At 63.2% G+C, this 115343-nt stretch carries 91 protein-coding genes and 1 tRNA gene (2 of these 92 only partly in view); 54 read left to right on the forward strand and 38 right to left on the reverse strand.

Annotated features, from left to right (window positions below; all coding sequences use genetic code 11):
* The 6 genes from lptB to AC1RQ9_RS01600 all read right to left on the reverse strand — a co-directional run.
* A protein-coding gene (gene lptB / locus AC1RQ9_RS01575; protein ID WP_193733683.1) for an LPS export ABC transporter ATP-binding protein crosses the window boundary here: on the reverse strand, positions 1-336 show its start. Its footprint begins 444 nt before the window's first position; 336 of the gene's 780 nt are visible here — the first part of the coding sequence; it begins with the start codon at positions 334-336; the stop codon falls past the left edge of the window.
* Positions 333-1634, reverse strand: coding sequence for a hypothetical protein (locus AC1RQ9_RS01580; RefSeq protein ID WP_485985311.1), 1302 nt, complete (start codon positions 1632-1634; stop codon positions 333-335). The genes lptB and AC1RQ9_RS01580 overlap by 4 nt, the downstream gene beginning before the upstream one ends.
* Positions 1634-2371 carry an LPS export ABC transporter periplasmic protein LptC gene (gene lptC, locus AC1RQ9_RS01585; RefSeq protein WP_193733689.1) on the reverse strand — a complete coding sequence of 246 codons (738 nt, stop codon included), beginning with the start codon at positions 2369-2371 and terminating at the stop codon, positions 1634-1636. Before lptC ends, AC1RQ9_RS01580 begins: the two co-directional genes overlap by 1 nt.
* Complete coding sequence (locus AC1RQ9_RS01590) at positions 2368-3420, reverse strand: KpsF/GutQ family sugar-phosphate isomerase (protein WP_485985312.1); 1053 nt, start codon at positions 3418-3420, stop codon at positions 2368-2370. The genes lptC and AC1RQ9_RS01590 overlap by 4 nt, the downstream gene beginning before the upstream one ends.
* Before the next feature lie 52 nt (positions 3421-3472).
* The gene (locus AC1RQ9_RS01595) at positions 3473-4120 is read right to left on the reverse strand and encodes a ribonuclease D (protein ID WP_485985313.1); all 648 of its coding nucleotides are present in this window, start codon (positions 4118-4120) and stop codon (positions 3473-3475) included.
* 249 nt (positions 4121-4369) lie between these two features.
* Positions 4370-4456, reverse strand: a tRNA-Leu gene (locus AC1RQ9_RS01600).
* A gap of 224 nt (positions 4457-4680) precedes the next feature.
* Between AC1RQ9_RS01600 and AC1RQ9_RS01605 the strand changes: the two genes are divergently transcribed.
* The 13 genes from AC1RQ9_RS01605 (at position 4681) to AC1RQ9_RS01665 (ending at position 23681) form a co-directional block, all read left to right on the forward strand.
* The gene (locus tag AC1RQ9_RS01605) at positions 4681-5574 is read left to right on the forward strand and encodes a complex I NDUFA9 subunit family protein (protein ID WP_193733692.1); all 894 of its coding nucleotides are present in this window, start codon (positions 4681-4683) and stop codon (positions 5572-5574) included.
* Positions 5575-5740: 166 nt separating this feature from the next.
* Positions 5741-7195 carry an NAD(P)-dependent oxidoreductase gene (locus AC1RQ9_RS01610; RefSeq protein WP_485985314.1) on the forward strand — a complete coding sequence of 485 codons (1455 nt, stop codon included), beginning with the start codon at positions 5741-5743 and terminating at the stop codon, positions 7193-7195.
* Positions 7196-7197: 2 nt separating this feature from the next.
* Positions 7198-11730, forward strand: coding sequence for a glutamate synthase large subunit (gene gltB / locus AC1RQ9_RS01615; protein WP_485985315.1), 4533 nt, complete (start codon positions 7198-7200; stop codon positions 11728-11730).
* Positions 11731-11924: 194 nt separating this feature from the next.
* Positions 11925-13778, forward strand: a complete 1854-nt coding sequence (locus tag AC1RQ9_RS01620) for a M3 family oligoendopeptidase (protein WP_485985316.1) — start codon at positions 11925-11927, stop codon at positions 13776-13778.
* Positions 13759-15150 (forward strand): ABC1 kinase family protein, encoded by a 1392-nt coding sequence (locus AC1RQ9_RS01625; protein WP_193733696.1) that lies wholly within the window; start codon positions 13759-13761, stop codon positions 15148-15150. Before AC1RQ9_RS01620 ends, AC1RQ9_RS01625 begins: the two co-directional genes overlap by 20 nt.
* A 70-nt stretch (positions 15151-15220) precedes the next feature.
* Entirely contained in the window at positions 15221-17467 is a 2247-nt protein-coding gene (gene uvrB, locus AC1RQ9_RS01630) for an excinuclease ABC subunit UvrB (protein WP_485985317.1), read from the forward strand.
* Between the two features lie 46 nt (positions 17468-17513).
* Entirely contained in the window at positions 17514-18410 is an 897-nt protein-coding gene (locus AC1RQ9_RS01635) for an aldose 1-epimerase (RefSeq protein ID WP_485985318.1), read from the forward strand.
* A complete protein-coding gene (gene greB, locus AC1RQ9_RS01640) occupies positions 18404-18940 on the forward strand; it encodes a transcription elongation factor GreB (protein WP_193733699.1) in 537 nt (178 codons plus the stop codon). The genes AC1RQ9_RS01635 and greB overlap by 7 nt, the downstream gene beginning before the upstream one ends.
* A gap of 112 nt (positions 18941-19052) precedes the next feature.
* A complete protein-coding gene (gshB, locus tag AC1RQ9_RS01645; RefSeq protein WP_485985319.1) occupies positions 19053-20063 on the forward strand; it encodes a glutathione synthase in 1011 nt (336 codons plus the stop codon).
* A gap of 224 nt (positions 20064-20287) precedes the next feature.
* Complete coding sequence (locus AC1RQ9_RS01650) at positions 20288-21001, forward strand: class I SAM-dependent methyltransferase (protein ID WP_485985320.1); 714 nt, start codon at positions 20288-20290, stop codon at positions 20999-21001.
* A gap of 172 nt (positions 21002-21173) precedes the next feature.
* Positions 21174-22538: a cbb3-type cytochrome c oxidase subunit I gene (locus AC1RQ9_RS01655; protein ID WP_485985321.1), complete on the forward strand. Its 1365-nt coding sequence runs from the start codon at positions 21174-21176 to the stop codon at positions 22536-22538.
* Positions 22539-22540: 2 nt separating this feature from the next.
* On the forward strand, positions 22541-23500 hold the full coding sequence (cyoE, locus tag AC1RQ9_RS01660; protein ID WP_193733702.1) for a heme o synthase: 960 nt from the start codon (positions 22541-22543) through the stop codon (positions 23498-23500).
* A gap of 34 nt (positions 23501-23534) precedes the next feature.
* Positions 23535-23681 carry a hypothetical protein gene (locus AC1RQ9_RS01665; RefSeq protein ID WP_193733703.1) on the forward strand — a complete coding sequence of 49 codons (147 nt, stop codon included), beginning with the start codon at positions 23535-23537 and terminating at the stop codon, positions 23679-23681.
* Positions 23682-24009: 328 nt separating this feature from the next.
* On the opposite strand, the gene AC1RQ9_RS01670 is transcribed toward AC1RQ9_RS01665, so the two are convergent.
* The 6 genes from AC1RQ9_RS01670 to AC1RQ9_RS01695 all read right to left on the reverse strand — a co-directional run bounded on the left by AC1RQ9_RS01670 (position 24010) and on the right by AC1RQ9_RS01695 (position 32336).
* The gene (locus AC1RQ9_RS01670) at positions 24010-24984 is read right to left on the reverse strand and encodes a Tim44 domain-containing protein (protein WP_485985322.1); all 975 of its coding nucleotides are present in this window, start codon (positions 24982-24984) and stop codon (positions 24010-24012) included.
* 315 nt (positions 24985-25299) lie between these two features.
* The gene (locus AC1RQ9_RS01675; protein WP_485985323.1) at positions 25300-26640 is read right to left on the reverse strand and encodes a TldD/PmbA family protein; all 1341 of its coding nucleotides are present in this window, start codon (positions 26638-26640) and stop codon (positions 25300-25302) included.
* Positions 26637-27902: a M16 family metallopeptidase gene (locus AC1RQ9_RS01680; RefSeq protein WP_193733713.1), complete on the reverse strand. Its 1266-nt coding sequence runs from the start codon at positions 27900-27902 to the stop codon at positions 26637-26639. The genes AC1RQ9_RS01675 and AC1RQ9_RS01680 overlap by 4 nt, the downstream gene beginning before the upstream one ends.
* Positions 27903-27981: 79 nt before the next feature.
* Entirely contained in the window at positions 27982-29388 is a 1407-nt protein-coding gene (gene thrC, locus AC1RQ9_RS01685; protein ID WP_485985324.1) for a threonine synthase, read from the reverse strand.
* Positions 29389-29465: 77 nt separating this feature from the next.
* Positions 29466-30617, reverse strand: coding sequence for an L-dopachrome tautomerase-related protein (locus tag AC1RQ9_RS01690; protein ID WP_485985325.1), 1152 nt, complete (start codon positions 30615-30617; stop codon positions 29466-29468).
* 198 nt (positions 30618-30815) lie between these two features.
* Positions 30816-32336, reverse strand: coding sequence for a carboxypeptidase M32 (locus tag AC1RQ9_RS01695; protein ID WP_485985326.1), 1521 nt, complete (start codon positions 32334-32336; stop codon positions 30816-30818).
* Between the two features lie 99 nt (positions 32337-32435).
* Between AC1RQ9_RS01695 and AC1RQ9_RS01700 the strand changes: the two genes are divergently transcribed.
* Positions 32436-34421 (forward strand): tetratricopeptide repeat protein, encoded by a 1986-nt coding sequence (locus AC1RQ9_RS01700; protein WP_485985327.1) that lies wholly within the window; start codon positions 32436-32438, stop codon positions 34419-34421.
* A 115-nt stretch (positions 34422-34536) separates the two neighbouring features.
* Here the strand turns inward: AC1RQ9_RS01700 and AC1RQ9_RS01705 are convergent, their stop codons facing one another.
* From AC1RQ9_RS01705 to tsaD, 6 genes are all read right to left on the reverse strand, one after another.
* Complete coding sequence (locus tag AC1RQ9_RS01705; RefSeq protein ID WP_485985328.1) at positions 34537-37446, reverse strand: [protein-PII] uridylyltransferase; 2910 nt, start codon at positions 37444-37446, stop codon at positions 34537-34539.
* A gap of 84 nt (positions 37447-37530) precedes the next feature.
* Entirely contained in the window at positions 37531-40140 is a 2610-nt protein-coding gene (mutS, locus tag AC1RQ9_RS01710; protein WP_485985329.1) for a DNA mismatch repair protein MutS, read from the reverse strand.
* 60 nt (positions 40141-40200) lie between these two features.
* The gene (gene murJ / locus AC1RQ9_RS01715; RefSeq protein WP_193733714.1) at positions 40201-41763 is read right to left on the reverse strand and encodes a murein biosynthesis integral membrane protein MurJ; all 1563 of its coding nucleotides are present in this window, start codon (positions 41761-41763) and stop codon (positions 40201-40203) included.
* A 36-nt stretch (positions 41764-41799) separates the two neighbouring features.
* Positions 41800-42285: a glutathione peroxidase gene (locus tag AC1RQ9_RS01720; RefSeq protein ID WP_010507681.1), complete on the reverse strand. Its 486-nt coding sequence runs from the start codon at positions 42283-42285 to the stop codon at positions 41800-41802.
* A 106-nt stretch (positions 42286-42391) separates the two neighbouring features.
* Positions 42392-43363, reverse strand: coding sequence for an NAD(P)H-dependent glycerol-3-phosphate dehydrogenase (locus AC1RQ9_RS01725; protein WP_485985330.1), 972 nt, complete (start codon positions 43361-43363; stop codon positions 42392-42394).
* Between the two features lie 182 nt (positions 43364-43545).
* Positions 43546-44646: a tRNA (adenosine(37)-N6)-threonylcarbamoyltransferase complex transferase subunit TsaD gene (tsaD, locus tag AC1RQ9_RS01730; RefSeq protein ID WP_485985331.1), complete on the reverse strand. Its 1101-nt coding sequence runs from the start codon at positions 44644-44646 to the stop codon at positions 43546-43548.
* Between the two features lie 71 nt (positions 44647-44717).
* Here tsaD and hemC point away from each other — a divergent pair, with 71 nt between their 5' ends.
* Positions 44718-45800 (forward strand): hydroxymethylbilane synthase, encoded by a 1083-nt coding sequence (hemC, locus tag AC1RQ9_RS01735; protein ID WP_193733717.1) that lies wholly within the window; start codon positions 44718-44720, stop codon positions 45798-45800.
* On the forward strand, positions 45787-46530 hold the full coding sequence (locus AC1RQ9_RS01740; RefSeq protein ID WP_485985332.1) for a uroporphyrinogen-III synthase: 744 nt from the start codon (positions 45787-45789) through the stop codon (positions 46528-46530). The genes hemC and AC1RQ9_RS01740 overlap by 14 nt, the downstream gene beginning before the upstream one ends.
* A gap of 233 nt (positions 46531-46763) precedes the next feature.
* On the opposite strand, the gene secB is transcribed toward AC1RQ9_RS01740, so the two are convergent.
* Positions 46764-47285 (reverse strand): protein-export chaperone SecB, encoded by a 522-nt coding sequence (gene secB / locus AC1RQ9_RS01745; RefSeq protein ID WP_193733718.1) that lies wholly within the window; start codon positions 47283-47285, stop codon positions 46764-46766.
* Between the two features lie 203 nt (positions 47286-47488).
* On the opposite strand from secB, the gene AC1RQ9_RS01750 reads away from it, so the two are divergent.
* The 5 genes from AC1RQ9_RS01750 (at position 47489) to AC1RQ9_RS01770 (ending at position 52639) form a co-directional block, all read left to right on the forward strand.
* On the forward strand, positions 47489-48175 hold the full coding sequence (locus AC1RQ9_RS01750; RefSeq protein ID WP_485985333.1) for a Tim44/TimA family putative adaptor protein: 687 nt from the start codon (positions 47489-47491) through the stop codon (positions 48173-48175).
* Between the two features lie 56 nt (positions 48176-48231).
* Entirely contained in the window at positions 48232-49458 is a 1227-nt protein-coding gene (gene mltA, locus AC1RQ9_RS01755) for a murein transglycosylase A (protein WP_485985334.1), read from the forward strand.
* A gap of 35 nt (positions 49459-49493) precedes the next feature.
* Positions 49494-50384, forward strand: a complete 891-nt coding sequence (locus AC1RQ9_RS01760; protein WP_193733721.1) for a DNA-methyltransferase — start codon at positions 49494-49496, stop codon at positions 50382-50384.
* Between the two features lie 84 nt (positions 50385-50468).
* Complete coding sequence (locus AC1RQ9_RS01765; RefSeq protein WP_193733722.1) at positions 50469-51881, forward strand: cytochrome-c peroxidase; 1413 nt, start codon at positions 50469-50471, stop codon at positions 51879-51881.
* 146 nt (positions 51882-52027) lie between these two features.
* A complete protein-coding gene (locus tag AC1RQ9_RS01770) occupies positions 52028-52639 on the forward strand; it encodes a Smr/MutS family protein (RefSeq protein WP_485985335.1) in 612 nt (203 codons plus the stop codon).
* Between the two features lie 179 nt (positions 52640-52818).
* Here the strand turns inward: AC1RQ9_RS01770 and AC1RQ9_RS01775 are convergent, their stop codons facing one another.
* The gene (locus AC1RQ9_RS01775; RefSeq protein WP_485985336.1) at positions 52819-53910 is read right to left on the reverse strand and encodes a hypothetical protein; all 1092 of its coding nucleotides are present in this window, start codon (positions 53908-53910) and stop codon (positions 52819-52821) included.
* A gap of 99 nt (positions 53911-54009) precedes the next feature.
* Complete coding sequence (gene hemF, locus AC1RQ9_RS01780; protein ID WP_485985337.1) at positions 54010-54918, reverse strand: oxygen-dependent coproporphyrinogen oxidase; 909 nt, start codon at positions 54916-54918, stop codon at positions 54010-54012.
* Positions 54919-55093: 175 nt separating this feature from the next.
* On the opposite strand from hemF, the gene AC1RQ9_RS01785 reads away from it, so the two are divergent.
* Together AC1RQ9_RS01785 and AC1RQ9_RS01790 are read left to right on the forward strand one after the other, a co-directional pair.
* Positions 55094-55915 carry a cytochrome c1 gene (locus AC1RQ9_RS01785; protein ID WP_485985338.1) on the forward strand — a complete coding sequence of 274 codons (822 nt, stop codon included), beginning with the start codon at positions 55094-55096 and terminating at the stop codon, positions 55913-55915.
* Positions 55905-56810, forward strand: coding sequence for an S-methyl-5'-thioadenosine phosphorylase (locus tag AC1RQ9_RS01790; RefSeq protein ID WP_485985339.1), 906 nt, complete (start codon positions 55905-55907; stop codon positions 56808-56810). The genes AC1RQ9_RS01785 and AC1RQ9_RS01790 overlap by 11 nt, the downstream gene beginning before the upstream one ends.
* Positions 56811-56931: 121 nt before the next feature.
* On the opposite strand, the gene AC1RQ9_RS01795 is transcribed toward AC1RQ9_RS01790, so the two are convergent.
* Positions 56932-57594, reverse strand: coding sequence for a dienelactone hydrolase family protein (locus AC1RQ9_RS01795; RefSeq protein ID WP_485985340.1), 663 nt, complete (start codon positions 57592-57594; stop codon positions 56932-56934).
* A 476-nt stretch (positions 57595-58070) separates the two neighbouring features.
* Here AC1RQ9_RS01795 and groES point away from each other — a divergent pair, with 476 nt between their 5' ends.
* The 3 genes from groES (at position 58071) to AC1RQ9_RS01810 (ending at position 60570) form a co-directional block, all read left to right on the forward strand.
* Complete coding sequence (gene groES, locus AC1RQ9_RS01800) at positions 58071-58361, forward strand: co-chaperone GroES (RefSeq protein ID WP_010507662.1); 291 nt, start codon at positions 58071-58073, stop codon at positions 58359-58361.
* A 61-nt stretch (positions 58362-58422) separates the two neighbouring features.
* Positions 58423-60072 carry a chaperonin GroEL gene (gene groL / locus AC1RQ9_RS01805; RefSeq protein ID WP_485985341.1) on the forward strand — a complete coding sequence of 550 codons (1650 nt, stop codon included), beginning with the start codon at positions 58423-58425 and terminating at the stop codon, positions 60070-60072.
* 294 nt (positions 60073-60366) lie between these two features.
* Positions 60367-60570 (forward strand): cold-shock protein, encoded by a 204-nt coding sequence (locus AC1RQ9_RS01810; protein WP_010507660.1) that lies wholly within the window; start codon positions 60367-60369, stop codon positions 60568-60570.
* 44 nt (positions 60571-60614) lie between these two features.
* Here AC1RQ9_RS01810 and AC1RQ9_RS01815 read toward each other — a convergent pair whose 3' ends face one another.
* On the reverse strand, positions 60615-63554 hold the full coding sequence (locus AC1RQ9_RS01815) for an ATP-dependent DNA helicase (protein WP_485985342.1): 2940 nt from the start codon (positions 63552-63554) through the stop codon (positions 60615-60617).
* A 132-nt stretch (positions 63555-63686) separates the two neighbouring features.
* Between AC1RQ9_RS01815 and AC1RQ9_RS01820 the strand changes: the two genes are divergently transcribed.
* The 3 genes from AC1RQ9_RS01820 to AC1RQ9_RS01830 are packed head-to-tail and all read left to right on the forward strand — an operon-like array spanning position 63687 to position 68181.
* Positions 63687-65294, forward strand: a complete 1608-nt coding sequence (locus tag AC1RQ9_RS01820) for a lysine--tRNA ligase (protein WP_485985343.1) — start codon at positions 63687-63689, stop codon at positions 65292-65294.
* Between the two features lie 10 nt (positions 65295-65304).
* The gene (locus tag AC1RQ9_RS01825; RefSeq protein ID WP_485985344.1) at positions 65305-67404 is read left to right on the forward strand and encodes a lysylphosphatidylglycerol synthase domain-containing protein; all 2100 of its coding nucleotides are present in this window, start codon (positions 65305-65307) and stop codon (positions 67402-67404) included.
* Positions 67405-67440: 36 nt separating this feature from the next.
* Positions 67441-68181, forward strand: coding sequence for a MarC family protein (locus tag AC1RQ9_RS01830; protein WP_193733732.1), 741 nt, complete (start codon positions 67441-67443; stop codon positions 68179-68181).
* On the opposite strand, the gene AC1RQ9_RS01835 is transcribed toward AC1RQ9_RS01830, so the two are convergent.
* From AC1RQ9_RS01835 to thpR, 5 genes are all read right to left on the reverse strand, one after another.
* Positions 68168-68797 (reverse strand): uracil-DNA glycosylase family protein, encoded by a 630-nt coding sequence (locus AC1RQ9_RS01835; RefSeq protein WP_485985345.1) that lies wholly within the window; start codon positions 68795-68797, stop codon positions 68168-68170. The two genes, AC1RQ9_RS01830 and AC1RQ9_RS01835, sit on opposite strands and share 14 nt — an antisense overlap.
* Before the next feature lie 9 nt (positions 68798-68806).
* The gene (locus AC1RQ9_RS01840; protein ID WP_485985346.1) at positions 68807-69511 is read right to left on the reverse strand and encodes an NAD-dependent deacylase; all 705 of its coding nucleotides are present in this window, start codon (positions 69509-69511) and stop codon (positions 68807-68809) included.
* 141 nt (positions 69512-69652) lie between these two features.
* Positions 69653-71059 (reverse strand): c-type cytochrome, encoded by a 1407-nt coding sequence (locus AC1RQ9_RS01845; protein WP_227672774.1) that lies wholly within the window; start codon positions 71057-71059, stop codon positions 69653-69655.
* Positions 71060-71112: 53 nt separating this feature from the next.
* Positions 71113-73332 carry a PQQ-dependent dehydrogenase, methanol/ethanol family gene (locus AC1RQ9_RS01850; protein WP_485985347.1) on the reverse strand — a complete coding sequence of 740 codons (2220 nt, stop codon included), beginning with the start codon at positions 73330-73332 and terminating at the stop codon, positions 71113-71115.
* A 467-nt stretch (positions 73333-73799) separates the two neighbouring features.
* Entirely contained in the window at positions 73800-74345 is a 546-nt protein-coding gene (gene thpR, locus AC1RQ9_RS01855; protein ID WP_485985348.1) for an RNA 2',3'-cyclic phosphodiesterase, read from the reverse strand.
* A gap of 193 nt (positions 74346-74538) precedes the next feature.
* Between thpR and AC1RQ9_RS01860 the strand changes: the two genes are divergently transcribed.
* The 5 genes from AC1RQ9_RS01860 to cyoD all read left to right on the forward strand — a co-directional run bounded on the left by AC1RQ9_RS01860 (position 74539) and on the right by cyoD (position 79828).
* A complete protein-coding gene (locus AC1RQ9_RS01860; protein WP_193733738.1) occupies positions 74539-75315 on the forward strand; it encodes a Bax inhibitor-1/YccA family protein in 777 nt (258 codons plus the stop codon).
* Positions 75316-75967: 652 nt separating this feature from the next.
* On the forward strand, positions 75968-76894 hold the full coding sequence (gene cyoA, locus AC1RQ9_RS01865) for a ubiquinol oxidase subunit II (RefSeq protein ID WP_029329447.1): 927 nt from the start codon (positions 75968-75970) through the stop codon (positions 76892-76894).
* Between the two features lie 5 nt (positions 76895-76899).
* Positions 76900-78894 (forward strand): cytochrome o ubiquinol oxidase subunit I, encoded by a 1995-nt coding sequence (gene cyoB, locus AC1RQ9_RS01870; protein ID WP_025437652.1) that lies wholly within the window; start codon positions 76900-76902, stop codon positions 78892-78894.
* Entirely contained in the window at positions 78894-79499 is a 606-nt protein-coding gene (cyoC, locus tag AC1RQ9_RS01875; RefSeq protein ID WP_010507645.1) for a cytochrome o ubiquinol oxidase subunit III, read from the forward strand. Before cyoB ends, cyoC begins: the two co-directional genes overlap by 1 nt.
* On the forward strand, positions 79499-79828 hold the full coding sequence (gene cyoD, locus AC1RQ9_RS01880) for a cytochrome o ubiquinol oxidase subunit IV (RefSeq protein ID WP_026018424.1): 330 nt from the start codon (positions 79499-79501) through the stop codon (positions 79826-79828). Before cyoC ends, cyoD begins: the two co-directional genes overlap by 1 nt.
* A 123-nt stretch (positions 79829-79951) precedes the next feature.
* Here the strand turns inward: cyoD and fdxA are convergent, their stop codons facing one another.
* The 3 genes from fdxA to AC1RQ9_RS01895 form a co-directional block, all read right to left on the reverse strand.
* The gene (gene fdxA / locus AC1RQ9_RS01885) at positions 79952-80284 is read right to left on the reverse strand and encodes a ferredoxin FdxA (RefSeq protein WP_193733740.1); all 333 of its coding nucleotides are present in this window, start codon (positions 80282-80284) and stop codon (positions 79952-79954) included.
* A 189-nt stretch (positions 80285-80473) separates the two neighbouring features.
* Positions 80474-80767: an RNA-binding S4 domain-containing protein gene (locus AC1RQ9_RS01890; protein ID WP_193733741.1), complete on the reverse strand. Its 294-nt coding sequence runs from the start codon at positions 80765-80767 to the stop codon at positions 80474-80476.
* Between the two features lie 5 nt (positions 80768-80772).
* Positions 80773-83385, reverse strand: a complete 2613-nt coding sequence (locus AC1RQ9_RS01895) for a helicase-related protein (RefSeq protein WP_485985349.1) — start codon at positions 83383-83385, stop codon at positions 80773-80775.
* 131 nt (positions 83386-83516) lie between these two features.
* Here AC1RQ9_RS01895 and AC1RQ9_RS01900 point away from each other — a divergent pair, with 131 nt between their 5' ends.
* The 3 genes from AC1RQ9_RS01900 to AC1RQ9_RS01910 all read left to right on the forward strand — a co-directional run bounded on the left by AC1RQ9_RS01900 (position 83517) and on the right by AC1RQ9_RS01910 (position 86042).
* Positions 83517-84956 carry a leucyl aminopeptidase family protein gene (locus AC1RQ9_RS01900; protein ID WP_485985350.1) on the forward strand — a complete coding sequence of 480 codons (1440 nt, stop codon included), beginning with the start codon at positions 83517-83519 and terminating at the stop codon, positions 84954-84956.
* Positions 84957-85116: 160 nt separating this feature from the next.
* Positions 85117-85536, forward strand: coding sequence for a MarR family winged helix-turn-helix transcriptional regulator (locus AC1RQ9_RS01905; RefSeq protein WP_193733744.1), 420 nt, complete (start codon positions 85117-85119; stop codon positions 85534-85536).
* A gap of 20 nt (positions 85537-85556) precedes the next feature.
* Positions 85557-86042: a hypothetical protein gene (locus AC1RQ9_RS01910; RefSeq protein WP_485985351.1), complete on the forward strand. Its 486-nt coding sequence runs from the start codon at positions 85557-85559 to the stop codon at positions 86040-86042.
* Positions 86043-86108: 66 nt separating this feature from the next.
* Here AC1RQ9_RS01910 and AC1RQ9_RS01915 read toward each other — a convergent pair whose 3' ends face one another.
* On the reverse strand, positions 86109-87143 hold the full coding sequence (locus AC1RQ9_RS01915; RefSeq protein ID WP_485985352.1) for a glycosyltransferase family 4 protein: 1035 nt from the start codon (positions 87141-87143) through the stop codon (positions 86109-86111).
* Positions 87144-87216: 73 nt separating this feature from the next.
* Between AC1RQ9_RS01915 and AC1RQ9_RS01920 the strand changes: the two genes are divergently transcribed.
* From AC1RQ9_RS01920 to AC1RQ9_RS01935, 4 genes are read left to right on the forward strand one after another with little or no spacing between them, the layout of a single operon-like run.
* Positions 87217-89178 (forward strand): polysaccharide biosynthesis protein, encoded by a 1962-nt coding sequence (locus tag AC1RQ9_RS01920; protein ID WP_485985353.1) that lies wholly within the window; start codon positions 87217-87219, stop codon positions 89176-89178.
* On the forward strand, positions 89175-90311 hold the full coding sequence (locus AC1RQ9_RS01925) for a DegT/DnrJ/EryC1/StrS family aminotransferase (RefSeq protein WP_485985354.1): 1137 nt from the start codon (positions 89175-89177) through the stop codon (positions 90309-90311). Before AC1RQ9_RS01920 ends, AC1RQ9_RS01925 begins: the two co-directional genes overlap by 4 nt.
* A 15-nt stretch (positions 90312-90326) precedes the next feature.
* Positions 90327-90815 carry a hypothetical protein gene (locus tag AC1RQ9_RS01930; protein WP_193733748.1) on the forward strand — a complete coding sequence of 163 codons (489 nt, stop codon included), beginning with the start codon at positions 90327-90329 and terminating at the stop codon, positions 90813-90815.
* Positions 90812-91396 (forward strand): HAD family hydrolase, encoded by a 585-nt coding sequence (locus tag AC1RQ9_RS01935; RefSeq protein ID WP_485985355.1) that lies wholly within the window; start codon positions 90812-90814, stop codon positions 91394-91396. The genes AC1RQ9_RS01930 and AC1RQ9_RS01935 overlap by 4 nt, the downstream gene beginning before the upstream one ends.
* Before the next feature lie 88 nt (positions 91397-91484).
* On the opposite strand, the gene AC1RQ9_RS01940 is transcribed toward AC1RQ9_RS01935, so the two are convergent.
* Positions 91485-92609 carry an AI-2E family transporter gene (locus AC1RQ9_RS01940; RefSeq protein ID WP_485985356.1) on the reverse strand — a complete coding sequence of 375 codons (1125 nt, stop codon included), beginning with the start codon at positions 92607-92609 and terminating at the stop codon, positions 91485-91487.
* A gap of 283 nt (positions 92610-92892) precedes the next feature.
* Between AC1RQ9_RS01940 and AC1RQ9_RS01945 the strand changes: the two genes are divergently transcribed.
* Positions 92893-94029: an MFS transporter gene (locus AC1RQ9_RS01945; protein ID WP_485985357.1), complete on the forward strand. Its 1137-nt coding sequence runs from the start codon at positions 92893-92895 to the stop codon at positions 94027-94029.
* 166 nt (positions 94030-94195) lie between these two features.
* On the opposite strand, the gene AC1RQ9_RS01950 is transcribed toward AC1RQ9_RS01945, so the two are convergent.
* The gene (locus tag AC1RQ9_RS01950) at positions 94196-94774 is read right to left on the reverse strand and encodes a hypothetical protein (protein ID WP_485985358.1); all 579 of its coding nucleotides are present in this window, start codon (positions 94772-94774) and stop codon (positions 94196-94198) included.
* Positions 94775-95325: 551 nt separating this feature from the next.
* Positions 95326-97212 carry an ABC-F family ATP-binding cassette domain-containing protein gene (locus AC1RQ9_RS01955; protein WP_485985359.1) on the reverse strand — a complete coding sequence of 629 codons (1887 nt, stop codon included), beginning with the start codon at positions 97210-97212 and terminating at the stop codon, positions 95326-95328.
* Between the two features lie 160 nt (positions 97213-97372).
* On the opposite strand from AC1RQ9_RS01955, the gene ndk reads away from it, so the two are divergent.
* On the forward strand, positions 97373-97795 hold the full coding sequence (gene ndk, locus AC1RQ9_RS01960; RefSeq protein WP_010514331.1) for a nucleoside-diphosphate kinase: 423 nt from the start codon (positions 97373-97375) through the stop codon (positions 97793-97795).
* 159 nt (positions 97796-97954) lie between these two features.
* Here ndk and purN read toward each other — a convergent pair whose 3' ends face one another.
* Complete coding sequence (gene purN, locus AC1RQ9_RS01965; protein WP_485985360.1) at positions 97955-98578, reverse strand: phosphoribosylglycinamide formyltransferase; 624 nt, start codon at positions 98576-98578, stop codon at positions 97955-97957.
* A gap of 8 nt (positions 98579-98586) precedes the next feature.
* Entirely contained in the window at positions 98587-99687 is a 1101-nt protein-coding gene (gene purM, locus AC1RQ9_RS01970) for a phosphoribosylformylglycinamidine cyclo-ligase (protein WP_485985361.1), read from the reverse strand.
* Positions 99688-99822: 135 nt separating this feature from the next.
* Here purM and AC1RQ9_RS01975 point away from each other — a divergent pair, with 135 nt between their 5' ends.
* The 4 genes from AC1RQ9_RS01975 (at position 99823) to AC1RQ9_RS01990 (ending at position 106053) form a co-directional block, all read left to right on the forward strand.
* Complete coding sequence (locus AC1RQ9_RS01975) at positions 99823-100596, forward strand: HdaA/DnaA family protein (protein WP_485985362.1); 774 nt, start codon at positions 99823-99825, stop codon at positions 100594-100596.
* A gap of 207 nt (positions 100597-100803) precedes the next feature.
* Entirely contained in the window at positions 100804-102957 is a 2154-nt protein-coding gene (locus AC1RQ9_RS01980; protein ID WP_227672786.1) for an RNA degradosome polyphosphate kinase, read from the forward strand.
* Between the two features lie 45 nt (positions 102958-103002).
* Complete coding sequence (locus AC1RQ9_RS01985) at positions 103003-104499, forward strand: Ppx/GppA family phosphatase (RefSeq protein ID WP_193733805.1); 1497 nt, start codon at positions 103003-103005, stop codon at positions 104497-104499.
* A gap of 180 nt (positions 104500-104679) precedes the next feature.
* Entirely contained in the window at positions 104680-106053 is a 1374-nt protein-coding gene (locus tag AC1RQ9_RS01990) for an amidohydrolase family protein (RefSeq protein ID WP_485985363.1), read from the forward strand.
* A 73-nt stretch (positions 106054-106126) separates the two neighbouring features.
* Here AC1RQ9_RS01990 and AC1RQ9_RS01995 read toward each other — a convergent pair whose 3' ends face one another.
* Positions 106127-106441 carry a hypothetical protein gene (locus AC1RQ9_RS01995; RefSeq protein WP_485985364.1) on the reverse strand — a complete coding sequence of 105 codons (315 nt, stop codon included), beginning with the start codon at positions 106439-106441 and terminating at the stop codon, positions 106127-106129.
* Between AC1RQ9_RS01995 and xdhA the strand changes: the two genes are divergently transcribed.
* From xdhA to AC1RQ9_RS02030, 7 genes are all read left to right on the forward strand, one after another.
* Complete coding sequence (gene xdhA, locus AC1RQ9_RS02000; RefSeq protein WP_485985365.1) at positions 106440-107957, forward strand: xanthine dehydrogenase small subunit; 1518 nt, start codon at positions 106440-106442, stop codon at positions 107955-107957. The genes AC1RQ9_RS01995 and xdhA overlap by 2 nt on opposite strands.
* Positions 107950-110316: a xanthine dehydrogenase molybdopterin binding subunit gene (gene xdhB / locus AC1RQ9_RS02005; RefSeq protein ID WP_485985366.1), complete on the forward strand. Its 2367-nt coding sequence runs from the start codon at positions 107950-107952 to the stop codon at positions 110314-110316. Before xdhA ends, xdhB begins: the two co-directional genes overlap by 8 nt.
* A 5-nt stretch (positions 110317-110321) precedes the next feature.
* Positions 110322-111176 carry a xanthine dehydrogenase accessory protein XdhC gene (gene xdhC / locus AC1RQ9_RS02010; protein WP_485985367.1) on the forward strand — a complete coding sequence of 285 codons (855 nt, stop codon included), beginning with the start codon at positions 110322-110324 and terminating at the stop codon, positions 111174-111176.
* The gene (locus AC1RQ9_RS02015; protein WP_193733764.1) at positions 111173-112129 is read left to right on the forward strand and encodes a LysR family transcriptional regulator; all 957 of its coding nucleotides are present in this window, start codon (positions 111173-111175) and stop codon (positions 112127-112129) included. Before xdhC ends, AC1RQ9_RS02015 begins: the two co-directional genes overlap by 4 nt.
* A 172-nt stretch (positions 112130-112301) precedes the next feature.
* Positions 112302-113759, forward strand: coding sequence for an NAD(P)-binding domain-containing protein (locus AC1RQ9_RS02020; RefSeq protein ID WP_485985368.1), 1458 nt, complete (start codon positions 112302-112304; stop codon positions 113757-113759).
* Between the two features lie 43 nt (positions 113760-113802).
* Positions 113803-114039 (forward strand): DUF4089 domain-containing protein, encoded by a 237-nt coding sequence (locus AC1RQ9_RS02025; protein ID WP_485985369.1) that lies wholly within the window; start codon positions 113803-113805, stop codon positions 114037-114039.
* Positions 114036-115343, forward strand: the 5' portion of a protein-coding gene (locus AC1RQ9_RS02030; RefSeq protein WP_485985370.1) for an AtzE family amidohydrolase. The gene runs 66 nt beyond the window's last position; 1308 of the gene's 1374 nt are visible here — the first part of the coding sequence; its start codon is at positions 114036-114038; its stop codon lies beyond the right edge, outside the window. The genes AC1RQ9_RS02025 and AC1RQ9_RS02030 overlap by 4 nt, the downstream gene beginning before the upstream one ends.

The following is a 115343-nucleotide window of genomic DNA, read 5'->3' on the forward strand; positions in this document are numbered from 1 at the left end:
CAGGCCACGGAAAATGCTCGATTCCTGCGGCAGGTAGCCAATGCCCATGCGGGCGCGGCGGTACATGGGCAACTGGGTGATATCCGCGCCATCCAGCGTGATCGTGCCCATATCGGGGCGCACCAGCCCCACGATCATGTAGAAGCTGGTGGTCTTGCCCGCGCCGTTCGGACCCAGCAGGGCCACGGCCTCGCCCCGCTGGACCTGCAGCGAGACATCGCGCACGACCTGCCGTTTCTTGTAGCTCTTGCCGATACCGCTGGCGATCAGCCCCGCATCGGCTGCGGGGATCGGCTGTTCGGTGGTGGCCTGGTCGGCCGGGGATGTCGTGTTCATCTTGCTGATCCCTTGTCACCCTTGCCCGCCTGGTTCGGAATGACCAGGCCGCTGACACGTGAGCCGGGGTTATCGGTCAGCGTTGCGATATCGGTGTGCATGTTCACGATGGCCGACGTGCCGCTGACCTGATTTTCCCCACGGGTGATATGCACGTTGCCAACCAGACGGGCAATGCCCGTATCGGGCACGTATACGCCCCGGTCGCCGGTTATGGTCTCGGTGCGGGTGCGGATCACGATATGGCCGAAGGCATCGACATGGTCGACCGTCCCGGCCCCGGGGGCCGGACGATCGTCCACGCGGGTTGCGCCCTGTGGGGCGTTGCCATCGGGGTGGGTGGCGTCCCATTCGCGGCGCGGGTTGCTGCGCTGCGCCTTTGGCCTGTCATACCCGACCAGCACGTCGGCGCGCAGCTGCCGCCCGTCATTGGTGGTCATGGTGGCGTTGCCACGGGCGACCGACATGTGTTCGTGCGAATGGTATTCCAGCACGTCGCGCGCGGTCAGGATATCCTGTGGCGTGGTCATCTTCAGGTGCTGGCCGGTCATGACCAGGATCGCCTGGTCCACGTCATAGACCGCATGGTCGCCCCATGCCTGGTCATTCGTGTTGAAGGAATGGACATGGCCGATTGCTTCCAGGCGGTAGACCTCGCTGGCGCCACCCGATCCGTCGCCACCGCCCGCGCCATTTCCCGTGGCGGGACCAGGCTGGCCGCCGGGAACGCCCGCTGGCGCCGGGGCATCGGGCGTGGGCATGTCCTGCGGCAGGGTGTCGGATGTCGTGGTCAGGCTGGTGTCCACATCGGGATCGGCGCCAGCGGGGGCGGCTGGCGTGACAGGTGTGGCCGGTGCCGCTGGCGTGGCCTGCGGTGTCGCGGCGGGTGGGGTGTCGCCTGCCGCCTGTGGCGCGTTGTCCGTTATGTGGGGACGGCGGGTTTCCAGCGGGGGGGCAACGCCCAGATGGGCGGCCAGTGGTGCGTCGGCCCCTGGCGGCCCGGCCGGGGCAGCCTGTGGCGTGGCGGGGGACGTGGTCTTTGCCGGCGTGGTCGTGGCCTTCTTGCGGTAGAAGGCGACCAGTCTGTCCGCGCGTACGGTCATGTCGCCACGGATGGCCTGTGCACGCTCATAGGCGGTGACGGTCTGCGCGTTCTGGTCCCAGTCGAAGCCACCGGCGGCGGTGACGTTGATCTGCTGGCCGTGGGACATGTCCAGTCCCTGCGCCATGACGGGATGTGCCGCCACCAGTCCCACAAGGACGCTGCCAAGCGGCAGGCGGAATGTTGCGCGCGCCATCAGTTCGATCTTTCCGCTGCGTTGAGGATCATGCGGCCCGGCCCGCGAAACAGCATGATGCCGCCGCGTGTGTCCAGCATGCCGCCCTGTACGTCAATCTGTCCTATGGGGCCTTCGGCATGGATCCAGTCATCGGATACGACGATGTTGTGACGCATGTCCATATCGGCCGAGGGGCTGAGCATGAGGGTCCCGTCATTGCGGTACAGCGTGACATCATGCATCAGGTCCAGGATCTGCGCATGCTGGATATAGACGCCGTCATGCGCGGTGACATACAGCCAGTTCCCGTTATCCATCAATGTATCGGCAGCCGGGTTGCTCAGGTCAATCCGTTCGGTCGAGATCTGGCGCGCCTCGTCCGCGGTGATCATGTAGGGGCGGCCATGGTCATCCAGCCCGCGATAGGTGGGGTTGAGCATGCTGCCGCTTTTCACGCGCACATGGCTCATCTGCGCCATGGTGCCGGTATGCATGATGACCGCGCGCTGCACTGCCGGCCATGCGGCGATGGAACCCAGCAGTATGAGTGCCAGAAGCGGCAGCATCCACTTGGCCGAACGCAGGATGGTCTGCCGCCGGGCCAGGTCGGCGGCATTGGGCAGCAGGCGCGTCCGTGTGGACTGGTCGAATATGCTGCGCTGGCGTTCGATGTCGGCCGCGCTGCGGGCGTAGTCCTCACGCTGGATATGGTTGGGATCGGTCCCGTCGTCCCTGTCGTCCGGCTGTTCGGTCATGCAACGCCAGCACGCAGCAGGTCATGAAGGTGAAGGATGCCGACAGGGTGATTTTCATTATCCAGCACGAAAATGCTGGAAATGGGGCGGGGGCGGTCATTCATGATGCGCAGCGCTTCTGCCGCCAGCATGTCGGGGCCAATGGTCTGCGGTCTGGCATTCATGATGTCGGTGGCACAGGTGTGGTCCAGGTCCTGTTCCAGCGCAATACGCAGGTCGCGGTCGGTAATCAGCCCGGTCAGCCGGTTTTTCGCATCCACCACGCCCATGCAGCCAAAGGCCTTGCGGGTCATTTCCATGATGACCTGCCGTACCGGCATGGTGGGGGGACCCAGCGGCATGCTTTCGCCCGTATGCATGAGTTCACGCACCCGGCGCAGCTGTGTGCCCAGTCGGCCGCCGGGGTGGAAAATGCCGAAATCACTGGCGCTGAACCGGCGGCGCTGCAGCAGCACGATGGCCAGCGCATCCCCCAGCGCAAGCTGCATGGTGGAACTGGTGGTTGGCGCCAGCCCGTTGGGGCAGGCTTCGGGCGCATGGGGCAGTGGCAGCACGATATCGGCCGTGCGGGCCAGCGTGGACTCCGGGTGCGATGTCATGGCGATCAGCAGCATGCCAAAACGGCGTGTATGGGAAATCAGGTCGGCCATTTCCGCCGTTTCGCCGGAATTGGAAATGGCGAGTACCGCATCCCCGCGCTGCAGCATGCCCAGGTCCCCGTGCGAGGCTTCGGCCGGATGCACGAAAATGGCGGGCGTGCCGGTGGAGGCAAGGGTCGCCTGGATCTTGCGCCCGATATGCCCCGACTTGCCAATGCCCGTTACCACCACGCGCATGTTGTCCGCCAGAATGTGCTCCACCGTTCTGACAAAGGCTGGACCCAGCCCGCCCTCTCCATTGGGGCCGGATGTTTCCATGGCGGTAATCATGGCCTGGAGGCCAGCGGATTCGGTGCGCAGCACGCTGCATGCTTCACTGAGCATGCGGGCCTGTACCTGCGGCACGCTTTCTTCAACGACGGGGAAGGTGGGTGAAAGGCTGCTGTTCATGCCAGGTCTGTATTGTCGTGAAATGGTTTCCGGTCAAACGCCGGAACCATTATCAGGCTGCGCGATGCGCGAAAATGTCCGGATCCACGTAGCCAAGGATGTCCAGACGGGCGCGGGTCGGAAGGAAATCGTAACAGGCCTGTGCCAGTTCGCGACGGTTTTCACGGTGCAGCAACGCCTCCAGCTTTGCCCACAGGGCATGCAGGTACAGTACGTCGGATGCGGCATAGGCCCGCTGTTCCGGTGTCAGTTCGGGCGCGCCCCAGTCTGAACTCTGCTGCTGCTTGCTCAGTTCCACCCCCAGCAGTTCACGGCACAGATGCGCGAGCCCATGGCGGTCGGTATAGGTCCGCACCAGTTTGGAGGCGATCTTGGTGCAGATGTTCGGCGCAACCGTGATGCCAAGGGTATGCTGCAGGATCGCCACGTCAAAGCGGGCGAAATGCATGAGCTTGGGCAACGTGGGGTCGGTCAGCACGCGCACCAGGTTGGGACAGTCCGCCGCCGTGATGCCTGCGGGCACCTGAACCAGGTGGGCATGCCCGTCCCCACCTGAAAGCTGCACAAGGCACAGCCGGTCCCGGTGCGGGTTCAGGCCCATTGTTTCCGTATCAACAGCCACGGCGCCGGTGAACGTGACGTCGGCCGGCAGGTCGCCGCGATGGAAATGAATGGCGTCAGGGGCCGGGCTTGCAGCCATATGGAAAATGCTCCGTCACGATATTCGGTTTCACGGTGGCAGGTCTGGAACGCAACCGCAAGGAAAGCCATTCGTTATGTCACGATCCCTGCCCGGTCGGGGCGGTGCGTGCGGACCTGCCAGTGAAATGGGTATTCGTGGGCGGTTTACACCAATTTGCGCAGGGAAACAGACAAAAAGATAAAGGGGCAGTCCCGAGACGGGCTGCCCTGACCATCCCCAGAGGGGAGTTTTACCAGTTTTGTGTGATGGTGCCCAGAAGAAGACTCGAACTTCCACGACCTTGCGGCCACAGGTACCTGAAACCTGCGCGTCTACCAATTCCGCCATCTGGGCTCAGAGGCTCCCCAGCGGAGGCCGCCGGGGTGGTGTGAGGGGTGTTTAGTCCGGCCCGGCGGGACGGTCAACAGGGTAAATGCATTTTTTTGAAAACAGGCGCATTTTTTTCTTTCTGCCTGTCCCGGCAGGTGTCCGGGTGGGGCAGAAATCACTGTCTGTGTGACGGGTAAAATGGGAAAACGGTGCGTGGCGCAATCAGGCGCCACGGATGGGGGCAGGCTATGACACGCAAGGTCGCGACGGTTTTTGGTGGTTCGGGATTCGTGGGGCGGTCCGTGGTCGCGCGGCTGGCGCGGGCGGGATATGTGGTTCGGGTTGCCGGGCGCACGGCCACGGACGCGGCGACACTGCGCATGTTGGGGGATGTGGGGCAGGTGGTGGCTGTCGTCGCGTCCATCACGGATGAAAAGGCATGTGTCGCCGCGATCGAGGGCAGCAGTCTTGTCATCAACCTTGTGGGAATCCTGTCCCCCCGCGGCGCCGATACGTTCGAGGCTATCCATGTTGAAGGGGCCGCGCGCGTGGCAAGGCTGGCTGCCGCATCCGGGGTCGAGCGCCTGATCCATGTCTCGGCGCTTGGCGCGCGTGCCGACAGTCCCTCCGCCTATGCCCGCAGCAAGGCGGAGGGCGAATGCATGGTCAGCCGCGCGATGCCGGAGGCCGTGATCGTCCGCCCCTCGCTGATATTCGGGGTGGATGGCGCTTTCCCCGCCATGTTCGCGCGTATGGCGCGGTTCCTGCCGGTCATGCCGGTATTTGGCGCCACGACCCGTTTCCAGCCGGTCTGGGTGGGTGATGTGGCCGATGGGATGGTCCGCATCGCCACGGGGGCAGACATGGCGGGCGCCATTTTTGAATTCGGTGGCCCGCAGGTGCTGACCATGCGGCAGATCGTGGCGTGGGCGGCGCGATGGGGTGGGCACCCGCGCCCGTTATTCGTGGTGCCGCGCTGGCTGGCGCGTGTTCAGGCAACGGTGCTGGAACACCTGCCCGGAAAGATGCTGACACGCGATCAGGTCAGGCTGCTTTATGTGGATAATGTGGTGGCTCCCGGTGCGCGCACGCTCGACATGCTGGGCATTGCGCCGTCCCCTATGGGTCTGGTGATGGGGTAGGTGGCCCGGAACTTTGGATTTTTCGAGCATTTCTGGCGTTTTCTTTGAATAAGGTCAGCATTACTGTCTTTTATTCATCCGGGGTGTTGCGTAGGTCTGTTCCTCGCTTCGGGTGCCTGTCGTGCGCCCGGAACGTCCTTCCATTATGCAGACCAGGGGCAGACCGATGGCCGAGCGCATGCTGAAATTCGTCTCTGTGGCGCAGGAGCAGCCGGACAAACGGCCTGCCGAGGCGCGCCGCAAGGACTTTAACGAGATTTATGCCGAATTCGTGCCCGCCAGGGCCGAAACTCAGGCCTCGCGCTGTTCACAGTGCGGCGTGCCGTTCTGTTCGGTGCACTGCCCGCTGGGCAACAACATCCCCGACTGGCTGATGATGACGGCGGCAGGCCGGATGGAGGAGGCGTATGAGCTATCCTCCGCCACCAACACCTTCCCCGAAATCTGTGGCCGCATCTGCCCGCAGGACCGCCTGTGTGAAGGCAACTGCGTGATCGAGGAAGGATTCGAAAGCGTCACCATCGGCGCGGTCGAACGCTACATTACCGATACCGCCTTTGATAATGGCTGGGTCAGGCCGGTGAAGCCGGTGGCCGAGCGGGATGAGAGTGTGGCGATCATCGGTGCCGGTCCCGGCGGCCTTGCCGCCGCGGTCCAGCTGCGCGAGCAGGGCTATCAGGTCCATGTCTATGATCGTTACGACCGCATTGGCGGCCTGCTGATGTATGGCATTCCCGGCTTCAAGCTGGAAAAGGACATCGTCCTGCGCCGACATAAGCTGCTGGTGGAATCCGGCGTCCAGTTCCATCTGGGCAAGGGTGTCGGCGATACCGATGGCGCGGACAGCATTGCCTTTTCCACCCTACGCGCGCGGCATGACGGCGTGCTGATTGCAACGGGGGTGTACAAGTCGCGTGATATTGGCGGTCCCGGCGCGGGTCTGGGCGGCATCGTGCGTGCGCTGGATTACCTGACGGCGTCCAACCGCGTATCGCTGGGTGACAGTGTCGCGGAATATGACAATGGCGACCTGAATGCGGCGGGCAAGTCGGTCGTGGTGATTGGCGGTGGCGATACGGCCATGGACTGCGTGCGCACCGCCATCCGGCAGGGTGCAAAATCGGTAAAGTGCCTGTATCGCCGTGACCGTGCCAACATGCCCGGTTCCGTGCGTGAGGTGAAGAACGCCGAGGAAGAAGGTGTCGAGTTCGTCTGGCTGGCAGCCCCCCAGGCGTTCGAGGGCGAAGGATCCGTGACCGGCGTGCGCGCCAGCCGCATGAAGCTGGGCCTGCCCGACGCCTCCGGCCGCCAGTCGGTCGAGCCGGTGGAAAACAGCACGTTCACGCTGGAAGCCGACCTGGTGGTCAAGGCGCTGGGCTTTGACCCCGAACCGCTGCCCACGCTGTGGGGCCAGCCGGAACTGGAGGTCTCGCGCTGGGGCACGCTCATGGTCGATCGCAAGACGTTCATGACCAGCCTGCCCGGCGTGTTTGCTGCGGGTGACATCGTGCGCGGGGCCAGCCTGGTGGTGTGGGCCATTCGCGACGGGCGTGACGCGGCGGCGCAGATGCACGCATGGCTTGAGGAAATGACGGCCGCACAGGCCGAGGTGGCGGAGTAAGCATGATGGATCAGTTTGAAAACCAGTCCACCGATTTCGTTCAGGAATGGCAGGACAACGCGCAGGCCATTTCCGGCCTGTACACCCCCGCCGATGAACATGATGCCTGTGGCGTGGGCATGGTCGCGGCCCTGGATGGCAAGCCGCGCCGCGACGTGGTGGAAGCCGGTATCGCGGCCCTGAAGGCCGTGTGGCACCGCGGTGCTGTCGATGCCGATGGCAAGACCGGCGATGGCGCCGGCATCCATGTCGAGATCCCGCAGGACTTCTTTGCCGACGCGATCCATGCCGGCGGTGCGGAAAGCGGCGTGGACAGCCAGATCGCGGTGGGCATGATCTTCCTGCCCAAGACCGATATCGCGGCGCAGGAACGCTGCCGCCAGATCATCGAAAGCGAGATCCTCGCCTTTGGCTACAGCATTTATGGCTGGCGTCAGGTGCCCATCAATACCGACTGCATCGGGGAAAAGGCCAACGCCACCCGCCCCGAGATCGAGCAGATCCTGATCCGTAACCTGCCCGGCAGCACGGAAGACGAATTCGAGCGCGACCTGTATGTGATCCGCCGCAAGATCGAAAAAAGCGCGATCGCCAATCAGGTTGACCTGTATGTGTGTTCGCTGTCGTGCCGGTCGCTGATCTACAAGGGCATGTTCCTGGCCGAACACCTGACGGAATTCTATCCCGACCTGCTCGATCCGCGTTTTGTCAGCCGCTTCGCCATCTATCACCAGCGGTACTCGACCAACACCTTCCCGACATGGAAGCTGGCGCAGCCGTTCCGCAGGTTGGCCCATAATGGTGAGATCAACACCATTTCGGGCAACGTCAACTGGATGAAAAGCCACGAAACCCGCCTGGCCGATCCCATCCTTGACCCCTATATGGACGATCTCAAGCCCGTGGTGCAGGCGCAGGGGTCGGACACGGCGTGCTTTGACAACGTGTTCGAACTGCTGACCTTCGCGGGGCGTGACGCGCCCATGGCGCGATGCCTCATGATCCCGGCCAGCGTGGGTGGCAATTCCGCCATGCCGCAGCGGCACAAGGACATGTATTCCTACTGCAACGCCGTGATGGAACCATGGGATGGGCCGGCCGCCCTGTGCGCCACCGACGGGCGATGGATGGTCGCGGGCCTTGACCGCAGTGGCCTGCGTCCCCTGCGTTACACCATTACCGATGGCGGCCTGCTGATTGTCGGGTCCGAGACCGGCATGGTGAAGGTGCCCGAGGCCGAGATCGTCAGCCGTGGCCGCCTTGGGCCGGGGCAGTCGCTTGCGCTCGATCTCAAGACCGCGAAGCTGTACAGCAACCAGGAACTGCTCGATGAACTGTCCGGGCGGCAGGATTTCTCGTCGTGGGTCAAGCGCACGCAGGAAATCTCCTCCATCGTCCGCCCCGATGGCAGCGAGCCCGTGCTGTATGATGCCGAGATGCTGCGCCGCCGCCAGTTGGCCGTTGGCCTGACGCTGGAAGACCTTGAAACCATCCTGCAGCCGATGGTGGAAAACGCGTCCGAAGCCATCGGGTCGATGGGGGATGATACGCCGCTGGCGGTGCTGTCCACCCGTTATCGCGGGCTTGCGCATTACTTCCGTCAGGCATTCAGCCAGGTCACCAACCCGCCCATCGACAGCCTGCGTGAAACGCGGGTGATGAGCCTCGTGACCCGCCTGGGAAACCTTGGCAACATCCTGGAGGAAAGCGAGAGCCAGTGCGACCTGCTCCAGCTTCCCTCCCCGGTGCTGACCACGGGTGAATTCCAGGCGCTGGTCGATTTCTGTGGCAAGAACGCCTGCATCATCGACTGCACCTTCCCTGCTGCTGATGGCGAAGCGGGCCTGCGCGCCGCCATCGCCCGCATCCGTGCCGAGGCCGAGGACCGCGTGCGTCAGGGCTGCACCCATGTGTTCCTGACCGATGAGCACCAGTCCGGTGATCGTGCCTATATCCCCATGATCCTTGCGACGGCGGCGGTGCATACGCATCTGGTGCGCCAGTCGCTGCGCACGTTCACATCACTCAACGTCCGTTCGGCCGGTGCGCTGGATGTGCATGCCATCGCGGTGACGATCGGGGTGGGGGCGACCACGGTCAACCCGTACCTGGCGCAGGAAAGCATTGCCGACCGCCACCGTCGTGGCCTGTTCGGCAAGCTGACGCTGAGCGAATCGGTGGAGCGGTACCGCAAGGCGGTCAACAAGGGCCTGCTGAAGATCATGTCCAAGATGGGGATTTCCATCGTGGCGTCGTATCGCGGCGGCTACAATTTCGAGGCCATCGGCCTGTCGCGTGCTCTGACGGCGGAATTCTTTCCCGGCATGCCCTCGCGCATTTCCGGCATCGGCCTGACCGGTATCGCGCGTAATGTGCTCAGCTTCCACCACAAGGCATGGAACAGGCAGGTTGAAACCCTGTCCGTCGGTGGCCGCTACAAGCTGCGCCGTAGTGGTGAGGTGCATGCATTTGACGGCAACCTGATCCATATGCTGCAGACGGCGGTCTCCACCGGCAGTTTCTCGGTCTACCAGCGTTATGCCGATGCGGTGCGCCGCCAGCCGCCGGTTGCCCTGCGTGACCTGCTGGACTTCCGTGGCGGGCGCACGGCCATCCCCGTGGAATCGGTCGAAAGCATCACGGAACTGCGCAAGCGCCTGATTGCGCCCGGCATCTCGCTGGGTGCGCTCAGCCCCGAAGCGCATGAGACGCTGTCCATCGCCATGAACCGCATCGGGGCCAAGTCCGATTCGGGTGAGGGGGGTGAAGACCCCGCACGCGCCAGGCCGCGCCCCAATGGGGACAATGCATCCTCCGCCATCAAGCAGATCGCGTCGGGCCGCTTTGGCGTGACCGCGCAGTACCTGAACGACTGCCGCGAGATCGAGATCAAGATGGCGCAGGGTGCCAAGCCCGGCGAGGGCGGGCAGCTGCCCGGCTTCAAGGTGACCGGCCTGATCGCGAAGCTGCGCCATGCGACCGAAGGTGTGACCCTGATTTCGCCCCCGCCGCATCACGACATCTACTCGATCGAGGATCTGGCCCAGCTGATCTACGACCTCAAGCAGATCAACCCCGAGGCCACCGTGACCGTGAAGCTGGTTGCGCGTTCGGGTATCGGCACGATTGCTGCCGGTGTGGCCAAGGCCAAGGCGGATGCGATCCTGATTTCGGGCCATTCCGGCGGCACGGGCGCAAGCCCGCAATCCTCGGTCAAGTATGCGGGCATGCCGTGGGAACTGGGGCTGGCGGAGGCGCATCAGGTGCTGATGCTCAACCGCCTGCGCCACCGCGTAAAGCTGCGCACTGATGGCGGGCTGAAGACCGGCCGTGACGTGGTGATCGCCGCCATGCTGGGGGCTGAGGAATTCGGCATCGGCACGGCCAGTCTCGTGGCCATGGGCTGCATCATGGTGCGCCAGTGCCATTCCAACACCTGCCCTGTGGGTGTGTGCACGCAGGACGATGAACTGCGCCGCAAGTTTGAAGGCACGCCGGAGAAGGTCATCAACCTGTTCTCCTTCATTGCCGAGGACGTGCGCAACATCCTTGCCTCACTGGGCTTCACCACGCTCAACGAGATCATCGGCCGCACCGACCTGCTGCATCAGGTGCTGCGTGGGGCGGACTACCTTGATGACCTTGACCTCAATTCGCTGCTGGCACAGGCCGATCCCGGCCCCTATGGCCGTTACTGCACGCGTGAGGGGCGTAACGAGGTGCCCGAGACGCTGGATGCGCAGATGATCGCGGATGCGCGCCCGCTGTTCGATCATGGTGAGAAGATGCAGCTGCAGTACAATGTGCAGAACACGCATCGCGCCATCGGCACGCGCATTTCGTCCCTGATCGTGCGGCAGTTCGGCATGACCACGCTTGCGCCGGGGCACCTGACGGTGCGGCTGCGTGGGTCGGCGGGGCAGTCGCTGGGTGCGTTTGCGGTGCAGGGCCTCAAGCTGGAGGTGCTGGGTGACGCGAACGACTATGTCGGCAAGGGGCTGTCGGGGGCGACCATTGTGGTCCGCACCTCGCCGTCCTCCAGCCTTGTGTCGAATGAAAACGCGATTGTCGGCAACACCGTCCTGTATGGCGCGACCGCTGGTGCGCTGTATGCGGCGGGGCAGGCGGGCGAACGTTTCGCGGTGCGTAACTCGGGTGCGACTGCGGTGGTCGAGGGCTGCGGGTCCAACGGTTGTGAATACATGACCGGCGGCACGGTGGTGATCCTGGGTGAGATTGGCGACAATTTTGGCGCGGGCTTCACCGGTGGCATGGCCTTTGTCTATGACGCCAGCGGCACGTTTGCCGAGCGGGTAAACCCCGATACGGTCATGTGGTGCCGCGTGCAGGACCCGAAATGGGAAACCATGCTGCGTGAACAGGTGGAAACCCATGCGCGCGAAACCGGCAGCCATTATGCCGAACTGCTGCTGCATAACTGGGACAGGACCCTGCCGCGTTTCTGGCATGTCGTGCCCAGGGAATACGCGCGCGTGATCGGGTTTGAAGCCCCCGCCATGGCGCGTGGCGCCTGAATGCAGTGCTGATTTCATCGTTATTGTGCAGGGCGGGGCCGGGCAGGAATGTCCGGCCCCATCTGTATTCAGGGCAGAATATCGACAGGCGGGGTCGCACAGCGCGCCGGGACGCACTAGATTCAGGGTATGGGAATCGCGTCGCAGGCGCATGTGCGCAGGCTTCGCCCGATCTGATGGTTGGTGCTTGATCTATGTCCAAAGCGTATTTTTCCGCCCTTCCGGCCGGTGCCGCCGGCCTTTCCCCCGTGCATGCGGACGCAGCCCAGCCATCGGGCGGTGCGTCCGCACTGGCCGGGCTGCCGCGGTGGGACCTGTCGGATCTGTATGATGGGCCGGATTCGCCGCAGCTTGCGACCGACCTCGATCAGGCGGATGAGGACGCGCAGGCATTCTCACGCGCATGGCAGGGACGTCTGGCCAATGTGCCGGGTGGCGAACTGGCGCAGGCCATTGCTGAATATCAGCGCATTGACGAAGTGCTGGGCCGGGCGGGATCGTATGCCCAGCTTCTGTTCGCGGCCAATACATCGGATTCCGACGTGGCCCGGTTTGCGCAGTCGGTCAATGAACGGCTGACCGCCATTTCCACGCATCTCCTGTTCTTCACGCTGGAAATCAACCGCATTTCCGATGACGGGCTGGCTGCACAGCTGAGCGACCCGGCCCTTGCGCACTGGGCGCCTTTCCTGCGCGACCTGCGGGTGTTCCGTCCCTACCAGCTGTCTGACGAGGTCGAGGCCGTCCTGCACGAAAAATCCGTCACGGGGGCCGCCGCGTGGAACCGCCTGTTTGACGAGACGATGGCCAGCCTGCGGGTGCGCGTGGGCGGCGCGGACACGACGCTGGGCAATGCGCTGGACACCATGTCCAGCCCCGACCGCAAGGTGCGCGAACACGCCGCCCACGCCATTGGCGATGAACTGGGCCGCAACGTAAAGCTGTTTTCGCTGATTACGAACACGCTGGCCAAGGACAAGGCCATTGTGGACGGGCTGCGGCATTACCCGCGCCCGACCTCGGCACGCAACTGTGCCAACATGGTCGAGGATGACGTGGTCGATGCGCTGGTGCAGGCCGTGACCGAGGCCTATCCCCGCCTGTCACACCGCTATTATGCGCTCAAGGCAAAGTGGCTGGGGCTGGAAAAACTGGAATACTGGGACCGCAACGCGCCCCTGACCACGCAGGATGAACCGCTGATCCCGTGGGCGGAGGCGACAAAGCAGGTCATGGCGGCGTATGAAGGCTTCGACCCGCGCATGGGCACCGTGGCGAAGCAGTTTTTCGACCACGCCTGGATCGATGCGCCGCCGGTGCCGGGCAAGGCTTCCGGCGCGTTTGCCCACCCCACCGTGCCGTCGGTGCATCCCTACCTGCTGCTCAACTACCGTGGGCGCACGCGGGATGTGATGACGCTGGCGCATGAACTGGGCCATGGCGTGCATCAGGTGCTGGCGGGAAAGCAGGGCTACCTTATGTCCAGCACACCGCTGACACTGGCGGAAACCGCCAGCGTGTTTGGCGAAATGCTGACCTTCCGCGCGCTGCTTGATGCCCAGACCGATCCCGCGCGCCGCAGGCTCATGCTGGCGGCCAAGGTGGAGGACATGCTCAACACCGTCGTGCGCCAGATCGCCTTCTACCGTTTCGAGATGCTGGTGCATGAGGAACGCCGTCGCGGCGAACTGCTGCCCGCGCGCATTGGCGAAATCTGGCGCCAGACGCAGGTCGAAAGCCTTGGCCCCGCCTTCAACTTCACGCCAGATTACGATGTGTACTGGACGTATATCCCCCATTTCATCCATTCACCGTTCTATGTGTACGCCTATGCCTTTGGCGATTGCCTGGTAAACGCGTTATACGGGGTGTTCCGGTCCGGCCACCCGGGCTTTCAGGACAAGTACCTTGATATGCTGAAGGCAGGCGGGACGAAGCGGCACCGTGAACTGCTGGCCCCCTTCGGGCTGGATGCGGCGGACCCCGGTTTCTGGCAGAAGGGACTGGATGTGATCGCCGGATTTATTGATGAACTGGAGCGTGTCTGACGTGGCGGATGAACGGAATATCGATAATACCGGCCTGTTTGGTGAATTCCGCCGCATGGTGCGCACATCCGGCACGGTGGGCGGCATTGCAGCGCGTATCGCCGGGCACAAGATGGGTTTCCGCTCCAACCAGTCCGTCCATGCCGAGGACCTGAAAAGCGTCCTTGGCGGGCTGAAGGGGCCGCTCATGAAGGGCGCGCAGCTTCTGTCCACCATTCCCGGCGCCCTGCCTGAGGAATATGCCAAGGAACTGGCGCAGCTTCAGGCCAATGCGCCGGCCATGGGCTGGAACTTCGTCCGTCGCCGCATGTCCGCCGAACTGGGGCCGAACTGGGAACGTAATTTCCGCTCCTTCAACCGGGAAGCCTCGGCCGCGGCAAGTCTGGGACAGGTGCATCGTGCGGTGCTGCCCGACGGGCGGCAGGTGGCGTGCAAGCTGCAGTACCCGGACATGAAATCCACGGTCGAATCCGACCTGCGCCAGTTCCGCATGGCGGTGGGCCTGTTCTACCGCCTGGACAGCACGATCTGTCAGGATGACGTGCTGGAGGAACTGCAGGACCGGCTGTACGAGGAACTGGACTACCTGCGTGAAGCCGCGAACATGCGGCTGTATCACCTGATGCTGGCGGAATTCGAGGACATTACCATTCCCCAGCCGGTGGATGCGCTGTGCACCGCGCGCCTGCTGACCATGGAATGGGTCAACGGGCGCGGCATCCAGAAGGTGCTGGACACCAACCCCACGCAGGAGGAGCGCAACCGCATGGCACGCGCCCTGTTCCGCGCGTGGTATGCGCCGCTGTACCGGTATGGTGTCATTCATGGTGACCCGCATATGGGCAACTTCACCGTGCGTGATGATTTCGGCATCAACCTGCTGGATTTCGGCGCGATCCGGATTTTTCCCTCCCGCTTCGTGCAGGGCATCATCGACCTGCACCGCGCAATCGAGACGGATGACGAGAATCTGGCGATGCATGCCTATGAGGCATGGGGTTTCACCAACCTGTCGCTGGATACGGTGCGGGTGCTAAACGAATGGGCGCGCTTCATCTACGGACCGCTGCTGGATAACCGTGAGCGGTTCATTCAGGAAGACAACGACCCGCAATATGGCCGTGCCGTTGCCGAACGCGTCTATAATGGCCTGAAGCGTACCGGCGGCGTGCAGCCCCCGCGTGAATTCGTGCTGGTGGACCGGTCCGCCGTGGGGCTGGGCAGCGTGTTCCTGCGCCTGAAGGCCAAGGTGAACTGGCACGAACTGTTCCAGGAACTGGCGGGTGACTTCAACGAAGCCGCACTGGCCCGCAGGCAGGCCGAAGCCCTGCGCACCGCGCGGGTGCCGGCACCGCTCGGGTCACGGAACTGAAGGAAATGGGGACGATCCGGCCGCGTGCGACCCTTGCACTGCTGCGGTTGCGTCCCCACTGTCTGTAGCCATGGCAACAGCATCGCGCAGCAAGAAGAAAAAGACGACTGACATCGATCCGGCGGACATGCCTGTCCTGTTCCAGCCCGAACGTCAGCCGGCAAAACCCAAGACCAATCAATTCAAGGTCCATTCCCCCTATGAACCTGCTGGCGACCAGCCCACGGCCATTGCCGAACTGGTCAGCGGTGTGGAGGGGGGCGAACGCGATCAGGTCCTGTTGGGTGTGACCGGGTCGGGCAAGACCTTCACCATGGCCAAGATCATCGAGGCGACGCAGAAGCCGACGCTGGTCCTGGCCCCCAACAAGACGCTCGCCGCCCAGCTTTATGCGGAAATGAAGCAGTTCTTTCCCGATAACGCGGTCGAGTATTTTGTCAGCTACTACGATTACTACCAGCCCGAGGCCTATGTGCCCCGGTCGGATACGTATATCGAAAAAGACAGCCAGATTAACGAACAGATCGACCGCATGCGCCATGCCGCGACACAGGCGCTGCTGGAACGCAACGATGTGATCATCGTGGCCTCGGTCTCGTGCATTTACGGTATCGGCTCGGTCGAGACGTATTCGCGCATGGTGGTCAAGCTGGAGGTCGGCGGCGAGATCGACCGCGACCGGTTGATCAAGGGACTGGTCGAACTGCAGTATCGCCGCAATGACGCGGCTTTTCAGCGCGGTACCTTCCGCGTGCGCGGCGAGACGATCGATGTCTTCCCCGTGCAGAACGAGGACCGGGCCTGGCGCATCAGCCTGTTTGGCGACGAAATTGACGAGATCAGCGAATTCGATCCCCTGACGGGCGAAAAGACCGGGGATCTCGAATCCATCAGCATCTACGCCAACAGCCATTACGTCACCCCGCGGCCTACGCTGACGCAGGCGATGACCGGCATAAAGCAGGAACTGCGCGAGACGCTGGCGCGCTTCAATGAAGAGGGCAAGCTGCTGGAAGCCGAGCGCCTGCAGCAGCGCACCACCTTCGACCTTGAGATGATCGAGACCACGGGCGTGTGCAAGGGGATCGAGAACTACTCACGCTACCTGTCCGGCCGTGCGCCTGGAGAGCCGCCGCCGACCCTGTTTGAATACCTGCCCGAAGACGCGCTGCTGATCGTGGATGAAAGCCACGTGACCGTGCCGCAGATTGGCGGGATGGAACGTGGTGACCATGCGCGTAAATCCGTGCTGGCGGAATTCGGCTTCCGCCTGCCGTCCTGCCTTGATAACCGCCCGCTGACCTTTGCCGAATGGGATTCCTACCGGCCCCAGACCGTGTTTGTCAGCGCCACCCCGGGGCCATGGGAAATGCGGCGTGTGGACGGCGTGTTTGCCGAACAGGTGATTCGTCCCACCGGCCTGATTGATCCCATCACCATTGTCCGCCCGGTCGAACACCAGGTGGATGACCTGCTGGCCGAATGCCGCCAGACCATTGCCGATGGCGGGCGCGTGCTGGTCACGACCCTGACCAAGCGCATGGCCGAGGACCTGACCGAATACATGAACGAAGCCGGCATCCGCGTGCGCTACCTGCATTCGGACGTGGATACGCTGGAGCGCATCGAGATCATCCGCGACCTGCGGCTTGGCGCGTTTGACGTGCTGATCGGCATCAACCTTCTGCGTGAGGGGCTGGATATTCCCGAATGTTCGCTGGTCGCCATTCTGGATGCGGACAAGGAAGGCTTCCTGCGCTCGCGCACGTCGCTGATCCAGACCATCGGCCGCGCCGCGCGTAACGTGGATGGGCGCGTGCTGCTGTATGCCGACAAGATGACCGACAGCCTTGCCTACGCTATTGAGGAAACCGCGCGCCGGCGCGAAAAACAGAGCCTGTGGAACGAGGAACACGGCATTACCCCCCAGTCCGTGCGCAAGCATATCGGGGAGGCCATATCCTCGGTGTTCGAGCAGGATTACGTTACCGTCACGCCTACGGCCGATGGCAGCGTGCAGGAAATGGTTGGCAAGGACTACAAGGCCGCCATTGCCGATCTGGAAAAGAAGATGCGCGCGGCGTCGGCCGAACTGGAATTCGAGACCGCGGCCCGCCTGCGTGACGAAATCCGCAGGCTGGAGGCACTGGAACTGGGCATGGAGCCGCCGCCCCTGCCGCAGTCCAGCGCGGGCCGTCCGGGCACCAGCCCCAAGGCCATAGCCCGGCGCAACCGTGGCCCGGTGCCGCTGGGACCGGGTGGCGGTGGCTATGATCCCGAACAGGTGAAGGGAAGGGGAAAGCGGCGTGGACGATAGGACAGGCGGGCAACCCCGGCCCTGTGCTGGACAGCGGGAACGGAGCATGTCCCCCACGCTGGAACTGAATGCGGGCGGCATGCGCCTTGGCCTGCTGCCTGACCTTGGGGGCAGTATCGCGTTCTGGCGTAACGAAGCGGGCATGGAATTCCTGCGTCCCGTCAGTGATCCCCACCTCGTGGCCCAGCATGGGCGCGCGGTGGCGGGCTATCCGCTGCTGCCGTTTTCCAACCGGGTGGCGGGCGATCATTTCCGTTTTGAAGGGGTGGACTACCACCTTGCCCCCAGCTTCGCGGGGGAGGACTGCGCCATCCATGGCAACGGGTGGCAGCGGCGGTGGCGAATCGCGCTGCTGTCCGATAGCAGCGCGACCCTTGCCCTCGATCACACCCCGTCTGGCGCCTATGCCGCACAGTGGCCGTTCAGCTATCGCGCCCAGCTACGCTATGACCTGCATGAAGCGGGGCTGTCGATCGGGCTTCTTTTGGAAAACACCGATACGCACGACCAGCCGGTAGGCATGGGGTTCCATCCCTATTTCCCCCGCCATTCGGGGCTGAAGGTGGGGTTTGTCGCCAGCAGCGTGTGGACCAATGGACCGGACCACCTGCCGCTGCTGCGCATCCCGGCGGAGGGGGACTGGTCATTTGCCCACATGCGCGAGGTGGGGCATGCGCCGTTCGACAACTGCTATGCCGGATGGTCGGGCAGCGCCTTCCTGCGCTGGCCACGGGCGGGGTATGCCCTGACGGTGGAAGGCAGCCCGGACCTGTCCCATCTCGTGCTGTTTACCCCGCCGGGGCTGCCCTATATCGGGCTTGAGCCGGTCAGCAACATGAATGATGGCTTCAACCGCAGCACCATCGCCGATAGTGGCGTGCGCGTGCTGGCGCCCGGACAGGTGATGGAGGGGCATATCCGAATGACGGTGGTACGATGCTGAAAACCCGGTCGCAATCCGCCACGAAGGAGAACGGACCGGCGAAAGGCGGCCTGTCATGCTATATTACGCCGGGCGGGATCGCCGCCATGCGCGAGGAACTGAATGCCCTGCTGCGTGATGAACGCCCGAAGATCGTGGAAATCGTATCATGGGCCGCGGGCAATGGCGACCGGTCGGAAAATGGGGATTACCAGTATGGCAAGCGCCGCCTGCGTGAAATTGACCGCCGCATCCGGTTCCTGACCAAACGCATCGATAACGCCGTTATTGTCGATCCTGCGGCCCAGCCGCAGCGTGACCGCGTGTTTTTTGGCGCGACGGTTACCTATGTCACTGAACGCGACGCGGAACGGACCGTTACGATCCTTGGCGTGGATGAAGCCGACATGGCGGCGGGGCAGGTCAGTCTTGTCTCCCCCGTCGCAAGGGCGCTCATGCGCGCGGGTGTGGGCGATGAGGTTCGCCTGGTCACCCCGCGTGGCGAGGAAATGATCGAGGTCCTCGCCATTTCCTATCCATCCGCGCCATAAGAAGGGGGCTGGCCGTGGGGGCAAAGGCATATTATGACGTTTGTTCCCGGCTGGTCCCGATCCCTGGCGGCCGGCATGAACCGGTCCTGTTCCGCGTGGAGAAAACCCGCCCATGTCACGCCCCCTGAAGGTTGCTGTCCAGATGGACCCGCTTGGCGGTATCGACATCAATGGTGATTCCACCTTCGCCATGATGCTGGAGGCGCAGGCCCGGGGATACGAACTGTTTGTCTATCAGGTCGAGGCCCTGAGCCTGAGCGAGGGCCGGACCGCGGCGCAGGGCGGCCAGCGTACCGATCGCGTCACCGCCCGGGCCCGTCCGGTCACGGTGCGGCGCAGGGCGGGCGACCATGCGACCTTCGGGCCGGAACAGGTCATCAACCTGGCTGATATGGACGTGGTGCTGATGCGTCAGGATCCGCCATTCGACATGGCCTATATCACCGCGACCCATATCCTTGAACATATCCACGGTGTCGGGCCGGGCCGGGCGCTGGTGGTGAACAACCCCGCCGCCGTGCGCAATGCGCCGGAAAAGATCCTGGTCACGCATTACCCCGACCTCATGCCGCCCACGCTGGTGACATGGGATGTAAAGGCGATACTGGAATTCCGCGCAAAGTGGCGTGACATCATCGTCAAGCCGCTGTTCGGCAACGGAGGGGCAGGCGTCTTCCGCATCCGTGAGGATGATCCCAACCTGAACGCCCTGCTGGAAATGCATTTTGCCCGGTCCCGGGAACCGCTGATGATCCAGCGTTACGAACCTGCCGTGCGCCGGGGGGACAAGCGCATCATCCTGGTTGACGGCGTGCCGGTTGGCGCGATCGACCGTATCCCGGCGGAAGGGGAGACGCGTTCGAACATGCATGTGGGCGGCAGGCCGGTGCGCGCGGAACTGACCGTGCGTGACCGCGAAATCTGTGATGCGATTGGCCCGATGCTGCGCGAACAGGGACTTATTTTTGTCGGAATCGACGTGATTGGTGAATGGTTGACCGAGATCAATGTCACCTCACCGACCGGCCTGCAGGAAATCGATCGTTTTGACGGTATCAATACCGCGGGCCTGATATGGGATGCGATCGTGTCCCGTCTGGTCACAGGCGGCGTGGACGCGTAGGAATTGGAAAACGGTGTCCGTGGCAGGCACGATGGTCGTGGCTGTCGTGCCATGTGGCATGACATCGGGCAGGGATTACAGGCGGTTGCGCGGGCTGGATGGCGCGTGGGCAGGTCAGGTGGAATTGTAATGCAGCAGAACGGGACGGATTTGATCATGGCGGATGCAGCACGGAAGCGGGGCGGATGCGCCGTCTTCCATGGCCTTGGCATGGGAGCAGCCTGATGAGTGACGTTCTGCATGATGAGGCTGCCGAGAAAGTCGTGGAAATACCTTCCCCCAAATCCGCGCTGGACGCGGCTGCGGTCAAGGCGGCGTACCGTCGCTGGGCCAGCGTGTATGACGCCGTATTTGGCAGTATTTCGGCCTTCGGACGCAGGCGCGCGGTTGAAGCCGTCAACGGTCTGCCGGGTTCGCAGGTGCTGGAAGTAGGCGTGGGCACGGGGCTGGCGCTGCCGTACTACCGCAAGGACAAGCATATTACCGGCATCGACCTGTCCGGGGACATGCTGGAACGCGCGCGCCTGCGCGTAAGGCGGCAGCACCTGTCCAATGTGGACGACCTGCTGGAAATGGATGCCGAGGCAACGAAGTTCGCCGATGGCACGTTCGATATCGCGGTGGCGATGTTCGTGGCCTCCGTCGTGCCGCATCCGCGTGCGCTGCTGGCGGAACTCAAGCGCGTGGTCAAGCCGGGCGGGCACATCCTGTTCGTCAATCATTTCCTGGCGCAGGGTGGCGTACGGCTGGCGGTTGAACGCGGCATGGCGCGGGCATCGCATTCACTGGGCTGGCATCCCGATTTCGCCATTGAATCGCTGCTGCCGCCTGCTGACCTGCGGCGCGCGACACTGCAGCCGGTGCCGCCTGCGGGGCTGTTCACCCTGGTTACGCTGCCGCGTGAAGCCGACAGCTGCGCCAGCCCCATGGTGGCGTAAACCCCGCAGGGGGCTGGCAGCCCTGTCCTTGTGACAGGGCTGAAATGACGATTGCGCGACCACAGGAGCGGCCCACAGGGTCGTTTTTGTGTATAAGGCGCGGTATATGATGAAATCATGGTAACGATTGGCCATGCCAGACACCGGCGCATGGCAGCAGGGAGTACATCGTATGCCCATAGGCACACAGTTCGGGGCCGATGCGGTGCGGGAGGCTGGCGGATCCTGTGGTTACAGGACGGTTGGCATGCTGTACCTCGTCATGGCGATTGTGGCTGGCATGGTCGGTGGCCTGCTGGCTGTTGGCCTTCAGGCCGGATTGCTGCCCCAGACGCTGACCGACGCATGGGCCGGGGGCGATATCGCTGGCGCCGCGGGGCGCATCGGGCGCCGCCATGGCATGATGATGGTGTTCTTCTGTGCGCTGCCCGCCCTGTTTGGCGGCTTTGGCAACTGGTTCGTGCCGCTGCTGCTGCGCGCCCGCGCGCTGGCTTTCCCGCGCATGGCGCTGGTGGGGTGGGGACTGGTCGCCGCCAGCTTCGTGACCGTTCTGGCGGGGCTTTCCCCTGCCGTGCCCGCGCAGGTCTCGCTGCTGGCGCTGATGGTATGGTGCCTTGGCATGCTGCTGCAGGCCATCAACATGGTGGCCACCGTCCTGAACATGGGACCGATGAACCAGCGGCTGCGTGACATGCCCATATTCGTATGGGCACAGGGGCTGACGGCCATGATGGCTGTCATGGTCATGCCAGTGCTGGCCGGTGGGCTGACGCGCATCGTACTGTCCGGTGGGGACATGTCCGGGCAGATCGACGGCCTGCTGCATGTTTTCGCCGGGCCTGAAATCGCGCTGCTGCTGCTGCCGTCCATCGGGATCGTTTCCCAGATTATTGAAACATTCTCCTGTTCACCGCTGCAGATGCCGCGCGTGGTGCTGGGTGCGCTGGTCGTGATGTCGGTCGGTGGTGGCTCGGTGTGGGTGCATGACCTGCTGCATGGTGGGCTGGCGCATATGGCGGCGCCTGCGGCCAGTGTCCAGCTTGGGCTGATCGTCCTGCCGGTGCTGGCGGTTCTGGTGGCGTGGGCGCGCACGGTCCGGGCGGGGCATGTCCGTGCCTCGGTTCCCATGGAATGGGCCGCAGGGTTCGTGGCGCTGCTGCTGGTGGGATCTGGCATGTCGCTGCTGCCGGGCGGCATGGCGGATGTGCATGCGGCGACGCTGTATGCCGCCGTGTTCGCGCTGTTCGCCGGTTTCTATTACTGGATTGGCAAGATGACGGGCCATATGGCCCCGGTGGGTGCCAGCCGCGTTCATTTCGGACTGACGGTAGGGGGAACGGTCCTGTCGCTGATGGCGTTCCATGGCCTGCCTGGCGTTATGGGTGCGGTGCTGATGGGCCTGTCGGTCGTGGTGTTTGCCGGGATCGTGGTAAGTGTCGGCATGGAGTCCGGCACATCGCTGCCCGCCAATTACTGGGGACCAGGTGCACGCACCCCTGAATGGCAGATGCCATCCCCCACGCGTGGAGATGCATGAGCATGAGTGGCGCCATCACAACGCCCGACGCGGTTGATACCGCCCCCATTACTTACGACGCCGCCCGCGTGGGTACGGAAGCGCGGGACTGGCTGGTGCTGCTCAAGCCGCGTGTCATCTCGCTGGTGGTGTTTACCGGGGCGGCCGGCCTGTATATGGCGCCCGGGCCGCTTAACCCGCTGGTGGCGGCTGTCAGCATCCTGTGCGTATGCATGGCGTCAGGTGCGGCGGGTGCAATCAACATGTGGTATGACCGTGATATCGATGCGGTGATGAAGCGCACGGTAACCCGCCCCATTCCCAATGGGCGCGTAAGCCCTGATGCGGCGCTGGGTTATGGTATCGGCCTGTCGGTGGCGTCCGTTATCCTGATGTGGCTGGCGACGAATGCCCTGGCCGCGGGTATCCTGGCATTTTCCATTTTCTTCTATGCCGTCATCTACACCATGTGGCTGAAGCGTTCGACGCCGCAGAACATCGTGATCGGTGGGGCGGCGGGTGCGTTCCCGCCCATGATCGGGTGGGCTGCCGCCACCGGGTCGATGGCAGTCATGCCGGTGGTGATGTTCGGCATCATCTTCCTGTGGACACCACCGCATTTCTGGTCGCTGTCGCTTTATGCATGCAAGGATTATGGGCGGGCCGGTATTCCCATGCTGCCGGTGGTGCGCGGCGCGCGGCACACACGGTGGCAGATCCTGTGGTACACGATCATTCTGACTGCCGTGTCGCTGGTGCCGTCTTTCATGCATCTGGCAGGCTGGCTGTACACGGTTGTCGCCAGCGTGCTGGGGGCCGGGTTCATTTATTGTGCCATCGGGGTGCTGCGTGACAGGCAGGATGCGAATGGTGTCAGCCTGACGGGGGACGGTCCCGCACGCCGCTCGTTCCGTTATTCGCTGGCTTACCTGTTTTTCCTGTTCCTTGGCCTGCTGGCCGACCATGCCTTTATCGCCCACTGATCGGGCAATTTCATCCATACGGGAGTACGGGCAGATGGATCAGGCAACAACGGTTCAGGTTACGCCACAGATGGAAGCGCAGGAGGCTGCCCGTCGGCATAAGGGACGCATCCGTGCCGTGGCGATTACACTCTCGGCACTGGCAGCCATCCTGTATGCGCTCAGCCTTGTGCATATATAAACGACTGCCTGAAAACGGCTCAGAGGCGGTTTGAAAAGTCGGATTGGGCAATATCCTTGCCTTTTTGAAAAAAGGCGACGTCTGAAAGCTTTTATTGTTTTTTATTAAGCGGGAACTTCATATCCCCTTTAATGACCATGCAGGGTTCATGGTCATGGTTTCCGCCGTCCTTTGACCTGGGCAGATACACGCCCGTTCTGTGATAGGCACGCTGTTCGCATTACAGGCAACCGGTACATCGGGACGCAATGCCGTATGCAGCAGCCCATGAAAAAAGGCCCGCATCCAGTGATGCGGGCCTTTTCCTGCTCCAGATATGAACCGCAGGTCAGCGGCGCGGGGTCTGCTGGATGGCGGACAGCAGCCATGTGCCCGTCCCGGCCGAGCGGACGAATGTCCACAGTTCGGTTACGGTGGTGCGGTTGGAGGGATCGCCGTCAATGACGCGGCCCGTCATGTCGGTAGTGATGTCGATCATGGAATACTGCATGGCGACGGTGGCGTAATCAAAGCCGTTTTCACGCCAGCTTTCCACCAGATCACCGCGTTCAAACCGGATGTCCGACATCACATTGCGTGCGCCACGGCTGGTCAGATCGTTCAGCTGGCTGCTGAAGTAAGACACCATTTCCGGTGTGGCCATGTGCTGCATGGCCCCGACATTCTGCTGGCTCCATGCGGTCTGGATATTGATCAGCGCCTGCTGGAAGGCCTGATAATCGGCTGCCGTAATGGCGACACCTACCGGTTGCTGGCCACCACCCTGTGGCACCGGCCCCGCATCCGGACGCTGCATGCCAAAGGGCACGGCATTGCCACCATTGGCGCGGTTGCCAGCAAAACGGCGGATGGCCCAGCGGACAATAAAGAAGACCAGTGCCAGCTGGATCAGCAGTCCAAGGAAGCCACTGCCGCCCATACCGGAACCGAACATGCCATGCCCGAACATCATGCCAAACAGGCCCGCACCGATCAGGCCACCCATGAAGCCATTCATGAACGGATGGCGGGGGCGTGCCATGGCCATGGCACCCGCGCCAAACGGTGCCCGCGCACCATAGCCGGGCGTGGGCTGCGGGCGGGGTGTCATGGTGCGCTGGAACGGGGTCGCGCCGAACGGTGCGGTCTGTGATGGCGCGGGCGCGCTGTAGGTCCGTGACCCACGGCTGCCCATGGAGAAGCCACCACCCGCACGGGCATCAGCCACATCGGGATGGGCCAGCAGCGGCAGCATGGTCAGGGCCGCGCTGGCAGCAAGGACGATGCTTTTACGCGGCATCTGGCGCGAAGAATTCTGTTTCATCTGGGTCAGGGTATCTGCAATCCTGTGTCGGAACCATCATTATCCTGTGACCACGTGATTTCGGGTCACTTGTTACAGATATAGGTAAGTCCACCCGTCCATAACAGGGGCAACGGGCTTACAGACACATGAAATCACGGAAAGGGTAAAAGACTGCTGCAAAGGTCAGTCCCGCAAAGCATCCTGCAACCACAAGAAAGTTTTTGGTGAAGCTTTTTCCCAAAAGCTTCAAAGAATGCCGCCTTTGTAGAAAAAAGCGGCACCCAAAAACTTTTACTGTTTTATCAACGAACTGTTTTTCAAGCAGTCTTTGGCTTACGAACCCGCAATAACCATATCGTCGATACGGATGGTCGGCGCATTGGTGGACTGGCGGAAGATCAGGTCATTGGCGGGCACCATTCGGGCAAACATGTCATTCAGGTTGCCCGCGACCGTCAGTTCCGACACCGGTTCCGCCAGCACGCCATCGCGGATCATGAAGCCCGCGCCCCCGCGACTGTAATCGCCGGTAATGCCGTTGATGGCGGATCCCATCATCTCGGTTATGTAGATCCCTTCCTTGATGTCCGCCATCAGGGCAGCGGGCGTAAGGGTGCCGGGCTGCATGAATAGGTTGCCAAGCGACGGCGCGGGCGGCCCTGATGTGCCCCGGCTGGCGCAGCCATTGGGCTTCAGCCCCAGCTGTCGGGCGGTGCGGGAGTCCAGCGCCCATGTCTTCAGAACGCCATCCTCCACCAGCGTGCGGGTGGCGGTCAGCATGCCTTCGCCATCAAACGGGCGCGCGCCGGGACCACGGACGCGGCGTGGGTCGTCAATGATGGTGATGTTGGCGGGCATGATGCGGCTGCCCATCTTTTCCTTGAGGAAAGAAGTGCCCCGCGCGATGGCGATGCCATTGATCGCCCCCGACAGATGGCCCAGCATGCTGGTGGATACACGCGGGTCCAGCACGATGGGCATGCGCCCCGTGCGCGGGCGTACCGGGTTCAGGCGCGCGACCGTGCGTTCGCCCGCGCGGTGGCCGATCAGGCCGGCATCCTCAAGATCGGACAGGTGAACGGCGGAATGGTAGTCGTAATCCCGCTCCATCTTCGTGCCGCTGCCCGCGACGGCGCTGGCGGAGACGGAATGGCTGGTCCGCGCATATCGCCCCGAAAACCCGGCCGAGGTCATGAGGATGATGTCCGATAGTCCGAAACTTGCGGACGCACCATTGCTGTTGGTGATGCCCGTGACCGCCAGCGCCGCTTCTTCCGCTACGCGCGCGCGGGCGACCAGGTCGGCGGTTGCAGGTTCGGCCGGGTCGAACAGGTCCAGACCGGCGGCATCGGTAAAGGTGGTCGCGGCCTCGGCGCACAGTCCGGCAAAGCGGTCCTCGGGCACGACGCGGGCCATGGCGACGGCACGTTCGGCCAGCGCGTCAAAGCGTTCGGGATCCAGCGCCGTGGCCGAGACAATGGCCGAACGCTGCCCCACGAACACCCGCAGGCCAAGATCGCATGTTTCGGAACGTTCAAGGTCTTCGGTCTGGCCATTGCGTACCTGCGCGCCATGGGCGACGCGGGTGGCGTAGATCGCATCCGCCGCATCGGCCCCTGCAGTACGGGCGCGGGTGATGAGGGTGGAAATCAGGTCAAGCGGATCGGAACTCATGCTGCCAGTGCCCCGGTAATGCTGTCGAGGGAGGGAATATGGCTGACCGGGCCAAGGGAGGCGAGGGTCGGCCTGCCGCTGAAGATGCGCGTTGCGACACGCTGCACGTCGGCAATGGTTACGGCGTCGATCCGGCGCACGGTTTCCACCGTCGGGATCAGGCGGTCAAAGACCTGTAGCTGCCGGGCCAGCTGTTCGCACCGGCTGCCCGTGCTTTCCAGTGACATGAGCAGCGAGGATTTGAGCTGCGCGCGCGCCCGCGCCAGTTCCGCGTCCGTCACCGTATGACGCACCTTGCGCAGTTCCTCCAGCGTCACGGGGACAAGGTCGGCTACCTGTGCTTCCCCCGTGCCGGCATAGATGCCGAACAGCCCGCCCTGGCGGAAGGGCGCGTTGAAGGAATAGACGGAATAGACCAGCCCGCGTTTTTCACGGATTTCCTGAAACAGCCGCGACGACATGCCACCACCCAGCAGCGTGGACAGCAGCAGGGCCGGGTAATAATCCGGATCGCCATATGGCATGGACGGAAAGCCCAGTACGATATGGGCCTGATCCAGTTCGCGTTCGCGGGTAAAGGCGCCCCCCACGTAATTGACGGCGGGCTGCGGCGGGACGGTGCCGGCGGGCAGGTCGGCAAAATGCTGCTGCACCAGATCCACCACGCGGGCGTGTTCCAGGTTGCCGGCGGCTGCGATGATGGTGTTGCCCGCCCGGTAATGGGTGTTCATGTAATTGACCAGCGTTGCGCGCGACATGGTCTGGATGCCCGCTTCGGTGCCCAGCGTGGGGCGACCCATCGGCTGGTCGGGAAAGGCGGTTTCCTGAAAATGGTCGAACACGATGTCATCGGGGGTGTCATTCGCCTGCCCGATTTCCTGCAGGATCACGCCGCGTTCGCGCTCCAGTTCATCGGGGGCGAGGGTGCTGTGGGTCAGGATGTCACCGATGATGTCGGCCCCCAGTGACAGGTTTTCCTTCAGCAGCTTGACGTAATAGGCCGTGTGCTCACGCGCGGTGTAGGCGTTGATATGGCCGCCCACGTTCTCGATTTCCTCGGCAATGCCCACGGCGGTGCGGGTGCTGGTGCCCTTGAACGCCATGTGTTCCAGAAAGTGGGACACCCCGTTTTCGGGCGCGGTTTCGTTGCAGGTGCCCGCGGCGACATACGCCCCGAGGGACACGGTCTCCACCCGGTCCATCCGTTCGGTCACGATGGTCAGGCCGGAATCCAGTCGGGTCACATTGATCAGGTCGGTCATGCTGGTCCTGCGGGCGACGTGGCGCATCATGGCCCCACGCCGCCCCTTGCTTGCGTAAGATGGAAAAAGGGTAGGGAGATCAGCCCGCTTTGCTGTTGGACAGGACGGCCGCGCGCACCCTGTCCTCGATCACGTTCAGGTCGGCCGGCACCACGCTGTACCGCTCGGGCCGGTCATACAGGTCGGCCAGGGACACGGGCAGCGCGGGGCGGATGCCGGTTGCCTGCGCCATGGCATCGGGGAACTTGGCCGGATGGGCGGTGGACATGGCCACCATGGGAATCCCCGGCTCACGGAACGCGCGGCCCGCCGCAATGCCGATGGCGGTATGCGGGTCGGCAAGATAGTGGCTGCGGGTGTTCAGCGTGCGGATTTCCGCCTCTGTTGCGGCGTCATCCAGCGAAATGCCGTGAAACAGCGCGTTGGCGCGATCCCAGACCGGGGTTGAGACCTTCATCACGCCAGTCTTGCGGAAATCGGTCATGATGCGCGCGCACTCAGTGGCGTTGCGGTCCAGCAGTTCGAACAGGAGACGTTCAAAGTTGGACGAGACCTGGATATCCATTGATGGCGACAGGCTGGGCACCACCCCGTGGATGCTCATGTCGTTTTCATTCAGGAAGCGCGAGAGGATGTCATTGCGGTTGGAGCCGACACATAGCGCGCGGATGGGCAGGCCCATGCGACGGGCCACCCATGCGGCCAGCACATTGCCGAAATTGCCCGTGGGCACGGCGAACGAGACCTCACGGTCCGGCGCGCCCAGCGCAAGTGCGGCATAGACATAATACGGCACCTGGGCTGCGATACGCGCCCAGTTGATGGAATTGACCGCGGACAGGTGCATGTCGGTGCGGAAGGGGACATCGGCGAACATCGCCTTGACCATGTCCTGACAGTCGTCAAACGTGCCCTGCACCGCAAGGTTGGTCACGTTGGGTTCCAGCACGGTGGTCATCTGCCGGCGCTGCACTTCCGACGTGCGGCCCTCGGGGTGCAGGATGACCACGTTCAGGCGCGCGCGGCCCCGGCAGGCCTCGATCGCGGCCGACCCGGTATCGCCCGAGGTCGCGCCCACGATGGTAACCTTCTCGTCGCGTTCGTTCAGCACGTGGTCGAACAGGCGGCCAAGCAGCTGCATGGCCATGTCCTTGAACGCCAGCGTCGGGCCATGGAACAGTTCCTGCACGAACAGCCCGTCTTCCACCTGTGTCAGCGGCACGATGGCCGGGTGGTCGAATCGGCTGTAGGCATCACGGCACAGCTTCAGCAGCACGTCATGCGTGATCGACCCTTCGGCAAACGGGGCGATGATGCGGGCGGCGAGTTCGGGATAGGGCAGGCCACGCAGGTCACGCCACTGGGCTACCGACAGTTCAGGCCAGCTTTCGGGCAGGTACAGGCCACCGTCTTCTGCCAGCCCCGCCAGCAGAACGGACGAAAAATCGCGGACGGGGGCGTTCCCCCGGGTAGAAATATAGCGCATTACATCATCATAATCCCAACCGCCCCCCGCGCGAAGGGGGCGGATGCGGCGCGCGATGCAATTCCGCGCGTGGTGTGTCAGAATTTTGGTGGCGGCAGGTTGCCGATATTGATGCGGTAGATATGTACCGGCCACTCGATGGCGTTGTGCCCGCCATTCAGCGGCGCGGTGCGGTCAAGCTGGGATGCGGGCACATAAAGCTGCCCGTCCCTGGTCGCGAACGACCCGCCGGGCCAGTGCAGGCGCGGGTCGGTCACGATTTTCTGGTAAACCCGGTCGGGCATCAGGCGGAAGATGCTGCCGGTGGACACATCATTGAAATACAGCGTGCTATCCGGCCCGGCCGTGATGCCACCCAGCGGTGGCGTCTTGTACCACAGGGTGGGGCCTTCCTCCAGTTCGATGGGGGTGACCTTGGGGTCCACCAGCAGGTCGGTATCCAGCTTGTAGACAGGTCCGCACAGCGGCTCGAAATACAGCCACTGCCCATCGGCACTTATGTCCATCTGGCTGATATTTATGATGGCGGTGTGACCTGCCGGGTTGGTCGCCACCTTCCCATCAACCGTAATGGGCTGGTGCGCAGTCAGGGCCGGGGTATGTTCCATAAGGCGGCGCTGGATGTTGGTGTCCAGCCTGACTACGATCATGGCCGGGATGCCCGAATCCCCGATAAAGGCATGCCCGCGCGCAATACGCATGGTGGCGGCGTAACTGCCCGCGCGCAACATGTCGGGATTGAGTGGCCATGTCTGCATGACCTGACCGGTATGGCTGTCGATCTTCACGATCTTGGGGCCACCTTCCACCGGTTTGCCCGCGGGGTCGGGCTGTCCGCTATCGAGTACCCACAGCGTGCCATCGGGCTGGAGCTGCACATCGGACGGGGCCACCAGCCGGTTCGCCGCGGGTGTGGCAGGGTCGTTCCATGAATTGTCGGGATAGGGATGGGGTGTGTTGTCCCCATCCACCAGCGCCAGTCCCGGCCCGGTATTGCCCGCCCAGCGTGGCAGTTCCACCAGCAGCCGCCCATCGGGCAGCACGACCACGCGGTCCCATGCGGCAGTTGAGGAGGACGCCACGTCTTCCAGCGCCGCGGGCGGGTTGAGCGGCGGCGCGGGTTTGGCGGCCTGGGCGGCGTCGGTCACACCCAGCAGGCACGTGCCGTAGGCAAGGAGAAAACCCGCGGAGCGCAGGCGGCGGATTGCAGATGGGGATTTTGCGTACATCGCGCATTATCTCGTCACGAACCGCAGTAATTGGCAAGGGGGACATGCGGCATGTCCGCCCTGTCGTACAGGACTGTTTTTGGGAAGGCCGCCCGTTAAGAAAGTTTTTGGTGACGCTTTTTTCAAAAAGCTTCGAAGAGCGCCGCCTTTTTGGAAAAAAGCGGCACCCGGAAACTTTTGTTATTTTTTATCAGAAATTTAGGCTAGCGCGCAGTAGCGCTGGCGCAGGTGCCGCAGGTATGGCCCCGTATTGGGCACCGCGCCCGTGGCGTCGCGCACGATCTCACTGGTGGAGGCCACGCTGCCACGGGCATGGATACGCGGGCGCAGCCACGCCAGCAGGGGCGCGAAATCCCCCCTGCCAATGCCGGGCATGATGGTGGGATCGTCACGCTCCGCCGCTTCACGCAGTTGCGCCGCAATCACCGCACCCAGCGTATAGGTGGGGAAATACCCCCATGCGCCCGATGGCCAGTGGATATCCTGCAGGCAGCCCAGCCGGTCCGCGGGCACTTTCAGACCCAGCAGGTCATGGATGCGGGTGTTGAAGGCTTCCGGCAGGTCCGCCAGCTTCATTTTTCCCGCGATCAGCGCGGTTTCCATTTCATAACGCACAAGGATATGCGCGGGGTAAGTGACCTCATCGGCATCCACGCGGATGAAGCCGGGGCGCACGCGGGTGACAAGGCGGTGCAGGTTGTCCGCACCCCATGCCGGGTCGGTGTCGCTGCCCCCGAACGCACCGCGCAGTCGTGGGGCCATCCAGTCCATGAAGGGCCGCGAGCGCGCGACCTGCATTTCCATCAGCAGGGACTGGCTTTCATGCAGGCTCATCCCGCGTGCTTCCCCCACAGGCTGGGCGCGCCATGCTTTTGGCAGGCCCTGTTCATACAGCGCGTGCCCGGTCTCATGCACGATGCCCATCAGCGCGTTGATGCAGTCCTGCTCCTCATACCGGGTGGTGATGCGCACATCATCTTCCGCCCCGCCGCAGAAGGGATGCAGGCTGACATCCAGCCGCCCGCGCTGCATGTCGAATCCCAGCGCGCGCATGGTGCCGTGGCCCAGTCGCGCCTGTGCGGGTACATCAAACGGTCCGGAAAGGGGCACGGTGGCAGGCAGGGTTGCCTGATGCGCCAGCGCCGTGCTGATCAGGTCGGGCAGTTCACTGGCCAGCTCGGCAAAGACCGGATCGACATCCGCCTGCCGCGTGCCCGCGTCATACTGGTCCAGCAGCGCGTCATAGGGCGAAAGGCCAAGGGCCTGCGCCTTGGCCGCCGCGATTTCGCGGGTCAGGGACAGCACGGTTTCCAGTTCCGGCAGCAGGCTGGCGAAATCGCTGTTCTGCCGTGCGGTGCGCCATGTCATTTCGCAACGTGAGGACGTGCGCGACATCGCCTCCACCAGATCCGACGGCACGGCGGCGGCATGGGCATGCTGGCGGCGCATTTCATGCAGGTTGGCTTGCGCCATGGCGTCATCGGGGGCCTGCGCGCGATCCAGAAGGTTGCCCATGTCCGGCGCGGTCATGAGTTCATGCGACAGGACGGCAAGGGTCGCGATGCTTTCGGCGCGGCTGTCGCTGGCCCCGGTCGGCATCATGGTGTCCTTGTCCCAGCCGAGGATTCCCAGTGCATTGCGGATATGCCCCATGCGGGCAAAACGCTGCCGCAACGTGTCATAGGCCTGCTGGCCGGCCGTGCCGGAGGGAGTGTTCATGCGGGTTCCTGATCGAAATTCTTAACGCTCTGTCGCGTATGGATAACGCAGGTGAGTGTGCGGGAGCGTCCCCCGCCATGCAAGGGAAGGCCGGATGAGATGAACGCGAACAGCGCGGACAGGCATGATACGGACAGACAGGACATTCTGGCGCGTGCCCATGCGGCCCTGCGCGCTGGGGATATCAATGCCGCGCGGGCGTGTTTCGCAACCCTGCGGGCATGCCGGGCGGATGATCCCGATGCCCTGCATGGCCTGGCCTGCGTGGCGCTGGCGGCGGGGCGGGCGGATCTGGCCATAAATCTTGCCGGTCAGGCGTTACGGCTTGCGCCCCACGGGCCGTTTCATGAAGTGCTGGCCCGCGCGCTGCTGGCGCAGGGACATCATGTGGCAGCGCAGGCCGCGATCCGGGCCGCCTGCCTGTGTCAGCCCGATGATGTGCCCGTCCTGCTGGCCTGCGCTGACATAATGGAGGCGACGGGCGACACATGGGCGGCAGGACAGTCCTATGGGCGGGCGGTCACCCTGTCCCCCGCGCCTGCCGTGCAGGCCCGCAGGCTGCATGCCCGTTTCCTGTGGCGGCGGGGGCAGCGTGACGCCGCCATACAGCAGATGCGCCATGTTGCGCGACAGGTGCCTGCGTCCGTCCATATGCATGAACTGGCCGAAATGCTGCTGGCACATCATCAGCGCGAGCAGGCCGAAGAGGTGTTGCGGGCGGCATTGGCCCGCAGGCCCGATGATGGCGTGGCCCTGTCGCTGCTGGGCGCACTTGTGTTTGCAGGTGGGCGGATGCGTCAGGCGGCGGCTGTGCTGGAACGTGCCATGGCGCATGATCCGCATGCCGAAACCTGCAGCAACCTTGGCCTTGTCCGCATGGCGCTGGGGGATATGGCCGGGGCGGAGCGCGCTTTTGCCGTTGCGATGCGTCTGCGGCCCGATGATGTGCGTATTGCCCTGAACCATGCGACCGGCCTGTTTGAAAGCGGCAACGTGACGCAGGCCGCCGCGGCATACGAAACCATACTGACGCGGGATCCGCCCCCGGATCACGACACGCAGGCCCGGGCGCGGTTCAACCTTGGCGTGGCCCGTCTGGCGCAGGGGCAACTGCGGCAGGGATGGGCAATGTGGGAATCCCGGCTGGACTTCCTGCCCCCACATCCATCCGCCTGCCGCTTGCCACGATGGGATGGAGGCACGCTACCCGCGGGTAAAAAGCTGCTGGTGCATATGACAGGGCAGGGGTTGGGGGATGCGGTTCATTTCCTGCGATATGTGCGGCTTGCGGTCCAGCGGGTTCCGGTTGTGCTGGAGGTGCCTGCGATCCTGCGCCGATTGGCCGCAACGCTGGCTGGCGATGCGTTTCATTCCATGAAAATTATCACCCATGATATAAATAAAAATCTTGATGTCGCGGTGCAATGCGACCTGTTCAGTCTGCCGCACCTGCTGGATACGGACGGCGTGCCCCCTTTCATGCCGTATCTGGGGGAAAGCCCATGGCGGCAGGCGACGATGCGAAAGGAGAAACTGCGGGTTGGCCTGTGCCACGCGGGTAACGCCGCCTATCGCTTTGATGCGCGGCGTTCCATTGCGGTGCAGGACCTGTCGGCATTGGGGGAAATGGCCGGGACTGAATTCGTTTCCCTGCGGCCCAAGGGGACGGATGGGGTGGATCCGGCCTTTGTCCGGCAAGAACTACCAGATGGCGCGGACCTGCTGGATACGGCGCGCCTGATCGCGACATTGGATCTGGTCATCAGCGTGGATACGCTGTCCGCCCATCTGGCCGGGGCCATGGGCTGTCCGGTCTGGCTGCTGTGTCGTTTCGGGGGGGACTGGCGATGGTCGGCGGCATTTGACCTGCCTGCACCGGCAGACAGGCCGGTACCTGGCCTGTCACCAATGGAAAATGGCATGCAGGGGGATGCCCCACCTGTGTTACGGCCTGCCAGTCAGTGGTACCCAAGCCTGCGCCTGTTCCGGCAGACCTGTCTGCAGCCCCCACAACAGGCGTGGACACAGGTCATGACCGACCTGTGTTGCGCCCTGCAGGCGTGGGAAACAGGGATTCTGCATTGAAAGTCTCTGGTGAGACTTTTCTTCAAAAATCTTCAAAAAACAATGCCGCCTTTTTTCGAAAAGGCGGCACTTAAAAGCTTTTATTACTTTTTTATCAATGGATTGAAGTGGTCCGTCAGATCGTGATCGATTCCAGTTCGGATGACTGGCGCTGGGCTGCGGCTTCCGCTTCCTGCAGGCCCGCCAGCAGGGTCGTGCGGATGCGGTCCAGACGTCCCTTGTCCGTTATTTTCAGCCCGAACAGGTCCTTGACGTAAAAGACATCCACCGCCCGCACGCCATAAGTGGTGATATGGGCGGACGCGATCTGCAATTTCTGTTCGCTCAGCGCCGCCGTCACGTCATGCAGCAGGCCGGGACGGTCACGACCGTTTATTTCCACTACCGTGCAGGTGTTCGATGCGCGGTTGTCGATCACCACGCGCGGCGGTACGTGGATCGCGCGCATGCTGCGGCCACTCAGCCTGCGACCACACTGGGCAATTTCGCGGTTGATGTTGATGTGGCCCGTCAGCGCCTGTTCCACCAGCAGCGACAGGCGGGCAAGCTGCTGCGGTTCCTCGAACGCCGCACCGCCCGCATCCTGAATCCACAGCGTATCCAGCGCCATGCCATTGGTCATGGTGTGAATGCGCGCATCCACGATCGACGCCCCGGCAATGGCCACCGCCCCCGCGATCTTGGAAAACAGGCCCGGGTGGTCGGCGGCGTAAATCGTGACCTCCGTCACCCCACGCGCGGGCAGGGGCTGGGTTTCCACCGTAAGCGGCGAATGCATGCGTTCCGACTCGCTGATCAGCCGGGCATGGCGGGCATGGGTATCATGGTCGAACGACAGCCAGTAACTGCCATAGCCCAGCCCCATGAAGTGCTGGACATCGGTTTCGTTCATGCCGTCATCCACCAGCCACTGGGCGGTTGCCCCCTTGGCGCGTTCCACGCGCACGTCACGCTCGGTGGTGGCAAGACTGCCCTCCAGCACCTCGGCCACGCGCATGTAAAGCTCGTTCAGCAGTGTCGCCTTCCATGCGTTCCACACGCGTGGTCCCACCGCGCGCATGTCCACGATGGTCAGCAGCAGCAGCAGCCGCAGGCGTTCGGGCGACTGGATGATGTCTGCCAGGTCAAGGATGGTCTTGGGGTCGTCAATGTCACGCTGGAACGCGGTGTGGCTGAGCAGCAGGTGATGCAGCACCAGCCAGGACACGGTCTCCGTCTCCTCGCTGTCCATGCCCAGTTCGGGGCAGACATACAGCGCGATCTGCGAGCCGATTTCCGAATGGTCGCCGCCACGCCCCTTGGCAATGTCATGCAGCATGACCGCGACATACAGCGCCCGGCGTGAATGCAGGTTGCGCGCAAGGTCATAGGCGATGGGTATTTCATCGGCCATATGCCCATGCTCCACCCGGCCAAGGATGCGCAGCGCGTCGATGATGTGCTCGTCAACCGTGAACACATGATAGGTGTCGAACTGCATCTGCCCCACAACGCGGGACCAGTCGGGCAGCAGGCGGCCCATAAGCCCGGTTTCGTTGAGGATATGCAGCCAGTAGGCATTTCCCTTGCGCCGTCCCTCATCCATCAGGTGGAAGCTGGGGGAGGCATCGGGCAGTTCGGCCGTCTCGCCACGCGGTGCGCGCTGCGGGCGGTCGGGCGGGTCACCGCACATGAGGTCAAGGAAGATACGCGCGGTTTCCGGGTCGCCGCGCAGGCTGGCGGCCTTGCGTTCCCAGCGGATCAACTGGTGCATGGCCATGGGGTGGATGGGCAGCTTGCGCTTCTTGGCCCAGTCCAGCAGGCGCATCATCTGGATGGGTTCATCTTCGAATGACGTGCCGCGCTGCGGCAGGATACGGCCATCCAGCACGGTAAAGCCCGCGTCACGCATCTGGCTGTCGGCTTCGGGCGCGTTGGCCACGGGGCCAAGTGCCTGGCGCAGCACGGCGGGTTCCAGCACCAGTGTCAGGCGCATGACCTCGCGCACGGTCAGGAAGTAGTGGCGCATGAAACGTTCCACGCCCACCTGCCGCCCATGGCGGGTATAGCCCATGCGGCCACCCACGACCGGCTGCACGTCGAAGGTCAGGCGTTCTTCCGCCCGGCCCGATACGTAATGCAGGTGGAAACGCACCCGCCACAGGAAGTCCCATGCCCGGCGCGCGCGCTTGGCTTCGGGTTCGGTCAGTAGCCCCAGTTCACTGAAGCCGGGCGCCAGCAGGTCCGAGACGTGGCGCGTGCCGAAGGTATAGCGGCACATCCAGTACAGCGTCTGCAGGTCCCGCAGGCCGCCGCGGCCTTCCTTTATGTTGGGTTCCACCAGATAGGGGCTGTCGCCAAACCGGTGGTGGCGGGCGGCGCGTTCGCGGCGCTTGTCGGTAATGAAGCGGTCGGCGCCCGCGCGCACGCAGGCCACGATGTAGCGGGCCTGGAACATGGAAAACAGCGATTCGCTGCCGGTCAGGGCGCGGGCGTCCAGCAGGGTGGTCCGCACGGTGGTGTCGGCTTCCGCCTCGGCAATGCATTCGTTGATGGTGCGGGTCGCATGCCCGACCTTCAGCCCCAGGTCCCACAGGAAATACAGGATGTATTCCACGCAGGCACGCACATCCTCGCCCTGTCCCTCCGGCACATCGGGGATCAGGAACAGCAGGTCGATGTCACTGAACGGCGCCAGCAGCCCGCGCCCGTAACCGCCGGTTGCAGCAATGGCGAAGGGGGCTTCGGGATGCGAATCGATACCCGTCTGCTGCATCGCGAAGCTGGCCAGCACGCGGATCATGCCATCGGTATAGGCGGCCAGTAGCTTGCCTGCCTCGGCGCCGCCCAGGCGGTGATGCTCGAATTCCTCGCGCACATGGGCCTGGTAGCGCGACAGGTGGCGGCGGACCAGGCCGATGGCGTCCTCCCGCGGCAGGGCGCGTGCAGTGCCACCGCCATCCCCGGACGGGAACAGGGCGGTATGGAGGGCATTTGTCATGGCCTCGACCGAAGCGGAGGCGGAAGGGGGGGCAGCGTTCGACATCGCGGTCAGATGGCGTCCTGTATATGACGGTAAAGATCCGGGATGGAGTGTGCCGCCCCTGATGGGGTCAGGTCCAGAGCCGTATCAGGGTTTCAGCAGTTTTTTGAGTTTATATAACATTTCCAGCGCCGTGCGCGGACTTAACGCATCGGGGTCCAGTTCCGTGATCAATTCCATCGCGGCAGGCGGCAGCGTGGGGGCTGCCGGTGCTTCCGGCTCATCCGCTGCGGCCTGTTCAAACAGCGGCAGGGGCGGGGCCTGACGGCCGCGTTCCTTTTCCAGCATGGACAGAAGACGGCCCGCGCGGCGCACGACGGGTTCGGGCACACCCGCCAGGCGCGCGACATGCACGCCCCAGCTGCGGCGGGCGGAACCGGGTACGACCTCGTGCTGGAAAATGACCTGTCCCTTCCACTCGCGCACGCTCATGGTGTGGGGGGACAGGCGGGGCATGCTGTCCGCCAGTTCGGCCAGTTCATGAAAATGCGTTGCGAATATCGCGCGGCAGCGCAGCGTGGAATGCAGGGTTTCCAGCACCGCCCATGCAATGGCCAGCCCATCCAGCGTGGAGGTGCCGCGCCCGATTTCATCCACCACCACCAGCGACCGGGGACCGGCCTGGTTCAGGATGGCGGCGGTCTCGGTCATTTCCACCATGAAGGTCGAACGCCCGCGCGCCAGGTCATCGGATGCGCCAACGCGTGAAAACAGCCGGTCCACCACGCCAATGCGCATGGCCTGCGCGGCAACCGGCAGCCCCGCCTGCGCCAGTATGACCGCCAGCGCCGTCTGGCGCAGGAAGGTGGACTTGCCCGCCATGTTGGGCCCGGTCAGCAGCATGACGCGGTGATCGGGTTCAAGGTCGCAGTCATTGGGGGTGAAGCGCGCGTTCCTGGGCAATGCTGCTTCCACCACCGGATGGCGGCCCGCGCGGATGACAAAGCACGTGTCCGTGCCGACAGCGGGACAGCACCACATGCCGCCACCGGCCAGCACGGCGCAGGACTGTGCGATGTCGATGCATGACAGCGCGGCGGCCATGTCCGGCAGGGCGGTTTCGTCCAGTATCTTTCCCACCACCTGCGTAAACAGGTGGCGTTCACGCAGGCCCGCGTTTTCGGCGGCCTGCGCGATCTGTTGGTCAAGGCTGACCAGCCGTTCGGTTGAAAAGCGGCTGGCGCTGGCGGTGCCCTGTCGCATGATCAGGTCCTCGCGCCCGCGCAGGCGCGCACCGGCGGCGGCAGGTACCTCGATCACGTAGCCAAGCTGGGCGTGGTGGCGGATCTTGAGGTTGGTGATGCCGAATTCGGTGGCGTATTCCTGCTGAAGCGCCGCAATCACCCGCCTGCTGCCGTCGCGCAGTTCGCGCTGGGTATCGAGTTCCACATCATAGCCACTGGCGATGATGCCGCCGTCATCCATGCGCGCGGGCGGGTTTTCGCTCAGCGCGCGGCCCAGCAGGTCCTGCAGGTCATGCGCGCGGTCCAGATGGCGCACTGCCTGTTCCATGATGGGCGGCAGGTTTTCGTGCCGGTTCAGGATCGTACCGATTTCACGCGCTACACCCAGCGCAAGGCGAATGGCCACGGCGTCGCGCGGTTGCCCGCGGCCCAGGGACAGCCGGCCCAGCGCACGCGCCATGTCGGGGGCGGCGCGCAGGCTGGCGCGCAGATCATCGCGTATTCCCGGCTTGTCCAGCAGCCATACCCACCCCGCCTGCCTGCGGGCAATGCGTTCTGGATCGGTCAGGGGGGCTGCGATCCAGTCCGCCAGCATTCGGCTGCCGGCTGCGGTGACGGTGCGCGATACCGCGGCGAACAGGGTGTGTTCGGTTTCGCCATCGCGCGTGCGCAGCAGGTCAAGGCTGGCGCGAGTGGCGGGATCAAGGCCAAGGATATCGCTGCTGTCGCTGGGACGGGGGTGGGACAGGCGGGGAAGCTGCCCTGCCTGGCTGCGGCGGATGTAGTCGATGGCCGCTGCCGCCGCCATGGCTTCTGCGTCGCTGAAGGTGCCAAAGGCGTCAAGGCTGGCCACGCCAAAGGCCTCGGCCATGCGCTGGCGCGCGGCGTCGGCGCTGGCGGGCGGGACGATGGGGGTGCGGCGGCCCGCGAAATCCCCCAGTTCCACGTTGTCCGCGCACAGGATTTCCGCCGGGTCCAGACGACCCAGCAGGTCGTTCAGGTCACGCGCGGGGACGGCCGCGGTTTCAAACAGGCCGGTGGAGATATCGATCCATGCCAGGCCGGGATCGCTGGCGTCGCGCCCGGTGGGGCAGATAATGGCGGCCAGCAGGTTCTGCCGTCCCGCCTCCAGCAGTTCATCTTCGGTCAGGGTGCCCGGCGTGATCAGGCGCACGACCTCGCGCCGCAGCGGTCCCTTGGATGCGGGGCGCCCCTTGCGGGGCTGTTCGGTCTGTTCGGCTACCGATACACGGAACCCGCGCCGGATCAGCCGCGCCAGATAGGCCTGCGCCGCATGCACCGGCACCCCGCACATGGCGATGGGTTCGCCTCCATGCGTGCCGCGCGCGGTCAGCGATATGTCCAGCGCAGCGGCGGCTGCTTCCGCGTCATTGAAAAACAGTTCGTAGAAATCCCCCATCCTGAAGAACAGCAGGGCGTCGGGGTGTTCGGCTTTCAGCGCAAACCACTGCGCCATGGCGGGTGTGGCACCCTCGGGGGATGGGAATGTCATGTCCGGTGTCTAGCGGCGGGATGGGGGATTCGCCAGTGCGGATTTCATGACCGCACTCCCCTATGCCGCCCGGTTGCGGCGCAGGCGGCGGCTGATTGCGGCCATCGCCTGGCGCATGTCCGCAACCCCCAGAACCTGCAGCGCCAGCAGGTAGATGCCCATGCCCAGCGTGACCATTATCCCCACATCCACGATCCGCATGACCGGGCCAGCCTGCATGGCATGGCCCAGCGGCGTATGGCCCAGCATGACCAGACCCATGGCCATGACTGCCGCACACACGATCATGCCCGCCAGTTGCCGCACCAGCGTCGGGTCCGGCACCAGCGCGCCGCGCCGCAGCAGCACGAACGCCAGCACGCCGGCATTGACCATGGCCGCAAGGCTGCTGGCCAGTGGCGGGCCGATATGCGCCAGCCAGTGCATGAAGCTTATGTTCAGGATGAAATTCAGCACCAGCGTGCCCATGCCCACCAGCACCGGCGTGCGCGTATCCCCGCGCGCGAAGAACCCCGGCGAGAGCACCTTGACCAGCACGAAGGCGGGCAGCCCCAGCGCATAGGCCCGCAGCGACTGCGCCGACAGTACCGCGTCATGCGCTGAAAAATGTCCATGCCCGAACAGCGCCATCATGACCGGCGCCGCAATGACCAGCAGCCCCGCCGCCGCTGGCAGCGTCAGGATCAAGGCATAGGAAATGGCCCGGTTCTGGGTACGGTGCGCCCCGTCGAGGTCATCCGCCGCAAGGTGGCGCGTCAGTACCGGCAGCAGCGTGGTGCCCGCCGCAGCGCCCAGCACGCCCAGTGGCAGCTGGTTCACCCGATCGGCAAAATACATGAGCGAGACACTGCCCGCGGGCAGCAGGGTGGCGATGATGGTATCGACCAGAAAGTTGATCTGCGTGATCCCGCTGCCCACCAGCCCCACACCCATGCGCGCCAGCAGCGTGCGGATGCGTGGTGTCAGGCACGGTGTGACCAGGCGCAGGCGCATGCCCGCCCGGTGCGCGGCATATAGCAGGATGCCGAACTGTACCACACCCGACGCGGTCACCCCCCATGCAGCGGCATGCGCAACGTCACCCGTCAGCGGCGGCAGGATCACGATGGCGGCAATGCCGATGACGTTGAAGCTGACATAGGCCGCCGCCGCCACGCCAAAATGGTGCATGCCGTTCAGCACGCCCGACACCAGCGCCGCCCCGCAGATCATCAGCAGGTAGGGAAAGGTGATGCGGCTGAGCGATATGGCCAGCGTGTCGCGCACGTCGCCATGCGTGAACCCCGGCGCGATCAGGCGCAGCACGCCGGGCATGAAGATTTCCCCCAGCACCGTCAGCAAAAGCAGCCATGACAGCAGGACGCTCATCGTCTCGCTGGCGAACTGGCGCGCGGTGTCTTTCCCCTCACGTTCCAGCAGGGCGGAAAACAGCGGTACGAAGGCGGCGTTCAGCGCACCCTCGCCAAACAGGCGGCGGAACATGTTTGGCAGGCGGAAGGCGATCTGATACGCATCCTGCGCAGCCCCGGTGCCCAGCAGGGCCGCAAGCAGCTGGTCGCGCACCAGTCCCAGCACGCGGCTGATCATGGTCCAGCCGCTGACGGTCAGGAAACCCTTCAGCATCGTGTCAGCATGACGCGCGCGGGGATGATGGGGGCATCAGTGATCCATCACCGCCCGTTCGACCGCCATGCGCACGCGCCGCGATTCGGGGGATGTGACGGAAGTGAACCAGTTGACCAGCTGCCCGTCGCGCCCGATCAGGTATTTGTAGAAATTCCAGCGCGGCAGCGACAGGAACCCGCCCTCGCGCGCCAGCCACCGGAACAGGGGTATCGCCTGCGGTCCCTTCACATGGCTCTTGGCGGTCAGGGGGAAGGTGACGTTGTAGTTGCGCTGGCAGAATGTGGTGATCTGCTCGGGCGTGCCCGGTTCCTGGTTGCCGAAATCGCTCGACGGTACGCCAATCACCATCAGGTCATGGCTGCGCCATGTGGTCCACAGGCTCTGCAACCCTTCATACTGCGGCGTGAACCCGCATTTGGACGCCGTATTGGCGATCAGGATCGGCTTGCCCCGCAATTTGGACAGGTCGATGTCGGGACCATTCAGGGCAGGCAGGACAAAGTCATAGATCGTTGTCATTGGGATGCTCGGTTTCGTAAGCGCGCCGGAGTAACCGGATTGCCGGGTCACATGCCGGGGGTCAAGCCGCCTGTTTGCAGACGTGGGATGTGGCGGAGGGGGCCCGTCAGGCAAATTCATGCCCGACCGGGCGCGACAGCAGCAGTTGGCTGGCGTCATCCATGTCGATCGTGCCCGCCAGAAGGCTGGTGACGGTGGCGATGACCGGCGTGTTGACGCCATGCTGGCGGGCAAGCTGCAGCAGTGCCGGGGCGGTCGCCCGGCCTTCGGCCACGCCCTCCAGCGCATCTGCCGCCTGCTGCGCGGGCATGCCCTGACCGATCGCCAGCCCAAGGCGGTAATTGCGTGAGGCCGCACCCGTGCAGGTCAGCAGCAGATCCCCGATTCCCGCAAGGCCCGACAGCGTCTCGGGCCGCCCGCCCAGCGCGTGCGACAGGCGCGACAGTTCAGCAATGCTGCGGGTAATCAGGGCCGCGCGGGCATTTTCCCCCAGCTTCGCCCCCATGGTGGCCCCTGCGGCAATGGCCACCACATTTTTGGCGGCCCCCCCCAGTTGCACGCCCGTCGGGTCGTCGCTGGCATACAGGCGGAAGGCGGGCGTGGTCAGCAGGTCCGCAAGCCGCCGGGCCTGCATGCGTTCCGTGCTGGCCAGTACGGCGGCGGCGGGCAGGCCAGCCGCGATTTCATGCGCGAAATTGGGACCGGACAGGACGCCCAGCACGCTGTGGGGAAATATTTCCCCCAGTACCTGCAACGGCATGAGGCCGGTCGCCTGCTCGATCCCCTTGCAGCACGCGATCAGTGGCGCGCAGGGCGGGACGGTGCGGGCGATGGCGCGCAGGTGTTGCATGGGACAGGCCAGCAGGATCAGGTCGGCCTGACGCGGCATGGCGTCGCTTACGGTAATGCCGGGCGGCAGGGCGTAGCCGGGCAGGCGGGGCATGACGCGGCCTGCGGACATGGTGGCGGGATTGCGTGCCCACAAGCCGACTTCGGCGCCCGCGCGCGCGGCCTGCAGCGCCAGCGCCGTTCCCCATGCGCCTGCGCCGATCACGGCAATCCGTGCGGTATGGGTCATCCGTTTGTTCCCTGACGGTTATGTGCTGTATCCGGCATTTTTGTTGTTTGCTTATCAGCCTGCTAACAAAACGGCCTGCAAATCATAAAGAAGTTTTTGGTGAAGCTTTTTTCAAAAAGCTTCAGGGAACGCCGCCTTTTTGAAAAAAGGGGGGCACCCAGAAACTTTTTTAAGCATTGATTTCAGGCATCGACCGTCATGCGCTGCGCCATTTCCGACAGCGGCCAGCGCGGGCGTGGGCGCATGGCGATGTCATTGGGTATGGGCAGGTCAAGGGCCGCGCGTGCGCGCATGGTCTCGATCGCGGCCCATGCCACCATGACCGCATTATCCGTACACAGCCGCAGCGGCGGGGCGGCGAAGGGCAGGCCATGTGCCGTGGCGAATTCCTGCAGCCGCGCGCGCAGGACGCCGTTGGCGGCCACCCCGCCCGCCACGACCAGCGTGGTCGGGCGTTCCATCATCTCCAGCGCGTGGCCAAGGCGGTCGATCACGATATCGCTGACCGCCTGCTGGAAGCTTGCGGCAATATCGGCGGCCTGCTGGCGGGGCAGGGCGGCGCGGACCTCGGTGGGCAGTTTCTGCGCCACGGCGGTCTTGAGGCCGGAGAAGGAAAAATCACATCCCGGCCGCCCCATCAGTGGGCGTGGCAGGGACACGGCATGCGGGTCGCCCTCAAGCGCAAGCTGTTCCACCGCCGGGCCGCCGGGCCAGCCAAGGCCAAGCATCTTGGCCACCTTGTCGAAGGCCTCGCCCGCCGCGTCGTCAATCGTGCCGCCCAGCCTGCGGTAATGGCCAACCCCTTCCACCGCGATGCACTGGCAATGCCCACCCGATACCAGCAGCAGCAGATAGGGGAACGGCGCGCCATTGCTGGCGACACCGGGCAGGCGCGCGGTCAGGGCGTGGGCTTCGATGTGGTTGACGGCAATGAAGGGCCGGTCCAGCGCGATGGCCATGCCCTTGCCCATGTCGGCCCCCACGATCAGCCCGCCAATCAGCCCCGGCCCGCAGCTTGCGGCGACCGCACCCAGTTCGTGCGGCTGCATGCCAGCCGCGCGCAGCGTGTCGCGCACCAGCGCAGGCAGCGCGCCAAGATGGGCGCGGGCAGCGATTTCGGGCACGACCCCGCCAAATGGCACATGGCCGGATTGCGATAATGTCGCTTCTGCCAGGATCTGGCCGCCTGTCGTAACGATCGCGCAGGCCGTGTCATCGCACGAAGATTCAATGGCCATAACGGGCGTTGGCAGATCGGGGCATGTCGGTTCGGTATGGGGCATGGCGTAATTTACAATCCGGATGTGCCGAATGTCATCTTTCCTTTATCGCGGTGCGGTAATAGACACGCGATATGGAGTCCGCAAAGCCATCAGCCCCGTTTCCATCGTCCGCGCTACAGAAAGTCGCGGCCGAGGCCGCTGCACGCCAGCGAAAGGAAGCCACACATCCCGAACCCCACCGCCGGCAACTGCCGCTGAAGGTCGGGACGCGCGCTTCCCCGCTTGCGCTGGTGCAGACACGGGCGTTCCTGACGCTGCTGACCCGTTTCTGTCCCGTGCTGCGTGACATGGGCGCGTTCCAGGAACACCAGATCAGCACCACCGGCGACCAGGTGCAGAACCGCAAGCTGGCGGAAATTGGCGGCAAGGGCCTGTTCGCCAAGGAAATCCACGATGCGCTGCTGGATGGCCGGATCGATTTCGCCGTCCACAGCCTGAAGGATCTTGAAACCACGCTGCCACCGGGGCTGGTGCTGGCCTGCACCCTCAAGCGCGAGGACGCGCGCGACGCCCTGATCCTTGGCCCGGACTGTGGGGACCCTGATCCCGCCGATCCGTATGCGGTCCTGCCGCAGGGCGCGCTGGTGGGCTGTGCCTCCGTCCGGCGTCAGGCGCAGATGCTGCATGTGCGTCCCGACCTGAAATTCGGCCTGCTGCGTGGCAATGTGCAGACGCGGCTGGACAAGCTGGCGGCGCGGCAGTGCGATGCAACGCTGCTGGCCTGTGCGGGGCTGCGCCGCCTTGGCATGGAAGACCGTGCCGACGTGATCCTTGATCCCACCATCATGGTGCCTGCGGCGGGGCAGGGCATTGTCGGGGTCACGGTGCGCGAAAGCGATATCGAACTGCGTGAACTGCTGTCCGCGATCGAGGATTACGAAGCCCGCGCCGTTGCCACGGCCGAACGCGCGCTGCTGGCTGAACTCGACGGATCATGCCGCACGCCGATCGGTGGCTATGCCCGCCTGATCCCGGTCGTGGCCGGGGGCGCGCCGGAACTGCACCTGACCGGCCTTGTCGCGCGTGAGGACGGGACCTTCCTGCTCAAGCGTTCGATCAGTGGCGCACCGGCGGATGCGGCGCGTCTGGGCCGTGACCTTGGCCGCAGCCTGCGTGCCGACAGTCCCGCTGATATTTTTGTTGAACAGCCGTAACCAGCCCCCATCCCCCGCCGTGCGCGCGGGGGTGATCGTGACCCGTCCGCCGCCGGGGCTTGCCCCCACCATGGCGGCGGTGGCGGCGCGGGGGCTGCATCCTGTCGCCGCCCCCATGCTGCATGTCAGGCAATGCGCGCTTTCCATCGGCACATTCCGTCCTGATGCCATCGTCCTGACCAGTGGGCAGGCCGTGGGTAGCCTGACCGACCCGCAACTGCATGACATTCCGTGTTACGTCGTGGGGGCTGCCACCGCGCGGCGTGCCCGTGCGGCGGGATTTGTTCATGTCACGGCCGCATCCGGCACGGCGGATGACCTGACGGCGCTGCTGCAGGCCGCCATGTCGCCCACGTCCCGGCTGCTGCTGGCGGTGGGGCAGGGTTATGGGCAGGACATGGCCGTGGCGCTGCGAGGGCAGGGATACCGGGTGCTGCGGCGCTGCGTTTACATCGTGCGGCCTGCAACATGCCTGCCGCCGGATGCTGTCGCGGCTTTGCAGGCGGGGCAGGTTACGGCGGTGATGTTCTATTCCACCCGTACGGCGGAAGCCTTCATCGCGGCCCTGACGCCCGCGCTTGCATCCCTGTTGGTGGCGGTGGAGGCTATCGCCATGTCAGATGGGGTTGCTGCCGTCCTTGGTGCGGGCGCGCGCTGGGATGGCATACGCGTGGCCGCGCGTCCCGATCAGGACGCCATGCTGGACTGCCTGCCCCATGATGCCCCCTGAAATCGCGTCGTCCCGGCCATGAAAAAAGGCCGGAGCATGCGCCCCGGCCCGTTCATTAAGGACTGTTCCAGAAAACCCGCAGAGTGATAAGGACGTTTTTGGTGAAGCTTTTTTCAAAAAGCTTCAGAAGGCATCCCCCTTTTTGGGAAAAGGGGGCACCCAGAAACTTTTATTGTCCCGTAGCGTCAGGTGGCCCTGAAACAGCCGCTGGTATCCGTGCGTGCCTGTATGGATCAGGCGTGGCCCGGCGTCTGGTCGAAGGAGTTACGCTTGGCCTGCCACAGCGCCACGAAGTCGATCGGCTGCAGCACTACGGGCGGGAACCCGCCATCGCGCGTGACTTCGCTGAGGATGTTGCGCACATACGGGAAGATCAGGCGCGGCACTTCCACCAGCAGGATCGGCTCGATCAGTTCGGCCGGCGGGTTGTTCAGTGTCGCGATCGCGGCATAGGACAGTTCGGCAATGAAGACCGGGCGGCCGGCGGGGCCACCTTCCTGCTGCGGGGCTTCACTGGCTTCGGCCTTTACGGTCAGGACCACCTCGAACACCGGCTGATCCTGCTCCAGGCGGTTGGCCTGCACGTCGATGTTGACCGAAATCTGCGGGTTCGTGCGCAGGGTCGCGAAGATTTCCGCGCCAGCGGGCACTTCAAACGAAAGGTCCTTGATATACTGCAGGTTGATCGCCAGCGGCAGCGCCGGAGGGGCGCTCTGGCCGTTTTCAGGGGTGGGCGTCTGAGTCGTGTCGGACATGCTTGTCTGTATTCCCCGGAGATATGCGGAAAAAAGAAATGAATACCGTATTCTCTGGCCGTAGCATGGGTCCGCGGGCGATGCCATACCAGCTGTCGGAATTTTAACGGTCCTTGCGCATTGTGCTGGCTCCGGCCGTTGCCTATGTTGTTGCGCAGGGTAATCTGGGCAGGGGGCCCGCCTGCATTATGGACGCGCGCGGCATGAATTTTTCTTTTGGTCATTTTCCGCTGGATCTGATTGTTCTGGGGCTGGTGGCTGTATTCCTTGTTCTGCGACTGCGCAGCATTCTTGGCCGCCGGGTTGGCGCGGAACCGGCCCCGCGCCCCATGGCGCCGCCGCCCATGGCCGCGAATGTTGTGGAACAGAAGCCCGAACCGCCGCCGCCTGCCATCAATTATGACATTCCCACCCCCGATACGCGGGTGGGTGGCGTGCTGGCCCATATCGGCACGCTGCAGCCCGGTTTCACCCCGCAGGATTTTGCCAGGGGAACCGAGGCCGCCTTCCGCCAGATCGTCGGCGCGTATGCGGCGGGGGACCTGAACGTGCTGCGCCAGCACCTGACGGCCGCGACGTTTTCCGCCTTCGAGGCCGCGATCCAGTCCCGCCAGCAGGCAGGCGAAGTCCTGCGCAGCGAAATCAGGGACATTACCGATATCGCCATCATTGGCGCGGAGATTGACGAGGCAACTGGCCCGAACCCGCTGGCCCGGATCGAGGTCCGGATCGTGTCCGACCAGATCAGCCTGACCGTGGACAGCAATAACCAGCCCGTGGCCGGTGTGGATGCCGTGACGGAATTTTCGGACCTGTGGACGTTCGAACGTCTTCTGGGTGTCAACACCGATGGCGCGGGCTGGCGTCTCGGGGCCAGCCGCAGCGCGTAGGCCGCCCTGCCATAATTTATCGATAAATCCGTGATCAGTCTGTGTGCATGAAAGTCATGAAGCGTCTGGCGCCGTTGTGCGTCGTTATTACCCTATGCGGATGTCATATCGGGGAAGGCCCCAACCTTGGGGCGCCCCAGGCCCCACGTGGACATCATAAATCAGGCCATGCCCGGCCCGTTTCCTTCAATGCCCTGCCGGGATGGAAGGATGATGCGCTGGAAGATGCGTTGCCGGTCTTCCTGCAGGACTGTCACAAGGTCGGCAGCCTGCCTGCTGACAGCACGCTGGGCGGGGACGGCATAAAATATGCCGGGCGGCAGGTCGGTGACTGGCAGGCTGCCTGTAACGCCGCGCGCGACGTGCCCGCGGGTGATCGCGCCGCGGCGCAGGCATTTTTTGAACAGTGGTTCGTGCCCTATACCCTGCCTGCGGGCAAACGGACGGATGGCACGCTGTTCACTGGATATTATGAACCCGAAATCCGTGGTTCCCTGCATCGTGGTGGCATTTACCAGACCCCGGTCTATCGCCGTCCGCCCGATCTGGTGCGCGAACGCGACGCGCAGGGCAAGGTCGTGACCGGTCGCAGCCAGGATGGGCGGATCGTGCCGTACTGGACCCGCGCGCAGATTGATCAGGGCGAGCTTGCGCATAAAAAGCTTGAACTGCTGTGGCTGGCGGACCCGGTTGATCTGTTCTTCCTGCAACTGCAGGGCGCGGGCAGGGTGCGCCTGCCCAATGACAAGGTGATCCGCCTTGGCTTTGATGGCCTGAATGGCCAGCCTTACGTGCCGCTGGGCCGCGTGATGGTGGCACAGGGCCTGCTGGGCGCCGACGACGTAAGCATGGCGTCCATTCGTGGCTGGCTTGAGGCGAATCCGGACAAGGCCACGGACATGATGGAACAGAACCCGAATTATGTCTTTTTCCGCGAACTGGATCATGACGATACGCAGGCCGGTGCGCCGGGTGCGCTGGGGGTTGCGTTGACACCGGGCCGTTCCATGGCGGTGGACCGGGATTTCATTCCGCTAGGCAGCCCGGTATGGGTGCAGGCGCAGGTGCCCGTGGATGGACACCCCGTGACATGGAACCGGCTTGATTTCGCACAGGACCTGGGAACCGACATCAAGGGACCTGACCGCGCCGACCTGTATATGGGCTGGGGGCCGGAGGCGGCACAGGCGGCTGGCAACCTGCGTTCGACCGGGCAGATGATCGTGCTGGTGCCTCGTTCTGCTGCCGAGCCGGCAAAAAAGACACACAAGCCCACACACTAGATCCGCATGAGCGGAGTGAAGAGCGTAGTAGCATCATGACAGGGCGACCCCGCGCGGGGCAGGCTTGCGCACCCCAGACCCGCCTGCCGCGGACTGTCCGCCATACCGAGGGGCCGCACCTGCTGGTGCGTGGCGACTGCATCCGGGCCATGCGTCGCATGGAACCTGACAGCGTGGACGTGGTCGTAACGTCGCCGCCGTACAATATCGGCCTGAAATACCGCACGTACCGCGACCGGCTGGAGGAAGACGGCTATCTGGACTGGATGGTTGAGGTCGCGCGTGAGGTGCGTCGCGTCATGCGTCCTGATGGGTCGTTCTTCCTCAATGTTGCCGGTTCCTCGGCGCAGCCATGGCTGCCATTTGAACTGATGGTGCGGCTGCGTGAACTGTTCGTGCTGCAGAACCATATCACCTGGGTCAAGTCGATTTCGGTGGGAACGGAAACGCACGGGCATTTCAAGCCGGTCAACAGTCACCGCTATCTGAATCGCAATCACGAACATCTGTTCCACCTGACACGTACGGGCAATGTCGGGCTGAAACGTCTGGATATCGGCGTGCCCTACATGGACAAGTCCAATATCGTGCGCCGGGGCCACCGGCAGGACCGGCGCTGCCGGGGCGATACATGGTTCATCCCGTATGAAACCGTGCAGGGAAAGGCACAGAAATTCCACCATCCCGGCACATTTCCCGTGCTGCTGCCGCAGATGTGCATCCGCCTGCATGGCAAGCCGGCACCCGTGGTGCTGGACCCGTTCATGGGGACGGGTACCACGCTGGTCGCCGCTGTACGCGAAGGGGGACAGGGTATCGGAATCGACCTGGATACCATCTATGTCAATGTCGCCCGGCAAAGGGTACGGCAGGCCATGCAGGCGCAGGTGGATGGCGCGGCCGGGACAGATGATCGAAAACTTTGATGGTTTTCATTTAAACGATTATTTTGACAAATAATCCCTGAATCGGCCAGAAACCCACTCAAGCAAGGGACAGGGGGTTTATGCATGTCGGTTAAAACAGCAGTGGCGGCGTTGGTGGCTGCGGGTATCGTGGCGTATGGGGGAACGGTCGCCTATCTGACCCATTTCGATCATGCAACCGCACCGGCACCTGCGGGGGCAGGGGTGGACGCGACATCGGCTGCCGCGTTGAATGTCATACGCGAAGCCCGGTGCGACTACTGCCACGCGGCCAGGGTTGACCTGCCGTTCTATTTCAGCCTGCCCGTTGCCAATACGCTGATGAGCCATGATCGGGATCAGGGGCTGCGGCATTTCCGTGTGGAACCGGTCATCAATGCCCTGCAGAACGGTGGCGTGCCCGATCAGGAACCGCTGGCCCGTATTGAAGAAGTCATCAATCAGAACCGCATGCCCCCCACGCTGTATCTGCTCATGCACTGGCATGCCCACCTCTCGGCGGCCCAGCGTGAAAGCATGCTGACATGGATCGCGCAGGTGCGCCGCCAGCATTACGCGACGCCGGGCGTTGCCGACCGCTTTGCCGCCGAACCGGTGCAGCCCGTGCCCGAATCCGTGCCGGTGGACAGCCACAAGGTCGCGCTGGGCCAGCGCCTGTTCTTTGACCGCAAGCTGTCCGGTGATGGCACGCTGAACTGCGCCAGCTGCCACAGCCTGCAGCACGGTGGCGTGGATGGACTGGTCACCGCCACCGGCATCCATGGGCAGAAGGGGCCGATCAATGTCCCCACCGTCTATGATGCGGTGTTCAACAAATGGCAGTTCTGGAACGGCCGTGCGGGCACGCTGGCGCAGCAGGCGGCAGGCCCTGTCATGAACCCGGTCGAGATGGGATCGCATGACTGGACATCGGTTGCGGCCCGCCTGCGTGAAGACCCGACCTACGCCCCGGATTTCCAGGCCGCGTATGGCAGCGACACGATTGATGAAAACACCATTACCGACGCCATTGGGGAATACGAAAAGACGCTGGTGACGCCTGACGGCCGCTTTGACCAGTATCTCAAGGGGGATGACGCGGCGCTGAACACCCAGGAAAAGCATGGTTATGCGCTGTTCAAGCAGATTGGCTGTTCAGGCTGCCATACCGGCCCATCCATGGGTGGACAGGCGTTCGAGCCGCTGGGGCTGGAAGGCAATTACTTCTCGGCCCGTGGCGGCAAGCTGACGGATGCGGACAAGGGACGCTTTGAAGTGACCCACGATCCCGCCGACATGGAACGTTTCAAGGTGCCCAACCTGCGCAACATCGCGCTGACCGGACCCTATTTCCATGATGGCAGCATCAAGACGCTGGACGGTGCCGTGCGTGACATGGCGCGTTACCAGACGCCCGACCATGACATTTCCGATCAGGACGTGGCGGATATCGTGGCCTTCCTCAACACACTGACCGGACGTTACCAGGGCGAGACCCTGCATAATACGGCACCGTAATACGGTTCCTGTCCGTTCGGGAACGCAGGCCCTGCCGCCAATGCGGCAGGGTTTTTGCGTATGGGGGAATGCCCGAAAACATGGACCTGCCGGGCGGGGTATGATTCTATGGCCACGGATAGCGGTCCGCAGAAAGGAATCATACCGTGAGGCAGCGCAGACTGAACGAGGAGGAACAGGCCCTGTGGGCGGCCTTCGCGCATGGGATCGCGCCATTGCGGACCGCCCGGCAGGCAAAACCCGTGGCCCTGCCACCTGAACCATCAGCCATTCCCCCCAGTGTCCCGGCAAAACCCGGCATGAGCCGCGCCGCCATCATGCAACGGCTGACAACGGGTGGCGTGCATGCGGTGCATGGCACTGCCAGTCACAGCCTGACCGTGCAGAAAGGAAAGGGCGGGGCATTTGAAATTGGCGTGCGCAGGCCGGGGCTGGATGACACAAGCTGGCGCGGGCTGGTCAGTGGAAAGCTGCGCCCGGCCCGCAGGCTGGACCTGCATGGGCAGGTGGCGCAGACGGCGTTTCACCGCCTGCATGGCTTCCTGATTCAGGCGCATGCGGACAATGTGCGCTGTGTCGAGATCATAACCGGGCTGGGCAGCGGCCATAATGGCGGCATCCTGCGCCGTGAACTGCCGTTCTGGCTGGGGCGTGGCGATCTGGGGCGGCTGATCCTTGCGGTCGTGCACCCGCATGCCGCCAATCAGGGCGCGGTGCGCGTGCTGCTGCGCCGGTCGGTGCGTGGCAACGGTTTGTGAAAGATCGTTTGAAACAGCTTGTTGGATAAAAAGTAAAGGTTTTTGGGTGTCGCCTTTTTTCAAAAAGGCGGCGTTCTCTCGAAGTTTTTTGAAAAAAGCTTCATCAAAAACTTTCTTATGATTGTCCGGTGCTCCCGGACTGACTTTATCAAACAGTCTCTAAAAAACGGCAGGTAACGTCAGCCCAGTCGCCATGTCGGCAGATGGACGGCCAGCCAGCGGCGTAGCGTCATGATGGCGGACGTATCCCCTGCCGCCAGCCGCAGTGTCTCCGTCGCATCGGTGCCGGTCAGCAGGACGCGGCCGGTATCCTGCGCCATGGTATGCACGGTGCTGTCATGTATGGCCTGTGCCGTGGCCGCGCGCCACCGGGCCAGTGTCGCGGGTTGGGTCAGCATGGGCAGCACCAGGGCAAGATCCACGCCGGCCGCCGCCGCCAGCGGCTTCCATGCGGCGTAAAGCAGGTCATGCAGGGCGGAATGTGCATCCTGCTGCAGGCGGCTTTGCATGCTCATGACCTGCTGGTCGGGCAGGGTGAGTGGCTCGGCCTGCGTGCCGAGGGTGAACAGGGCGGGAAAACCGGTATGTGCCAGACTGCTGACCAGTGCGGTGGTCTCGGGCGTGCCCAGCGGGTCGGTGATCTGTATGGTATCGACCTGGTTGGCGCGCAGGGCGTCTGCCGCGGCCTGTGGCGTGGCAAATCCGGTGACGGGAATGGGACGCAGCCCGAACAGGCTCATGGCCAGTATGGTGGGCAGTTCGATACCCGTCAGGGTCGATACGGCAATCCGTACGGGCCGGTCACGTATGAAGCTGCCAAGGCTGTGGTGCAGCTGCGCGCGCCCGATCACCACCGGCATCGTCGTGCTGATCAGCAGGGGCAGCCAGCGGCTGTAGTCAAAATGCACGCGCGGGTCACCGCACAGGGAGGCGACAAGCGCCGAACCGGGTGCGGCCAGCGCCATCATGCCATCGGACGCGAACTGGGAATCGAACAGGTTGGCCCCGGTCACCCCGTCCTGTCCCACGGTATCGCGCACCGGCAGGGGGGTGGGCAGGCCCAGCCCCTGCGCCAGCGCGCCGGGCAGGAGCGGCTTCCACCGGTCGGCCATGGCGCTCTGGTTTCCCGCCATAAGCAGCCCTGCCCCGCCTGCCATGCCGGCAGGCATGGGCAGGCGTTCACGCGGGAGTTCGGACGCAGTCCCCCGCCGCATGGGCGCTGCCATTGTCCCACCGGCCAGAAGGGCCAGCAGGGTCCGTCGGCCGATCATGACCGTGAACGCACGGGTGCGGTCCCGTCCATCCGCATGGCGCGGCAGGGGATCGGAACAGGTCGGGACGGGATGCGTGAGGCAGGCATGGGCCTATTCTTATGGCCAGTGGACTTCCGGGGGAAGACTCATGAGGATGGCTTCGGTATTTCCGCCGGTTTTCAGGCCGAAAATGGTGCCGCGGTCATGCAGCAGGTTGAACTCCACATACCGCCCGCGGCGGACAAGCTGCGCCTTGCGCTGGGCCTCGGTCCACGGTTCCATCATGCGGCTGCGCACGATGTCGGGATAGGTTTCCAGAAAACCTAGCCCCACATCGCGCGTGAAGGCGAAGTCGGCATCAATGTCGCCGGTATCAAGCCGGTCATAGAAAATGCCACCCAGACCGCGCGCTTCATCACGGTGGGGCAGGTAGAAATACCGGTCGCACCATTCCTTGAAGCGTGGGTAATATTCCGGGTCATGCTTTTCGCATGCCAGGCGGAAACCGTCATGGAAACGGGCGGCGTCACTCATGGCCTCGGCGCTTTCGGGGAACATGGGCGTAATGTCGCCGCCGCCGCCAAACCATCCCTGCGTCGTGACGATCATGCGGGTATTGAAATGGGCGGCGGGCACCAGCGGGCTGCACATATGGGCGACAAGGCTTATGCCCGTGGCGAAGAAACGCGGATCTTCCGCAGCGCCAGGGATCGAGTCGCGAAAGCCGGGACTGAATTCCCCGCTGACGGTGGAAACGTTGACCCCCACCTTTTCAAACACGCGCCCGCGCATGAGGCTGATCACCCCGCCGCCGCCGGGCGTGCCGTCATCATTCGTGCGGTTCCATGGCGTGCGTTCGAAACGGCCGGGCGCATCCTTGCCCGGCAGGGTCGGGCTGCCCTGTGCCACGGCGTCGTCCTCGATCTTTTCGAAGGCGTTACATATCCGGTCACGCAGGTTTTCAAACCAGGCCCGGGCCGTGTCCTTCAGTCCATCGTGGACAACTGGGGTGCGGGATGTTGTCATGGTTGTATCGTTCTGCCCGTTCTGGTCATTCGCAATGGGTATTACGGGTGCCCGTTTGTTCCGCTTATTGCAAGACGGGCGATTGCAAGACCCGTTACGCAACCGCTAGGAAGGGGACACACTTTTGGCGGGAACGCAAAAAGGAACACGTAATTGCGGCGGGAACGTAGCGGACATGCATGAACGGGGTCATCAGCAGGGCAATGCGCCATCTGCGCGTAATTTGTTGCGACGTGGCATGCTGCTGGCCTGCCTTGTCATCCCGGCATCCATGGCAGGTGGCGGGGCAATGGCGCAGGCGCATGACTATCGTGAACCGCCCCGGCAGGACTGGAGCTTCGCCGGGCCGCTGGGCCATTTCGACATGGCGTCGGTCCAGCGCGGCTATACCGTTTACGCGCAGGTCTGTTCCGCCTGTCATGGCATGAAATCGGTCACCTATGGTGATCTTGCGGGACTGGGCCTGAAGGATGCGGACATCAACGCCATAGCGGGCGCGCACCGCGTCCCGGCGGGGGTGGACGCCAGTGGCCACCCGGTCACGCGGCCGGCCAACATGGATGACCATCTGCTGTCGCCATATCCCGACGCGCATACGGCCGCCGCGGCCAATCACGGCGTCGCCCCGCCGGACCAGTCACGGCTGGCGGTGGTGCATCCCGGCGGCGTGGACCGGATCTATGCCTTCCTGACCGGTTACGGACAGACGCCGCCACCCGGCACGGTCGTGCCGTCGGGGCTGTTCTACAACCCCTATGCCGCGAACGGGCAGATCGCCATGCCGCCGCCGCTGTATGATGGCGCGATCACCTATCCCGACGGGACGCCCGCAACCGTGGCGCAGCAGGCGCGTGATGTCACCACCTTCCTGGCATGGGCGGCCAGCCCGCATCTGGTGGAACGCCACCGTACGGGTGTCGGGGCTGCCGTGTTCCTGCTGATCCTGCTTATTCTTTCCATCTGCCTGAAACGGAGAACGTGGTCCAATGTCCACTAAGCCTGCCACCGAAGAACAGATCGAGCCGGTCATCGGCCTGATCGGCGGTTCCGGCCTGTATGATATCGAAGGTCTTGAAGACAAGGAATGGCGCACGGTCGAAACCCCGTGGGGCAAGCCGTCCGACCAGTTGCTGTTCGGCAGGCTTGATGGCGTGCGCTGCGTGTTCCTGCCGCGTCATGGCCGGGGTCATCCGCTACCGCCCTCGCGCCTGAACTACCGCGCCAACATCGACGCGCTGAAGCGTTCGGGCGTGACCGATATCGTGTCGCTTTCGGCTGTCGGTTCACTGAAGGAAGAATTGCCGCCGGGCCATTTCGTGGTGATCGACCAGTTCATCGACCGTTCGTTTGCACGTGAAAAGAGCTTTTTCGACACCGGCTGCGTGGCCCATGTCGGCATGGCCGACCCGCTGTGCCCGCGTATTGGCGACGTGCTGGAAGGTCAGTGCCGGGAACTGGGGCTGGATGTGACCCGTGGCGGCACGTATCTGGTCATGGAGGGGCCGCAGTTTTCCACCCGCGCCGAAAGCAACCTGTACCGTTCATGGGACTGTTCCGTGGTGGGCATGACCAACATGCCCGAAGCCAAGCTGGCCCGCGAAGCCGAGATCTGTTACGCCACCGTCGCCATGGTCACGGATTACGATTGCTGGCACGACGATCATGACAGCGTGACGGTGGATGCCGTGGTCAAGGTCATGCAGGAAAACGCCAGTCGTGCCCGCGCCCTTGTCCGTTCGGTCATCCCGAAGCTGGGTGCGAAGCGTGGCCCCTGTTACGCGGGATGTGACCGCGCGCTGGAACACGCCATCATCACGGTACCCGACAAACGCGACCCGGCCCTGCTGAAGAAGCTGGAAGCCGTTGCGGGTCGCGTGCTGAACCGGGTCTGACCTGAAAAAGTCATAAAAGCCTTCAGGTGCCGCCTTTTTCCAAAAAGCTGTACCAGGAACGTTTATCTTTTGAAGAAGCGCCCATGCCGGAAGGCATGGGCGTTTTTTTATGCGGGCTGTATTACAGCCAGTGTTCAAAAAAGCTCAGCGTGCGCTGCATGGCCAGCGTGGCGGCCGCTTCGTTATAGGAAGGGCGATCGGTGCAGCCGAAGCCGTGATCGGCCCCTTCATACGTGAAAATCTCGATATCTTCATGTGCGGCACGGATGGCGTCCACCTCATCGGCGGGGATATGCGCGTCGTCCGCGCCGAAATGCAGTTGTACCGGGCAGTTGGGTACCTGGTTGCGGGTCTGGGCAATGCCGCCGCCATACCATGCCACCGCCGCCGCGAACGCTTTGGTATGGCACGCCGCCTCCCATGCCAGCTTCCCGCCCCAGCAGAAGCCGACAATCCCCTTCTTTTCCGTTGGTAGCATCTCCGCCGCCGCGACAAGGTCCTTCAGCGTATCGGCCTGTGCAATCTCGCTGCGCAGTTTCAGGCCTTCGTGCATGCCGGCATCGTCATAGGGCAGGATGGCGTCGCGCTTCACACGGTCAAACAGGGCTGGCGCAATCGCCTGATAGCCTTCTGCCGCAAGGGAATCGCATACGGCGCGGATATAGGGCGTGATCCCGAATATTTCCTGCACCACCACAACGCAGCGCGCGGCATCCGGCCGGCCAGCCCGGTAGGCGGAAAACGTGTGTCCGTCCGCCGCTGTAACGGTGATGACTGCGCCCATGCCTTTACTCCATTCGTTCCTTCGTTGCCCGCCACACAATGATGCCGTGCCCTTCCGCGTCAATATGAAACCCGCGTGATGAGACGGTTTATGAGAATTTTTCCCTGTTGTCCCGGTCTGGAACGGGGCAGGCGCCGGTGTTCTGGCAGTGCCCCGAACGGCTGCCGGGAATCGGTGCGCGCATTCATCATGCGCTGGGGTGACGGCTGGGCTTCCACTTTTGACGGGGTTGGATTGTTTCTTTTAACTATTTGATATTAAACAACAAAGTTTCGATATCCCGCTTTGTTGTCTTCGGGGTGCGAATTATGCGCACCTGGTCTCGTCCCGCTTCTTGACACCTGTCGGGGGGCTTCCTATCTGGTTCTTAGCACTCTCATGAGGGGAGTGCTAACGCGATGCGGCCTGGCGCGCGCGCCAACCGGTGGCGTTGCTTGATTCAAGGGCGTTACCTTTTAAGAGATTTGGAGCGATCCATGACGAAATTTCGTCCCCTGCATGACCGTGTGGTCGTCCGTCGCCTCAAGAGCGAGGAAAAAACGGCAGGTGGTATCATCATCCCTGAGACCGCCAAGGAAAAGCCGATGGAAGGCGAGGTGATCTCGGTGGGCGCAGGTGCCCGTAACGAACAGGGGCAGATTGTTCCCCTCGACGTGAAGGCGGGTGACCGCGTCCTGTTCGGCAAGTGGTCGGGCACGGAAGTGACGATCGACGGTGAAGAACTGCTGATCATGAAGGAAAGCGACATCATGGGCGTGGTCGCCTGACCCACCCGGCGCTTTCCTGACCGAGTAACCTTTTAAACTTTCCATATCGGAGAAGAAGAAAATGGCAGCCAAGGACGTAAAGTTCGGCGGTGAAGCCCGCCAGCGCATGCTGCGTGGCGTGGACATTCTTGCAGACGCGGTAAAGGTGACGCTGGGCCCGAAGGGTCGCAACGTTGTCCTGGACAAGAGCTTCGGCGCACCGCGCATCACTAAGGACGGTGTCTCCGTCGCCAAGGAAATCGAACTGGCCGACAAGTTCGAGAACATGGGCGCGCAGATGGTCCGTGAGGTCGCATCCAAGACCAACGACATCGCAGGCGACGGCACCACCACGGCGACCGTGCTGGCGCAGGCCATCGTGCGTGAAGGTGCCAAGGCTGTTGCCGCCGGCATGAACCCGATGGACCTCAAGCGCGGCATCGACAAGGCCGTTGGCGTTGTCATTGAAGAGCTGAAGAAGAACGCGAAGAAGATCACGACCCCGGCCGAGACGGCACAGGTCGGCACGATTTCCGCCAATGGCGAAAAGGAAATCGGCGAGATGATCTCGCAGGCCATGCAGAAGGTCGGCTCCGAAGGCGTCATCACGGTGGAAGAGGCCAAGGGCCTGCACACCGAGCTGGACGTGGTCGAGGGCATGCAGTTCGACCGTGGCTACATCTCCCCGTATTTCGTGACGAATGCGGAAAAGATGACCGTCGATCTGGACAGCCCCTACATCCTGATCCACGAAAAGAAGCTGTCCTCGCTGCAGCCGATCCTGCCGCTGCTTGAAGCGGTCGTGCAGTCCGGCCGTCCGCTGCTGATCATTGCGGAAGATGTTGATGGCGAAGCGCTGGCGACCCTGGTGGTCAACAAGCTGCGTGGTGGCCTGAAGATCGCCGCCGTCAAGGCGCCGGGCTTCGGTGACCGTCGCAAGGCCATGCTGGAAGACATCGCGATTCTGACCGGTGGCCAGGTCATCAGCGAAGACCTCGGCATCAAGCTGGAAAGCGTTACGCTGGACATGCTGGGCACCGCGAAGAAGGTGCACATCGACAAGGAAAACACCACCATTGTCGAAGGCGCTGGCAACACGGACGGCATCAAGGGCCGTTGCAGCCAGATCCGCGCGCAGATCGAGGAAACCACCTCCGACTACGACCGTGAAAAGCTGCAGGAACGCCTGGCGAAGCTGGCAGGCGGCGTTGCCGTGATCCGCGTCGGTGGCTCCACCGAGATCGAGGTGAAGGAACGCAAGGACCGCGTTGACGACGCCCTGCACGCGACCCGTGCGGCGGTTGAGGAAGGCATCGTCCCCGGTGGTGGCACGGCACTGGCCCGCGCATCGACCAAGCTGGGTGGCCTGCACTTCCATAACGACGACCAGCGCGTCGGTGCGGACATCATCCGCAAGGCCCTGCAGGCTCCGCTGCGCCAGATCGCCCACAATGCGGGTGAAGATGGAGCGGTCATCGCCGGCAAGGTTCTGGAAAACGACACCTACACCTATGGTTTCGATGCCCAGATCGGCGACTACAAGGACCTGGTGGAAGCCGGCATCATCGATCCGATGAAGGTTGTCCGCACGGCGCTGCAGGATGCGGCATCGGTTGCCGGCCTGCTGATCACCACCGAAGCGATGGTGGCCGAGCGTCCGGAAAAGAAGGCCCCCGCAATGCCGGAAGGTGGCATGGGTGGTATGGGCGGCATGGGCGGTATGGATTTCTGATCCGGCCGGGCATGTCATGGTCCCCGCGCATGCGGGGGCCAGCGCCACGAAAAAAGGGGGAAGGGCCAGTGGTCCTTCCCCCTTTTTTTCGTACACATGGCTGGGATGTGCGCACCGGGCATGTCAGGATGATTTGACACGGGCGGTCATTTCATGCTGCCCCTAGTGAGCACGAACGACGTGAAAGTGGCAGGGTGTTTTCCGGATGCCCCGTTTTTTTCATGGCCGTAAAGGCACGCGCCCGGATTGCCGGTATTAGGACCGGCAAGGATGGCGCTGGAGAAGAGACTGGCTATGGCTACCGGAAAAGTAAAATGGTTCAACGCAACCAAGGGTTTTGGCTTCATCATGCCTGATGATGGCGGCAAGGACGTGTTTGTGCACATCACCGCGGTGCAGGCCGCCGGCCTGCGTGGCCTGAACGAGGATCAGGCTGTCAGCTACGACATCGCCATGGAACGTGGCAAGGCCGCCGCGACCAACCTCAAGGCGCTCTGACGCCCTGCCCCCCGTAGCAGGGCGGCCCAGGGGGGGAGTCATGATCAGGAAAGCTGGTCCACGGATGTATCCTGCGCCTGCAGGAAGGCTGTGATCTCCCTTGCCGCGGCACTCAGGCCAAGGCGGCGGACCGCCACCCCTTCGGGGAAGGCGGACAGAAGGCGTGACGGGGTGCGCCTGTCCAGCAGGACAAATACACCCCTGTCCTGTCGGCTGCGGATCAGGCGCCCGAACGCCTGGCGCAGGCGCAGGCGGGCGATCCTGTCGTCATAGCGCCCCGGTGCGCCACCAGACAGGTGAATGCGCCGTTCACGGTGCAGGATATCGGGACGCGGCCACGGCACGCGCTCGAACGCCACCAGGCGCAGGGCATCGCCCGGCACATCCACCCCATCACGCATCGCATCCGTGCCCAGCAGGCAGGCATTGCGCTCGCTGCGCAGGATGTCGACCAGTGTGGCGTTGTCCATCGGGTCCACATGCTGGGCAAACAGTGGCAGGCCCGCGGCCTCCAGCGGGGTTACGATGCGGCGATAGACTTCGCGCAGCCGCGATATGGCGGTAAACAGCCCCAGCGCGCCCCCGTTCGATGCCATGAACAGCGTGCGGTAGGCTCCTGCCAGCGCCGCCGGGTCATCATGCGCCACATCGGTGATGATGAAGGCGCGACTCTGTTTCGCGTAATCAAACGGGCTTGGAAAAGACGACCGGATTGCGGGGGATGGCAGGTGGATCGCGCCCGAACGGGCTTCGGCTGCGTCCCATGCGCGCTCGGCGCTGTCATTCGCCGTATCTTCCCCTGTTTCATCGCGCAATGTGGCTGATGTGACCAGCACGCCATGGGCAGGCGCCGCCAGCACGCTGGCAAACGGAATGGTCGGGTCCAGCCAGTGGCGGTACAGGCCCACATCCCGCTCGCCAGGGTTCTGGCCTTCGCGCCGGTCCATGCGGATATAGTCGATATATTGCGGCGTCTCGCCTTCCGGCGGCGGCGCGCCTGCCTGCATGGTGCCCAGCATGGCGCACCACCCATCCACGCGCGATAGCGCCCGCCTGCGGATCGAGCGGATGGCGGCGGCAATCCGTTCACGCATGGGGGTGTCCAGCCAGTCCGCTTCGGTCTCCAGCGCTTCATCCAGTCGGGCGATCAGGGTTCGCAGCGGTTCGGCCAGCCGTCGCAGGGCGCGTTCCAGTCCCTGTGCTGCCCCATGCAGGGATTCGGGCATGGGGTGCAGGTCGCATTCGCTGTCGCTGCGGCGACCGCCCCCTTCGGGGCTGCCATGCGTGCGGGCCAGCACCTGCTGGCGCAGTTCATGCAGCAGGACTTCCGACGGGTTGGACAGGACGGGTTCATCCGCTTCCACCGGCGCATCGGCAGGGGCTGCCGTCCTGTTGCCGGGGTCAAGGGCGGCAAGGCGGGCGGACCATCCCGGCGCAGGCAGGGCGCGGGCGGCCATCAGCGCCGTATCCAGTGGCGTCTCGATCCGGGGGATATGCACCAGCAGGTCTTCCAGCCTGCGCCGCAATCCGCGCGCGCGCGACCGTGCGCCTTCCGCCCCCAGCAGCCACCGCCGCAGTTCAGCCGCCTCCAGCCCCGACAGTTCCAGGGCGAAGGCGCTGTCGGCGGCATCGGCGATATGGTGGCCCTCATCCATGATGTAGCGGGTGGGGGTGTTGTCCTCGTTATTGGTGTCCGTCCCGTCCATGGCGTGCCATGCCGCCTGTGACATGACCAGCGCATGGTTGGCGATCACCAGATCCGCCGTGCGGGCGCGGCGGATGGAATGTTCGACCATGCACTGCTGGTAATGCGGGCACGCACCGTGGATGCATTCGCCACGCCGGTCGGCAATGCTGCTCAGCAGGCCGCGGCCGAACAGGTCGGCAAACCATCCGGGCAGGTCACCGCCAAACAGGTCGCCATCACGCGTATGCGCCGTCCACAGCGCCACAAGCGCCAGTCCGATGAAGGACGCGTTTCCCGCCTGCCCACGCGAAAGCGCGATATTCACGCTTTCTTCCATGTTCAGCAGGCACAGGTAGTTCTCCCGTCCCTTGCGCACCACCACATGGCTGCGCCGGATGTCCGGGTCGGGATAGACGCGGGCCAGTTCCGATTCGATCTGGCGCTGCAGGTGGCGGGTATAGGTGCTGACCCATACGGCCCCGCCATTGCGCTGCGCCCAGATGGTGGCGGGGGCGACATAGCCAAGGGTCTTGCCCGTGCCCGTGCCTGCTTCCGCCAGCACCATGTGCGGGTCGCCCTGTGTCGTGCGCGGGGCGAAGGCGCGGGCGGCAACGTGGCTGAAGGCTTCCTGTGCCGGGCGGTGCTCCGCCCCTTCGCCAAGGATGGTGCGCAGGTGGGCGCGCGCTTCCTCCCCCGTGACCGGATGGGCTGCGGGGGCGGGACGGGGTGCGGTTTCTTCCCATTTGGGCAGGCGGGTCCAGACCTTCAGCGCCTCGTTGGGCTGGATCATGCCCGCCGGCAGGCCGCCTGTGGGCGGCAGTCCCAGTGCGGCGCAGACTGATGGTCTCCATGCCCACCCGGCGCGGCGCATGCCCCACGCCAGCGCGGCCCTTATGCTGCCTTCGGGTGTATTGCGGCTGGCCGCGATCCGGCGCAGCAGTTCAAACACCAGATCAGGCAGCAGGTTGGCTTCCGGCGCGTCCAGCCTGCTTTCGGCAATGCCAAGTGCCGTTCCCAGACCGCGTGCGGTGGGTGGCACGCTGTGGGCGGGCAGGGTGAAGGCGAACAGTTCCAGCAGGTCCAGCCATGGACTGGGGCGTGGCGGTGGCGGCAGGTCCAGCCTGCGCGCGGTCGCGGGCGCATGGATGACCATGGGGGCTGGCCACTGGGGTAGTTCGCGCCGTATGTCGTCGGCCGACATGGACAGGATTTCCCCGTCCGGGGTCAGCACCGACCATGCGCCGTGCCGGGGAATGAGCGCCGGCGCACTGTCCGGCAGGGGCGGGGTGTCTGGCATGTCGGTAAATGATATAGGGTACGGGCGGACGAATGTCGCCCGTCGTGTGTCATGTCATTATTATTGCTGTACCCCCGGGTGTGGAATAGGATAGATTGACCCGCGCCCTTCCTGTCCATAGCTTGCCGGTCCATGTCAGAACAGCATCGTCCCCTTATTTCGCCCCTCCCCAAATCCTGGCCGTTTGAGGAGGCCGCCAAACTGTCCACGCATGTTGGCGCGCGTGATGTCACGGCCGGGCGGCCCGTCCTGCTGGAAACCGGCTATGGCCCGTCGGGGCTGCCCCATATCGGCACGTTTGGCGAGGTCGCGCGCACGTCCTGGGTGCGTCAGGCATTCACGAAGCTGACTGGCCTGCCCACGCGCCTGCTGGCGTTTTCCGATGACATGGACGCCCTGCGCAAGGTGCCGGACAACGTTCCCAATCAGGATATGCTGCGCCAGTATATTGGCAAGCCGCTGTCGCGCGTGCCTGATCCCTTTGGCACGCATGAATCCTTTGCCGCGCACAACAATGCCCGCCTGCGCTCCTTCCTTGACGGGTTCGGGTTTGAATACGAATTCGCATCCTCCACGCAGTATTACGAAGGTGGCCGTTTTGATGCGGCCCTGAAGCGCGTGCTGGAGGTGCATGACAAGATTGTGGCCGTGATCGCCCCCACGCTGGGTGAGGAACGCCGCGCCACCTATTCCCCCGTCCTGCCCATCCACCCGCGCACCGGTCAGGTCATGCAGGTGAAGATGGACGCCATTGACCCCGTGGCGGGCACGGTGCGCTGGACTGATGAAGACGGTGAGACGTTCGAGACCCCGGTTACCGGTGGCCATGCCAAGATGCAGTGGAAAGCGGACTGGGCCATGCGCTGGTATGCGCTGGGTGTTGATTACGAAATGTCGGGCAAGGACCTGATCGACAGCGTGCGCCTGTCGGGCAGAATCTGCCGTATCCTGGGCGGCCAGCCGCCTGCGGGCCTGACATACGAACTGTTCCTTGACCAGAACGGGCAGAAGATTTCCAAGTCCAAGGGCAACGGGATTTCGGTCGAGGAATGGCTGCGCTACGCCCCGGCGGAAAGCCTCGGGCAGTACATGTTCAATGCGCCACAGCGCGCCAAGCGCCTGTTCTTTGACGTGATCCCGAAGGCGACGGACGAATATCTGGCCCATGTGGCCAAGGCAAAGACGCTGGCGGCGGAAGATCCCGCCCTGCTGACCAACCCGGCATGGTTCATCCACAAGGGGGAAATCCCGGCGGATGCAGGCAGCCCGGTCACGTTTGGCATGCTGCTCAACCTCGCCTCCGTCGCCAATGCCGAGACGCCGGACGTGCTGTGGAAGTTCATCCAGCGTTATGATGCGAAGGCCACCCCCGAAAGCTGCCCCATGCTGGCGCGGCTGGTGGATCATGCCATCGTCTATTACGCCGACTTTGTCCGCCCGACGAAGCACTACCGTGCGCCCGACGCGCATGAACGCACGGCGCTGGCGGCCCTGGCCGAAGCCCTGCGTGGGCTGGAAGGGGAGGATGTGTCCCCCGATACCTGCCAGAACCTTGTGTTCGAGATCGGCAAGACCCACGGTTTCGAACCGCTGCGGGCGTGGTTCGGCTGTCTGTATGAAGTGCTGCTGGGGCAGAAAGAGGGGCCGCGTTTCGGGATTTTCGTGGCGCTGTACGGGATTGCGGAAACCGTGGCCCTGATCGGGGCGGCGTTGACCCGTAGCGAAGGGACCGTGGCCTAAGGGCCAGCCCATGTCCGACCGTTCGTTGCACGATCCCCCCCCGCCACAGGCCGGGGACGACAATGCGACCGGGGGAAGCGTGCCGCCACCGCCAAGGCACCCGTTGCTGCGGCACCTGCCACATGTGCTGGGCCTGCTGCTGCTTATCGGCGCCGTGGTGGTGGTGCAGCGCGAGGTGCGCCACCTGCACTGGCGCGACATCAGCCACGCGCTGGCCGCCATCCCGGTGGGTACATTATGGGCCGGGGCGGGGTTTACACTGCTGTCCTACCTTGTCCTGTCCTTCTATGACTGGCTTGCGGTGCGGCAGGTGGGGTGCCCGCTTGGGTTCAGGCGCACGGCGTTTGCCGCGTTCTGTTCCTATGTGCTGTCGCACAACCTTGGCTTTTCCGCCATTTCCGGTGCGGCGGTCCGTTTCAGGCTGTATGGCAACTGGGGGCTGAAGCCGTTCCAGATCGCGCAGATCATCGCCTTCTGCTCGGCCACCTACCTGCTGGGGGCGGCGGTGCTGATTGGCAGTGTGCTGGTGCTGGAACCCGGTACGGTGCCCTTTGTGGGTCATATGCTGCCCGGCTTCCTCATGCGGCTGGTGGGGATCGTGCTGTGGGGCGGGGTCATCGCCTATGTCGTCATGGGCCGTTATGTGAACGAAATCCGGCTGTGGCGGTGGCAGATCACCTTTCCCTCCTCGGGTATGGCGATCATGCAGACGCTTGTCGCAACGCTGGAGGTCGCGGCCACTGCGGCCATTGCCTATACCTTCCTGCCGGTGGCGCCCGGTCTGGATTACGGCACGTTCCTTTCCATCTATATTGCGTCCTACACGGCGGGCCTTGTGGCCAGTGTGCCCGGTGGCCTTGGTGTCTTTGATGGCGCGATGATGTTCGCGCTGGGGCCTTATGTGCCCGCGACCCGCATCGTGACGGCCATCCTTATTTTTCGCCTGTTCTATTACATCGTGCCGCTGTTCGTGGCGGGGATCATGTTCGCTGCCCACGAACTGTTCCTGCGCGGGGATGCAGCCCTGTCGCGCAAGGTGGGCGCGCGCAGCCCGGTGCGGGGACCGCGCATGGGGCGCCCCAGCCAGGTCATACGCGAAAGCGAGGCCGATTTTTCCGTGGCGGTGGCAACCGGCGCAGTCTCGCTGTGTGGCGGGCTGCTGCTGGCGCTAACCCTGCTGGACCCGGAAAACTGGCTGAATACGGGGCGCATGCAGCCCCTGTTCGCGACGGTGGGGGATTACCTGCTGTCACTGATCGGGGTGGTGCTGATCGGCCTTGGCATCGGTTTGTCGCAGCGTGTGACGCTGGCGTGGAAGGCCACGATGGTACTGCTGGCGGGGGCGTGCGGGCTGACGCTGCTGCGCGGATCGCCCATGGCGGTGCCGGGGCTGCTCATGCTGGTCTGCATTCTGATCGCGCCATTCCGCGGGTCGTATTACCGCCATGCCCGGATCATGAGCGAACCACTTTCTTCCAACACCATCGTGTCGCTGGTACTGCTGATCAGTTCCATCGTGATTCTGGTCATGGCGGGACCGCATGATTCCGCAGGTGGCAGCTGGTGGGAAATCATGCTGTTCGCCACGCGTCCCGGCATCGCGCAGTGGACGCTGGGGCTTGCGGTCATGCTGGCGCTGGTCACGATCGTGCGGCTGGTCCGGCCGGGTCGTATTCACGTCATGCCATGGAATGCCCAGACGCAGGCCCTGTATCACAGCTTTGATCATTCGCTGGATGGGCTGGGACAGATGACACCGGTGCCGGTGGGGCTGATACCGGGCGCGCGCAGGCGCGCCCTTCTGCCGTTTGTCCGGCTGGGGCCTTATCTGGTCGGGCTGGGTGACCCGGCAGGGAAGGCGGATGACTGCACATCCGCCATATGGTGGTTGCGTGACCTTGCACTGCAGGAAGGGCGCCAGCCGGTTTTCTGGCATGTCGGGATCAGCCTGCTGCCGGTCTATAACGAACTGGGCCTGACACCGTGGCCCCTGACGGAAGAGGGGCATCCAACCCATCCCGGCTACCTGTGTGCCGCGGCGGAGGACCTGACCATGGTCCGCAGCCTGATGCGTCCGTCATTCCATGTTCTATCCCAGACGGGACAATAAGGGCATGCGGGGGCCGTGTGGCAGGAGGGGGCGGTCATGACCAGCCATGCGGGATTATTACTGACCCATTTTTCCACCGTGGTGGGGCTGCCCAGCCTGTCCGGTGCCTTCCTCATGGCATTTCCGGCGCTGTTTTCCATTGTCAATCCGCTGGGGGCCGCGCTGATTTTCGCGCAGGTCACGGCAGGACATGACCGGCGTACCTGCATGGCGCTGGCACGGCAGGTGGCGTTCTATTCCGCAATGCTCATGCTGGCCTCGATCTGGATCGGCGGGCTGGTTCTTTCATTTTTTGGCATCACCATCGATGCCCTGCGTATCGCGGGTGGGCTGGTTGTGGCGGTGCGGGCATGGTCCCTGCTGCAGGCCCCTGAAACGGAAGAAGCCCGCAAGCAGGCACAGGCCAGTCAGGGCAGTAATGCGCCGGCCAGCAGCAACATGATGGGGCAGGCATTCTTTCCCCTGACCATGCCCTTTACCGTGGGGCCTGGAACGATTGCGGTCGCCATTGCGCTGGGGTCGGAAGGGCCGCCGGGCGGGCACCACATTGTTTTCTATGGTGTGCTGTCACTGGCCGCCATGCTGGTGGCCGCGATCGTATGGGCCGCCTATACCTATGCCGATCAGCTTCTGTGCCTGCTGGGCACGACCGGCACGCGGATTGTCTCGCGTCTTGCCGCACTGATCCTGCTGTCCATTGGCGTGCAGATCCTGATTACCGGCATACAGGGCGTGATCCTGTCCAGCGCGCGGGCCGTCCTGCTTATGGCTGGCTGAAGGCAGGGGATAACGGCGGGATGTCCGGCAGGTCATTACCCGCCAGTATGGCCCGCACGCAGGCCCGCAGCGCAGGCAGCACATCAGCGCCAAACCGGGGTGTGCGCCGTTCCCATGCCCCTGTGCGCCATGATGGGTGGGGCAGGGGGAAATACCTGGGCAGGTAACGCCGGAAATCAAGGCAGCGGTCACTGACGCGTCCCTTGCCCAGGATATGCAGCTGGGCATAGGATCCGACCACCAGTGTCAGCCTGATATCGGGCATCTGCGCCATGATGCGCGCGCGCCATTGCGGTGCGCATTCGGGCCGGGGTGGACAGTCACCACCCTTTGGCAACCTGCCTGGATAACACAGCCCCATGGGAACCAGTGCGACACGGCTGGAATCATAAAACGTGGCCCGGTCGATTCCCATCCAGCCACGCAGCCTGTCACCTGATGCATCGTTGAAGGACTGCCCTGTTTCATGCACGCGCGTGCCGGGGGCCTGGCTTGCGATCAGTAGCCGCGCCGTGCGCGAGACATGCAGCACCGGACGCGGTCCAAGCGGCAGGTGGGCGGCACAGGTCTGGCACGCGCGGATGGCATCGAGAAGGTCTTCCAGTGTTTCGGCCATGGCCCAGCTTTACGCTTCCAGCAGGTCGCGTGTCCATGCCGGTACGGTGCGTGTGGCAGGGCCTGCAATGGCCTGGTCAAAGGCGGAGGGACCGGGCGGGATTTCCAGGTTGAACAGCATCGTATCCGCATGTCCGGCCACGCTGTCCACAAAACCGGCGGCAGGGTAGACCACGCCGGACGTACCGATGGCGACGAACAGGTCACATGCCGCCAGATGCCGGGCAATCGTCTCCATATGGTAGGGTATTTCCCCAAACCAGACGATGTCAGGCCGTAATGTCGGCTGACCGCAGTCAGGACACGGCGTATCGGGGAAACAGTCCGTGCGCCATACCGGGGTCGCGCCGCAGGCGGTGCAGCGCAGGCGCAGCAGTTCACCATGCATGTGAATGACGTTGTGGCTGCCGGCGCGTTCATGCAGATCATCGATATTCTGGGTGACGATGGTGATATGCCCGTCCCAGCGTCCTTCCCGTCCCGCGCGTTCCAGTTCCGCCAGCGCCAGATGGGCGGCATTGGGATGGACGGTGGGCAAACGGGCCCGCAGGTCGTTGTAGAAACGGTCCACCCGCAGGGGATCACGCTGGAAGCCCTGTGGTGTGCAGATATCCTCGATCCGTTCATGGTTCCACAGGCCGTCCGCGCCCCGGAAGGTCTGTAATCCCGATTCCTGGCTTATGCCCGCCCCGGTCAGGGCCACGATACGCTGCATGATGACATTTTCCCTGTCGGTTGCCCGACCCAGTGTGGGGGATTGCCGTACATAAGAAAACCGCCATGGGCGGAACCCATGGCGGTTTTCAGTCACTGTATCAGGAGAAGGTGGCCCCCGGTGGGGGACCACCCATCCGCCTTACTGTGCGGCGTCCTGACCGGTGTGCGTCTGCGGAGCAAACGTCCAGCCCGAGCCGTAAGGCTGCGGCAGGAAGACCGACCAGCCGCTGCTCATGCTGTTCCAGCCAGAGCTGGAAACCGGCGCGCCCGTGTCGCGCAGCTTGGTGACATCCGCGGCCGTAACGGTGCCGGGTGCCTTGTTGCCCCAGCTGGTACGGATGAAGTTGACCACATCAGCAATCTGCTGGGCGGACAGCGAACTGCTGTAACCCGGCATTGCCACTGCGGACGGTGCCCAGTTGCTTGGCGGCAGCACGCCACCATGCGCAATCACGTTCACCAGCGAGGTCGGGTTCTCGGTCACGACGACCGGGTTGCCAGCCAGCGGCGGGAACATGCGGGCCACGCCACCACCGTCGTTACGGTGACAGATGGCGCATTCCTTCACATACGTGTCGGCGCCCGGAACGCTGGCGGTGTTACCCGAAGCCAGCATGTTCGCGGTGGACGCGTCATAGGTGTAGTTGCCCTGTGACGGCGGCACCGGCGGCAGGCTCTTCAGGTACTTCGCGATGGCGTGCAGGTCGTCATCGGTGAAGTACTGGGTGCTCCATGCCACCACATCGCCCATGCCACCGAATACGGCGGAATGATCGATACGACCGGATTTGAGGAAGGTGTAGATGTCATCCTCGGACCAGCGGCCCAGACCAACGACAGGGTCGTTGCGCAGGCTCGGCGCAACCCAGTTGTCGATCGGTGCGCCACCGGACAGGAAGTCAGGTCCACCAGCTGCGTCCAGCGCCTTTTCCTGCATGGCGAAGCCACGCGGGGTATGACACGCACCGCAATGCCCGGGGCCGGTAACCAGATAATCGCCACGTGCGATCTGCGCATCCGTGCCCGGCGCCGGCGTGAAGTCCTTCGGCGAAGGCGAGAACATCATGCGCCAGATGCCCAGCGGCCAGCGCATGGACATGGGCCAGGAAATGTCCGGCTGCTTGTCCGGCTGTGCGACCGGCTTCACCCCGTGCATGAAGTACGCATACAGCGCCTGCATGTCTTCCTTCGTCATACGCGAGAAGGAGGGATACGGCATGGCCGGATACAGCGTGGAGCCGTCCTTGCGGATACCATGGCGCACGGCTTCGTCGAATTCGGCGAAGGTGTAGCGGCCGATACCGTAGGTCGGGTCCGGTGTGATGTTCGTGGAGTAGATCGTACCGATCGGGCTCTTGATTTCAAGCCCGCCTGCGTACGACTGTCCATGGAGAGCAGTATGACATGCTACGCAGTCACCCAGTCGCGCGACATATGCCCCCTTCTGGACCAGCGCGGAGTCAGCATCTGGCGTCTGTGCCAATGCCGTCCCTGCCAGCAGACTAAACGCTGCCGCGCTGAATGTCACCTTAAGTCTGTTGATCATTATGTTCACCATCATGCGTCGCGTTGATGCGAAAAATTGTCAAAACCGGGAGATTACGGCAGCTGCTCGGGGATACCGTCAGCGTTCTTCCGGGCATCAACTTCCCTCTGATAGGTCTCGTTCGCACGCTTGATCAGGAACTGGCGAATGTCCTCAATCTCGGTGGGGTTCATGTTACCGTCGAAGCGATCCATACCGTAGGCGGTAAGCGCGCCGCGGCCGACGACATTGTAGAACGCATCGTCGTGACGGATGGACCCGGACCAGCGCAGGTCAGGCAGTACACCACCACCTTCTGCGTTATCGCCATGACAGGCGGCGCAATAGGTCTGGAACTGGAAGTAACCGTTGTCGGTACGCTTGCTGTCGAACTGTGCCGGCGGCTTGACGGGCAGGAAGCCCTGGTCATTCTGTTTGGGCAGCGGGCCGGACTTGCCATCGAGCGAGAAGGCAATGATGCGCGAGTGGTTGACGGTCCAGCCGCTGGTACGGGCCAGGCCACCAAGGAAGAACGGATAGATGCCGCCCCAGCCCACTTCAACCGCAACATACTGCTTGCCATTGGCAAGGTAGGTCACAGGCGGTGCGATGATGCCGCTGTCTGCCGCGAAGTGGAACAGGTCGGAACCGTTCGTCGCGTCATAGGCATGGAATTCGCCTGTTGCCAGACCCTGGAACAGCAGGTCGCCGCCGGTTGCCAGGATACCGCCGTTCCACGGCCCCTTGTGCTCCACACGCCATGCTTCAGCCTGCTTCTGGGGATCCCAGGCCAGGATGTAGCCCTTCAGGTCCTTCACGAAGGCCTGCTTGGCTTCCGGGGAGTCGGGAATACCGACCTTGTTCATGTCCAGACCAAGGTTCCAGCTGTCGGGATGCGGCGTGAAGCCACCGACCTGGTTGGTGTACAGGAACGGAACCTGCTGTGCCGGAATATAGACCAGCCCGGTCTTGGGGCTGAACGCCATGGCCGCGAAGTTATGGCCGCCAAGGTCACCCGGAATGCCGTACCAGTCCTTGCCCGTAAGAGTGTAGAGCGCATCGGGGTTGTAGATCGGACGACCGGTCTTGGGATCAAGGCCGCTGGCCCAGTTCACATAGACGTAGTTCTTGCCCGAGATGAACTCACCGGTCTTCGCATCGATGATATAGAAGAAGCCGTTCTTCGGAGCATGAACGATGACGTGGCGGGTTTCACCATTGATCGGCAGGTCAAGCGTCATGATCTGCTGGACCGAGGTGAAGTCCCACTGGTCCATCGGCGTTTCCTGGAAATGCCAGACGTACTCGCCGGTTTCCGGCTTCAGTGCGACGATGCTGCCCAGGAACAGGTTGTCGCCCTTGCCTTCGGAACGGTACTTGTAGTTCCACGGCGAACCGTTGCCGACACCCAGATAGACCAGGTCGGCCACGGGGTCATACACGATGGAATCCCATACCGTGCCGCCGCCACCCTGACGGGTCCAGGCGCCGGTCGGGCTCCAGGTCTGATAGGCCTTGTTCATCAGCACGCTGTCGGATGCAGCGTGGTCCGGTTCGTTCTTGGGGTTCGGAACCGTGAAGAAGCGCCAGTCGACCTTGCCGGTTTCCGCATCGAACGCCGTGACGAAGCCACGGGCGCCGAACTCGGAACCACCGTTACCGATGATCACGCGGCCCTTGGCGATACGGGGTGCGCCGTCAACCGTATAGGAACGCTGCTTGCCCAGTTCCGCTTCGGGCGGAATGGTGTTGACGCTCCAGACCAGCTTGCCGGTCTTGGCGTCCAGCGCGATCAGGCGGCCGTCGAACGTGCCGAAATAGACCTTGCCATTCCAGTATGCCGCGCCACGGTTGACCGTGTCACAGCAGCCCTTGTCGGCAATGTTGCCGGGCACGCGCGGGTCATAGGACCACAGCAGCTTGCCGGTTGCGGCGTCGACGGCTTTCATCATGCTCCAGTTGGTGGTGGCGTACATGACGCCATCAACAACCAGGGGCGTGCCTTCCTGACCACGGTTGGTATCAAGGTCCAGATACCAGGCCAGCTTCAGGTTACCGACATTGGAACGGTTGATCTGATCCAGCGGGCTGTAGCGCTGTTCAGAATAGGTGCGGCCATAGGTCATCCAGTTGCCGGGGTGATCATCGGCATGGATGATCGCTTCCCCCGTGGCGCCCTGCCCGTCATCTGCGGATGCCATGGTGGCATACCCGGAGATGAGAGCCGCACATATCGTTCCGGCTGTAAGCGTTCTGCTCAGAGAACGTCTTTTTCCGAAAACGGCAGAAATCATATGTGATGTCCTCAGAAAACTAACGGTTTCGAATTCAGGATGCCGCCGCTGCAACTTTCTGCCTGGAGCCGCTTTCTGAATGTATCCGGCAAAAAAGCACGCCAGCGCTTCTTTTCCGGCCAGACAGGAAACCGGCTTCAGGCAGCAAAGACAAAGCAGGTGGTCCGTTTCATCCGAACATACTGAGGCTAGCACGTCCGTCTTCTGACATTTTAGTGTTCAGCCTCACTAAAACGTGAACATACTGTCTCAGAAGCAATGAAACGGATAGTTCGGAATCCTTCAGATTTTCCTAAAATCTGTTGATATTTCAGGAAGAATGACAAGGTGTGTCTGTTGGTCGCGTGCAGGTGGTTCACAATTATTGATAAGAAAAATATTTTTATTATTCACAAATGTAATAGATGCCGGGCCATGCAGGACTCCTGTTTTCAGCCATGTCGGGCGTCCGGAACAGAGAATCAGAACTATAACGGATAATGTTCCAGCGGTTCATAAAACGGCCCATCGGCATGGCGTATGGACTGGAACAGGGTGAAATGCCCGATCGTCTGTGCTTCCGTCGGGGGAACGGTGGTCGCAAGCCAGCGCTGCCGACGGTCCTGGTCTGGGCGCTGCATCTGGCCGACAGTGACATGCGGGGTAAAATGGCGGCTGTTCCGCTCGGCCCCGGTCGGGATCGCGCGGTTCAGGCTCTTGCGCACCTTCTCACGCAGCGCGGTCAGGGCATCGTCGGGCGTGCAGCCAATCCACAATGTGTCCGGCCCATTCGGCCGGGCAGAGGTGAACAGTCCCGTACCACCCAGTCGCAGGACAGGCGGCGTGGCGTGGATGGCGGACAGGGCGTGATGGATTTCCTCGTGCAGGTGGGGATGGGTAACCTCCCCGATGAAATGCAGCGTGAGGTGGTAGGATTCCGGCGGTCGCCACGTAACATCCGGTAGGCCGCCACGTAATTCGCCTATCGCATGAAGCGACGGAAGCGGGAGTTCAAGACCAACAAAAAGACGCATGACGAATACCTGTGGACAAGGGAAAAAGGCATATGCCGTGATGAGCGGTGTACAGTATATATAAGGTGATGTACCCGCGGCATGTTTGCCGTATTGTAATGTATTGGACACGCTCCCGATCTTGAACGTGTTCTAACATAGTCCCACATGCTGGAAGAGGCACGTCAGTCAAGACGTGGAGGAAGGAAACACAATGGCTTTTGGCCCTGATTCGCGGAGTTTCATCCGCCCCGCCGCTGATAGTGCCGCAGGTTCCGTTGATATGGGCCTGCGTGCCTATATGCTGCGGGTCTATAACTGGATGGCATCCGGACTGGTCCTGACCGGACTGGTTGCCTATCTGATCGCAAATACCAGCCTGCAGGCCCTGTTCTACCAGCATGTGCCCACCCCGATGGGCATGGCGCTGAAACCAACGGCGCTGTCCATGCTGGCCATGATTGCCCCGCTGGGTTTTGTGCTGGTCATGTCGTTCGGCGTGAACCGGCTGTCCACGCAGGCGGTGCAGACCCTGTTCTGGCTGTTCTGTGGCGTGATGGGTGCCAGCATGTCCAACATCTTCCTGGTGTTTACCGGGGTGTCGGTGACGCGGGTGTTCTTCATTACCGCCGCGACATTCTGCACCATGTCGATCTGGGGTTACACGACTCGTACCGATCTCAGTCGCTTCGGCTCTTTCCTGATGATGGGGCTGTTCGGTCTGATCATTGCAGGCGTGGTGAACATGTTCCTGCACAGCCCGGGTCTGTATTTTGTCTACAGCGCCGTGGGTGTGCTGCTGTTTGTTGGCCTGACCATGTTCGATACGCAGCAGATCAAGGCGAATTACCAGCAGTTCGCCTATTACGAGGGGCCGGAGCAGGCGGCGAAGCGGTCGGTCTATGACGCGCTGAACCTTTACCTGAACTTCATCAACCTGTTCCAGTTCCTGCTGCAGTTCATGGGCGTGCGTAACAACAGCAACGACTGAGGGTACAGGAGTCCTGTAGAAACTGTACCATTTCAGTCTGGTATGAGAATATGGAAGGGTCGTCACGCAAGTGACGGCCCTTTTTGCATGGAAAGGGTTGCCAGCCATGCGCACGGCTAAAAAAGATAAGACTTATTCATATATAGAAAATATAAGATGACATGAGTGTGAGGTTCATGACACTCGGACAACCCTTTGTAAAAGAATGATTTTCTTAGATAAATTTTTAGCAATGAAATCTATTGAAATATTATGTGAAGGCTTGCCTCTGAGGCCATTCAGGTCGGATAACCCTTGAATAGAAAAACTATATGAAAGGGTATGCGGCACAGAACATGCGCTTCAGCACACAGGACGGCGTCGCGATTTATGGTCCGATCTGCCCTGACAGTAATAATTACGTAAGGTCTGGCGGGCCGTATTGATCAAGATCATGGTCAGCCGGTCGGCAACTAACTCATGACGGATGCAAACCGAAAAAGGCCGTGTGTCGATTTCGGAAGTCGACGTAGGCGCGATGTCGCTGGGTGCCAGGGGAAAGTCGGATGCATTTTCCCTGCCAAGCGTATAACGTGGCCGTTGTTGTCTAAGCCCGTGGATGAAGCGAGGATGTGAGCAAAACAGGGTGATGTCGAAACCAACGAGGCGTGAGATGAAGAAAAAAATCTTGCCAAGATTAACGAAGCTGATGAGCCTATCTTCGGCAGCGCTGCTAGCAGGCTGTTCATGGGATACGCTCGACCCCAAAGGCGTGATCGGTGCTCAGGAAAAAAGCCTGATCCTGACCTCGACCTACGCGATGCTGCTGGTAGTGATACCGGTATGTATCCTGACGCTGCTGTTCGCATGGCAGTACCGTCAGTCCAACACTGCGGCGGAATACCTGCCGAAATGGTCGCATTCCAACAAGATCGAGGTGATCATCTGGGCCGTTCCCAGCCTGATCATCCTGTTCCTGGCGGTGCTGACCTATCAGACATGTCATTCGCTTGACCCGTACAAGCCGCTTGAGGCTGAAGCCAACGTCAAGCCTATTCATGTCGATGTTGTGGCACTGGACTGGAAGTGGCTCTTTATCTATCCGGATGAAGGGATCGCGACCGTCAACCAGATGGCCATGCCGGTGAACACGCCGGTTGATTTCCGGATCACCTCTGACTCCGTGATGAACTCCTTCTTCATCCCGCAGCTCGGTACGATGATCTACGCCATGGCCGGGATGCAGACACAGCTGCACCTGATCGCGAACGAAGCTGGTGATTTCCAGGGTGAATCTTCCAACTTCAGCGGCCGTGGCTTCTCCGACATGCGTTTCCGTGCGCTGGCAATGCCTGCGGACCAGTACAGCGCGTGGGTCGAGAAGGTTAAGGCTTCTTCCGAGCAGCTGGACAGCGCAAGCTATCCGAAGCTGGCCGCGCCGAGCGAGGCCAACCCGGTTGAATACTTCTCGCATGTCGATGCGGGTCTCTTTGATGACATCGTTGCCAAGTACAACAACGGCATGGTCATGGATAAGAGCACCGGCAAGATGCTGCATGTGCAGCAGTCCGCGATGTCCGACATGAACATGAAGGAATAGGACAGATGTTAGGCAAATTAACTTTGTCGGCCATTCCTTATGATGTGCCGATCCTTGTTGGGACGTTCATCGGTGCGGCCATTGCTGGCCTGGCCGTTGTGGGTCTCATCACCTATTACGGTAAATGGGGCTACCTGTGGCGTGAATGGCTGACTTCGGTCGACCACAAGCGCATTGGTGTCATGTATATCGTTGTCGCACTCGTGGCGCTGTTCCGTGGTTTCGCGGACGCGATCATGATGCGTTCCCAGCTTGCGCTGGCTTATGCCGGTAACCCCGGCTACCTGCCGCCGCACCATTATGACCAGATCTTCTCCGCACACGGCACGATCATGATCTTCTTCATGGCCATGGCGTTCATGCAGGGTCTGATGAACATCGTGGTGCCGCTGCAGATCGGTGCGCGTGACGTGGCCTTCCCGTTCGTGAACACGCTGAGCTTCTGGATGACGACCATCAGCTTCCTGCTGGTCAACGTCTCGCTGTTCATCGGTGAGTTCTCGCAGTGCGGCTGGCTGGCTTACCCGCCCCTGTCCGAACAGCAGTTCAGCCCCGGTGTCGGTGTCGACTACTACATCTGGGCGGTGCAGCTGTCCGGTGTCGGCACGCTGCTGACGGGTGTGAACTTCTTCGCGACCATCGTGAAGATGCGTGCGCCGGGCATGACCTACATGCGTATGCCGGTGTTCACCTGGACCATCTTCTGCACGACCGTGCTGATCATGGTTGCCTTCCCGATCCTGACCGTGGCCATGGGCCTTCTTGGTCTGGACCGTTACCTGGGCATGCACTTCTTCACCAATGACGGCGGCGGCAACCAGATGCTCTATCTGAGCGTGATCTGGGGCTGGGGCCATCCGGAAGTGTACATCCTTGTCCTGCCTGCCTTCGGTGCCTTCTCCGAAATCACGCAGACCTTCTCCCGCAAGCCGCTGTTCGGCTACAAGACCATGGTCTATGCGACCGCTTCCATCATGGTCCTGTCGCTGGTGGTTTGGGTTCACCACTTCTTCACCATGGGTGCCGGCCCGAACGTCAACGCGTTCTTCGGTATCATGACGATGGTCATCGCGGTTCCGACCGGGGTGAAAATCTTCAACTGGCTGTTCACGATGTACAAGGGGCGTATCGAATTCCACGCGACCATGTACTGGGTGATCGGCTTCATGATCACCTTCTCCATCGGTGGTATGACCGGTGTCATGCTGGCAATCCCGGCGTCTGACTTCGTTCTCCACAACAGCCTGTTCGTTATTGCCCACTTCCATAACGTGATTATCGGTGGTGTGTATTTCGGTTACGTCGCTGCCATGAACTTCTGGTTCCCGAAGGCTTTCGGCTTCAAGCTGAACGAAGCCTGGGGCAAGCGCGCGTTCTGGTGCTGGTTCGTTGGTTTCTATGTTGCGTTCATGCCGCTTTATGTCCTCGGTTTCGAAGGCATGACCCGTCGTATGAACCACTATGACAACCCCGAATGGCATCCCTGGCTGCTGATTGCTGAAGCGGGTGCGGTTCTGATCGCGCTTGGTATCGTGTGCCAGCTGACCCAGCTGTATGTCTCGATCCGTGATCGTAACCTGGCTGAAAACCGTGACCTGACGGGCGATCCCTGGAACGCACGTACGCTGGAATGGTCCACGTCTTCGCCGCCGCCGTTCTACAACTTCGCCATCCTGCCGGAAGTCCACGAACTGGACGCCTTTGCCCATGACAAGGAAGCCGGTATCGACACGCGTCAGGCCGGTGGCAACTATCAGCCGATCCATATGCCGAAAAACACGGCATGCGGTTTCCTGATCGGTGCCTTCAGCTTCGTGCTTGGCTTCGGTGCGATCTGGTACATCTGGTGGCTGGCGGCTGTTGGTCTGATCGGTGTCATTGCTACGGTGATCGCCCGTTCGTCCGACAACGACGTCGATTACTATGTGCCGGTGTCCGAGGTGGTTCGCATTGAGCAGGAGCACACCCATAACCTTATGGCAGCACAGGCAGCGGAATAATGGCGCAAAACATGACTGCTGATGCAGCCCATGCCCATGATGAACACCACGAATCTCCCGTGGTGTTCGGGTTCTGGCTGTATCTGATGACGGACTGCATCATCTTCGGTACACTGTTTGCAGTGTTCGCGGTGTTGCGTGACCAGTTTGCCGGCGGTCCGACCGGCCACGAAGTGTTCGAACTTTCGGGTGTTGGCATTGAAACGGCAATCCTGCTGTTCAGCTCCATCACCTACGGTTTCGGCATGATTGCCGCCCATGAGAACAAGGTCAGCACCATGCGGACCTGGCTCGGGGTGACCTTCCTGCTGGGGCTGGGCTTCCTGTTCATGGAAATCCGTGAGTTCTCTCACATGATTGCCGAAGGCAATGGCCCGGATCGCAGTGCGTTCCTGTCCGCCTTCTTCACGCTGGTTGGCACGCATGGTCTGCATGTCACCTGCGGCCTGCTGTGGATGGCTGTCTTGCTGTTCCAGACGGCTGGCAAGACCGAGCTGAACGAACGCATGATCGGCAAGCTGACCTGCCTCAGCCTGTTCTGGCACTTTCTGGATATCGTCTGGATCTGTGTCTTCACCTTTGTCTATCTGATGAGTGTGATCTGATGGCAGACCATATTTCTTCCTCGGGAGAGAGCCACGGGAGTGTAGGGTCTTACCTTACCGGGTTCGTACTTGCCGTTATCCTGACGGTTGCATCCTTCGGTCTGGTGATGTCGCATGCGATGTCACCGGCCGGCACCGGCGGGGCGATTGCCCTGCTGGCGGTGGTGCAGATTGTTGTTCACCTCATTTACTTCCTGCACATGAACGGTTCGTCCGAACAGCGCTGGAACGTCATGGCATTTGTCTTCACGGTGCTTTCGGTCCTGGTCCTTGTGGCCGGCACGATGTTCATCATGCATGACACGGCCATCAACATGATGTCGCGCTAAGCGGTGTCATGTCAGGGTGCGGGGGCAGGGAACTGCCCCCGGGCCAGACGGCATAAAAAAAGACCGGCACGAGCAATCGTGCCGGTCTTTTTTTATGGTGCAACCCGATGGGAAAGGCGGCGATCAGCCTTTCTGGGGTTCGGGGGAAAGCATCTCTTTCTTGTTGGGCTTGTCTTTCCATTCCTCGGCATCGGCCGGGGCGTCGATCTTGCGTGTGATGTTGGGCCACACGGCGGCATATTTGGCGTTCAGTTCGGCCCAGGGGGTCGCACGGTCATCGCTATCGGGGAAGATGGCCTCAGCCGGGCATTCCGGTTCGCACACACCGCAGTCGATGCATTCGTCCGGGTTGATTACCAGAAAGTTTTCACCGGCGTAGAAGCAGTCAACCGGACAGACTTCGACACAATCTGTGAATTTGCAGCGAATGCAGTTTTCGGTGACCACATAGGTCATCGCCTATCTCCGATCATTATTTGTTCGGCCTGCGGCAATAGGCCCGGCCATTAAAAGGGATGAGGTACCGCATGGGGCATGACCTCATCAGGAATGGCGGAAGATATGAGAGTGTTTTCGGGCCGTGGCAAGCCCAAGACGACGGCTAATGCATAATCATGGTCTGTATTGGCCTGTTGGCCACAATATTCAGACAGTTTCCGGAACAATTTCATACAGAAGTTGTGCAAGTGGGGCGGATTGCCGCCGCCCGGCACAGGCCACAACACGTATGACGATCACGGTCTGCCGGTCCGGGGATGGCAGGGTCAGGATATCGCCCACATGCACCTGCGCATGCGCCTTGGTCACGCGCTGGCGGTTGATGCGGACATGGCCGCCTGATGCGATCTTTGCACAGATACTGCGGGTGCGACCGAAACGGGCATGAAGCAGCCACAGGTCCAGCCGCTGGGTCATGATGGGATCAGGGGTCTGTGTCATGGCGGTCAGGAGCGATTGAACAGGGTGGCGAGAGCGGCGAAGGGGCTGTCGGCCCGTCGCGGACGCTGGGCTGCCGCCGGTCGCCTGCCATTGCGGGCTGATGCGGTCCCCACGGTTTTTTCCCGGCCGCCATTTTCGTGCTCGGACAGGAATCGGATCATGACCGGGGCGGATGGCCCGTAGCGGTTGGCCGCCATGGGGCGTGGATGGTACACACGCATGTTCAGCCCTTTCATCACCGCAGGCAGCATTTCGCGTCGTATCCCCAGACGGGACGCCAGGTGGGGCGGTAGCGGTATGGGGGCCCGCCGTGTCATGCGCGCCAGTTCGATGACAAATTTTTCCGCGATATCCAGCCTGATCCGCACTGGTCCCGCATCCAGCCATCCCATCCGGTCCATGAAGGCGGGCGGTAGTGCATCTGGCGGCAGGGTAACGCGCCCCATGGCGGGCAGGGGTGGGCAGGGCATATTCAGGCTGATCGCCACCAGCCAGGCCCGTAGCTGCATGGGGCGTTCCTTCAGGATCGCCGGCATGAACAGGCTGTAGTGTCCCACCCGTACCCCCAGCCGTCTCAGCCGATGGATCATGTCGTGTCCGGGACGTTCGCCGCGATGGAGCGGGGCAACCCCGGCACCTTCCATAAGGCGATGGATGATGCCGCGCAGATCCGGCGTGCTGGCCACCGCGGCCTGAACGGCAAACAGCGGCGCAAGATGCTCACGCACGACCTGTCCCAGCCATGTCTGCAGGCGGTTGCGGATTCGTTCGCGCTGGGCATTGTCCAGCAACGGGTTATCCAGCACCTGCGGGCGCGGCGACAGCAGGTCACTGCCCGGCAGCATCCGCGCAATGGGCATGTCCTGCCACAGGATATGCGCCCCATCGGTGGAAAAGGCGAACTGCTGGTCATTATCCTGCACCAGGGCCGCGACACGGCGCGGGATTTCGCTGCGGACCGCCCGCCGTGCCGCGCGCATGAGCAGGCGCCCGTCCTCCGCATCGGTATGTTCGCCCGCGATCAGGTCCAGCCCGGCAATGCGGCCGACCTCATGGCCTTCGACCACGACATTGCCCTGTGCCGTCACGGCGGAAAGCAGGTTGTCGTGCCCGCCTTCATCCAGTCGGCGGATCAGGGTGGTGGCGCGACGGTCCACAAAGCGCGCGGTCAGCTGTTCATGCAGGACATCGGACAGCCTGTCCTCCGCTTCCCGCGTGCGGGCCTGCCAGTGTTCGGCATTGGCGACCCAGCCGGGACGGGCGGCGATATAGCTGCACACGCGAATGCCCGCCAGACGCTGCATGAGCGAGTCTATGGTACCCGCCGTCTGGAAAAAATGGGTGATCTGGCTGTCCATCCATGCCGACGGGATGCGGCCATCGTGGATCAGGTGGGTAAAGATCCGTCCGCACAGGCGGATATGGCTGTCGTCGCCCAGCTTGCGGAAATCGGGTATCTGGCAGCTTTCCCACAACAGGCGCGTCGCGGCGCGGGAATGGACCAGCGGACGGATATCGCTGTTTCCCGACAGCGCGGACAGGGCGAGTACGTCGCTTGCTTCATGCCCTGCAATCAGTTCGACGCGGGGGGAAGGGCGGTTGAGGCTGGACAGCAGCCGGTCGGGGGAGGAGAAATCAAGGTCGCTGTTGCGCCATGCCAGCCGGGTCAGCGGGTCGAAACGGTGTTCCTCCACCGCTTCGGCCAGTTCCTCGGACAGGGGGGGACAGGTCCCGGTGGTGCCGAACGTGCCATCACGCAGCCCGCGTCCGGCGCGGCCCGCCACCTGCGCGATTTCCCCCGCTGTCAGGGGACGGATGCGCGTGCCATCGAATTTGGACAGGCTGGCAAAGGCCACATGGTTGACATCCATGTTCAGCCCCATGCCGATCGCGTCGGTTGCGACGAGGTAGTCAACCTCCTTTTCCTGATACAGCGCCACCTGCGCATTGCGGGTGCGGGGTGAAAGCTGTCCCATGACAATGGCGCATCCCCCCCGCCTGCGGCGCAGCAGTTCGGCAATGGCGTAAACCTCGCCCGCGGAAAAGGCGACAATGGCCGAACGCGGCGGCAGGCGCGTCAGCTTGCACGCCCCCGCATGCGTCAGTTGCGACAGGCGGGGGCGGTGTTCGATCTCGATACCGGGCACAAGGCGGCGGATCAGGTTGCGTATGGTGTCCGCGCCCAGAAACATCGTTTCCGACAGGCCGCGCGCATGCAGCAGCCGGTCGGTAAAGATGTGGCCACGATCGGGATCGGCACAAAGCTGGATTTCATCCACCGCCACGAATTCCACGCGCCGGTCCAGCGGCATGGCCTCCACCGTGCATGAAAACCAGCGTGCCTTGGGCGGGATGATCTTTTCCTCGCCGGTGATCAGGGCGACGGCATGCGCACCCTTCTGCGCCACCATGCGGTCGTAGTTTTCGCGCGCCAGCAGCCGCAGGGGAAAGCCAATGATGCCGCTGGAATGTGAAAGCAGCCTTTCTATGGCCAGATGGGTCTTTCCGGTATTCGTCGGGCCGAGCACCGCCCGGACCAGCATATCGGAATGGGGGCCGGAACCATGTCCTGCCGCTGCGCGATGGGGGCTGCCAGTGCCCGTGGGTACACCCGTCATGAATGCATGCTCCGGCCAAGTGGCGGCAAATGCAAGTAAAACCACATGTCGGCGGCGCTGGGGTGTTGCGTTGCCCGGACAGGGGACGCACCCTGCTGCAAACAGGAATATATGCAGGGAAGGGACATGCGATGAACGCGTTGGAAACGCAGGACTGTCTGGTCGCGGCGGCCGATGTGCGGGACGGGGCCGTGGGCATGGTGCATGCCATCCGCCCCTCGGCACTGGGGGAGATGGACGCAGTGGTGGGTGAAGTGGCGGCCCGCTTTGCCCGTCAGGCCGGTTTTGCCGCCCGGTATGGTCAGGTACAGCTGCTGCCCGGTGTGGATGGCACGGTCACGACGGCCCTGCTGGGCATTGCGGAGCAGACGGATGGCACCGACCCGTTCGTGTTCGGGGCGTTGCCCGACTCGCTGCCTGCCGGATCATGGCGGGTCAGTGTCCCGGCGGATGTGCAGGCAGGCGATATCGCACTGGGTTTCTGTCTTGGCGCCTATCGCATGCCCGCTTTTGGCCGCGACATGGCGCCCGCCGCCCCGCCTGCGCGGCTGGTGGTGGAAGGGGCGGGGCAGGCGGCGGCCAGCATGGCGCGCTGCATCAATCTTGCCCGTTCGCTGATCAATACGCCGCCCAACCTCATGGGACCGGATGATCTGGCCAAGGCGGCCGAGATGGCGCTGGCCCCGCTGGGGGCGGATGTATCGGTTATTCGCGGGGCGCGGCTGGCGCAGGAATTCCCGACCGTACTGCATGTTGGCGCGGGATCGGACCGCGCGCCCTGCGTGGTTGAGGCCCGCTGGCAGGGCAGCACCGCCACCGAGACGGCACCACTGCTGTCGCTGGTGGGCAAGGGCGTGTGTTTCGATACGGGTGGGTATGACCTCAAGCCGCCTTCCTCCATGCTGCGGATGAAAAAGGACATGGGGGGCGCAGCCATCATGCTGGCCCTTGCACGTCTGGTCATGCTGCGTGACCTGCCTGTCCGGCTGGAACTGCGTCTGGGCTGCGTGGAAAACAGCGTATCGGGCCATGCCATGCGGCCATCTGATGTGGTGAAGACCCGCGCGGGGCTGACGGTCGAAATCGGCAATACCGATGCCGAAGGCAGGCTGGTCCTGTGTGACCTGCTGCACGCGGCCTGCGAACGTCAGCCCGACCTGCTGGTGGATGCCGCGACCCTGACCGGGGCGGCCCGCGTGGCGCTGGGGCCGGATGTGCCGGCCCTGTTCACCAATCATGACGCGACGGGGGCTGTGCTGGTGGCGTCCGGCCTGGCCTGTGGGGACCCGCTGTGGCAGTTGCCGCTGTGGCCGGGGTACCGGAAATGGCTGCGCAGTCCGGTGGCAGATATGAACAATATTTCATCCAAACCCATGGGCGGAGCGATCACAGCGGCACTTTTTCTAGAAAATTTTGTCAAAACTGATGTGCGCTGGGTTCATATCGATACCTACGGATGGAATGATTCGTCACGGCCCGGACGGCCAGAAGGCGGAGAAAGTCTTGGTTTAAGAGCGATTTATGAAGGAATGTTAAAAATATTTAATATCGAGGACAGAATGCATCACTAAAGAAACAATGCCGGATGCGAACTAATTTGGTTGTTGCGACTTATATATGCCGTAAATGCCAATTATATAGGCACAACCAAGACGCACCATTCCAGTCCACCCGATTCCGCATCCATGCGTGCCGGTGTGCAGGCTGATTTCTGACAGGGGATTTTCACCGATGAGCAAGTCATCAGACGCTAATACGGACCAGATGATCAATTCGCTGCGCGACACCATTGTCGCGATGGTCCGCCGTGACGGGCCCGACCTGTCGGCACGCCAGCTGGCGGTTTTCCTGACCTGCTACCTGCGTGGCGACGGCTCGCACACCGTGCGTGGCCTTGCAGCCGAACTGAACGTGTCCAAGCCCGCCATCACCCGCGCGCTGGACCGGCTGAAGGCACTGGATCTGGCCCGCCGCGCGCCGGACCCGATGGACCGCCGTTCCGTGCTGATCAAGCACACGATCAAGGGCAAGGCCTACCTGCGCGACCTGTGCAGCATCGTGAATGAAGCGGCAACGCAGGATAAGGCGGCGGCACCCGTGCGCAAGACCACGCGTACCCGCCGGACCGAGGAACAGCGCCGCGCTGGCTGAGTTACATGAGGGTTCACTTCATGCTGAAACGGACGGAAGGTTTCAATTCCATGCGTATCTCACGACGTCTGGTTGCCCTTGCCATGGTCATGGCGCCGCTTGCGGCTGCGCCGACACTGGCCCGGGCCGCGGAATCATCGCTTGGCACGCTGTCGGGGCATGTCACGATGAAGTTCAAGTCCCTTGATATCGGGGTCGGCCACACGTGGGGCACAGGCAAGCTGGTGTTCCAGAACCACACTTACCGATTCAAGATCGAGGGCGGTTCGCTGGCGGCCGTGGGCTATGCCAACATCAGTGGCCAGGGTGAGGTCTATAACCTGACGAAGGTCAAGGATTTTGAAGGCAGCTATGCCGCCGTCAACGGGGATGTCACGGCCGGGACCGGCGTGGGCGCCGTGCTGCTCAACAATCCCGCCGGCGTCCGTATCCGCCTTGATACGTCCAGTTCCGGTGGCCGTCTGGCCGCCGCGGCACAGGGCATGAAGATTACCCTGCGCAAATAAGATCCGCTGTCAGGACAAAAGAAACAGGGGGGAATGGCCAGCAGGCTGTTCCCCCCTGTTTTTTTGCTACCACGACAGGCCGGGCGTACGCCCCACCCGGCATATGACGGCGGCAATCCAGACAAGCTGGATCATGCTGACAGCCAGCACGACCGGGCCGGGGCGGACCCATCCCATGCCCACGACAACCGCCCCCATGCCGCCGCACACGGTGCCCGCCCATGTCACGACCGTAATATCGGCGGCCTGCATGCCGCTGCGATGGGCCATCTGGTAGAAATGTTCCCGGTGCGCGCGCATGACGGGACGGCGGCAGCATAGCCGCCGCAGTAGGGTTGCAATGACATCCAGCAGCAGCCCCGACAGCATGAGTGGCATGAGCCATGCCCCATGGGCCAGTTGTGGCATGCCCGCCATGCGCAGGCCCAGCGCCCCCAGCACCAGCCCGCAGCACTGGCTGCCCACATCCCCCATGAACAGCCGCGCATGGGGAAAGTTGAAGGGCAGGAATCCGGCACAGGCTGCGGCCAGGATCAGGGCGCTGCCCCATGTTTCCACCCCGCCGCCCGCCAGCATGAACAGCCCCGCCGCGATCACGCCCGCGATCAGCGTGCACCCGCTGGCCAGTCCATTCAGCCCGTCCATGAAATTGATGCAGTTGCATAGGGCCACCAGCCACACGACCCGCAGCCCAAGCCCGCCCGGCGTCAGCGCATGGACCGTCCCGCCAGCCATGTCGCCCCACGCCACCAGCGTGGCGGCTGCAATCTGCGCCCCCAGTTTCCATAAGGGCGGCATGGGCTGCATGTCATCGCGCCATGAAAACAGTCCCAGTCCCACCGTGGCAAGCAGCAGCGTCACATCCGTCATGTCCGCATGGCGGTGGCAGATCATCTGGCCCAGCGGCACGCCCACCACGAATACGATCAGGATCGCAAGCCCGCCCCCCTTTGGCACCGGCCTGTCATGGGCGCTGCGTCCGGTCGGGTAATCCAGCACGCGCATCGCGATCACCCGCCGCGACAGCACGGCGGACATCAGGCCCGCCACCAGTAAGAACAGCCCGAAAAAGACGTTTTCGGCATGAAATGAATGGAACATGGTCATGAAAGCTGGAAGGGGCGCATGATCTCTCCTTCTTGCCCTGCTTCTGCTCGGCTATAGGGGGAGGGTGATGGTTACGCAATCCTCAAGCGGCGGCGGCCTGGCGGAGTGTCTGCGCAGGATACGGACACTGGCCGTAAACAGCACCCTTGATACGTTCATGGGCGGGCTTGCCGCAATCGTGGCGACGGGATTGTGCGCCTGTCGTGACACTGTATGGCCATGGTGGGGCCTGCCTGTGCTGGGCATGGCCGCCATCGGGGTCGCGGGCTGGCCGTTCCGGGTGTTCCAGCAGCACTGGCGTTTTGCGGGCCGGTCCGATTACTGGCGGCTGGCGGGCGCGTGCGTGCTGGCAGGCATGGTGGCCACGGGCATGCTTGGCCTGTCGGGTGGGCCGCGCGCGGCGGCGTTTGGCGCGGCGTATGCCATGGCGGCCTTTGTTATCATGGCGGGGGCACGCGCGGGCTACCAGTGCTGGCGGTCCTGTCGGGATGGCCGGGACAGGGGCGACCGGCGTGTGATCCTGCTGGGGGATGGGGAGGACGCCAGCCGGTTCCTCAGCCTCATGCCGGATATGGGCGGTCTGGTCGTGGGCATGGTGGTCGAAGGCCGTCAGCGCCGCCCCGGCCGCAGGCTGCGTGGCGTGCCGGTGCTGGGGCAGGTGGCGGACCTGCCTTGTATCCTGTCGGCATTCAGGGCGGAAGATGAACTGCTGCTGGTGGTGGCCGATCCCCGCTTTCGGGGCGAACGTCTGTCTGCTGTCCTGCGGATGGCACAGGAAACCGGCACGCAGGTGCGCTGCATGCCCGATCTGTCCGGTATCGCCGGGGGCGGCATGGCACCGCTGCATCCGGTCAGGCTGTCGGACCTGCTCAACCGTCCGGCTGTTGCACCGGACGGGCAGGGCATTGCCGGTATGCTGCGCGGGCGGCGCGTGCTGATTACGGGGGCTGGCGGGTCAATCGGCAGCGAACTGGCCCGACAGATCGCAGGTTACGCCCCAGATCAGCTGATTTTGGTGGATATTGGCGAATTCCCGTTATGGCAGGTGGATATAGACCTGGCGGAAAAGGCCCCTGACATTACGCGCCACCTTGTCCTGGCCGATATACGCGATGCGGGACGGATGGAGCGTGTATTCGCCCGTTTCCGCCCCGAACTGGTGTTCCATGCCGCGGCGCTGAAGCATGTACCCATGGTGGAGGAAAACCCGTGCGAGGGATTGCTGACCAACGTGACCGGCACCCGCATCGTGGCCGATACCGCCGCCCGGCATGGGGTCAGGGCCATGGTCCTGATTTCGACGGACAAGGCGGTCAACCCCGCCAGTGTGATGGGGGTATCCAAGCGCATTGCGGAAATGTACTGCCAGGCGCTGGATATGGAAGCACGCAACCGCGACGACGGGCACGCCATGCAGTGCGTGACCGTGCGGTTTGGCAATGTCATGGGATCGACGGGTTCGGTCATTCCCCTGTTCCGCCACCAGCTGGAATGTGGTGGCCCGCTTACGGTAACAGACCCGCGCATGACGCGGTATTTCATGACCGTGTCCGAAGCGGTCGGCCTTGTGCTGCAGGCCAGCGCCCGCGGTACGGGGGGGCGGGCGGATGGCATGGCGGTACTGCTGCGTGGTGGCGGGGTGTTCGTGCTGGACATGGGCACGCCGGTGCGCATTGTCGATCTGGCGCGCCAGATGATCGTGCTGGCCGGTCTGCGGCCCGACCGGGACGTGCAGATCCGCTTTACCGGGCTGAGGCCGGGGGAAAAGCTGACCGAGGACCTGTTTTACAAGCAGGAAATCCTGCAACCCACCGACTGTCCCGGCCTGCAGATGGCAACGCCGCGTACGGTGGACCTTGCGCAGGTCGCCAATATCATGGATGCACTTACATTGGCATGCCGGGATGGTGATGGCGCGCGCGCGTTGGACCTTGTCCGCAGGCTTGTCCCCGAATTTGCCCATAACCCGCATGGTGTGGCCACTCCGGACACAGCGGGGCAGATCGATGTGGAAAGGAATGCATCATGAACGCTCCGGCGGAAGCTCCCATAGGTTTTCTGAACCTGCCCCAGCAGCAGAGCCTGATTGCCAACGAAATCAGGCAGCGTGTCGATGCGGTCATGAAACACTGCCGCTTTGTCATGGGGCCGGAAGTCACCGAACTGGAAGGCCGGCTGGCCAGCTATAGCGGGGCGGCGCAGTGTGTTGGTGTCTCATCGGGCACGGATGCCATCCAGATCGTCCTGATGGCCGAGGGAATCGGTGCCGGTGATGCCGTGTTCCTGCCCGCCTTCACCTATACCGCCACGGCGGAGGTGCCGCTGGTGCTGGGCGCGACCCCGGTTTTCGTGGATGTGGATCCTGCCACCTTCCAGATCGATCCCGCCAGCCTGCGCAAGCGCATTGCCGATGTCCGCAAGGCCGGAAAGCTGCGCCCGCGCGCGGTGATCGGCGTGGACCTGTTTGGCCAGCCCGCCCCATGGCCCGAACTGCGCGCGATCGCGGCGGAGGAGAAGCTGTTCCTCATGGCCGACTGCGCGCAGGCATTCGGTGCGACGCTGTCGGGCCGCAGGCTGGGGCGGGAGGCGGTGGCAACCACCCTGTCCTTCTTCCCTTCCAAGCCGCTGGGTGCGTATGGCGATGCAGGCGGCATCCTGACCGATGATCCCGAACGGGCCGAACTGTACCGTTCGCTGCGCACGCATGGCGAAGGCAAGACCCGGTACGAGGTCCTGCGCACCGGCATGAATGCGCGGCTGGACACCATTCAGGCCGCGATCCTGCTGGCCAAGCTGGATGTGTTTGACATGGAACTTGAACGCAGGCGCGCCATTGCCGATGCGTATGACGCGGGTATTACGGGCCGCGTGACCCCGCCCGCGCGCGTGGCAGGCAGCCATGGTTCATGGGCAATCTATTCCGTGCTGACGAAAGGGGCGGAAGACCGCGCCGCCCTGCAGCACAGGCTGAAAAGCCATGGCGTGGCGTCGGCCATCTATTACCCGCTTCCGCTGCACCAGCAGCCTGCCTATGTCGCCGCCCATGATGGCGTGGCGCTGCCGGTGTCGGAAGACCTGTCGCGCCGGATCATGGCGCTGCCGCTGCATGCGGAACTGTCGGATCATGACGTGGGCCGCGTCGTTGCGGCCGTGCGTGCATAAGGAGATCATACGCAAATGAGACGCGAGACAGCCCTGCTGATCGGGTTCCTGGTTATCACGATCGGTACGGCGGCGGGGCTGTGGCTTATCGCCCTGCCCAATTTCCGGCCCCTCAGCTTTCCCACCATGGAAACGGGCACCATTGCCGTGGGGCCGATGCGCAGGGAGCGCACGCTGACGGCGGCACAGGTCCATACGCTCAATGACTGGCTGCAGGCCCATACCGCAGGCTGGGGCCCGCTGGGGCAGACCCCGCCATCCAGCGGGGATGCGGTGCTGGAAATGCAGGTCGAGCACAAGGGCCAGCAGCCAGCCGGTGATCCGGCAGTCCCCTACCGCATCACGCTGTGGACCGGCATCAGCGCCGCTGACTGGAACAACACCGTGTTTGTCGAGGAACGGCCCGGTGCGGTCATCCGCTTCCACCATTTCAAGGACAAGGACTTCAACGCCCTGCGTGACCTGGTCAACCAGTACGATTATCCCCGGTCTGCCTTTCCATGAGCCCGGTGCGTGCGGATACGGCAGGTCTGATCTTTGATTGTGACGGCACGTTGGTCGACAGCCTGCCGTTATACCGCGAAGGCTGGATCGCGGCCCTTGAGGACGCCATAGAACAGAACGTGCCGCCCGAATGGTTCCACGGCCATGGCGGCATGTCCGAACACATGGTGCTGGATATTGTCGAGGCCAGACTGGGCCGCAGCGTGAACCGCGACGGCATCATTTTACAAGCGCGCGACAGCATGCTGCGCAGGCTGCATGTGCTGCGTGAAATTACCGTGGTGGCGGACATTGCCCGCCAGTACCATGGCCGCCTGCCCATGGCGGTGGCATCCAACGGGTCACGGCAGATCGTGTCCGCCTGCCTGCGCCACCTTGGGCTGGAACGGCTTTTTGATGCCATCATCACCATAGATGACGTGGAAAACCCCAAGCCCGCGCCGGACATGTTCCTGCTGGCGGCGGGCCGGCTGGCGCTGCCGCCTGCATCATGTCTGGTATTCGAGGATAGCCGCGAGGGCATGCTGGCCGCCACCCGCGCGGGCATGGCGCATGTGGATGTGAATACGCTGCTGCCCTGAAGAAGACAGCGCGGATGAATGCACAACGGGGACGGGAGTATGATCTCCCGTCCCTGTTTTTATTCAGAAAATGCTTCAAGGTAATCAATTATACCCGTTCGTTGTCCTTCAGCTTGGGGGTGGCGCGGTCAGCGGTCGCCAGCAGGGCCGCCGTCAGCGGAGAGGCCAGGATAAGCCCCGGAATGCCAAGGATGGTGCCAAAGATCGTCTGGGACAGGATGGTCAGTCCCGGTGGCATCTTGACCGCGTGGCGCTGGATCAGCGGGGCCATGACATTGCCCTCGAAAAACTGGATGGCGGCATACAGGCACAGCACCATGACCCCTTCGCGCGTGCCCTGTGACAGGCCGATCAGCACGGCGGGCACCGCGCCGACGAACGCGCCGATATAGGGAATGAAGTTGGCCATGCCCGCCACGACTCCCAGCGCCAGCGCCAGCGGCACGCCAATGCACCACAGACCGATGAAGGACAGCAGTCCCACCACGGTCATGTCCAGCGCCTGTCCCGCCGTCCATGCCCACAGGGTGCGCCCTGCCGTCAGCAGCAGTTCGCGCGATGTGTGGCGGTATTCATGCGGGATCAGCCGCAGCATGCCATTGACATACAGTTCGGGTGATATGGCGAAATACAGCCCCGCGATCAGGATGACCGCCAGCGTGCCCGCAGCCCCGAACGCGGAGGAGACGAAACCGGTCATGGACCCGGCCAGTGATCCGAACCCGCTGCTGCTGGCGGCCTGTTCATTCCCCCCCAGCGTCGTGGGCAAGTTGTCAAGGATCATGCGTCCGGTGGAGGAATGGCCCATGCTGTCACGCAGGTTATGGGCCTGCTCGCTCAACGCGGTGCGCAGTTTTACGGCCTGTTCCGATATCTCTGGCCCGCTGCTCCAGATCAGTCCGGTCAGCGCGCCGATTATGACCACGACCACCGCCGTGAGCGACAGCCAGTAGGGCATGCGCGTGTGGCGTTCCACAATGCCTGCAAGGTTGTGCAGGATCACGGCAACAAGGGTCGCGGCGAAAATGACCATCAGCACGTCACCCACCACCCAGATCAGCATGACCACGATGGTGATGACCAGTGTCAGCCGCAGCAGGGCATAGATGCGCGCCAGCTGCTGGGCGCGGGGATCGGGGATTTCGTCTTTTTTCGGGGCAGGTCGGGAAGCAGGGGCGTCAGGCGTGGGATCCAGCGGGGAGGAGGTGGTCATCTATATGTCCGTATGGTGGCCATGAAAGGGGCTGCGTGGAACGTGAACGCCAGCACAGCCGCAGCCGGGATAACGTCCGGGAAGGGGTATGGATTGCGTTGTCCTAAAATTCCACTAACTGGCGGCAGGCCAGAACGTGGGGTCGCGCAGGTACACTCCCTTCGTGACCGTTTAAGGCGTAAGCCAATATCTGCTGTCGGAAAAGGGCGGACATGTGAGTACTCCAGATATTTCTTCATCGCATCCGGTCCCGCCCGTACGGTCCGGGGGGGCAGGATGGGCAATGGCTGTCGCCACCTTTGCCATAGGCACGGGGGAGTTCGCATTGATGGCGATGCTGCCCGGTGTCGCCCGTTCGCTGGGCGTGTCGGTCCCGGTGGCGGGGCATGTCATCAGTGCCTATGCGGTGGGGGTGGTGATCGGTGCCCCACTGGCCGCCCTGATCGGCGCGCGCCTGTCGCGCTACCGGCTGCTGCTGGCGCTGCAGGCCATGTTTGTCGTGGGCAATGCGGCATCGGCACTGGCGCCGGGTTACGGGACGCTGCTGGTCATACGTTTCCTGACCGGGTTGCCGCATGGGGCCTTTTACGGTGTGGCGGCGCTGGTGGCCGCGGGCATGGCCGACCCCGCGCGACGGGGACGGGCGGTAGCCGGTGTGTTCGTGGGGCTGACGGTCGCCCATGTCGTCGGGGTGCCGCTGGTGACATGGGCGGGGCAGATGCTGGGCTGGCGGGCGGTTTACGCCTTCATCGCGGTCATGGAACTGCTGGCCCTTGTCATGATCGCGCGTACGGTGCCCATCGTGGCGCCCGATCCGCAGGGTTCGCTGTGGCGTGAACTGGGTGCGCTGCGGCGACCGCAGGTATGGTTCACGCTGGCGACGGGGGCGATCGGGTTTGGCGGCATGTTCTGTGTCGGCACCTATCTGTCCACGGTATTGCTGGGCGTGACCGGCGTGCCTGCTTATGTCGTGCCGCTGGCGCAGTCATTGTGGGGCGTGGGCATGGTGGCGGGCAACATGGCCGGTGCCCGGCTGGTGGATATCAGCCCCACGCTGGCGGTGGTGGTGACGCTGGCGGCCAGCACCATCATGCTGTGCCTGTTTTCCGTATGCGCGGAAAGCATGGTGCTGGTGTTGATCGTAACCAGCCTGATGGGCGGCATCATTGCCCTGCTGCCCGCGTTGCAGACCCGGCTTATGGATGTGGCGGCCGATGCGCAGGGGTTGGTGGCGGCGCTGAACCATTCCGCCGTCAACGTGGCCAATGCATTTGGCGCGTGGCTGGGCGGGACGGTGATTGCCGCAGGCTATGGTGCGCAGGACGTGGGATGGGCCGGGGCCGGGCTGTCGGCCGCGGGGCTGGCGATTTTCCTGACCGGACTGCTGGTGCAGCGTGCGGGAGCGCGTGGCCCGGTCTAGGTCAGGAATTTGCTGCTGGCAGAATGCGTGACCCATGATGAATGGCGGGGCGGATGCGGCATATTGCCACCTGGGTTATCCCATCGCGCGCAATGCCCCGCCATCAGGCTGCTTTCAGGCAGTCTCCGGAAAAATGTCGGTCGTCCCGGAGTGGTCAGGGATGATGTTATTTCGATGGGGTATCCGGTTGTGCTTCGGTCGCGGGGGTGACGCTGGCGGCTTCCTGCTGCACGCGGTCAAGCAGGGCGCGGGCTTCTGATGGGGCGATAATGTCATCAAACGGGACGACTGTGGAATTTTCGGATACAAACAATACTTTAAATGGCTGATCTGAACCGGCTATTTTTTCCAGAAGTTCCTTGCTGATGGGGAAGGCTGCATTTGTTTCGTAATGGCAGTCCGGACTGACGCGGCCCGCATAGACATTCGCTCCATCGCAGCTTGTTTCGTTATCAATATTGGTGACATTGGTATATTTTTTGACGCCATCTTCGGTGTATTCCATATGCTGATATGCAACGCCGCCAATATCTGTATCAATACCTAAATAATAATTTGCCGATCTATCGCTTTTTTTAATAACAGAGTAAAGAAATGAAGTAAGATCAACCGTTAATACTTTATTATCTCCAAAATGATCCCAGTTTTTACCATTGTTGTATAGTTTTTCCTGACTGACTGTCGCGGTTTTTGACCATGGCTGGTTGGTTACGGTTGTTTTCGCCTGTATCTGTTCCTCGGACATTTTTGATAGGTGCCTGTATTTTATGCCTTCCTTGGCAACAGTACCGTAACATCCCGCAAGAAGCGCACATAAGACGCTGGATGAAATGAGGGAACTGACTTTTTTCATTTTATGACAGCCTGCATTTGTAACTGTTTGTATCTTCCTGTATCTGAAAATTTCCAGCACTACTATTGACGTCTGGTAATATCTTCAATGTCTGTCTGCCGCGTAATTGAGATCAGCCGATATGCCTGACTTCAGTCCATGCAACGGGCAGGGAGAAGATGACGACATGACCGTATTTGGGTCGCATCCGCGCGGCCTTTACCCCACCCGGATCATGAATGCGGTGAACGAATCCGGAAAAAACGGCCGATGTGTCAATCATATGGAATGCAGCGCGCGTGGGGATCGAGATATCTCAGTCCGATATGATGACGCAGTTCCGCAGGCGATGGCATTGCATGGCAGGATGGCGCGTTCACCACGTAGGTCGGATTTCTGATCCGCCCGCATGCGCCTGCCTGTGAATGACTTCATCAGGCAGGCGCGTGGATGGGGAGGCGGGCCTATTCCGCGCTGGCGGCCTCCAGTTCCGTTTCCGCTGCCAGCCAGTCTTCTTCCGCCCGGTCGTGTTCGCGTGCAATGGCGGCAAGGCGGGTGTTCAGTGCGGTGACTTCATCCGCCTTGCCGCTTTCATACAGTTTGGGGTCCGCCAGACGGGCTTCCAGCTTCGCGCGCTCGGCCACCAGTCTGGCCATAAGCTGTTCGGCATCGCGGATGCGTTTGCGCAGGGGGGCCGTGGCCTTGCGGGCTTCGGCGCGTTCGCGGCGGTCATCGCGTTTTGGGGCTGCGGCAGGACGGGCGGGGTCGTTGTTCGAGACTGCCCGCGCCCGTTCGGTCAGCCATGTGCGGTATTCCGCCATGTCGCCCTCGAACGGGCGGACCGTGCCATCGCCCACCAGCCACAGCCGGTCGGCCACCAGTTCAACCAGATGTGGGTCATGGCTGATCAGCAGGACCGCGCCCTCGAATTCCGCCAAAGCCCGGATCAGCGCGTCACGTGCGTCAAGGTCAAGGTGATTGGTCGGTTCATCAAGGATCAGCAGGTGCGGCGCATCGCGCGTGGCCAGTGCAAGCAGCAGGCGCGCCTTCTCACCCCCCGACAGGTCGCGCGTGGGCGTTTCCGCGCGTTCCGCGTCCAGGCCGAAACGGGCAAGCTGCGCGCGCACGGCGGGTGGGGTGGCGTCGGGCAGGGCGCGGGCCATGTGGTCCACCGGGGTCTCATCGGGACGCAGTTCCTCGGCCTGATGCTGGGCGAAATAGCCGACCTTCAGCTTCGGGCTGTGCTGGATTGTGCCTGACTGGGGTTCCAGCCGCCCCGCCACCAGCTTGGCAAAGGTGGATTTGCCGTTGCCGTTCGCCCCCAGCAGGGCAATCCGGTCTTCCATGTCGATACGCAGTGACAGGTTGGACAGGATGGTGTGATCGCCATAACCGGCTGAAACCCGGTCCATCACCAGCATGGGCGGCGGCAGGGGGGAGGGTTCGGGAAAGGAAAAGTGGCTGGGCGTATCTTCCACCACGCTGTCGATCTGCGGCAGTTTTTCCAGCGCCTTGATGCGGGCCTGCGCCTGTTTGGCCTTGGTGGCCTTGGCACGGAAACGGTCCACGAAGGACTGCATGTGCGCGCGCTTGGCGTTGATGCGTTCGGCCATGCGGGCCTGCTGCAGCGCCTGTTCGGTGCGGATGCGCACGAATTCCTCATACCCGCCTGGCGTCAGTGTCAGCCTGCCGTGGTCCAGATGGGCGATGGCGTCCACCGCGCGGTCCAGCAGCCCCCGGTCATGGCTGACGATCAGCGCCGCCCCCGAAAACCGCGCCAGCCAGTTTTCCAGCCAGATCGTGGCCTCAAGGTCCAGATGGTTGGTCGGTTCATCCAGCAGGAGCAGGTCGGGGTTGAGGAACAGCGCCGTGGCAAGGGCCACGCGCATGCGCCACCCGCCCGAAAAGTCCGATACCGGGCGGGTCTGTGCCTGCGCATCGAACCCCAGCCCGGACAGGATGGCGGCCGCCCGCGCCGGGGCGCTGTGGGCGTCGATCGCCAGCAGGCGTTCATGGATGTCGGCAATGCGGGCGGGGTCGGTCGTGGTTTCGGATTCGCGCAGCAGGTCCGTCCGTTCGGTATCGCCCGCCAGCACCGTGTCCAGCAGCGAGCCATAGCCCGTGGGTGCTTCCTGCTTGATCCGTGCCATGCGCGCGCGCGCCGACATGTGGATCGTGCCGCCATCAGGTGCGATATCCCCCGCGATCGCGGCCAGAAGGGTCGATTTGCCCGCCCCGTTGCGACCGACCAGACCGATCTTGCGGCCCGGATCAATGCTCAGGCTGGCGCCATCAAGCAGGGTGCGGCCTGCGATGCGCAGGGTCAGATCGGATATGACGAGCAGGCTCACGGGCGGAAAACTCCGGCAATATGGGGTGCATGGCTGGTTTCGTGCGGGTTGTACCTACCAGTCTGCGGCGATATGCTCTAGATGGCGCTTGTAAGGTGATGTCGGCTTATGTCCAATGCCGCCTCGTATATTTCAGAACCCGTTTGAAAGGAGCTGTCCCATGGCAGTCGAACGTACCCTCTCGATCATCAAGCCCGATGCGACCCGCCGTAACCTGACCGGCAAGATCAATGCCGTATTCGAAGGCAATGGCCTGCGCATCGTCGCCCAGAAGCGCATCCAGTTGACCAAGGCGACTGCTGGTGCGTTCTATGAAGTGCACAAGGAACGCCCGTTCTACAACGACCTGGTGTCCTTCATGATCTCCGGCCCGGTCGTGGTGCAGGTTCTCGAAGGTGAGAACGCTGTCCTGAAGAACCGCGAAGTGATGGGTGCCACCGACCCGAAGAAGGCCGAAGCCCACACCATCCGTGCGCAGTTTGCAGAAAGCATCGAAGCAAACTCCGTCCACGGTTCCGACAGCCTTGAAAACGCGAAGAACGAGATTTCCTTCTTCTTCGCTGGCACGGAAATCCTGCCCTGATCCTTATGGATCATGGTGGCGGGGCCTATGTCCCCGCCAATGGAAAAGCCGGCCCCTGGGCCGGCTTTTTTCATGTCTGGGGGGTGTATCGCTCAAATCATCAAGACGCCGCCCTTTTGAAAAAAGGCGGCATCCAAAAACTTTTGTTCTTGTCCGTGATCAGACCGACAGCAGGCAGTCTGATGCGGTTGCGGCAGGTGCCCCGTCGGGAACCAGCACGCGGTGCAGGGCGGCGGGATACAGGCGATGTTCCTGCCGCAATACACGCGTGCCCAGCACATCGGGCGTATCATCGGCCAGTACGGGCACGGCGGCCTGCCCGATGATGGGGCCTTCATCCATGCCTTCCGTCACCCAGTGGACGGTGCAGCCATGGATGCGCGCACCACTTTCCAGTGCCCGTTCATGCGTATGCAGCCCGGGATAGGCCGGTAGCAGGCTGGGATGGATGTTCAGCATCCGTCCCGCCCATGCCGTGGTCAGGAATGGCGTCAGCAGGCGCATGTAGCCCGCAAGGCAGACATATTCCACGCCCGCCGCGCGCAGGGCCGCATCCAGCGCGCGTTCATGCGCGGGCCGGTCGCGGGGGTAGTCGCGGTGGTCAATGGCCTGTGTCGCAAGGCCGGCATCCCGCGCGACTGCCAGCCCCGGCGCATCGGGGTTGTTGCTCAGCACCAGGGCGATGCGGGCGGGATAATCGTCGCGGGCGCACGATTCGATCAGCGCGCGCATGTTGCTGCCACGCCCGCTGATCAGGATGGCGATGGGTGTCTTGTGGATCACGGGTCGGTTCAGTCGCGCAGTTCGGGCAGTTCGTCAAAGCTCAGCGTGGCCGGGCTGTCGGGGCTTTCGCCCTGCGTGATCGTGCCGATGACAAAGGCCTGCTGCCCGCGCGCGCTCAGGCGCGCCATGGCGGCATCAGTGTCCCGCACCACCAGCACCATGCCCACGCCGCAGTTGAAGACGCGCAGCATTTCCTCGGTCGTGACATTGCCGGTGCTGGCCAGCCACGGGAACACCGGCGGGATCGGCCATGCCGTGCCATCGACCACCGCCCGCACGCCCTTGGGCAGCACGCGCGGCAGGTTGCCCGGCAGGCCGCCGCCTGTAATGTGGGCCGCCCCCACCAGCAGTCCGGCACGGTGCAGGTCCAGCACGGGATGGACATACAGCGTGGTGGGCGTCATCAGCGCCTGACCCAGTGTCTGGCCATCGGCAAATGGACAGGGCGCGTCCCATGCCAGCCCGCTGCGGGTTACGATATTGCGCACCAGCGAGAAGCCATTGGAATGCACACCCGCCGATGGCAGGGCGATCAGTGTGTCACCAGGGCGGATATCACCAGGCAGCAGCGCCGTGCGTTCCGCAGCCCCCACCGAGAACCCGGCAAGGTCGTAATGGCCGGGCGCGTACATGCCCGGCATTTCCGCCGTTTCCCCGCCTACCAGCGCACAGCCGGAATCGGCGCAGCCCCTGGCGATTCCGCGCACCACCTTGGCCGCGTCCTCGATGGACAGCTTGCCGGTGGCGAAATAATCCAGGAAGAACAGCGGTGTCGCCCCCTGTACCACCAGGTCGTTGACGCACATGGCGACAAGGTCGATGCCCACCGTCTCATGCAGCCCGCTTTCAATGGCGATCATGAGCTTGGTGCCCACGCCATCGGTGCAGGAAACAAGGATGGGGTCGGAAAAACCAGCGGCCTTCAGGTCGAACAGCGCCCCGAAACCGCCAAGGCCGCCCATGGTGCCGGGGCGGTCCGTGGCCCGGGCCGCGGGCTTGATGACTTCGACAAGCGCATCACCGGCTTCAATATCCACCCCGGCATCCCGGTAGGTGGCGCCGGACGGGGTGGCGGAAGACGCGTTGGGCGGGCAGGGGGCGGATGTCATGCGGGGGCCTTTTTTCCGTAATCAAACTATCACTTTCCCGGACTCCCGCATGCGGGCTATGAAAACCGTCATGCGGGACCGGGGTCAGAGGGACTTCCGGCCTTCTTACGTCAAGGCGGGGCAACGCACAAAGCGGTGGTTGAGCGCACGAAGCTGAAAACGGATGAAAATGCGGTTGCGGGCGTGATCGGGCAACTGGTGTTGCCGTTTGCCCACACGCCCCGTTTCGCCGCGGGGGATTTTGTCTTTTCCGCCTCCAACGCGGCCGCGCGCAGCTGGCTGCTTGGCCCGACCCCGTGGCCCGAGCGCAGGCTGGCGCTGTGGGGGGCGGCGGGAACGGGCAAGACCCACATGCTGGAAATATGGGCGCACATGCATGATGCGGTGCTGCTTCATGGCGGTAGCCTGTCGCATGCCCATGTCACGGCGCTGTTCGCAGCCCGCGCCACCGGGGTGCCGGTCATGGCCATGGCGGTGGACCGGGCCGATGAATGCGCGGACGAACGCGCGCTGCTGCACCTGCTGAACACGGCGCGTGAACAGGGGATCGCATTGCTGCTGGGCGGGCGCACGTCACCGGCGCGCTGGCCGGTGGCATTGCCCGACCTGGCAAGCCGGCTGCGGGCGACCATGGCGGTGGCCATACGCCAGCCCGGTGACGGGCTTTTGCGCGTGCTGCTGCTGCGCCTGCTGGCCGAACGCCAGATTGTCGTATCGCAGCCGGTCGTGGAATGGCTGCTGCGCCACCTGCCGCGCACGGCAGTGGCCATGCAGGAAGCAGTGGACCGGCTGGACCATGCCGCCCTTGCATCCGGCCGCCCCGTGACCCGCGCCCTGGCCACGCGCGTGCTGGCCGACATGCTGATGGGGGACACCATGGCGGCCACGGATATGGACCCCGGCGCCTGAACGGGCAGCCTGCTCTGGCCAAGTGGCGTGTCACTGACCTAGGGTCGTATGCAACAAGGAATATTACCCCCGAACGGGAGATCGAATCCATTGGCCAGAACGCCACGCAAAGCCCCTGATGGTACTGCCCCCAAGCCCCGTACCCGCACACGCAGCCGCAAGGCCGCGACCGGGCGACAGGTCGCGGTGCGCACGCCGGTGGAACCCATGCCCGACGCCACGTCGCCCAAACGCTTCATCAACCGTGAACTGTCGTGGCTCGATTTCAACCAGCGCGTGGTGGATGAAGCTGACAACCCCCGCAATCCGCTGCTGGAACGCGTGCGCTTCCTGTCGATCAGCGCCAGCAACCTTGATGAATTCTATTCCGTGCGCGTGGCGGGGCTGGTGGGGCAGGTGCGTGAGGGGCTGGTCAAGACCTCGCCCGACGGGCTGACGCCACAACAGCAGCTGTCCGCCGTGCGCGAACGCACCGGCCGCCTGCTGCAGGAACAGCAGCGCATCTGGCGCGACCTGCAGCGTGAACTGGAGGGCGCGGGCATTGTCGTATGCGACGAAATCTCCTTTACCGAAGAAGAACAGGCCTGGCTGGAAAACTGCTTCATGGAACGGGTCTTTCCCGTCCTGACGCCATTGGCCATCGACCCCGCCCATCCGCTGCCCTTCATCCCCAACATGGGCATTGCGCAGGCCCTGCGGCTGATGAACGCCGAAACCGGGCAGTTCGTGATGGAGGCGCTGATCCTGCTACCCGCGCGGATCGAACGTTTCATCCGGCTGCCTGACGCGCTGTCGCCGCCGGGGGTGACGCGCTTCATCCTGCTGGAACGCCTGATTGTCATGTGCATCGACCGCCTGTTCCCCGGCCTTGTGGCGGGGGACTGGGGCGTGATGCGCGTGGTGCGCGACACGGACGTGGAATTCGAGGACGAGGCCGAGGATCTGGTCCGTTCGTATGAAAGTGCGCTCAAGCGACGCAGGCGTGGCGTGGTGATCCACCTCGATATCGAATCCCGCATGCCCGAGGATCTGGCCCGGTCAATGGCCGAAGGGCTGGCCCCGCCACCGGATGAGGTGTTCGTGCAGTCCGGGCTGATCGGGGTTGTGGACCTCAAGCAGCTGATCGTTGATGACCGGCCCGACCTGCTGTTCCCGCCCTATACCCCACGCTTTCCCGAACGGATCGTCGATTGTGGCGGGGACTGCTTTGCCGCCATCCGTGCGCGCGACATGATCGTCCACCACCCGTTCGAAAGCTTTGACGTGGTGGTGCAGTTTTTGCGGCAGGCGGCCATTGACCCGGCCGTGGTGGCGATCAAGCAGACGCTGTACCGCACGTCGCGCGACAGTCCCATCGTCAAGGCCCTGATCGAGGCGGCAGAGGCCGGCAAGGCCGTGACCGCCATGGTGGAACTGCGCGCCCGTTTTGATGAGGAGGCCAATATCCGTCTCGCCCGCGCGCTGGAAGCGGCGGGTGTGCAGGTGGTCTTCGGTTTTTCCGACCTCAAGACACACGCCAAGCTCAGCCTCGTCGTGCGGCGTGAGGGTGGCGCGCTGCGTTCCTACGCCCATTTCGGCACCGGCAATTATCACCCGATCACGGCGCGGATTTACACCGACCTGTCGTTCTTCACCTGCAACCCGGAACTGGTGCGCGATTCGGCACGGCTGTTCAATTACATGACCGGCTATGCCGTGCCCGCGCGGATGGAGGCGATCGCGTTTTCGCCCGTGACCATCCGCCGCACGCTGGAAGACCTGATTGCGGGTGAAATCGCCCATGTGCAGGCAGGGCGTCCGGGGCAGATCTGGCTCAAGATGAACTCCCTGGTGGATCCCGACCTGATCGACCGGCTGTATGCCGCGTCATGTGCCGGGGTGAAGGTCATGGCGGTGGTGCGGGGCATCTGCTGCCTGCGGCCCGGCGTGCCGGGACTGTCGGAAAACATCCGCGTCAAGTCGATCGTGGGACGGTTTCTGGAACACGCGCGCATCTATGCCTTTGGCGACGGGCACCGCCTGCCCGGCAGGCAGGCAAAGCTGTATATCTCGTCGGCGGACTGGATGCAGCGCAACATGGACTGGCGGGTGGAAAGCATGGTCCCCATGCTGGACCCGCAGGTGCATGCCCGCGTGCTGGACCAGATCATGATGATTGACCTCAAGGACAACCTGCAGTCATGGATTCTACAGCGCAATGGTGTATGGCGGCGTCTGGAGCCGGGGCGCAGGCCATTTTCGTCGCATGAATATTTCATGGAACATCCGGTTCACGCGGGGCGTGGCGCCACGGCGGGGGAAGCCCCGATCCGGGTCAGCGCGTCGCAGCCATGGCATGCGGAACAGACTATTGAGGACTGAGGATTACGGTATGGGTGCGGTCATGGCATTATGGGCGGACGACGTATGGGGCCGGATGTGACGGTAAATGGCGGGTTTCGCCGTTCGGCGGTCATAGATCTGGGATCGAATTCTGTCCGGCTTGTGGTGTTTGACGGGATTTCACGCAATCCGGCCCCCATTTTCAATGAAAAGGTGGTCCTGCGGCTGGGACGGGGCCTGAACGCGACGGGGCGCCTGAATGAAGAAGCCGTACCGCTGGCGATGGAGGTCATGGCCCGTTTCAACGCCATTGCGCGCGGGATGGAGGCAAGCCCCTTTGAGGTACTGGCCACAGCCGCCGTGCGGGATGCCAGCAACGGGCCGGAATTCGTGGCGGGGCTGAAATCACGCCTGCCCGGCGTGCCGATCCGTATCCTGAGCGGGGAGGAGGAAGCCGATTATTCCGCCACCGGCGTGCTGTGCGGCATACCGGACGCGAACGGCCTGGTGGCTGATATCGGCGGCGGGTCGCTGGAACTGATCCGGCTGGAAAACGGGCGCAAGCTCAATGCCTGCACGCTGCCGCTGGGTGTGATCCGGCTGAACGACCGGGCTGATGGCGACCTGGCCCGCGCACGTGCGCTGGTGGATGAGGATCTGGCCCGCGTGGGCTGGCTGGATGATGTGCAGGATCAGGATCTTTACCTGGTGGGCGGCGCATTCCGCGCGCTGGCGCGCATGCAGATCGCGCGCACGGCCTATCCGCTGAATATCGTCCATCTCTATCGTCTTGCCCCTGATACAGGGCGGGAAATGGCGGACTGGATCATCGGCGCGGGCAAGCGGTCGCTTGAACGCCTGCCCGGCGTGCCGCGCAAACGGCTGGAGGACGCGCCCTATGCCGCGACCGTGCTGCGCAGGCTCATGCGGCGAACGCGTTCGACGGGGCTGGTGTTCTGCGTCGATGGCCTGCGCGAAGGGTGGTACATGCGCAATGTTGCCGCAAGCGTTGCCGATAACGACCCGCAGGATGCCGTGGCGCGGGAAATGTGCTGCATGCTGGGCCGCAGCGTGACCCTGCCGGAACGGCTGGCGGAATGGACCGCGCCCCTGTTCCCCGATGAGGGACATGTGGCGACCCGCCTACGCGGGGTTGCGTGCTGGCTGTCGGATGTGGGCGCGCATGACCACCCCGAATACCGGGCGGAACAGACCTATCTGCGTATCCTGCGCATGCAGGGCGTGGGCTTTACCCATCAGGCCCGGGCGTTCCTGTCGCTGACGCTTGCGGTGCGGTACGGGGCCGATCTGTCGGTGGCGTACCTGCAGCCATCGCGCCAGTTGCTGGATCAGGTGCAGTTTGGCCGTGCCGTGGCGTTGGGGCAGGCGTTGCGGCTGGCCTATACCGTCAGTGGCGGGACCGAGGCGCTGCTGGATGGCACCCGGCTGGAATGTGAGGACCGCATCCTGTCCCTGCATTTTGCGCCGGGCCGTGATGTGGTGCAGGGCGAAAGCGTGCGCCGCAGGCTGGAACGCCTGGGCAGTGCACTGGATATGACGGTCCGGATCCGCGACCACTGATCTGTCTGACGCTGGAAAACAATAAAAGTTTTTGGTGAAGCTTTTTTCAAAAAAGCTTCAAAGGAATGCTGCCTTTTTGAAAAAGGAGGCATCCAGAAAACTTTTTTGTAATTTGCACGATGGCGCAAAGACGGGCTTTTCAGACGGTCTCTTCAGGCCATGGGCAGGACATAACGCGACATGGGCATACGGCATGGACACATGCGCGACCTGCTGCTGATCCGGGGCGGGACGGTGGTGACGGCGCAGGCGTCGTTTCGGGTTGACGTACTGTGCGGCAGCGAGGGCGAGATCCTGGCCGTTGGCCCCGATCTGGACAGACCGACCGGCGGCATGGTGGTGGATGCGGGGGGCCTGCTGGTCCTGCCCGGCGGGGTAGACCCGCAGACCGGCATTGGCGCGGATGAAACAGGCTTTGCCCGTACGGTGGCGGCGTTGTCTGGTGGCACCACCACCATACTCGACACCATGCGTCCCGACGGTGGCGGACTGGACGCGGCATGGCGGGACTGGCGGCATGCCGCACGCCATGCCCATGTCGATGTCGGGCTGCATATGGCGCTGCCCGGTGCTGGTGCATCCGCTCTACAGTGCATGGATGAACTGGTGGCGGACAGGGGGGTGAATGCCTTCCACCTGTCCATGGCGGACGGACTGTCTGATCATGATATTCTGCAACTGACCCGCCATGCCGCCGATCGGGGCGCCCTGTGCATGATCGAGGCCCAGAATGCACAGGCCGTGGCCTATCTGCGGGCGGAACTGGATCATGCAGGCATTGCCGGCAACGAGGCCTGCATGCTGTCCGCCCCGCCGCAGGTCGAGGGTGAAGCGGTGGGCCGTGCCATCATGCTGGCGGGACTGGCCGGTGGGCCGGTGCATGTGGGACCGGTATCCACCATTGGCGCCACGGACATCCTTGCGCATGCGCGCCTGCGCGGGCAGCGGGTGGAGGGGCATGTGCTGGCCCCGCACCTGGTGGTGGATGAAGCGGTCTATGATCCCGAAGGCGACGTGGCCCCGGATCCCTACATTACCCTGCCGCCCTTTCGCGACGGCATGCATCGGCGGGCGTTATGGGGTGGGCTGGCGTCGGGCAATATCGGCATGGTCGCCAGTGGTTTCCGCCCGTCTGGTGCTACAGGAAACGGGGTGATGGGCGGCCTCGCGCAGCGCATGCGCGTGGTCTGGCAGCACGGCGTGCGCGCGGGCATCCTGACGGTGGAGGAATTCGTGGCCGTCACATCGCAGGCGGCAGCCCGTGCCTTCAACATCTATCCCCGCAAGGGGGCGATCATGCCAGGGGCTGACGCCGATATCGTGCTGTGGGATCCCGATGCGCAGGAAACGTGCACGTCCGGCCTGTATGCCGGGATCACGCTGGGTGGCCGGGCGGTGCGGGTCATTCGCGGCGGGGTGACGGTGTGGCAGGATGACATGCCGTGCGAAGGCGTTGGATACGGGGCCTATGTGCCATGTCCGGCCTTCCGCCCCCAACTGTCGCAACACATGCGCAGGGCTGCGCACCTGTCGATGCGTGACGGTGAAATATAGCGTCGTGGCATTGGATATTGTTTCAATATAATATTTTGATAAACATGAATAAAATATTATGTGCGACGATTATTCATGTCCTTATTTGAAAAAGCGTTATCAAAAATCCCCAGGCTATCTGACTGGTCGCCTGTTGCGGCGGATTTGATAGATGGTATGAAGATAACCATTTGATAAAAAACAATAAAATTTTTCTGGTGCCGCCTTTTTTAAAAAGGTGGCGTTCCGCATGATTGGCAGGATGTTCCAGAGGCAGGTTTTTCAGGCAGTCTCCTGAAATCTTTGCCGGGGTGACAAGACCGGACCGGGTTCCATATATTACACAGATCAGAATGAAAGGCTGTTCCGGCTGTCTGCCTTGAGGGGGGTGAGGCAGTCCTGTGGCCATGATAGAGGGAACAGATTTGACGGGGATCAGACACGGCATCCGTTTCTATGTCGGAAACGAATGCCATACGTTGGCCAATGTCGCGCCGACGCGTACGCTGCTGGACTGGCTGCGGGAAGACCGTGGCCTGACCGGCACCAAGGAAGGCTGCAACGAAGGCGATTGCGGGGCCTGCACCGTGCTGGTGGTGCGGCTGGAAGGGGACCGTCTGGTCTGGCGCGCGGTCAATGCGTGCATCCAGTTTGTCTCCATGCTGGACGGTGCGCAGGTCCTGACCATCGAGGACATGCGTGCGCCCGATGGCAGCCTGCATCCGGTGCAGCAGGCAATGGTGGACCAGCATGGCTCGCAATGCGGTTTCTGCACGCCCGGTTTTGTCATGTCCATGGTGGCAGGGCGCAAGGCCGATGGGCTGGCGCAGGATGAACACGCGATTGATGACATGCTGGCCGGCAATCTGTGCCGCTGCACCGGATATGCGCCAATCGTGCGGGCCATGCGACAGGCCATGCAGGCGGGACCGGACCATTTTGACACCATGGCGGGAGAGATTGCCGACCGGCTGCGTGCCCTGCGTGACGGGGCGACGGTCGAACTCGACGGGCCTGCGGACCGCCTGACCATTCCCGCAGATGCTGACGCACTGGCACGGACCATGATGGCGCATCCCGATGCACGGATCGTGGCGGGGGCAACCGATGTGGGCCTGTGGGTGACCAAGGGCATGCGGGACCTGCCGCATGTCGTCACCATCGGGCAGGTGCCCGACCTGCGCCGTATCGCATGCGATACGCAGGGTGTGTACCTCGGCGCCGCCGTCACATGGCAGGAAGCACGGGCCGTTCTGGCCGATATCCTGCCGCAGCCGGATGCGGAGGTCATCCGCCGCATTGGTTCGGTGCAGGTGCGCAACAGCGGTACGGTATGCGGCAATATCGCCAATGGCTCCCCCATTGGCGATGGACCGCCGGTGCTGATTGCGGCGGGGGCGCAGCTGCACCTGCGGCGCGGCGATACGCGGCGTGTCATCGCGCTGGAAGATTTCTTCATTGATTACGGCAGGCAGGACCGTGCGCCCGGTGAGTTCGTGGAAGGTGTGAGCATTCCCCGTCCCGGCGCGGATACGGTTGTGCGTGCATGGAAAGTTTCCAAGCGGTTCGATCAGGATATTTCCGCCATCCTTGGCGTGTTTTCCCTCACACTTGCCCCTGATGGCATGATTGCCAATGCCCGCGTGGCCTTTGGTGGCATGGCAGCCACCCCGCGTCGCGCCAGCCGGACGGAAGCCGCATTGGAAGGCCGGAAATGGGATGAGACTACACTGGCAGCGGCACGCCAGGCCATCATGGATGATTTCGCGCCCATTACCGACATGCGGGCAAGCGACTGGTACCGCCGCACGGTTGCGGCCAATCTGCTGACCCGGCTTTATGCCGATTGCGGGCCGGAAAACGCACGCGCCGCTATCAGCGTGCGCACCGCCTGCGCCAATGCGGGAGGACACGCCCATGGCTGATGGAAACAGCTTTGCCAACGCAGCCCCCACGGCGGGCGGCGGCATTGTGGCCGGTGGCGCATCAGACAGCCTGCGGCATGAAAGTGCCGCCATGCATGTGCAGGGCAGCGCCACCTATATCGATGACCTGCCAGAACCGCGCGGCACGCTGCATCTGGTCCCGGGGCTGGGCACGCGCGCCCATGCCCGCATCCTGTCCATGGACCTTGACGCCGTGCGTCAGGCGGACGGCGTGGTGGGTGTCTATACCGCCGCCGACATTCCCGGTGACAACCAGATCAGTCCTGTGGGCAAGGGGGACGAACCGCTTCTGGCCACGACCGAGGTCTCGTTTTACGGCCAGCCACTGTTCGTGGTTGCCGCTACCACCCGTGGCGCCGCGCGCCGGGCGGTGCGTCTGGCGAAGGTGGAATACGAGGATCTTCCCGCCATCCTGAACGTGGCCGAGGCCCGTGCCGCTGGCAGTCCGCTGGTCTGGCGGCCGATGGAAATGAAGCGCGGCGACGTGGTGGCGGGCCTTGAACACGCGCCCCGCAGGCTGTCGGGCCGCGTGATCGTGGGCGGGCAGGAACATTTCTATCTTGAAGGGCAGGTCGCGCTGGCCCGACCGGGTGAGGAGGGGGAGATGCATGTCACTTCATCCACCCAGCACCCGACCGAAACCCAGCACATGGTCGCCCATGTGCTGGACCGTCCCGCCAACCTGGTTACGGTCGAGGTCCGGCGCATGGGCGGTGGCTTTGGCGGCAAGGAAACGCAGGCCAATGCCTGTGCCTGCCTTGCCGCCCTGGTGGCTGAGCGCACCGGACGTGCGGCCAAGATGCGGCTGGACCGTGATGACGACATGATCATGACCGGCAAGCGGCATGATTTTGTCATTGATTACGATGTCGGCTTTACCGACGAAGGCCGGATCGTTGCGGTGGACATGGTGCTGGCGGCGCGGTGCGGGTGGTCGGCCGACCTGTCCGGCCCGGTGATCGACCGCGCGCTGTTCCATGCCGACAACGCCTATTTCTATCCCGATGTGCGGCTGCGTTCCGAACCCCTGCGGACCAATACGCAGTCCAACACCGCCTATCGCGGTTTTGGCGGCCCGCAGGGTATTGTCGCGGCTGAACGCGTGATTGAGGAAATCGCGTTCGCCACCGGCCTTGACCCGCTAATGGTGCGCCTGCGCAACGCCTACGGCACGCATGACCGCAACGTCACACCCTACAACATGGTGGTCGAGGACTCGATCACCGCCGAACTGCTGCCCGAACTGGCGCGGCGCTGCCATTACGAAAAACGGCGCGAAACCTGCCGCGCGTTCAATGCCGGCAGCGCCTACCTGCGGCGTGGCATCGCGATCACGCCGGTCAAATTCGGTATTTCCTTCACCGCCACCCATTACAACCAGGCCGGTGCGCTGGTGCATGTCTATACCGACGGGTCGGTGCAGGTGAACCACGGCGGCACCGAAATGGGGCAGGGCCTGCATACCAAGATGGTGCAGGTCGTCATGCGCGAACTGGGGCTGGGCACGGATCAGGTGCGCATTACCGCCACCACGACCGGCAAGGTACCCAATACATCGGCCACGGCGGCGTCTTCCGGCGCGGACCTCAATGGCATGGCGGTGCTGGACGCGGTGCGCCGTATCAAGCGCAGGCTGGTGGAATTTGCGGCCGGCCACTGGAATGTGGGTGAAGACGAAGTCCGCTTCGCGCCCGATGGTGTGCATGTGGGGCACAGGGTCATCGCATTTTCGCACCTGACACGGCAGGCCTATTTCGCGCGCGTGTCCATGTCCGCCAACGGGTTTTACAAGACGCCGAAGATTTCATGGAACGGGGACACGGGGCAGGGCCGTCCGTTCTATTACTTCGCCTATGGCGCGGCCTGTTCGGAGGTCGTGATCGACCTGCTGACGGGTGAGATGAAGATCGACCGCGTGGATATCCTGCATGACGCGGGGCAGTCGCTGAACCCGGCGCTGGATATCGGTCAGATCGAAGGCGGCTTCGTGCAGGGGGCCGGATGGCTGACATGTGAGGAACTGGTCTGGGACAAGGCGGGTCGCCTGCGTACGCATGCGCCCAGCACATACAAGATCCCGGCCTGTTCTGATCGCCCGCGTGTGTTCAATGTCGAACTGCTGGAAAACGCACCTAACCGTGAACACACCATTTTCCGCTCCAAGGCAGTGGGGGAACCGCCCTTCGTGCATGGCGTATCGGTGCTGCAGGCGGTGTCTGATGCGCTGGCCAGTCTGGATGGTTACCGTACGTGCCCGCGGCTGGACGCGCCCGCCACGCCGGAAATGATCCTGCGCGTGGCCGAACGCATGCGGCACGGCAACCCGCCCGCCGCCTGACTGCCATGAGCATGGAAATGCGCGCGGATCTGGTGCGATGGCGGCTGTCAGGCCGGCCGGTCGCCCGGATAAGTGTATCGGATGCACGCGGGTCCACCCCGCGTGAGGCCGGGACCTTCATGCTGGTCACGCCCACGGAACAGTCCGGCACGATCGGTGGTGGCGATCTGGAATGGAACGCCATCCATCAGGCCCGCAGGCTGCTGGAGACGGGCGGCCAGCCACTGGTGCAGCGCATAAGTCTTGGCGGGAATTCGGGGCAGTGCTGCGGTGGTGAGGTCCAGCTGACCCTTGATGTGCCGGATTGTGCCGGGCTGGATGGTATCATGGCGCGGCTTGAGCATCTGCGTCGCACGCAGCCGCTGCTGCTGCTGTTTGGCGCGGGGCATGTGGGGCGCGCGCTGGCGCATGTGCTGGCCCCGCTGCCGCTGCGGCTGGCATGGTGCGATTCGCGCCCGCATGAATTCGGTCCCTCCATCCCCCCGGGTGTCGCGGTGCATGATGATGGCGCATGGGAACCGCTTGTCGCCCACGCCCCACCGGGTTCCGGTGCGCTGGTGCTGACGCAGAGTCACGCGCTGGACAGCCTTATTGTTGCATCTCTCCTCGAACGGGGTGATTTTCGTTATGTCGGGCTGATAGGCTCGCACACGAAACGCCGCCGGTTCGAGGCGGGCTTCCGCCAGATCGGCCTGCCCGAAGACCGGATCGCCGCCATGGTCTGCCCGATCGGGGATCGTGACATACGTGACAAACGGCCTGCCGTCATTGCCGCATTGGTCGCGGCGGAAATCGTTACCCGCTTCCTGCATCCGGTGCAGGCAGGCGGTCATGCAAACGGGGATGACACCAGTCCATGAATGATCCGCTTTCCCGTACTCCCCGCATGATGCGGCTGCATGCGCGGGGCATTTCCTATTTCAATGCCGTGCGGGAATGCCGATCGATCCGGGAAGCCGCGCGCAGGCTGAACGTCACGCCATCCGCCCTGACCCGCCAGCTTGCGCAGATGGAAGCTGAAATCGGCGCGCCCCTGTTCGACCGCCTGCCCGATGGCATGGTCCTGACGGAAGTGGGTACGATCATGGCCCGCCATATCGTGACGGTGATGCAGGATGCCGCCCGGACGGAAGAACAGATCAATGCCCTGTCCGGCCGCCATGACGGGCGGCTGCGTATCATGGCGGTGGAAGGGATCGCGGGGCAATTGCTGCCCGCCCTGCTGGAACGCATCATTTCCGCCTATCCGTCCGTGGAACTGCATGTGGAAGTCGGCGCGCCCAAGACCATCGTATCTGCCCTCCAGGACGGGCGGGTGGATCTGGGCATCGCGTTTTCGCTGGCGCTGTATCCCGAACTGCGTCGTGTGGCGGTAGGGCATTTTCCGGTGGGTGCCGTGGTGCGCGCGGACCATCCGCTGGCGCATCTGCGCACTGTCACGGTGGAGGAATGCATCGCCTATCGCCTGATCCTGCCCACGCGCACGCTGTCGCTGTACCGTGTCATGGAACCCATGCTGCGTCCGTGGCAGGACAGGCTGAACGTGGTGTTGCAGACCGGGTCGATCGAACTGACCAACCGCATGGTGCGGGCCGGGGCCGGGCTGGCGTTCCAGTCACCGCTGGCGGTGGGCGTGCAGCCGGGACAGGACAGCCTGCGCCATGTGCCGCTGCGTGACACGCGTGCGGTAACGGACCTTGGGGCATATGTGCGCGAATCGCGCTGGCTGCCGCCCCTGCTGGAAACCGTGATCGAGGAACTGCGGCTTGAACTGCGCCGCGTGCAGGGGGTCAGCGACGAACGGGTGGTCTGACCTTGCGTTGCGTTTTAGGCAACGGAACGGTCGAATCATTGTACTAGACGGAACACGTGGCGGACTGATTAGATTTACCCATCATGGTGCGGTTGGGGACTATTCCGCATGGCGTCGGGGGACGCCATGCGGGCTGCATCGACAAACAGTAAAACATGATGGGAACCCGCAGATGGACACCACAACGCCGCCGAATGCCGGGATGGATAGCGGGCTTGCAGCCCTTGATGCGGCGGTGCGCCGGGATCTGGAAATCATCCGCTATCCCCGCAAGGAATGGGTTCCCCCCATGGAACGTGACGGCCAGCGCGTGCTGGACGTGGCCATTATCGGGGCGGGGCAGGGCGGTCTTGCCACGGCCTTCGCGCTCAAGCGCAACAACATCACCAATGTCCGGATTTTCGACCGTGCGGCAAAGGGTGGCGAAGGTCCGTGGGTGACATTCGCGCGCATGATCACGCTGCGCACGCCCAAATACGTGACCGGCCCCGACCTTGGCGTGCCCTCGCTCACGCCGCGTTCGTGGTACGAGGCACAGTATGGGGCCGAAGCGTGGGAAAAGCTGGACAAGATCCCGCGCGGGCAGTGGCAGGATTATCTGGACTGGTACCGCGACATCCTGAAGCTGCCGGTCGCCAATGATCATGATTTCCAGGGTGTTACATGGGAAGATGGCCTGCTGCGCCTGACCTTCCGCCGTCCCGACGGGTCCACCCATGTGCATTATGCCCGCAAGCTGGTGCTGGCCACCGGGATTGAGGGCTGTGGTTCGTGGCATGTGCCCGATTTCATCCGTGACGGCCTGCCGCGCGCACGTTATGCCCATACGTCGGAAAACATTGATTTCGCGGCGTTGAAGGGCAAGCGCATTGGCGTGCTGGGGGCCGGGGCTTCCGCATTCGACAACGCGGCCACGGCACTGGAAGATGGTGCGGGCAGTGTGACGCTGTGCCTGCGGCGCAAGGAAATCCCGTCCATCAACCCGTACCGGTGGATGGAGAATACAGGCTTCCTCGCCTACTACCCCGCCTTGTCGGATGACCTGCGCTGGGGCTTCATGCGCCGGATATTCGAACTCAACCAGCCGCCGCCGCAGGATACGTTCTGGCGCTGCCGCCGGCATGAAAACTTCTCCTTCCGCACCGGATGCCCGTGGACGGGCGCGCGCATGGATGGGGACGAGATCGTGGTCGATTCGCCCACCGGGGAAATGCGTTTTGATTTCGTGATCATCGGCACCGGGTTCACGACCGACCTGTCGCGCCGGCCGGAAACGCAGTCCTTTGCACCTTCCGTCGCCCTGTGGGGCGATCGCTATACCGCGCCAGCAGGGTCGGAAAGCGCCGTGCTGGAAAGCTATCCCTACCTGGGTGAAAACTACCAGTTCCTGCCGCGCCGGGCGGATGACGTGCTGGCACCCATGCTGGCGAACATCCACAACTTCACGTTCTCGGCAACACCCAGCATGGGACTGTCGGGGGCGTCGATCAGCGGTATGCGCTTTGGCGTGGAACGCCTGGCCCACGGGCTGGGGCGTGACCTGTATGTAGCCGATGGCAGGCAGCACCTTGAAAGTCTGCTGGCCTATGACGTGCCGGAACTGGTCAGTCTCGATCCTCCTGTTGCATGATGCATCCCGGGTAGATTCATCCATTCGGGAGAGAGTTGAGTAGATGAGCAGCGCAGCACGCCTTTCCCCTTCCGCGCCGGGTCTTTCCGGCGCGGGGGGGCATGATGACCGCAAGGTTCCCCCCGTGGCCGACATGGCGCGGATTATCGACCTGTCCATTCCGGCCGCCTGTATGCCTGATGTGGTGGCGAATACCGCCCTGCTGCATGGTTATGCCGATCTGGTCGGCAGCTTTGTGCTGCCTGATGACTGTGAACCTGCCTATGAGTACGTGCCATGACCGTTCATGGGCACAATATGGGTGCGGCCCTTGCCATCGCGGCGGATGTGCGCGCAGGCCGCCGCAGGGCCGTATCGGTCGTGACGGAGGTGATCGCGGATATCGAAGCCCGTGACACCAGCTTCAACAGTGTCACCCGCATTCTCGGTCCCGCCGCCGTGGCACAGGCCGAGGATGTGGACAAGGCCATTGCCGCTGGCCGCGATCCCGGCCCGCTGGCGGGCGTGCCCTTTGGGGTGAAGGACCTGTTTGACGTTCGTGGCGAAGTGACCACGGCAGGGTCCATCGTGCTGCGCGACAACCTGCCCGCCACGCGTGACGCGGTTGTGGTCCAACGCCTGCGGGCCGCAGGCGCCGTGCCGGTCGCGACCCTGAACATGGATGAATTCGCCTACGGCTTTTCCACCGAAAATGCCCATACCGGCACGACACGCAACCCGCATGACACCGCGCGCCTGGCCGGTGGGTCATCAGGCGGGTCGGCGGCGTCGGTTGCGGCTGGCCTGCTGCCGTTCACGCTGGGGTCGGACACCAACGGGTCCATCCGCATCCCGTCCTCGCTGTGCGGGGTGTGGGGGCTGAAGCCGACCTATGGGCAGATGCCGCTGGGCGGTGTCTATCCGTTCGTGGCCAGTCTGGATGTGGTTGGCCCCATGGCCGACACGGTGGAGGACCTGCGGGCGGTTTACACCATCATGGCCGGTGGCGCCCCGGTGGGCGAACCCGATGTGGGTGATGTGCGCGTGGCTCGCCTTGGTGGCTGGTTTGCAAACAATATCAGCACGGAACTGACGGCGGGTATTGACGCCGTCATGGCGCATCTGGGCCAGGACCAGGTGATCGAACTGTCTGAAGTCGCGCGTGCGCGGGCATCCGCCTTCCTGATCAGTGCGGCGGAGGGGGGCAACCTGCACCTTGCGCGCCTGCGGCGGCGGTCCATGCAGTATGATCCCGCAACCCGCGGGCGGCTTATGGCCGGGGCCATGCTGCCTGCTGCAACATTCGTGCAGGCGCAACGTTTCCGTCGCTGGTTCCGTGACCATGTGCATGCTGCCCTGGCCCATGCGGATGTGCTGATCGCACCCACTACGGTGGGCGTCGCGCCGCGTATTGACCAGCCATCCATCGTGGTGGATGGCAGGACGGTTTCCGCCCGCGCCAATCTTGGCATCTTTACGCAGCCGATCAGCCTTGCGGGGCTGCCGGTTCTGGCGGCCCCGCTGGCGGTGGACGGCCTGCCGCTGGGCATCCAGCTGATCGGTGCGCCGGGTGGGGAGGCAAAGCTGTTTGCCGTAGCCGCCGAA

It is taken from the genome of Komagataeibacter ossonobensis (assembly GCF_057359305.1).

Excerpts from the sequence above, each read along its gene's own strand:
- thpR (WP_485985348.1), bottom strand. The coding sequence starts at position 74,345 with ATGCGTCTTTTTGTTGGTCTTGAACTCCCGCTTCCGTCGCTTCATGCG.
- gltB (WP_485985315.1), top strand. The coding sequence starts at position 7,198 with ATGATGGATCAGTTTGAAAACCAGTCCACCGATTTCGTTCAGGAATGG.
- AC1RQ9_RS01635 (WP_485985318.1), top strand. The coding sequence starts at position 17,514 with ATGTCCCCCACGCTGGAACTGAATGCGGGCGGCATGCGCCTTGGCCTG.
- AC1RQ9_RS01995 (WP_485985364.1), bottom strand. The coding sequence starts at position 106,441 with ATGGCCACAGGACTGCCTCACCCCCCTCAAGGCAGACAGCCGGAACAG.
- hemC (WP_193733717.1), top strand. The coding sequence starts at position 44,718 with ATGGAGTCCGCAAAGCCATCAGCCCCGTTTCCATCGTCCGCGCTACAG.
- AC1RQ9_RS01605 (WP_193733692.1), top strand. The coding sequence starts at position 4,681 with ATGACACGCAAGGTCGCGACGGTTTTTGGTGGTTCGGGATTCGTGGGG.
- AC1RQ9_RS01670 (WP_485985322.1), bottom strand. The coding sequence starts at position 24,984 with ATGAAACAGAATTCTTCGCGCCAGATGCCGCGTAAAAGCATCGTCCTT.
- groL (WP_485985341.1), top strand. The coding sequence starts at position 58,423 with ATGGCAGCCAAGGACGTAAAGTTCGGCGGTGAAGCCCGCCAGCGCATG.
- xdhC (WP_485985367.1), top strand. The coding sequence starts at position 110,322 with ATGAGCATGGAAATGCGCGCGGATCTGGTGCGATGGCGGCTGTCAGGC.
- secB (WP_193733718.1), bottom strand. The coding sequence starts at position 47,285 with ATGTCCGACACGACTCAGACGCCCACCCCTGAAAACGGCCAGAGCGCC.
- AC1RQ9_RS01720 (WP_010507681.1), bottom strand. The coding sequence starts at position 42,285 with ATGACAACGATCTATGACTTTGTCCTGCCTGCCCTGAATGGTCCCGAC.
- murJ (WP_193733714.1), bottom strand. The coding sequence starts at position 41,763 with ATGCTGAAGGGTTTCCTGACCGTCAGCGGCTGGACCATGATCAGCCGC.
- AC1RQ9_RS01610 (WP_485985314.1), top strand. The coding sequence starts at position 5,741 with ATGGCCGAGCGCATGCTGAAATTCGTCTCTGTGGCGCAGGAGCAGCCG.
- AC1RQ9_RS01580 (WP_485985311.1), bottom strand. The coding sequence starts at position 1,634 with ATGGCGCGCGCAACATTCCGCCTGCCGCTTGGCAGCGTCCTTGTGGGA.
- cyoC (WP_010507645.1), top strand. The coding sequence starts at position 78,894 with ATGGCGCAAAACATGACTGCTGATGCAGCCCATGCCCATGATGAACAC.
- cyoE (WP_193733702.1), top strand. The coding sequence starts at position 22,541 with ATGAGTGGCGCCATCACAACGCCCGACGCGGTTGATACCGCCCCCATT.
- AC1RQ9_RS01840 (WP_485985346.1), bottom strand. The coding sequence starts at position 69,511 with ATGCAGCGTATCGTGGCCCTGACCGGGGCGGGCATAAGCCAGGAATCG.
- AC1RQ9_RS01680 (WP_193733713.1), bottom strand. The coding sequence starts at position 27,902 with ATGACCGACCTGATCAATGTGACCCGACTGGATTCCGGCCTGACCATC.
- AC1RQ9_RS01655 (WP_485985321.1), top strand. The coding sequence starts at position 21,174 with ATGCCCATAGGCACACAGTTCGGGGCCGATGCGGTGCGGGAGGCTGGC.
- AC1RQ9_RS01695 (WP_485985326.1), bottom strand. The coding sequence starts at position 32,336 with ATGAACACTCCCTCCGGCACGGCCGGCCAGCAGGCCTATGACACGTTG.
- AC1RQ9_RS01820 (WP_485985343.1), top strand. The coding sequence starts at position 63,687 with ATGTCAGAACAGCATCGTCCCCTTATTTCGCCCCTCCCCAAATCCTGG.
- AC1RQ9_RS01980 (WP_227672786.1), top strand. The coding sequence starts at position 100,804 with ATGCCCGACGCCACGTCGCCCAAACGCTTCATCAACCGTGAACTGTCG.
- AC1RQ9_RS01625 (WP_193733696.1), top strand. The coding sequence starts at position 13,759 with ATGAACTGGAGCGTGTCTGACGTGGCGGATGAACGGAATATCGATAAT.
- AC1RQ9_RS01905 (WP_193733744.1), top strand. The coding sequence starts at position 85,117 with ATGAGCAAGTCATCAGACGCTAATACGGACCAGATGATCAATTCGCTG.
- AC1RQ9_RS01845 (WP_227672774.1), bottom strand. The coding sequence starts at position 71,059 with ATGATCAACAGACTTAAGGTGACATTCAGCGCGGCAGCGTTTAGTCTG.
- AC1RQ9_RS02015 (WP_193733764.1), top strand. The coding sequence starts at position 111,173 with ATGAATGATCCGCTTTCCCGTACTCCCCGCATGATGCGGCTGCATGCG.
- AC1RQ9_RS01705 (WP_485985328.1), bottom strand. The coding sequence starts at position 37,446 with ATGTCGAACGCTGCCCCCCCTTCCGCCTCCGCTTCGGTCGAGGCCATG.
- AC1RQ9_RS01760 (WP_193733721.1), top strand. The coding sequence starts at position 49,494 with ATGACAGGGCGACCCCGCGCGGGGCAGGCTTGCGCACCCCAGACCCGC.
- AC1RQ9_RS01920 (WP_485985353.1), top strand. The coding sequence starts at position 87,217 with ATGGTTACGCAATCCTCAAGCGGCGGCGGCCTGGCGGAGTGTCTGCGC.
- AC1RQ9_RS01590 (WP_485985312.1), bottom strand. The coding sequence starts at position 3,420 with ATGAACAGCAGCCTTTCACCCACCTTCCCCGTCGTTGAAGAAAGCGTG.
- thrC (WP_485985324.1), bottom strand. The coding sequence starts at position 29,388 with ATGCGCTATATTTCTACCCGGGGGAACGCCCCCGTCCGCGATTTTTCG.
- AC1RQ9_RS01835 (WP_485985345.1), bottom strand. The coding sequence starts at position 68,797 with ATGGCCGAAACACTGGAAGACCTTCTCGATGCCATCCGCGCGTGCCAG.
- AC1RQ9_RS01925 (WP_485985354.1), top strand. The coding sequence starts at position 89,175 with ATGAACGCTCCGGCGGAAGCTCCCATAGGTTTTCTGAACCTGCCCCAG.
- AC1RQ9_RS01620 (WP_485985316.1), top strand. The coding sequence starts at position 11,925 with ATGTCCAAAGCGTATTTTTCCGCCCTTCCGGCCGGTGCCGCCGGCCTT.
- AC1RQ9_RS01700 (WP_485985327.1), top strand. The coding sequence starts at position 32,436 with ATGAACGCGAACAGCGCGGACAGGCATGATACGGACAGACAGGACATT.
- AC1RQ9_RS01825 (WP_485985344.1), top strand. The coding sequence starts at position 65,305 with ATGTCCGACCGTTCGTTGCACGATCCCCCCCCGCCACAGGCCGGGGAC.
- AC1RQ9_RS01985 (WP_193733805.1), top strand. The coding sequence starts at position 103,003 with ATGGGGCCGGATGTGACGGTAAATGGCGGGTTTCGCCGTTCGGCGGTC.
- greB (WP_193733699.1), top strand. The coding sequence starts at position 18,404 with ATGCTGAAAACCCGGTCGCAATCCGCCACGAAGGAGAACGGACCGGCG.
- AC1RQ9_RS01850 (WP_485985347.1), bottom strand. The coding sequence starts at position 73,332 with ATGATTTCTGCCGTTTTCGGAAAAAGACGTTCTCTGAGCAGAACGCTT.
- mltA (WP_485985334.1), top strand. The coding sequence starts at position 48,232 with ATGAAGCGTCTGGCGCCGTTGTGCGTCGTTATTACCCTATGCGGATGT.
- AC1RQ9_RS01765 (WP_193733722.1), top strand. The coding sequence starts at position 50,469 with ATGTCGGTTAAAACAGCAGTGGCGGCGTTGGTGGCTGCGGGTATCGTG.
- AC1RQ9_RS01775 (WP_485985336.1), bottom strand. The coding sequence starts at position 53,910 with ATGATCGGCCGACGGACCCTGCTGGCCCTTCTGGCCGGTGGGACAATG.
- AC1RQ9_RS01860 (WP_193733738.1), top strand. The coding sequence starts at position 74,539 with ATGGCTTTTGGCCCTGATTCGCGGAGTTTCATCCGCCCCGCCGCTGAT.
- gshB (WP_485985319.1), top strand. The coding sequence starts at position 19,053 with ATGTCACGCCCCCTGAAGGTTGCTGTCCAGATGGACCCGCTTGGCGGT.
- xdhA (WP_485985365.1), top strand. The coding sequence starts at position 106,440 with ATGATAGAGGGAACAGATTTGACGGGGATCAGACACGGCATCCGTTTC.
- cyoD (WP_026018424.1), top strand. The coding sequence starts at position 79,499 with ATGGCAGACCATATTTCTTCCTCGGGAGAGAGCCACGGGAGTGTAGGG.
- AC1RQ9_RS01930 (WP_193733748.1), top strand. The coding sequence starts at position 90,327 with ATGAGACGCGAGACAGCCCTGCTGATCGGGTTCCTGGTTATCACGATC.
- AC1RQ9_RS01725 (WP_485985330.1), bottom strand. The coding sequence starts at position 43,363 with ATGACCCATACCGCACGGATTGCCGTGATCGGCGCAGGCGCATGGGGA.
- AC1RQ9_RS01675 (WP_485985323.1), bottom strand. The coding sequence starts at position 26,640 with ATGAGTTCCGATCCGCTTGACCTGATTTCCACCCTCATCACCCGCGCC.
- AC1RQ9_RS01790 (WP_485985339.1), top strand. The coding sequence starts at position 55,905 with ATGTCCACTAAGCCTGCCACCGAAGAACAGATCGAGCCGGTCATCGGC.
- purM (WP_485985361.1), bottom strand. The coding sequence starts at position 99,687 with ATGACATCCGCCCCCTGCCCGCCCAACGCGTCTTCCGCCACCCCGTCC.
- AC1RQ9_RS01915 (WP_485985352.1), bottom strand. The coding sequence starts at position 87,143 with ATGTTCCATTCATTTCATGCCGAAAACGTCTTTTTCGGGCTGTTCTTA.
- AC1RQ9_RS01690 (WP_485985325.1), bottom strand. The coding sequence starts at position 30,617 with ATGTACGCAAAATCCCCATCTGCAATCCGCCGCCTGCGCTCCGCGGGT.
- AC1RQ9_RS01940 (WP_485985356.1), bottom strand. The coding sequence starts at position 92,609 with ATGACCACCTCCTCCCCGCTGGATCCCACGCCTGACGCCCCTGCTTCC.
- cyoB (WP_025437652.1), top strand. The coding sequence starts at position 76,900 with ATGTTAGGCAAATTAACTTTGTCGGCCATTCCTTATGATGTGCCGATC.
- groES (WP_010507662.1), top strand. The coding sequence starts at position 58,071 with ATGACGAAATTTCGTCCCCTGCATGACCGTGTGGTCGTCCGTCGCCTC.
- AC1RQ9_RS01945 (WP_485985357.1), top strand. The coding sequence starts at position 92,893 with ATGGCTGTCGCCACCTTTGCCATAGGCACGGGGGAGTTCGCATTGATG.
- AC1RQ9_RS01890 (WP_193733741.1), bottom strand. The coding sequence starts at position 80,767 with ATGACACAGACCCCTGATCCCATCATGACCCAGCGGCTGGACCTGTGG.
- AC1RQ9_RS02020 (WP_485985368.1), top strand. The coding sequence starts at position 112,302 with ATGGACACCACAACGCCGCCGAATGCCGGGATGGATAGCGGGCTTGCA.
- cyoA (WP_029329447.1), top strand. The coding sequence starts at position 75,968 with ATGAAGAAAAAAATCTTGCCAAGATTAACGAAGCTGATGAGCCTATCT.
- hemF (WP_485985337.1), bottom strand. The coding sequence starts at position 54,918 with ATGACAACATCCCGCACCCCAGTTGTCCACGATGGACTGAAGGACACG.
- AC1RQ9_RS01650 (WP_485985320.1), top strand. The coding sequence starts at position 20,288 with ATGAGTGACGTTCTGCATGATGAGGCTGCCGAGAAAGTCGTGGAAATA.
- AC1RQ9_RS01595 (WP_485985313.1), bottom strand. The coding sequence starts at position 4,120 with ATGGCTGCAAGCCCGGCCCCTGACGCCATTCATTTCCATCGCGGCGAC.
- xdhB (WP_485985366.1), top strand. The coding sequence starts at position 107,950 with ATGGCTGATGGAAACAGCTTTGCCAACGCAGCCCCCACGGCGGGCGGC.
- AC1RQ9_RS01990 (WP_485985363.1), top strand. The coding sequence starts at position 104,680 with ATGGGCATACGGCATGGACACATGCGCGACCTGCTGCTGATCCGGGGC.
- uvrB (WP_485985317.1), top strand. The coding sequence starts at position 15,221 with ATGGCAACAGCATCGCGCAGCAAGAAGAAAAAGACGACTGACATCGAT.
- fdxA (WP_193733740.1), bottom strand. The coding sequence starts at position 80,284 with ATGACCTATGTGGTCACCGAAAACTGCATTCGCTGCAAATTCACAGAT.
- AC1RQ9_RS01830 (WP_193733732.1), top strand. The coding sequence starts at position 67,441 with ATGACCAGCCATGCGGGATTATTACTGACCCATTTTTCCACCGTGGTG.
- tsaD (WP_485985331.1), bottom strand. The coding sequence starts at position 44,646 with ATGCCCCATACCGAACCGACATGCCCCGATCTGCCAACGCCCGTTATG.
- AC1RQ9_RS01795 (WP_485985340.1), bottom strand. The coding sequence starts at position 57,594 with ATGGGCGCAGTCATCACCGTTACAGCGGCGGACGGACACACGTTTTCC.
- AC1RQ9_RS01750 (WP_485985333.1), top strand. The coding sequence starts at position 47,489 with ATGAATTTTTCTTTTGGTCATTTTCCGCTGGATCTGATTGTTCTGGGG.
- AC1RQ9_RS01950 (WP_485985358.1), bottom strand. The coding sequence starts at position 94,774 with ATGTCCGAGGAACAGATACAGGCGAAAACAACCGTAACCAACCAGCCA.
- AC1RQ9_RS01895 (WP_485985349.1), bottom strand. The coding sequence starts at position 83,385 with ATGACGGGTGTACCCACGGGCACTGGCAGCCCCCATCGCGCAGCGGCA.
- AC1RQ9_RS01900 (WP_485985350.1), top strand. The coding sequence starts at position 83,517 with ATGAACGCGTTGGAAACGCAGGACTGTCTGGTCGCGGCGGCCGATGTG.
- AC1RQ9_RS01810 (WP_010507660.1), top strand. The coding sequence starts at position 60,367 with ATGGCTACCGGAAAAGTAAAATGGTTCAACGCAACCAAGGGTTTTGGC.
- AC1RQ9_RS01935 (WP_485985355.1), top strand. The coding sequence starts at position 90,812 with ATGAGCCCGGTGCGTGCGGATACGGCAGGTCTGATCTTTGATTGTGAC.
- mutS (WP_485985329.1), bottom strand. The coding sequence starts at position 40,140 with ATGACATTCCCATCCCCCGAGGGTGCCACACCCGCCATGGCGCAGTGG.
- AC1RQ9_RS01785 (WP_485985338.1), top strand. The coding sequence starts at position 55,094 with ATGCATGAACGGGGTCATCAGCAGGGCAATGCGCCATCTGCGCGTAAT.
- AC1RQ9_RS01910 (WP_485985351.1), top strand. The coding sequence starts at position 85,557 with ATGCTGAAACGGACGGAAGGTTTCAATTCCATGCGTATCTCACGACGT.
- lptC (WP_193733689.1), bottom strand. The coding sequence starts at position 2,371 with ATGACCGAACAGCCGGACGACAGGGACGACGGGACCGATCCCAACCAT.
- AC1RQ9_RS01665 (WP_193733703.1), top strand. The coding sequence starts at position 23,535 with ATGGATCAGGCAACAACGGTTCAGGTTACGCCACAGATGGAAGCGCAG.
- ndk (WP_010514331.1), top strand. The coding sequence starts at position 97,373 with ATGGCAGTCGAACGTACCCTCTCGATCATCAAGCCCGATGCGACCCGC.
- AC1RQ9_RS02025 (WP_485985369.1), top strand. The coding sequence starts at position 113,803 with ATGAGCAGCGCAGCACGCCTTTCCCCTTCCGCGCCGGGTCTTTCCGGC.
- AC1RQ9_RS01815 (WP_485985342.1), bottom strand. The coding sequence starts at position 63,554 with ATGCCAGACACCCCGCCCCTGCCGGACAGTGCGCCGGCGCTCATTCCC.